The 114317-nt window shown below is 47.1% G+C and carries 92 protein-coding genes, 4 tRNA genes and 1 pseudogene; 43 read left to right on the top strand and 54 right to left on the bottom strand.

Going from position 1 to position 114317, the window contains the following annotated elements; all coding sequences use genetic code 11:
* Positions 1 to 126: 126 nt before the first annotated feature.
* The 9 genes from H8S52_RS08035 to H8S52_RS07995 form a co-directional block, all read right to left on the bottom strand.
* A complete protein-coding gene (locus tag H8S52_RS08035; protein WP_186909597.1) occupies positions 127 to 1110 on the bottom strand; it encodes a glycosyltransferase family 10 domain-containing protein in 984 nt (327 codons plus the stop codon).
* Positions 1107 to 2243 (bottom strand): polysaccharide pyruvyl transferase family protein, encoded by a 1137-nt coding sequence (locus tag H8S52_RS08030; protein WP_186909596.1) that lies wholly within the window; start codon positions 2241 to 2243, stop codon positions 1107 to 1109. Before H8S52_RS08030 ends, H8S52_RS08035 begins: the two co-directional genes overlap by 4 nt.
* Positions 2244 to 2245: 2 nt before the next feature.
* Positions 2246 to 3424 carry a Coenzyme F420 hydrogenase/dehydrogenase, beta subunit C-terminal domain gene (locus tag H8S52_RS08025; protein ID WP_186909595.1) on the bottom strand — a complete coding sequence of 393 codons (1179 nt, stop codon included), beginning with the start codon at positions 3422 to 3424 and terminating at the stop codon, positions 2246 to 2248.
* A 1-nt stretch (position 3425) separates the two neighbouring features.
* Positions 3426 to 4385: a glycosyltransferase gene (locus H8S52_RS08020; RefSeq protein WP_186909594.1), complete on the bottom strand. Its 960-nt coding sequence runs from the start codon at positions 4383 to 4385 to the stop codon at positions 3426 to 3428.
* A 64-nt stretch (positions 4386 to 4449) separates the two neighbouring features.
* On the bottom strand, positions 4450 to 5970 hold the full coding sequence (locus H8S52_RS08015) for a hypothetical protein (RefSeq protein WP_186909593.1): 1521 nt from the start codon (positions 5968 to 5970) through the stop codon (positions 4450 to 4452).
* Between the two features lie 83 nt (positions 5971 to 6053).
* Positions 6054 to 7181: a hypothetical protein gene (locus H8S52_RS08010; protein WP_186909592.1), complete on the bottom strand. Its 1128-nt coding sequence runs from the start codon at positions 7179 to 7181 to the stop codon at positions 6054 to 6056.
* Positions 7168 to 8106, bottom strand: coding sequence for a polysaccharide pyruvyl transferase family protein (locus H8S52_RS08005; protein WP_186909591.1), 939 nt, complete (start codon positions 8104 to 8106; stop codon positions 7168 to 7170). Before H8S52_RS08005 ends, H8S52_RS08010 begins: the two co-directional genes overlap by 14 nt.
* 261 nt (positions 8107 to 8367) lie before the next feature.
* A complete protein-coding gene (locus H8S52_RS08000; RefSeq protein WP_186909590.1) occupies positions 8368 to 9312 on the bottom strand; it encodes a glycosyltransferase family 8 protein in 945 nt (314 codons plus the stop codon).
* A gap of 887 nt (positions 9313 to 10199) precedes the next feature.
* The gene (locus H8S52_RS07995; protein ID WP_117945971.1) at positions 10200 to 10361 is read right to left on the bottom strand and encodes an XRE family transcriptional regulator; all 162 of its coding nucleotides are present in this window, start codon (positions 10359 to 10361) and stop codon (positions 10200 to 10202) included.
* A 127-nt stretch (positions 10362 to 10488) separates the two neighbouring features.
* Between H8S52_RS07995 and H8S52_RS07990 the strand changes: the two genes are divergently transcribed.
* Both H8S52_RS07990 and H8S52_RS07985 read left to right on the top strand, forming a co-directional pair.
* Positions 10489 to 11430 carry a hypothetical protein gene (locus H8S52_RS07990; protein WP_186909589.1) on the top strand — a complete coding sequence of 314 codons (942 nt, stop codon included), beginning with the start codon at positions 10489 to 10491 and terminating at the stop codon, positions 11428 to 11430.
* A gap of 38 nt (positions 11431 to 11468) precedes the next feature.
* Positions 11469 to 13448: a bifunctional DNA primase/helicase gene (locus H8S52_RS07985; RefSeq protein ID WP_186909588.1), complete on the top strand. Its 1980-nt coding sequence runs from the start codon at positions 11469 to 11471 to the stop codon at positions 13446 to 13448.
* Between the two features lie 120 nt (positions 13449 to 13568).
* On the opposite strand, the gene H8S52_RS07980 is transcribed toward H8S52_RS07985, so the two are convergent.
* Complete coding sequence (locus H8S52_RS07980) at positions 13569 to 13793, bottom strand: DUF4248 domain-containing protein (protein WP_005655197.1); 225 nt, start codon at positions 13791 to 13793, stop codon at positions 13569 to 13571.
* Between the two features lie 256 nt (positions 13794 to 14049).
* Here H8S52_RS07980 and H8S52_RS07975 point away from each other — a divergent pair, with 256 nt between their 5' ends.
* The 3 genes from H8S52_RS07975 to H8S52_RS07965 are packed head-to-tail and all read left to right on the top strand — an operon-like array spanning position 14050 to position 15150.
* Positions 14050 to 14550 carry a hypothetical protein gene (locus H8S52_RS07975; protein ID WP_005655200.1) on the top strand — a complete coding sequence of 167 codons (501 nt, stop codon included), beginning with the start codon at positions 14050 to 14052 and terminating at the stop codon, positions 14548 to 14550.
* Between the two features lie 54 nt (positions 14551 to 14604).
* Complete coding sequence (locus H8S52_RS07970) at positions 14605 to 14706, top strand: smalltalk protein (RefSeq protein WP_151878525.1); 102 nt, start codon at positions 14605 to 14607, stop codon at positions 14704 to 14706.
* Between the two features lie 3 nt (positions 14707 to 14709).
* Entirely contained in the window at positions 14710 to 15150 is a 441-nt protein-coding gene (locus tag H8S52_RS07965) for an N-acetylmuramoyl-L-alanine amidase (RefSeq protein ID WP_117666971.1), read from the top strand.
* Between the two features lie 38 nt (positions 15151 to 15188).
* Here H8S52_RS07965 and H8S52_RS07960 read toward each other — a convergent pair whose 3' ends face one another.
* The 6 genes from H8S52_RS07960 to H8S52_RS07935 form a co-directional block, all read right to left on the bottom strand.
* On the bottom strand, positions 15189 to 15809 hold the full coding sequence (locus H8S52_RS07960) for a UpxY family transcription antiterminator (protein WP_186909587.1): 621 nt from the start codon (positions 15807 to 15809) through the stop codon (positions 15189 to 15191).
* A gap of 145 nt (positions 15810 to 15954) precedes the next feature.
* Positions 15955 to 18366, bottom strand: coding sequence for a polysaccharide biosynthesis tyrosine autokinase (locus H8S52_RS07955; RefSeq protein ID WP_186909586.1), 2412 nt, complete (start codon positions 18364 to 18366; stop codon positions 15955 to 15957).
* A gap of 42 nt (positions 18367 to 18408) precedes the next feature.
* Positions 18409 to 19215, bottom strand: coding sequence for a polysaccharide biosynthesis/export family protein (locus H8S52_RS07950; RefSeq protein WP_186909585.1), 807 nt, complete (start codon positions 19213 to 19215; stop codon positions 18409 to 18411).
* 43 nt (positions 19216 to 19258) lie between these two features.
* Positions 19259 to 20662, bottom strand: a complete 1404-nt coding sequence (locus H8S52_RS07945; RefSeq protein WP_186909584.1) for an undecaprenyl-phosphate glucose phosphotransferase — start codon at positions 20660 to 20662, stop codon at positions 19259 to 19261.
* Positions 20663 to 21170: 508 nt separating this feature from the next.
* Positions 21171 to 22106: a site-specific integrase gene (locus tag H8S52_RS07940; protein ID WP_186909583.1), complete on the bottom strand. Its 936-nt coding sequence runs from the start codon at positions 22104 to 22106 to the stop codon at positions 21171 to 21173.
* Between the two features lie 208 nt (positions 22107 to 22314).
* Positions 22315 to 22899 (bottom strand): Crp/Fnr family transcriptional regulator, encoded by a 585-nt coding sequence (locus H8S52_RS07935; RefSeq protein WP_117899388.1) that lies wholly within the window; start codon positions 22897 to 22899, stop codon positions 22315 to 22317.
* Positions 22900 to 23027: 128 nt separating this feature from the next.
* Between H8S52_RS07935 and H8S52_RS07930 the strand changes: the two genes are divergently transcribed.
* The 4 genes from H8S52_RS07930 (at position 23028) to H8S52_RS07915 (ending at position 24938) form a co-directional block, all read left to right on the top strand.
* A complete protein-coding gene (locus H8S52_RS07930) occupies positions 23028 to 24368 on the top strand; it encodes an MATE family efflux transporter (RefSeq protein ID WP_186909598.1) in 1341 nt (446 codons plus the stop codon).
* A 266-nt stretch (positions 24369 to 24634) separates the two neighbouring features.
* Positions 24635 to 24721 (top strand) — tRNA-Ser (locus H8S52_RS07925).
* Positions 24722 to 24776: 55 nt separating this feature from the next.
* A tRNA-Glu gene (locus H8S52_RS07920) sits at positions 24777 to 24848 on the top strand.
* 17 nt (positions 24849 to 24865) lie between these two features.
* Positions 24866 to 24938, top strand: a tRNA-Lys gene (locus H8S52_RS07915).
* A gap of 86 nt (positions 24939 to 25024) precedes the next feature.
* On the opposite strand, the gene H8S52_RS07910 is transcribed toward H8S52_RS07915, so the two are convergent.
* The gene (locus tag H8S52_RS07910) at positions 25025 to 27982 is read right to left on the bottom strand and encodes an AsmA-like C-terminal region-containing protein (protein ID WP_186909582.1); all 2958 of its coding nucleotides are present in this window, start codon (positions 27980 to 27982) and stop codon (positions 25025 to 25027) included.
* A 288-nt stretch (positions 27983 to 28270) separates the two neighbouring features.
* Between H8S52_RS07910 and H8S52_RS07905 the strand changes: the two genes are divergently transcribed.
* A complete protein-coding gene (locus tag H8S52_RS07905; RefSeq protein ID WP_117858442.1) occupies positions 28271 to 28948 on the top strand; it encodes an MIP family channel protein in 678 nt (225 codons plus the stop codon).
* 107 nt (positions 28949 to 29055) lie between these two features.
* Here H8S52_RS07905 and H8S52_RS07900 read toward each other — a convergent pair whose 3' ends face one another.
* The gene (locus H8S52_RS07900; protein ID WP_186909581.1) at positions 29056 to 29904 is read right to left on the bottom strand and encodes a mechanosensitive ion channel family protein; all 849 of its coding nucleotides are present in this window, start codon (positions 29902 to 29904) and stop codon (positions 29056 to 29058) included.
* A 186-nt stretch (positions 29905 to 30090) separates the two neighbouring features.
* On the opposite strand from H8S52_RS07900, the gene H8S52_RS07895 reads away from it, so the two are divergent.
* A complete protein-coding gene (locus H8S52_RS07895) occupies positions 30091 to 30612 on the top strand; it encodes a porin family protein (protein ID WP_005655236.1) in 522 nt (173 codons plus the stop codon).
* A gap of 173 nt (positions 30613 to 30785) precedes the next feature.
* On the opposite strand, the gene H8S52_RS07890 is transcribed toward H8S52_RS07895, so the two are convergent.
* The 3 genes from H8S52_RS07890 to H8S52_RS07880 all read right to left on the bottom strand — a co-directional run bounded on the left by H8S52_RS07890 (position 30786) and on the right by H8S52_RS07880 (position 35332).
* Complete coding sequence (locus tag H8S52_RS07890) at positions 30786 to 31709, bottom strand: DUF4595 domain-containing protein (RefSeq protein ID WP_117985017.1); 924 nt, start codon at positions 31707 to 31709, stop codon at positions 30786 to 30788.
* Positions 31710 to 32041: 332 nt separating this feature from the next.
* The gene (locus H8S52_RS07885) at positions 32042 to 33658 is read right to left on the bottom strand and encodes a leucine-rich repeat domain-containing protein (RefSeq protein WP_255470016.1); all 1617 of its coding nucleotides are present in this window, start codon (positions 33656 to 33658) and stop codon (positions 32042 to 32044) included.
* Between the two features lie 165 nt (positions 33659 to 33823).
* Complete coding sequence (locus H8S52_RS07880; RefSeq protein ID WP_186909579.1) at positions 33824 to 35332, bottom strand: lipopolysaccharide assembly protein LapB; 1509 nt, start codon at positions 35330 to 35332, stop codon at positions 33824 to 33826.
* Between the two features lie 67 nt (positions 35333 to 35399).
* Here H8S52_RS07880 and H8S52_RS07875 point away from each other — a divergent pair, with 67 nt between their 5' ends.
* Together H8S52_RS07875 and H8S52_RS07870 are read left to right on the top strand one after the other, a co-directional pair.
* Positions 35400 to 37064, top strand: a complete 1665-nt coding sequence (locus H8S52_RS07875) for a putative transporter (protein WP_117943470.1) — start codon at positions 35400 to 35402, stop codon at positions 37062 to 37064.
* Between the two features lie 91 nt (positions 37065 to 37155).
* Complete coding sequence (locus H8S52_RS07870) at positions 37156 to 39150, top strand: fructose-1,6-bisphosphatase (protein WP_117985020.1); 1995 nt, start codon at positions 37156 to 37158, stop codon at positions 39148 to 39150.
* Positions 39151 to 39223: 73 nt separating this feature from the next.
* On the opposite strand, the gene H8S52_RS07865 is transcribed toward H8S52_RS07870, so the two are convergent.
* The 5 genes from H8S52_RS07865 to gmd all read right to left on the bottom strand — a co-directional run bounded on the left by H8S52_RS07865 (position 39224) and on the right by gmd (position 46142).
* Complete coding sequence (locus H8S52_RS07865) at positions 39224 to 40399, bottom strand: LA_2272 family surface repeat-containing protein (RefSeq protein WP_186909578.1); 1176 nt, start codon at positions 40397 to 40399, stop codon at positions 39224 to 39226.
* Positions 40400 to 40405: 6 nt separating this feature from the next.
* Positions 40406 to 41959: a sulfatase gene (locus H8S52_RS07860; RefSeq protein ID WP_186909577.1), complete on the bottom strand. Its 1554-nt coding sequence runs from the start codon at positions 41957 to 41959 to the stop codon at positions 40406 to 40408.
* 136 nt (positions 41960 to 42095) lie between these two features.
* Positions 42096 to 43754 (bottom strand): long-chain fatty acid--CoA ligase, encoded by a 1659-nt coding sequence (locus H8S52_RS07855; RefSeq protein ID WP_016662364.1) that lies wholly within the window; start codon positions 43752 to 43754, stop codon positions 42096 to 42098.
* A 105-nt stretch (positions 43755 to 43859) separates the two neighbouring features.
* Positions 43860 to 44942: a GDP-L-fucose synthase gene (locus tag H8S52_RS07850; RefSeq protein ID WP_186909576.1), complete on the bottom strand. Its 1083-nt coding sequence runs from the start codon at positions 44940 to 44942 to the stop codon at positions 43860 to 43862.
* A 123-nt stretch (positions 44943 to 45065) separates the two neighbouring features.
* Positions 45066 to 46142 (bottom strand): GDP-mannose 4,6-dehydratase, encoded by a 1077-nt coding sequence (gene gmd / locus H8S52_RS07845; RefSeq protein ID WP_005655246.1) that lies wholly within the window; start codon positions 46140 to 46142, stop codon positions 45066 to 45068.
* Between the two features lie 271 nt (positions 46143 to 46413).
* Here gmd and gnd point away from each other — a divergent pair, with 271 nt between their 5' ends.
* The 3 genes from gnd to pgl are packed head-to-tail and all read left to right on the top strand — an operon-like array spanning position 46414 to position 50136.
* Positions 46414 to 47889 carry a decarboxylating NADP(+)-dependent phosphogluconate dehydrogenase gene (gene gnd, locus H8S52_RS07840; RefSeq protein ID WP_186909575.1) on the top strand — a complete coding sequence of 492 codons (1476 nt, stop codon included), beginning with the start codon at positions 46414 to 46416 and terminating at the stop codon, positions 47887 to 47889.
* A gap of 49 nt (positions 47890 to 47938) precedes the next feature.
* Complete coding sequence (gene zwf / locus H8S52_RS07835; protein ID WP_186909574.1) at positions 47939 to 49435, top strand: glucose-6-phosphate dehydrogenase; 1497 nt, start codon at positions 47939 to 47941, stop codon at positions 49433 to 49435.
* A complete protein-coding gene (gene pgl / locus H8S52_RS07830) occupies positions 49432 to 50136 on the top strand; it encodes a 6-phosphogluconolactonase (RefSeq protein ID WP_117901969.1) in 705 nt (234 codons plus the stop codon). Before zwf ends, pgl begins: the two co-directional genes overlap by 4 nt.
* Before the next feature lie 4 nt (positions 50137 to 50140).
* Here the strand turns inward: pgl and H8S52_RS07825 are convergent, their stop codons facing one another.
* Together H8S52_RS07825 and pdxH are read right to left on the bottom strand one after the other, a co-directional pair.
* Complete coding sequence (locus H8S52_RS07825; RefSeq protein WP_117985030.1) at positions 50141 to 51187, bottom strand: DUF2776 domain-containing protein; 1047 nt, start codon at positions 51185 to 51187, stop codon at positions 50141 to 50143.
* 100 nt (positions 51188 to 51287) lie between these two features.
* Positions 51288 to 51965 carry a pyridoxamine 5'-phosphate oxidase gene (gene pdxH, locus H8S52_RS07820; RefSeq protein WP_117985031.1) on the bottom strand — a complete coding sequence of 226 codons (678 nt, stop codon included), beginning with the start codon at positions 51963 to 51965 and terminating at the stop codon, positions 51288 to 51290.
* A 202-nt stretch (positions 51966 to 52167) separates the two neighbouring features.
* Between pdxH and H8S52_RS07815 the strand changes: the two genes are divergently transcribed.
* On the top strand, positions 52168 to 52422 hold the full coding sequence (locus H8S52_RS07815; protein ID WP_016662355.1) for a hypothetical protein: 255 nt from the start codon (positions 52168 to 52170) through the stop codon (positions 52420 to 52422).
* A 314-nt stretch (positions 52423 to 52736) separates the two neighbouring features.
* Here the strand turns inward: H8S52_RS07815 and H8S52_RS07810 are convergent, their stop codons facing one another.
* The 6 genes from H8S52_RS07810 to H8S52_RS07785 form a co-directional block, all read right to left on the bottom strand.
* Positions 52737 to 53438, bottom strand: a complete 702-nt coding sequence (locus H8S52_RS07810; protein ID WP_022104862.1) for a LytTR family DNA-binding domain-containing protein — start codon at positions 53436 to 53438, stop codon at positions 52737 to 52739.
* Between the two features lie 4 nt (positions 53439 to 53442).
* Complete coding sequence (locus H8S52_RS07805) at positions 53443 to 54507, bottom strand: sensor histidine kinase (protein ID WP_005651840.1); 1065 nt, start codon at positions 54505 to 54507, stop codon at positions 53443 to 53445.
* Between the two features lie 39 nt (positions 54508 to 54546).
* Positions 54547 to 55767, bottom strand: a complete 1221-nt coding sequence (locus H8S52_RS07800; RefSeq protein WP_186909573.1) for an ABC transporter permease — start codon at positions 55765 to 55767, stop codon at positions 54547 to 54549.
* Between the two features lie 66 nt (positions 55768 to 55833).
* Positions 55834 to 56580 (bottom strand): ABC transporter ATP-binding protein, encoded by a 747-nt coding sequence (locus H8S52_RS07795; RefSeq protein WP_117902629.1) that lies wholly within the window; start codon positions 56578 to 56580, stop codon positions 55834 to 55836.
* Positions 56581 to 56640: 60 nt separating this feature from the next.
* Positions 56641 to 57876: an efflux RND transporter periplasmic adaptor subunit gene (locus H8S52_RS07790; RefSeq protein ID WP_186909572.1), complete on the bottom strand. Its 1236-nt coding sequence runs from the start codon at positions 57874 to 57876 to the stop codon at positions 56641 to 56643.
* A gap of 86 nt (positions 57877 to 57962) precedes the next feature.
* On the bottom strand, positions 57963 to 59366 hold the full coding sequence (locus H8S52_RS07785; RefSeq protein WP_022104858.1) for a TolC family protein: 1404 nt from the start codon (positions 59364 to 59366) through the stop codon (positions 57963 to 57965).
* Between the two features lie 341 nt (positions 59367 to 59707).
* On the opposite strand from H8S52_RS07785, the gene H8S52_RS07780 reads away from it, so the two are divergent.
* The 3 genes from H8S52_RS07780 to H8S52_RS07770 all read left to right on the top strand — a co-directional run bounded on the left by H8S52_RS07780 (position 59708) and on the right by H8S52_RS07770 (position 62785).
* The gene (locus H8S52_RS07780; RefSeq protein WP_005651830.1) at positions 59708 to 59926 is read left to right on the top strand and encodes a DUF4492 domain-containing protein; all 219 of its coding nucleotides are present in this window, start codon (positions 59708 to 59710) and stop codon (positions 59924 to 59926) included.
* Positions 59927 to 60045: 119 nt separating this feature from the next.
* Positions 60046 to 61611: a cytochrome ubiquinol oxidase subunit I gene (locus H8S52_RS07775; RefSeq protein ID WP_117985042.1), complete on the top strand. Its 1566-nt coding sequence runs from the start codon at positions 60046 to 60048 to the stop codon at positions 61609 to 61611.
* A gap of 22 nt (positions 61612 to 61633) precedes the next feature.
* Positions 61634 to 62785 (top strand): cytochrome d ubiquinol oxidase subunit II, encoded by a 1152-nt coding sequence (locus tag H8S52_RS07770; RefSeq protein WP_022104856.1) that lies wholly within the window; start codon positions 61634 to 61636, stop codon positions 62783 to 62785.
* 244 nt (positions 62786 to 63029) lie between these two features.
* On the opposite strand, the gene mtgA is transcribed toward H8S52_RS07770, so the two are convergent.
* The 7 genes from mtgA to potA form a co-directional block, all read right to left on the bottom strand.
* On the bottom strand, positions 63030 to 63746 hold the full coding sequence (mtgA, locus tag H8S52_RS07765; RefSeq protein ID WP_016662348.1) for a monofunctional biosynthetic peptidoglycan transglycosylase: 717 nt from the start codon (positions 63744 to 63746) through the stop codon (positions 63030 to 63032).
* Between the two features lie 181 nt (positions 63747 to 63927).
* Entirely contained in the window at positions 63928 to 64602 is a 675-nt protein-coding gene (locus H8S52_RS07760; RefSeq protein ID WP_022104855.1) for an OmpA family protein, read from the bottom strand.
* Positions 64603 to 64743: 141 nt separating this feature from the next.
* A complete protein-coding gene (gene nagA / locus H8S52_RS07755; RefSeq protein ID WP_117985043.1) occupies positions 64744 to 65910 on the bottom strand; it encodes an N-acetylglucosamine-6-phosphate deacetylase in 1167 nt (388 codons plus the stop codon).
* Between the two features lie 116 nt (positions 65911 to 66026).
* Positions 66027 to 67358 (bottom strand): ABC transporter substrate-binding protein, encoded by a 1332-nt coding sequence (locus tag H8S52_RS07750; RefSeq protein ID WP_117985044.1) that lies wholly within the window; start codon positions 67356 to 67358, stop codon positions 66027 to 66029.
* A gap of 108 nt (positions 67359 to 67466) precedes the next feature.
* Positions 67467 to 68258 carry an ABC transporter permease gene (locus H8S52_RS07745; protein WP_005651813.1) on the bottom strand — a complete coding sequence of 264 codons (792 nt, stop codon included), beginning with the start codon at positions 68256 to 68258 and terminating at the stop codon, positions 67467 to 67469.
* Positions 68255 to 69055: an ABC transporter permease gene (locus tag H8S52_RS07740; RefSeq protein ID WP_005651811.1), complete on the bottom strand. Its 801-nt coding sequence runs from the start codon at positions 69053 to 69055 to the stop codon at positions 68255 to 68257. Before H8S52_RS07740 ends, H8S52_RS07745 begins: the two co-directional genes overlap by 4 nt.
* Before the next feature lie 82 nt (positions 69056 to 69137).
* Positions 69138 to 70520: a polyamine ABC transporter ATP-binding protein gene (gene potA, locus H8S52_RS07735; RefSeq protein ID WP_186909571.1), complete on the bottom strand. Its 1383-nt coding sequence runs from the start codon at positions 70518 to 70520 to the stop codon at positions 69138 to 69140.
* A 193-nt stretch (positions 70521 to 70713) separates the two neighbouring features.
* On the opposite strand from potA, the gene H8S52_RS07730 reads away from it, so the two are divergent.
* From H8S52_RS07730 to H8S52_RS07645, 18 genes are all read left to right on the top strand, one after another.
* The gene (locus H8S52_RS07730) at positions 70714 to 71475 is read left to right on the top strand and encodes an SDR family oxidoreductase (protein WP_117985049.1); all 762 of its coding nucleotides are present in this window, start codon (positions 70714 to 70716) and stop codon (positions 71473 to 71475) included.
* Positions 71476 to 71528: 53 nt separating this feature from the next.
* Positions 71529 to 72899: an MATE family efflux transporter gene (locus tag H8S52_RS07725; protein WP_117985051.1), complete on the top strand. Its 1371-nt coding sequence runs from the start codon at positions 71529 to 71531 to the stop codon at positions 72897 to 72899.
* Between the two features lie 161 nt (positions 72900 to 73060).
* Complete coding sequence (locus H8S52_RS07720) at positions 73061 to 73888, top strand: carboxymuconolactone decarboxylase family protein (protein ID WP_117985074.1); 828 nt, start codon at positions 73061 to 73063, stop codon at positions 73886 to 73888.
* 253 nt (positions 73889 to 74141) lie between these two features.
* Entirely contained in the window at positions 74142 to 75104 is a 963-nt protein-coding gene (locus H8S52_RS07715) for a site-specific integrase (RefSeq protein WP_186909570.1), read from the top strand.
* Positions 75105 to 75542: 438 nt separating this feature from the next.
* A complete protein-coding gene (locus tag H8S52_RS07710; RefSeq protein ID WP_117985055.1) occupies positions 75543 to 76127 on the top strand; it encodes a DUF3575 domain-containing protein in 585 nt (194 codons plus the stop codon).
* Between the two features lie 30 nt (positions 76128 to 76157).
* Positions 76158 to 77129 (top strand): DUF3868 domain-containing protein, encoded by a 972-nt coding sequence (locus tag H8S52_RS07705; RefSeq protein WP_186909569.1) that lies wholly within the window; start codon positions 76158 to 76160, stop codon positions 77127 to 77129.
* Positions 77130 to 77177: 48 nt separating this feature from the next.
* On the top strand, positions 77178 to 78395 hold the full coding sequence (locus H8S52_RS07700) for a fimbrial protein (protein WP_117985059.1): 1218 nt from the start codon (positions 77178 to 77180) through the stop codon (positions 78393 to 78395).
* Between the two features lie 10 nt (positions 78396 to 78405).
* Positions 78406 to 78588, top strand: coding sequence for a hypothetical protein (locus H8S52_RS07695; protein ID WP_118363178.1), 183 nt, complete (start codon positions 78406 to 78408; stop codon positions 78586 to 78588).
* A gap of 42 nt (positions 78589 to 78630) precedes the next feature.
* The gene (locus H8S52_RS07690; RefSeq protein ID WP_117985060.1) at positions 78631 to 80145 is read left to right on the top strand and encodes a DUF3575 domain-containing protein; all 1515 of its coding nucleotides are present in this window, start codon (positions 78631 to 78633) and stop codon (positions 80143 to 80145) included.
* Between the two features lie 22 nt (positions 80146 to 80167).
* Complete coding sequence (locus H8S52_RS07685; RefSeq protein ID WP_117985062.1) at positions 80168 to 81136, top strand: DUF5119 domain-containing protein; 969 nt, start codon at positions 80168 to 80170, stop codon at positions 81134 to 81136.
* Positions 81129 to 82121, top strand: a complete 993-nt coding sequence (locus tag H8S52_RS07680; RefSeq protein ID WP_117985064.1) for a fimbrillin family protein — start codon at positions 81129 to 81131, stop codon at positions 82119 to 82121. The genes H8S52_RS07685 and H8S52_RS07680 overlap by 8 nt, the downstream gene beginning before the upstream one ends.
* Before the next feature lie 34 nt (positions 82122 to 82155).
* The gene (locus H8S52_RS07675; protein WP_117985065.1) at positions 82156 to 83169 is read left to right on the top strand and encodes a fimbrillin family protein; all 1014 of its coding nucleotides are present in this window, start codon (positions 82156 to 82158) and stop codon (positions 83167 to 83169) included.
* Positions 83170 to 83191: 22 nt separating this feature from the next.
* Positions 83192 to 84208 (top strand): fimbrillin family protein, encoded by a 1017-nt coding sequence (locus H8S52_RS07670; protein WP_117985076.1) that lies wholly within the window; start codon positions 83192 to 83194, stop codon positions 84206 to 84208.
* A gap of 20 nt (positions 84209 to 84228) precedes the next feature.
* The gene (locus H8S52_RS07665) at positions 84229 to 85659 is read left to right on the top strand and encodes a fimbrillin family protein (protein ID WP_117985067.1); all 1431 of its coding nucleotides are present in this window, start codon (positions 84229 to 84231) and stop codon (positions 85657 to 85659) included.
* Positions 85660 to 85690: 31 nt separating this feature from the next.
* Positions 85691 to 88114, top strand: a complete 2424-nt coding sequence (locus tag H8S52_RS07660; RefSeq protein ID WP_117985069.1) for a DUF4906 domain-containing protein — start codon at positions 85691 to 85693, stop codon at positions 88112 to 88114.
* Positions 88115 to 88238: 124 nt separating this feature from the next.
* Entirely contained in the window at positions 88239 to 90662 is a 2424-nt protein-coding gene (locus tag H8S52_RS07655; protein WP_186909568.1) for a DUF4906 domain-containing protein, read from the top strand.
* 314 nt (positions 90663 to 90976) lie between these two features.
* Positions 90977 to 91213 (top strand): DUF4160 domain-containing protein, encoded by a 237-nt coding sequence (locus tag H8S52_RS07650; protein WP_117955397.1) that lies wholly within the window; start codon positions 90977 to 90979, stop codon positions 91211 to 91213.
* 18 nt (positions 91214 to 91231) lie between these two features.
* Entirely contained in the window at positions 91232 to 91648 is a 417-nt protein-coding gene (locus tag H8S52_RS07645) for a DUF2442 domain-containing protein (protein WP_117955399.1), read from the top strand.
* 68 nt (positions 91649 to 91716) lie between these two features.
* Here the strand turns inward: H8S52_RS07645 and H8S52_RS07640 are convergent, their stop codons facing one another.
* The gene (locus H8S52_RS07640; protein WP_186909567.1) at positions 91717 to 92628 is read right to left on the bottom strand and encodes a DMT family transporter; all 912 of its coding nucleotides are present in this window, start codon (positions 92626 to 92628) and stop codon (positions 91717 to 91719) included.
* Positions 92629 to 92802: 174 nt separating this feature from the next.
* On the bottom strand, positions 92803 to 93507 hold the full coding sequence (locus tag H8S52_RS07635; RefSeq protein WP_186909566.1) for a NigD-like protein: 705 nt from the start codon (positions 93505 to 93507) through the stop codon (positions 92803 to 92805).
* Between the two features lie 175 nt (positions 93508 to 93682).
* Here H8S52_RS07635 and H8S52_RS07630 point away from each other — a divergent pair, with 175 nt between their 5' ends.
* Both H8S52_RS07630 and H8S52_RS07625 read left to right on the top strand, forming a co-directional pair.
* Positions 93683 to 94231 carry an RNA polymerase sigma factor gene (locus H8S52_RS07630; protein WP_005651774.1) on the top strand — a complete coding sequence of 183 codons (549 nt, stop codon included), beginning with the start codon at positions 93683 to 93685 and terminating at the stop codon, positions 94229 to 94231.
* Positions 94232 to 95560 carry an outer membrane beta-barrel protein gene (locus H8S52_RS07625; RefSeq protein WP_117986183.1) on the top strand — a complete coding sequence of 443 codons (1329 nt, stop codon included), beginning with the start codon at positions 94232 to 94234 and terminating at the stop codon, positions 95558 to 95560. It abuts the gene before it with no gap.
* Between the two features lie 26 nt (positions 95561 to 95586).
* Here the strand turns inward: H8S52_RS07625 and pflA are convergent, their stop codons facing one another.
* On the bottom strand, positions 95587 to 96312 hold the full coding sequence (gene pflA, locus H8S52_RS07620; protein WP_117986184.1) for a pyruvate formate-lyase-activating protein: 726 nt from the start codon (positions 96310 to 96312) through the stop codon (positions 95587 to 95589).
* Between the two features lie 132 nt (positions 96313 to 96444).
* On the bottom strand, positions 96445 to 98673 hold the full coding sequence (gene pflB / locus H8S52_RS07615) for a formate C-acetyltransferase (RefSeq protein WP_005651768.1): 2229 nt from the start codon (positions 98671 to 98673) through the stop codon (positions 96445 to 96447).
* 461 nt (positions 98674 to 99134) lie between these two features.
* On the opposite strand from pflB, the gene H8S52_RS07610 reads away from it, so the two are divergent.
* Positions 99135 to 99219, top strand: a tRNA-Ser gene (locus tag H8S52_RS07610).
* Positions 99220 to 99374: 155 nt separating this feature from the next.
* On the opposite strand, the gene H8S52_RS07605 is transcribed toward H8S52_RS07610, so the two are convergent.
* From H8S52_RS07605 to H8S52_RS19805, 8 genes and pseudogenes are all read right to left on the bottom strand, one after another.
* Positions 99375 to 101057 (bottom strand): AraC family transcriptional regulator, encoded by a 1683-nt coding sequence (locus H8S52_RS07605; protein ID WP_117986197.1) that lies wholly within the window; start codon positions 101055 to 101057, stop codon positions 99375 to 99377.
* A 93-nt stretch (positions 101058 to 101150) separates the two neighbouring features.
* Positions 101151 to 101552, bottom strand: coding sequence for a hypothetical protein (locus H8S52_RS07600; RefSeq protein WP_147341836.1), 402 nt, complete (start codon positions 101550 to 101552; stop codon positions 101151 to 101153).
* A gap of 23 nt (positions 101553 to 101575) precedes the next feature.
* Positions 101576 to 102592 carry a DUF3089 domain-containing protein gene (locus H8S52_RS07595; protein WP_255470013.1) on the bottom strand — a complete coding sequence of 339 codons (1017 nt, stop codon included), beginning with the start codon at positions 102590 to 102592 and terminating at the stop codon, positions 101576 to 101578.
* A 30-nt stretch (positions 102593 to 102622) separates the two neighbouring features.
* Positions 102623 to 104893: a leucine-rich repeat protein gene (locus H8S52_RS07590; RefSeq protein ID WP_117986200.1), complete on the bottom strand. Its 2271-nt coding sequence runs from the start codon at positions 104891 to 104893 to the stop codon at positions 102623 to 102625.
* Positions 104894 to 104917: 24 nt separating this feature from the next.
* Complete coding sequence (locus H8S52_RS07585; RefSeq protein ID WP_117986028.1) at positions 104918 to 107032, bottom strand: C13 family peptidase; 2115 nt, start codon at positions 107030 to 107032, stop codon at positions 104918 to 104920.
* Positions 107013 to 108056: a BMP family ABC transporter substrate-binding protein gene (locus H8S52_RS07580; protein WP_181987281.1), complete on the bottom strand. Its 1044-nt coding sequence runs from the start codon at positions 108054 to 108056 to the stop codon at positions 107013 to 107015. The genes H8S52_RS07585 and H8S52_RS07580 overlap by 20 nt, the downstream gene beginning before the upstream one ends.
* 50 nt (positions 108057 to 108106) lie before the next feature.
* Positions 108107 to 108553 carry a hypothetical protein gene (locus tag H8S52_RS07575; protein WP_117986029.1) on the bottom strand — a complete coding sequence of 149 codons (447 nt, stop codon included), beginning with the start codon at positions 108551 to 108553 and terminating at the stop codon, positions 108107 to 108109.
* A 519-nt stretch (positions 108554 to 109072) separates the two neighbouring features.
* A pseudogene (locus H8S52_RS19805) lies at positions 109073 to 109195 on the bottom strand (ATP-binding protein); the annotation flags it as partial.
* Positions 109196 to 109302: 107 nt separating this feature from the next.
* Between H8S52_RS19805 and H8S52_RS07570 the strand changes: the two are divergent.
* Positions 109303 to 109566: a hypothetical protein gene (locus H8S52_RS07570; RefSeq protein ID WP_181987282.1), complete on the top strand. Its 264-nt coding sequence runs from the start codon at positions 109303 to 109305 to the stop codon at positions 109564 to 109566.
* Between the two features lie 961 nt (positions 109567 to 110527).
* Here the strand turns inward: H8S52_RS07570 and H8S52_RS07565 are convergent.
* Positions 110528 to 112168 carry a B12-binding domain-containing radical SAM protein gene (locus H8S52_RS07565; RefSeq protein WP_117986030.1) on the bottom strand — a complete coding sequence of 547 codons (1641 nt, stop codon included), beginning with the start codon at positions 112166 to 112168 and terminating at the stop codon, positions 110528 to 110530.
* Between the two features lie 106 nt (positions 112169 to 112274).
* Between H8S52_RS07565 and H8S52_RS07560 the strand changes: the two genes are divergently transcribed.
* The gene (locus H8S52_RS07560) at positions 112275 to 113996 is read left to right on the top strand and encodes an AraC family transcriptional regulator (protein WP_186909565.1); all 1722 of its coding nucleotides are present in this window, start codon (positions 112275 to 112277) and stop codon (positions 113994 to 113996) included.
* Positions 113997 to 114317 lie beyond the last annotated feature (321 nt).

Raw genomic sequence — 114317 nt, 5'->3', positions numbered from 1 at the left:
GTCGCTGCAAGCACTTGGCTATGACGGTGGCGAATCTTGTCGTAATACATCAATTGAACTTTTTAGGCCACAAAGATAAGTCAAAGAACGCTTTAATCAATTATTCGATATAAACTCTATTATTTATTATATATTATTAATGATTTCTTTTATCTTATTTTCTAAGCCTTCATAATATTCCCAAATGGCTTCATCTGCACCGTCAATGAATCGTTTTTGACATGCGAATTCCATGTATTTTGAAGGATTAGAATTTAATTCTGTTATTAGTTTTATTGAATTGCTATTTTCTTTTCCCATTTCGATAAAGATAATTGCATCTTGATTTAGAATATTAGGTTCAGGGTGATTGTTTGAACCATTATAAATAGGTATACATCCAGAATATATGGCTTCAAAAAGCTTCTCTGTTACATAATTATCATGATTTGAATTTTCAGGTGTTAGATTAAATCGATAATGTTTGAGGTATTCCAGTTTGTCATCGTTATATATAAGTTTTAATTCATCATTATTATGAAATAGCCGGCCATCACAATCAACTTTGTCAATGTTATTAAGTTGATCGAAAATTTTTTCACGACCTATATCATTATGGCTACATAAAAAAGCACAAAATTTTCTATTTTCGTAAGAATGATTTTCTGGAGAGTTCATTTTTACTATCTGTTGCTTTATTTCATCATGTGTAGCAGTTGGTGAAAAGGTATTCCACATTATCCAAAAAGGAAAACGCATATATTGTTGATGATTAATGAAATCAAATCCTAATGAAAGATCAATACGACTGTTATCAAGAAAACGATGTTGCCATTTTTGCATATTTTTTTTATGCAAATTTTCTCGCTCTATAAAAATGCGTATGTCATTATGATCTAAGTAATTTAGCCACATCGGTGCAAAAATACTATAAAGCCCAATTTTAATTTTAGGTTTATTTTTAAGTAAACCACGTTTTTCTATAAAATTAATGAGCCAGTAGTCTTGTTTCCAAACATTGCACCAATTATATAAACGAACTTGGTGGTTTTTAGTAGCTTTTAAGGCATTTTGGCGTTTTTGGATAATATTTTTCCAATATAAATATCTTTCGATTATAATGTTTTTCATGCGATTGCATTTTTTAGAAACATTTTTGATTCTGCGACTTTTGCTTTTTTAATTTCGTTTACTTTTCTCCAATCAATAGCTTTTTCCCAATTTATTTGGGATATATCAGTAGTTGATAATAAAAGACGATCTGTGAGCTCAAATGTTTTTAGTATATTTATTATACGTGAGTTACCTCGCATAGAGTTTTCTAATACCCAAAAAGGTCGATTGAAAATAATTGAAAAAGCAACTGCATGAAATGAATCTGTAAGTACATAGTTTGCATCTCTAAATCCTGCTAACCATTGCTCTACTGGATATCCTTGCGATACTTTTATATTGCAACTCTTATTAGTTTCGGGATTAATAACAGAGAAAGAAGAGTATCCGGTTTCTTTTTTCATTTTTTCTAATATCAATATTTTACTTTCATCCATATTAAGAATATATGTTAAAATTCCATTTCGGCGTATCTTTTTGTCAGCTATAGATAGATAATTTTCACTTGTGAGTAAGAAAGTAGGATCTAGCATGACTTTAATCTCTTTTTTAAGATTTAAATTTTTTTCTAGTAATTCTTTTCCTGATTCTTCTCGTACAGAAATAGCGTGAAAACTATTTAAAGATTTTTCAATTAATTGTGATTCTAGTTTCGAAAAGGTCCATTTGTCTGTACCAAGAGATGCTGCATAGCTTATTTTTATACCTTCTGTTTGGGCTACAAAATTTAAAAAAGCGTCCTCTATCGAAGGAGTAAATTCTTTACGCCATATTTGATCTGAGCCAGCGATGTAAATATCAAAAGCTTCTTTTTTGCAGTAGGCTATTAAATCAGTAGTACTTTGTATTGCAGGAGATTGTTTTTTTATGTATAATTTGATAAATTTTCGGAAAGGTAAAGTCTTATAAAATAAACCTGAATTGGTTTGCTTTTCTATGATGTATACGAACTTTCCTAACCCAATTTTTTCAATTAAAGTTTTAATTTTGAATATTAAAACTTTAATTAGACTTTTCTTTTTATAATTTTCTCTTTGCAAAAATGTGACGTCATAATTCATTTGACGTAAAGTTTCCATTAATGCATAAGCCTGAAGAAATCCACCATAATTATACATGAGTGGAAGTGATATGATAGCTATCTTTTTCATAATTATATTGGTATTTGTTTTATTCCGCATATACGATAACATTTGCGAATAATTCGTATTAGGACTGATGGTTTTAAAAGATATTGGGTATAACGTGAAAGATTCTTTTTTTTATATTTATTGAAAAATAATCTTCTCAATTCATGATAATGTGCTACATTTCTCCATGATAAATTTGATGAAACAGCATCGATAACATTGATTTCTTTCTTTTTTATTGTTCCAATTTCTTGCATCAAATTATTTCCGGTATTTGTATTTATCATAACTAAGCTGATTCCTTTATCATCATCCATTTCGGAAGCTAATTGTTTTATTCCCCAACAATCTGCTATTGTCAAATCACTATTTGAACGTCCGCCTTTGAATTTGCATGCATAACATGAAGGTCGTAAGATTATATCATTTAAGAAGAGATTCATATATGTGTTTTTGTAGAAAGGTGAAGATAAATTTATTATCTCATTATTGAGTAATTTAAAAGAAATGGTAAAATGATAATTTCTCCATCCATTAGATTTATCTCTGAAATTTATACTTTTGATAGTTGGATTTGCAAAATGATTAATTAGTGTCTCAGATGTTTGTTTTAAATAATATTGCCAAACAGTAGGGCTTGGTACTCCGTGACATATAAAGTCTATAGTAAATAGATTACTATAATCTTTTTGAAGATAGTTTTTCAATCCTTTTATTTGACAAGGTGTGCCTGAGAATAATACTAAGCGTTTTTCATTTAAGAATTGTTTTACTTTGTAATAATTGTCTTCTATACGGCTTTGTACATATTTGGAACCTTGAAATAATGATAACTCTTTTATTGTTTCCACGTAATCATGCCGTACTCCAAAATGCTCATCAAATACAGCTCCAAATACAACGCCACCTGCATTGATGACTTTTTTTGCACATAACGTAAATATTCCTCCAGAACTACTAGCTAGACGTATTTCCTCTGATTCATTATATGCAACTAATGCTCTAATGGGTAGCTTTTCATCTTTGTTGTTTAGCATTGGACAAACCTTCTTGCATAATCCACATTCTATACAAGTAGTTACATCTATCTGAGGATACCAAAAACCTTCTGCATCTTCAATTAGCGATATACAATGTTTAGGGCAACTTTGTTCACATGCTGCACATCCACAACAGTCTTCTTTGTTTGTTATTTTGATCATTTTAATATTGAATAAGCTTGTGCGCTATTGTATATAACCTTAATTTTATCATTAAATATCCTAATTTCCAACGTAAACTTTTAGTTTCATGAAAAGCGGTATGTGCATTTTTTTTAAATTCTTCCTTTATTTCTGTTTTGGTCAAACAATTATTTATAAATCCTTCTGTAAAAACACTGAGGTTAGTGATTTGTTTTGCTTGATTATATTTATAGTCTGTAAGTATTTCATTTAATTTTATAGCAAATGCTCGCCTTGTCTCGTAGCTTTTACGATTAAATCTATGTGTTATTGAGTTCGGATTTATAAAATAATGATAATATGATTTGTTGAGATAACAGATCTTTATATTTTTATGTTTTAAAATTTGAGCCCATATTAATACGTCTTCACAATAATTGATATCATAAAAGAACTTGGCATTATATTTCTGATATAACTTTGTCCTCAGTAATTTATTCCATAAAGCTCCAAAAATTTTATTTTCAAGAATATCGATTAAAATTTGTTGGCTATTAGTTGATGAAGGTTTTTGTATGCAGAGGATTTCTTTTTTATCTGAATTAAATGCTTTTTTATTAATGAAATAATCTGTTATAACAATATCTGCATTTTCATCTGTTGCTTTATTATACATGTCTTCAAGCATTGTTGGATCTACCCAATCATCAGCATCAACATGTATGGAATACTCTCCATTGGCATTATCTACACCTAATTGACGCGCCATAGCTACTCCCTCATTCTTTTTATGGAATACTCGTATTATGGGAGAAGGGCTGCTGTTATTGTGTTTGTATGTGGCTGCATATTCATCACAAATAGTTGCAGTATTATCAGTAGAGCCATCGTCAATGAGTAATATCTCAAAATCTTTAAAAGTTTGAGATAATAATGTTTCTATAATGTTGGAAATTGTTTTTTCGGCATTATATACTGGAATGATAACAGAGATTTTCATGTTTTGATTTTGTCTAACTATAGTACTATATGTTTTATATGGATATTGAGGATATACTTAATGTTTAGATTTTAAAAAAAACTTTTAGTTTTTTATTTACCATCTGTTTGGCATTATTGCCTAATCCCCATGTGTAAATGATACTTATTGAACAAATAACAGATAAGAAGCATACAATGAAGAATCTAAAAAAATCATTATTAGGGATGATAATATGAACTGTTAGGGGTATAATAGCTGACAATATCATCAAAACTAAATTTTTAAGAAAGACAGAGAAAAAATATTCTTTAGCGGGAAATTGAGCATATTTTGACAATATGTACAAGTTTGTATAAAAACCTATGAAAACAGGTATTATGCTCACTATATAAGCAGAGCTTGGGGAACATCCAAGTTTAAGCACTAAATATGTGAGAGGAAAGTCAAGAAGATATATTGAGGATGTCCATAATGCTAATTGTTTCATTTTTCCAATAGCTACTATACCTTGATCTATCATTTTGTTTGAATAACTTATTATGCTAATTAAGATGCTGATTTTTATAAATGTTCCCGTATATTCAGGCACTTCTGTTAACCACAATTTTAATACAAAGTCAATTTCTATCATTACAGGAATTGCAATGATTGACAATAGAAAAAGTGTATATTGTGAGATATTGAAAATAAGATCTTTAAATTTTTCTTTTTCTCCGGTTCCGTAATACTTAACAAGTTGTGGAACTGATGCTGTAATAAAGCCATCAACAAATTGTCCAATTGTAAATATGACAGTGTTTGCTAATCCTCTTGCTGCATTAATTGTTGTGTTAAAGAAAATATTTAGTAATACTGATATTCCTTGAGAATTGAATATTGCACTGAAGTGCCCTATTGTTGACCATCCAGAGAAGTGAAGCATTGATTTAAAAAGAGGCTTGTCTATTCTTAGAGAAAATTTGCATTCATAGAAATTTTTAGTACAATAAAATCGATATAAAGTAATATTGATAATGTTTGTTGCTAATTGAAGAGATGCATAGATAATCAATTTATCACCGCTGATAAAAACTAAAAGATATATGACAATAAGTTTTGCAATGACATCAAATATGCTTAAATAGGCATATATATTAAACTTTTCATGAGCTGTAACAGCTGCTGTATAAGGAGTTTGTGTTATTGATAGTAAAACACTGACTAGTGATAGTTGATATACCCAATTGGCTGCTTCTAGTCTGTTAGCAGCAATGTTTAAATTGTTATTTAAGAACCATAAACCGAATGTTTCTGCAAGAAACAAAACGGCAAAAGCAATTAATAGGTGGATAACAAATGCTGTTGAAAATGTATTCTTTATTAATACTTTTTCTCCTTTTCCTAAATTAAGCGCTAAAAAACGTCGAGTTCCTGTTTGTAGAATGCTATTTAATAATGTAAACATGGAAATAAATCCACCTACTATATTATATATACCATAATCGCTGACTCCTAATTTTTCAAGCACGATTCTTGTGGTAAAAAAGCTAATACACATGGTAATGAACATGCGTATATATAAAAATAGAGTATTCTGGATGATACGTTTATTATTTTCTTCCATGATACAAATCTTAAAAAAAAGTGTTATGCTACAGCTTTCTTCGTTTTATCTTATTAAGAATTATTGATAATAATATTTTACATTTAAAGGGGGGGGGTGAGAATGTGTTTATAATATGGTAAAATGTCAAAGTAGTTATCATCATTTTTTAATTTGGCGTTAATCCACATACGGCGGATATATTGTAATTTATTTTGTTTGTAGATATTTAAATTAAAAACTTTGTTGAAGCGATTTATATCACCCACTGCATCTATTGACAACAATGTGCGTATACATTTAAAACAAGTTGTATCATTTTCTACTGTGTTAACACATACATTAAGATACTTGTAAGTTGGGGGATAATTGTTAGCTAAATATCTTGTCTTTTCAATTCTTTTTGTATTTGCTCCTGTTGAGTAAATCGAAATACCATTGATAGAAGACATCATACATGTTAACAAGTCATAGTCAGAAGCATATTTTTCTTTATTGAATTGTGTGTGTGTTAAATTAAAATCTGTATACGGATCACTTGACGAAATATAGTATTTTTTGATTCCATTTTGGAGTAGAAAAATACAATGTAAGAGTGTGTAAGTAGAGTTCTCTATATGAGAGTAGGGAATATACTTTTGTATAACTATATGTATATTAGATTCTATGTAAAGAAATTTGTAGCAATATTCTTTAGCAAAATTCATGGCTTGTTCTAATCGTCCTAGAACAAGTGGTGTATGTATTTCTTTCTCACCTTTTGCAGCTGCTCCTGCATTAAAAAAACATAGAGTATTTAATTTGAAACTTTTGGGAATATCTGCTGTGCTATGCGTTGCAATTGTATATAATGAATCAATACCACATGAAATTCCTGTTGCTACAAGCGTTTTTTGGGAAAGATCTTGAATACCATTGATTGTTGGGGCTTTAATTTTTATTCGATGTAAATGAGGATTTCCCATACATATAGCATCTATAAAATGATATTCAAGATTATAATATAATTCTTCTGAAATAGGTAGGTGGGACTCAATATTATATCCCTGCTTTAGAGCAAAATATAAGAAACCTATTACATAAGCATCTATTCTATCCAAACATAAATATGGCAAGCATTCATTGTTTAGACTTGTAGTAATAGTTTGATTTTCTCCTGCTATTGAGATACTTGTTTGAATCGTATTCCCTTGTAACTCTATTTGCTTAATGATTATTTTAGGCGTATTCATGTTTATGTTTTATTGAAATATATTTATGATTTATTTTAAAAGGAGCGGAATTTATTAATGGTTCTAAATCTATATGTCCTTTTATATATTGAGATTTTGTAGCTAAGATTTCTGAAATTAACGTGTCTTTTTTTATTTTGAAAGGCATCTTTCTATCTGCGTGTATTGAGAGAAAGAAGTCATGGAATTTAAAATGACCACCCAATAATTTCCCCGATAGTTCAATCCATAAATTGGGGATTCCATAAGTTTCACTCATTATAAGACCATGTAATGATGAAGAAGCAATGTATTCACAACAGCAAATTTGAGCAACGACTTCCTGCCAATTATTGTAATTTTCCATGCGGATAATTATAATATCGGGTTTGTTCCTAAAATTATCTAAATATGGATGATTGAAATCACTGTAATGAGGTATGATACCAAGTTTGTAGATTGGGGTTATGGGAGGAGTATAAACTAGTTTAGTAAGCATTGCTGGATCTCCGTATATTTCAGGGCATTTTACGCCGTTTTCAATAAAATATTTTCTAGTAAGAGGACCTCTTACTGCCAATATTTTTAACGGTTGAACTGTGAGAGGAATTGCTGCGTCAATAATTCCAGCTCCCCATATTACACTATGGTTATTGCCAAGCATGGTAGCTGTGGACCCTATCATTATATAATTGATTTTGTTTCGACGCATAGAGATAGAAGAGGAGTATAGATAAGATACTTTTTTGTTAAATAATTTTTCTATTAAAAAAACGTTTATATCATCTCCCCAATTTCTATGTACTAATTTTCCCCAAGAATAGTGTAAACAAGCATTTATGCATATTGGGTGATAGAAAATATCAATAAACAATGTTTTAACTTTGGTTATAAACTTGTTTATGTAAGAGTACTGATATTTATTGTTTGATGTTTTATGTTTCATGAAAACTTGAGTCAATAAATATTTATTTTTATATATAAGACCAATATTTGGGTACTTATTTAGTAATATGAAGAGAATTTGTTTGTTGTACTGTTTTCTATTGTTCAGCTAATAAGACTTCTAAACAGTTTTTTCATCTTAGATTAAATAAAATGAAATGCTCAATGATTTATATAAGTTCTGAAGTTTAAAAGCTACAATAATGAAATTCATAATTACTTGTTTTCAAATATAAGAAGTAATTTCTTATATATTATGAAATTATTGGACAGAAGGCGTATAGCCGGCGTCTTTAATTATTCCGATGCGATTGAGTAGATTTCGGATATTTTTATTAAATCGCTTGCGTTGAGTAAGTTTTTCTCCATAGGGGAAGTGCAAATTTACTTCTATATTAAGCAACTTAGCATATGTGCAGAGATATTTTTTATAGAGATACGCATATGGGTGTTGACTGTCACGAAACCAAGGTTTGATAGGAGCTGCAAAATGGATAATAGCAGGATAACGTTTGGCTTCTTGCAGTTCTGGTAAATATTTAGGAAATATTTTAGGAACTCGATTAAAATAAAATGTTACCATGTTCCATCGTATTGGTATTATTTCTAGTTTACCACGGAAGTATAAGGCTATTACATCTTGTTCATTCTGAATTTTATCTGTAATAGAATGAACAAAATCGAATATTGGAAATTGTGTTTCTAGTTTTCTCCACGCTTTCAAATTACATACCATGACTCCGGAATTGATATACACTTCATTCTGTGGTAATCCTAATCGCTTTTTTATGTGTACACAGTCTGGTATATCTTCTGCTGCTGCTATAATATTATTAGCTAAGTTGATGTGATAAAGTTCTGTAATATCTTCATTTATAATCATATCTACATCTAAAAAAAGGCATCGTTCCGTATCACTAGGCAGCAATTGTGGTATTAGAAGCTTCATGTACATGATGGTATTCCATCGTCCGGTAGGAAGATGAGACATCTTATCAATAGGGCAGACATAGATAATGAGTTCTGAGTTGTAATGTTTACATAACTTTGTAAGTCTTTGTTTGGACACTTGGGATATATTTGGAGTAAGAAGATATATACAAAAAATATTGTTTTTGTTGTTTTCAAAAAGCGAACAAAGCATCACAGCCATATGCTGTATGTAGTTTTCATCGCTTACGCATACAATATTATAAGTTTGTTTCATAATATAACAATGAATTCTTAGATTTTTATAAGACTCGCAATTTTTTGATTTACCCAATTCATTCCTAACGAAAATAGAATAGTACTGATAATAGCCAAAGTAAAAAATAACGTTTTATTGTTTACTGTTGTACTAAGTAATAAGAAAACACTTCCTTGTATAAGATAAATTTCATAATAGTAATTTCGTTTGATTTTAAGTTTCTTGATGTTGTTGGCTCCTTGAAGTATATACACAGCAAGGATGATGAATAAATAATTTACAATATAGTATGACGCATACGTGTAGCGCTAACATGCAAGAGGTTGAACATTGTAGGCTACATATTAATCCATAGCCTGAAAGAAAGAAAAATATTGATACTGAGAGATTGCGAAATCTGCATTCTGTTGCTAATGTTGGGCTATGCATATAAAAAGTACATAAATGAGATATGACTACGGCGATAGCAGCAATCCATTTTACTAAGTCTGTCAAATTGCGCTTTTCGTAGAGCCGATGATTATCTTTGGTAAATAATGCTATTATGCACAATATTAATAAACAAAAAGAGAGGAACATTAAAATGATGATAATTTTGTTAGAAAAAACGTGATTATGAGTTTTCTAGATGGATACAGATAAGTACGCTACGCTTTCGCCCCTCCCAAAATCCGGGAAAGACGAAAGCAATAGTAATTGATAAATGTGCGACAAATTTACAAATTAAGTTGTAATATGCCAAGTTTTATGAAGAAAAATTAATGACATTCCTCCTCGTAAAACTGCAATAAAACTTTACTCTTTCAGTTTAGGAAATAAAGTCTTTACCCCTTCCCGATAGATACGTTGTGCGTTTTCAGGCGTTGTGAACTCTTTAAATGCGCTCAGAATGATCTCGTAGCTGTCTACCTCATAATTATGGAGCCCTTTTTTATGTCCTCAAGATAGTTTTGCTTCATGTGACAGGTGGAACGGAATGCTTCTCTTCGGATACCAAGCTGTTCCAGTTCTTTTTTGAGGAACGCACCGAATTCCGGATGATCGGAAATAAATCTGTTCGATTTCATAATAAATTTGTTTTAGTTAATAAAATAGAAATGTTTGATTCCTGTACCTACATAGTGGGTATAGGTAATATGGGTACAAAGGTATACCTTTGCAACAGTTTTTAAAACAATTTAAAATATAAATGCTATGAAAGCACATAAAACTACTCTTTCCGTGCGGGAACTGCAAAAGACCATAGGGCAGTGGAAAAGTCGGAAAATTACGGATTCCACCATTGCAAAGCTGTTGGAACTGATGTTGGGAATGACCGCCTACATGAACGAGGATGCGGTTTATCCCGTGGAGAATTTCTATGATATCAGCAAGGCGCTGAAGTTTAAGAACGCGCGGTATCTGGTGGAAGCGGTCAGGCTGAGCGGAGCGTTCGGAATTGTACCCGGCGACAATGTGTACGGGATGAGTTCGTTCTATTCCTGCCTCTGGAAAGAAAAAGAAAAAACGGATGATTCCGCGGAAACTTTACCGGTAACTTTACCGGTAAAATTACCGCAGGAGGATATATATAATATATATACTATACAGGATAATAAGAATAATACATCCTCCGGAAGGATTTCTTCTGCGGAAAAAAGCCTGGAAGCCGCACGTAATTTCTTTCACCTCATCAACAAAAATTCGATGGATAAAATGCGGATTTTAACTCCGCTCATCGACAGCTTCCAGCAGAAGGAGGGACTGGCACGCGAAGATGCCTGCGCCAACGTGGTGTACCTGGTGAATGAATTGCTGGTACCTTACTTCGCAAGCCAGGAACGCTTTATGAAATCCACCCATGTCGGGCGGCTGTGCTGGCTGAACAACCTGCTGAAATCCGCCGGCGGACTGCGGATGCTGAAAGATGCCGCGGATGCCGGAAGGCGGAAACGGTTGCAGTACATTGCCGACATGCGGGGCGAACAACGCAACAACCACCCGCTCAGCGAGTTTGAGTGGACGGATAAGGAAAGCGGCCTGCGCTTTTACGACGACCCGCTGGAAGGGATGGTGAATATACCGGACGATGCGCCGCCCCGGCCGGGGGCGAAAGCGGAGTGGAACGTGCTGAGCGGAGCATGGGGAGAGTTGTGAGTTTTGAATTATGAGTTATAAATTATAAATTTCGGAGGATGAAGCCGTTTTATTATTTGAGTGATTTTCCCGAGCGTAGAAGAGCGGGGAAGAATTATATAGCAGAGTGTCCCAAGTGCGGGAAAAAACATCTTGCCATTTCGCGCGATACGGGATTGTACTGCTGCTTTTATGCGGGGTGCGACTTTCACGGGAAGCTGAAGGACTTTTGGACAGAGCGCAGAAGTACGGGGTGGCAGGATGCCGGAAGTCCGGCGGGAACTTCGCCGGTGGCAAAGGGAAGTGCCGGGAAAGGAGAGACGGGCGGTATGGCATCGGCAGGCGGAGGGAGCGCCGCATTTGAGGTATCGATGCTTCCCGAAGACTACAAACGGCTGTCGCCTGAGGTAATTGCCAAAATCAAACCGCTGACCGATGACCCGGAGACCACCGATACCGGACAGCTTGCCGCCCGCCGTTATCTTGCCGATATGGGAATCTCGTTGAAAACAGCCATCGACGCGCGTATCGGCTGTCTGGTGCACCGCTGCTTCGGAGGCAAGGACAGCAAGGACGGAAAGGATAAAAAGAATGCTGCGGGGATGATGTACCAGTGCATCGCCTATGTGAACTACATCAACGGGCAGCCCGTCAACGTGAAGTACCGCTCGTGCGATGCCACCGCTTCCGGCTATACCAAATGTTGGAGCCAGGATTCGCCCACCACGCCTTGCCCGCCTTACAACATCGACTGTATCAACCCGCTGCTGATTGCCGAAGAGAATATTCCGCGCCTGATTGTCACCGAAGGGGAAAGGGATGTGCTGACGTTGCGCGAGGCGGGCTATCCGTACGTCATCAGCGTGCCCAACGGCGCGGCAAGCGACCTTTCCAAAGGTTTCGAGGCTTTCCGCCCCTGGCTGGACCGGGTGCAGGAGCTGGTGATTTGCGGCGACAGCGACCTGCCCGGAAGGACGCTTGTGAAGCATCTTGCCGACTATTTCGGTACGCGATGCCTGTTCACCGTCCTGCCCGGCGGCTGCAAGGACATATCCGACGTGCTTGTGGCGTACGGCGCCGATGTGGTGCGCGAGATTATCGGCTCGGCATGCCCGCACCGTACGTCGGACATCATCACCGTGAGCGAACGTGCGGATGAGATTATGAATGTGCTGAACGGCAATTATGACCACGGTTACGATGTGGGTTATGGTCCGCTTACCGACCGGGTGTTCCATCCAACCGACCAGGGCGGACTGATAATTGCCACCGGAAAGCCCAACAGCGGCAAGACCGATTTTCTGAACGACCTGACCTGCCGCCTCATGGCCAAGACGGGGCGTAACGTGTGCTACCTCTCCTTTGAGGTTCCCGACAAGAACAAGCACATGGCAAATCTTATCCGCCTGATGCTGGGCAAGGTGAACACGGCGGCATACACCCGCGAACAGTTGCAGCCTATCGTCTCTTTCATGGACAGACACATGGTGCACCTGGACCTGCACGAGGTTTCGCCCACGCCCGCCAATATCATAGAGCGCGCGGAGCGGGTGAAACGCACCATGCCGCTGAAGTATCTCATCATCGACCCGTACCTCTTTATGGAAATGGAAACCGGACGCTACAACACGGAGACACAGGCCATCAAGGGTATGCTAACGCAGATGCAGGCGTGGGGGCGTAACAACGGTGTCTGGGTGATTATTGTGGCACATCCCCGCAGCCTGAAAAAGCTGAACGGGAAGAACGAGCTGGAGGAGATAGACATGTATACCATTTCGGGCAGCGCCAACTGGGCGAACCTTGCCGATTTCATCTTTTCCATAAGCCGCATCGAGGAACCGGACAGGCGCTATACCCGGCTGGATATGCTGAAGGTGCGCGACCAGGATTTGTGTCGGACGGGAAGCGTGCTGTTTGTGAGACAGCCGTGCGGGCGGTATGACGAACGGGAATCGGAGGAACAGATAATGACCGAGATGCAGGGGAAGGTTCTGGATAAGGACAGGCTGCCGTGGATGGGGCTGGTAACCCCGTGAGTTTGCTCCAGAAAGACCGGGTGTTTGCTCCCGGAATGCCTCATGTTTCAGGCTGGAATGCCCGGAGTTTCAGATGCAAACTCCGGGCATTCGGCTTTTAAACGCCTGGCTTTTCGGGGGCTATGGTTCTCCCAATGCTTCTACGATGACGTGCACCTGAATCGGAGTGTAGCACTTGGCATTGGGAAGCATGCCGGTGGCGGCAAGCTGTTCCAGAAGTCCGGGTTTGAAGGCTATCCAGCGGTTGAGCTTGCGGACGGCTGCCTTGGGCGTGATGCTGGGACTGTATAAGATTGCCAGCTCGCTTTTGCTGTAGCTGCGGGGGATGAAAGAGGATTTTTCCATGTTTTTTATTATTTGTTTTTATGATGTAAAGTTAGTGAATATTAGTGGTTTGCGAAAGAAAAAAGGACAGTTTATTGCGTCGTAAGGTGTCATAAGTTGCAGAAAAACGCTTTATGGTGTGCAATGATGTGCGAAGGAGCGGAAAGGGGCGGAAGCGGGTGGGGAAGGTGCTATCTTTGTATCGCCGGTCAGAAGAAAGGGCCCCTTCGGATTGAGCGATGAATGATTTACAATTAACAATTAACAATTAAGAATTATGGCAACAGCATTGGTAGTACGCGCACAGCGCTACAAGAAGATTGGCGACAAGACGTCTCCGTTGGTTTATATCCTGAAAAGAAAACCGCGCGACGCGAAGATGTATGATTTGAAACGCATCTCGGAAGAAATAGAGGCTTTGGGAGGTATGTCGGCAGAGGATGTGCTGCACGTGGGCAAGGCGATTGTGAGAAACATGCGCGAGAAGCTGACCGACGGCAACAGTGTCCGTCTGGATGATTTCGGTATCTTCCGCACTTCGTTTCACTGCATAGCAACGGAAAATCCCAAGGATTGTACGGTGAAGAATATTGACAAGGTGCGGATTAATTTCAAGGTCGCCACTACGCTCAGACTGGTGAACGATTCGGTTGCCACCACGAAGGGCGCACCCAACAATATCAATTTCGAGCTGGTGTCCGACGACAACAAGACATCGGGCGGTAGCGGCAACGGCGGCGGAAATGCCGGCGGTGAGGAAGAGAACCCGTTGGGATAAGGATAAGGTGTTTTGAATGATGAATTTTAAATTTTTAAATTGAAAAAAAGAAGTATGGGAAAAAGTAAAGGTTTTTGGGATACGATTTTGAAAGTGGTAATTGCAGTGGCTTCGGCTGTGCTGGGTGTGTTTGGTGCGAATGCGATGAACTATTAGGAGATGAGAGCGATTGACCTGATAGTAATCCATTGTAGCTCCACGCGCGAGAACTATGCGTTGACCGAACAGGCGCTGGAGGCTTCTCACAGGCTTATAGGGTTCGACGGAACGGGGTATCATTTCTATGTGCGGCGTGACGGAAGAGTCCTGGCTACCCGTCCGGTAAGCAAAGTGGGGGCGCATGTGCGGGGCTACAATGCTCACTCGATAGGCATCTGTTATGAAGGTGGGCTGGACCGTTACGGAAATCCGAAAGATACGAGGACAGAGTGGCAGCGACATTCGCTGAGTGTGCTGGTGGGAAAGTTATTACAGGAATATCCCGGTACATGTGTAGTGGGGCACAGGGACCTCAGTCCCGACCTGAACGGAAACGGGGAAGTGGAACCCATGGAGTGGACCAAGCAATGTCCCTGCTTTGATGTAGGGAAGGAATTCTGATAGCGGGATGCTGAAAAGGCTGTAGGGTGATAGTAAAATCATCGTACAGCCTTTTCTTCTTGTTGCCTCCTCTTCTGTATCTCTTTTGTCTTTTTGTTCTTTTGTCCTTCCATTCCCTCCCCCTTTTTCTCGACAAATCCTATAGGTACATCCACATGCGCACACCCCAACATATCCAGCCGTACAGCAACTTTACTTTTCCCGTTCACAGTGATAAGCTCTCCTTCGAGTCCGGCAAGCGGCCCTTTTATTACTTTCACAGCATCGCCGGGAGCCAGCGGGGCGCTGCACATTTCCACCGCTTCGGGACTGTAATCGAGCATGAAGCGGAACCGGTCCATCTGTTCGTCGGGGATGACGGCAGGGGTGCTTTCGCCGCGCAGTACCATATAGCGGCTGACCGCCTGCAGGCTCAGGGGGAGCGGCCGTTCCTGCGGAGTGACATGCACGAATATCATCATGGGAATCACAAGACGCTCTACCCGTTTGCGGCGGTCGCTCCACTGGCGAATCTCGCTTTGGACGGGCAGGTAGCACTCGATGCCCATAGCGGCAAGCCGTTGTGCAGTCTTTTTCTCAAGGCACGACTGTACATAGGCCACCAGCCATTGGCGGGGTGCTGTATTGTTTTTTGTTTCTATGTGATTCGTATTCTGCATTGTTTTTTACGTTCGGTTGGGTTAAAAAGTATGCCGGGCAGCAGCGCTCTGCTGCCACAGCATACAAGCAAACAAACAAAAAATAAGCCCGGAAACAAGGACAGCATTGCATGTAGAAGTTCCCCAGGCTTATGGGGTGAATATCTTATTTCGAATCAGAAGTATCGCCATAACCGTACCCGTAGCCATAGCCGTATTTCTTGCCGTAGCCGTAGTACCTGCCGTACTTGCCGTAGCCGTAATAGTAGCCGTACTTTTTCTTTTTCATGTCCAGGCCGTTGATAACAGTGCACAGACCGGGCAAACGCTTGTTGGCGTACAGCTCGTTGATGAGCTGGTAGTCGTTCTTATGCGTATAGTCGGCACGGCATACGTAAACGCTGATGTCGGCAACGCGTGCTATGAGCTGCGTGTCGGTGACCATGCCGATAGGGGCAGTGTCGAGCACGACATAGTCGTAGTCTTTTTTCAACAGTTCGATGGCATCGTCCAGGGATTTGCGTGCCAACAGTTCCGTGGGATTGGGCGGGATGGCTCCACCGGGTAGTACATGAAGATTGTCCGATACCTCGGAAGGCAGTATCATGGAACGCAAATCGGTACTTTGGGGAGCGGAGAGGAAACTGGTGATTCCCTTTTCCTTGTGGTGTATGCGGAAAACCTTGTTCAATCCCGGCTTGCGGATGTCGAGCCCCACGATGATGACCTTCTTGCCTAATAATGCCAGACTGACAGCTAAATTGGATGCTATGAATGTTTTTCCTTCACCGCTCATGGTAGAGGTGACGAGAATGACTTTTCTGTCCGGGTCGCCCAACATGAAAAGCAGGTTGGTGCGCAGGCTGCGGAAAGTTTCCGCCATGATGTCGTTGTCGTTTTCGCGGACGGCAATGGCGTGCTTGTCTTCCGAATCGTTCAAGGGAACATCGCCGATAATGGAGACATTGGTGAGTCTTTCAACGTCGGCGCGTCCTTCGATGCGGTAGCTCAGCAGGTTCAGTATGTAGATGATGGCAACCGGAATACCGAGACCGAGCACAAATGCCATCATGTAAATTTTTTTGCTTTGGGGAGATACGGGGAAATCATCTGCCAACGCATCATCGATGATTTTGGCGTTGTTGGCGGTGGCGGCAAGTGCAATATTATTTTCCTCGCGTTTCTGCAGCAGCATGAGATAGAGTCCCGCCTTGATTTCCTGCTGGCGCTGGATGCTGACAAAGCGGCGTTCTTGGGCAGGAGCATTGCTGATGCGCCCGGCGTACTTGCCTGCCTGACGGTCGAGGTCGGCTTTGGTGATAAGCAGTCCTTTGCGTACACTGGCGATGGTTGTGAGGATGCCGGCACGCATGTCCTGTATGTTGCTTTCGAGGCGGCGGACAACCGGGTTAGTTTCTGAAGAGGTACGCAACAGACGGTTACGTTCCAGAATCAACGCATTGTATTGGGCGATGAGACCCGATAACGTTTCGTCGTTCAGCCCTACATTGGCAGGAAGAGTGGCGGTTGCATTTTCCGGTTTTTGGATATACTCGGAGAGGTATTGGACCAGATTGAGCTGGGTGCCGTTCTCTACGCAAAGCTTTTCGTAGGCAGACTGTTCGCTAACGGCAAGCTGGGCATCGCTACTGAGGTCGGTAAGTCCTGCTTCGCGTTTGAAACTTTCCAATTCCTGTTCCGTAGTGCCTAATTCCTGATTGATGACAGAGATGCGTTCATCGATGAAGCGGGCGGTGTTCTGCGCCACTTCGTTTTTGTCGTTGTTGGCGTTTTTATTATAGATTTCGACAAGTTTGTTTATGAAGTTCTCACCGCGCTTTTTGTTCGTATTCTTTATCGATACGGTAACAACGGAAGTGGTCTTGCTGGTCGGTTCGATGGATAAGGCACCCCGATACCCTTTGGCTACGGACAGCGGATTGACAATGCTCACATCTACACTGCCGCTACCGGTAATGGGGGTGGTGGGATTGGAAGTAAACGTGAGTGTACCTGCCTCTCCGGACAGAACAGCAGGCAGTTCCGTGAAATGCTTGTTGACGGTATTTCCATTGATGGTTGCCGTTACATCTATCCGGTTACCGGACTGATAGTTGACGGTCAGTAGGATGGGGGCTTTAAGCCGTTCGGCATCTTCGGGCAGAAAATGTACGAGTACTGGAGAAGAACCGTATAAATCGGGCTTCTGGAATCCGCCTTCGCCGGAATAGCTGATGTACAATCCCAATTCGCTGACCACATCTTTGATAAGCGATTTGCTACGAAGAATTTCGATTTCATTATCGATATTCTGAGAAGAAGATATGATACCAAGGTCCTCAAAAGCGCTGAGGTCGTTGCCGGTATTGCCTCCTTTCTTATTATCTTTGATAATCATGGACGCACTTATGTTGTACACGGGAGTAATGGTCTTCAAATAGAGCCAGGCGCATACCAGACAGAAAATGACTGAGGCAATGAACCAGGGCCACCGGATGATGTATCTGAAAAGCATTGCCTGCCAGTTGGTCTTTTCTTCTTTTTCTTCGAACAGGTCGTCGTATGTTTCTTCTTTCACGTCTGTAATTTTTTATTTTTGTTTGTTGAGGTTCAATTTCTCTTATTTTGTAATTGCGATAATAAGACTCGCCAATGATACCAATGAGCCGATAACCGAGAACCAGATGGTGGTACTGCTGCTGATATTGGATGTTTTTGCTTTGGTCTTATTGGGAGTGACATACAGGATGTCATTCTGTTGCAGGTAGTAATAAGGTGATTGCAGAATGTCCTGGTCGTTCAGGTTGAGTGTGACAATTTTCCGCTTGCCGGTATTGTCCTCGCGAATCAGTTTGACATTGTCGCGAATGCCGTAGATAGTCATATCGCCTGCCATGGCAAGGGCTTCGAAAATATTGACCTTTTCGTTGGAAATAGTGAAAGTTCCCGGACTACCAACTTCACCGATAACAGATATTTTGTAATTGATCATGCGTACAGTGACAATGGGCGTTTCACGGAACTGAGACTTGAGTTGATCCTTGATATATTGTTCGGCTTCTCCCTTGGTGAGTCCCCCTAAGTGGATAGTACCCAATACTGGAAATTCCACATTTCCGTTATTGTCTACGAGATACTGCTGTAATGCCGGTTGGGAAGTAAGTGATTGGCTGCCTGTATTGCTGACAGGGGTTGCTATGGTAAGGTTGAACGGTTCTGCCAACGCCGGTTCTTCCGGGCAGCTCACCACGATTGTTAATAAGTCTTTCGGCATGATGCGAGCATCGTACAAGGGCATGTTTCGGGCGCTTGTATCCGCCATGGCAATCTGCTGCAAATCGTCTTGCAAATAAGGTACTTTCTTATAGCTTTGGCATCCTGCCAGCAGCAGAGGTAATAATAAAAATATCAGACTTCTTTTTTTCATGTGTTTTTGATTTTAACTTTCAACTCTCAGCTTTCAACTCGTTTTAGTAAGCTTCTTTTTCTCCTCTAACCGCATTCTTCACGGTTTTGTAGATAATGTACAGGTCGAGCATGAACGTCCAGTGTTCCAGATACCAGATGTCGCGCTCCACACGTCCTTCCATTTGCCAGAGTTCCTTGGTTTCTCCGCGGAAGCCGGTGACTTGCGCCCAACCGGTGATGCCGGGTTTGACAAGGTGGCGTACCATATACTTATCAATCAGCTTGGAGTATTCTTCGGTATGTTTCAGCATGTGCGGGCGGGGACCTACTACGGACATGTCGCCCAACAGAACGTTGATGAACTGCGGCAGTTCGTCGATGCTTGTTTTGCGCATGAAATTGCCCAGACGGGTTTTGCGCGGGTCGTTTAAAGTAGCCTGCACCTTATCGCTGTCCTTGTTGACACGCATGGAACGGAACTTATAGCACCAGAACTCCTTGTTCTCCTCGCCGCTGCGCTTCTGCTTGAAGAAGATAGGTCCGGGCGAGGTTATCTTGATAGCCAGTCCTATTATAATGAAGATGATAGGGAAGATTGTGCATAGGAACAGCAATGAGAATACAATGTCGAACAGGCGTTTTGCCAACCGGTTTTCGGGTTGCGCCAACGGTTCCTGACGAATGTCCAGTACGGGTACGTTTCCTATCAGTTCAAGGTGCATGCGCCGTTTCAGGTAGTTGCGTACGTTGGGCACGCTGTAAAAATGAATCAGGTTGTTTTCGCAGTAGCTGATGATGGGCAGAATCTCTTTGCTATGCGAGGAAGTAAGATCGCAGTACAACTGTTCGGCCTTACTTTTCTTAAGATAAGGGATTACTTCTTGAGGAGTGCCCAGATAGTGGCATTCCTTCGGATAATTGTCGGAAGGATGCTCGGCAAAATAGCCCACTACCTTGAAGCCGGAAGTAGGGTCGGCGGTCATCTCTTCGTAGAGTTCGACCATATTGGAGCCGTCGCCCACGAGTGCGACAGTACGACGGTTGCCTCCCTTGCGGCGGTATATTTTGACGAAATGTCTGAATATGAGTCTGTATGATACAAGCAGTGCAAGGAATGCCGTATAGAATATAACGAGGAAGCGTGTGGATAAACTGCCGAAATGCACCAGCGTGATAAGGCTGATGAATACTACCGCATGGCAGAATGTATTGCGTACGGCACGCATTACGATGTGGTCTGCACGTACGATGCGGCGGTGAAGCACGACTCCTTTGGAATAGTTACATAAGAGATAGACCAAATTCAACAATACCAACAATTGCGGCAGTGAATCGGAGAGAAGGATACGCTGGGTATCTGTGTCCAATACATGGTACAAGGTTATAAAGAGTGCATTGAGAATGCATAAATCACCGGCAATGATGATGCTCTTGATAATTTTGTTGAAACGCAAAATTTGTTTCATGGTCTTCGTAATGTCCTATCAATCATTGAATTTTTGTAAATAAAATAATTGATTTCCCTGTCTTATTTGTTATGATTAATTATGGGTTCTCTTACTTACAAGGTAAGAGATGACCCATTCCCTTACTTACAAGGTAAGAGAACCATTATTCCGTTTGCAAAGGTATGAAAAATATTATCATTACAAACAAAAAAAATATTTATTTTTAAATCTCAAATTCCCATCATAACTACTCATAAAAAGGTATAAAACATATTTTCAAGGTATTAAATATTTACATATTACATTGTATACATCGCTTTTGTTTAACAAAGTTTCAAAAATATCATTTCGCTTCCATGCCTTTATAGAAGAATAAGGGATACAATAGGAAAAGTGCTTTTATGTTATTATAAAAAGCTTTTTTACAGTATTTTATTCATTCTCTTACCTTGTAAGTAAGAGAATGAACTATCTATGAAACAATTTTATATAGCAAGTAATATTAATTTACATGCTATTTTTTATTCTATTCCCCTTTTTTTCTCTTTTTCTTTTTGGCATGGATGGTGGAAATAACCTTCCGGTTGGCTTTGCTCATTGCATTATTGTTAAAAGAAGAGAGGTATACGTGTGTTACCTTTTCGGAACTGTGTCCCAGTCCTTCGCTTATCATGGCGATGGCTACTCCTTCTTCTTTGGCGGTGGTGGCCCAACTGTGGCGTGCCACGTAGGAGGTGAGCGGCACACTCAGGCGCAGCATCTTGGATAGCCGGTGCAGGTGCTGGTTGTAAAGACGCAGAGCGCTTTTGTACTGCCGGTAGCCTTCCGGACCGACCGCTGAGAGTATGGGCAGAAGGTAAGGAGAGGGGGAGTGCTTGTCGGTGTAGCGTCGCAGAATCTCGGCGGCGTACGGTTCGAGGTAGACCGATAGCTGCTGGCGGGTCTTGCGGCGGTAGTAGTAAATGGTGTTGTGCTTCATGTCCGTCTTGCGGAGATGGACCAGGTCGACAAACGGAATGCCTCTCAGGTAGAAGCTGAGTAGGAATAAATCGCGGCTGAAGCGCAGGTTGGGGGAGTGTTCCAGATTCAGTTGCGAGAGACGCCGTATAAGGGCGGGGGAGATGGCGCGTTTGGCGGTAGGCTCGTAGCCGGTGAATACGAAGCGGAACAGTTCGTCGGCAGGTATCGTATCGGGAACGCCTTGCTGGTATGCCTGATTGAATATGGAACGCAACATGCGCATGTAGGCGGAGATGGTATTGTGGCTCCGGCCTTTCTGCAACAGGCTTTCTTCGTATCGTTTTATCATCCCTGCCGTAACTTCCTTGAAGGTAAGGGGGATGTCGCCGGTGAAATTCCGGAAACTGTTGATGGCGCCGGAGTACAGGTTGGCTGTGCCGTAGCGGCCGGCGCTTCTGGCTTCTTCGATTGCGCTTTGCGCAAAAGTGTATATGGTAGTCATAATCTGAATTTTAAGTTGGATAATGAGCTTGATAACAAGCTACCTCAAAAAAAGATTTGAGATAAGACGGGTTTAAGAGCCTGTTTAAATTTTGTTCAGCTTCTTTGGGAAGTTCTTCTTGAAGAAAATTTAAAAGGACTCCATATATAGAAAGGGTAAATTTCTATATGGATTCAGATTATGACCGGTCCGGGCATTCCCGTAAAAATCAGAGTATGCCCGAACGTACCCGGCTTAAGGTTTCGGGAGTCATCAGCAGATAGGAGGCGATGTGAGACAGAGGGGCGCGCTTGATGACTTCCGGCTGCTGCTCCATCAGCTGGCTGTAGCGTTCGCGTGCTGTCTCGAACCGCCAGGAATCGGCTTTGATTTGTGAAACAATAAGGGAATATTCGAGTATCTTGCGATAGAACATATTGATTTCCCACGATATTTCGGTAAGAAGCATCAGCTTGTCATAAGGCAGCAGGTAGACCACGCTGTCTTCGAGCGCTTCAATCATGAGGTGGGTGGGCTCTTTCTTCAGCGTGCTTTCAATGCAGATGACGATGCATCCTTCATAAGAAAAATGTTCGGTGACGTCTTTCCCGTTTTTGTAATAGAACTGGCGCAACATACCTTTGCCAACGAGTACGATATTATGGCTTACCTGTCCCTCTTTCAGTAGAAGTTCGCCTTTTTCCACTTCTCTGCGGACCAGGATTTCTTCCAATTGCCGTCTGCCTTCGGGCGCCATACCGGGATAGCGGGAGTTGACGGTTGCATTCACTGTTTCTTTGAGTAATGTGTCCATAACGGTTATGCAGGTTTGGGTGTCATTTAGCGTGGCAAAGGTAGCAAAAAATATTTGATATGCGTCAAGTTGTTCTCCCTTTCCTTTCCGTATCTTTGCGCGATTTTTATCATAGCGCTTCTACAACAATGATACAGCAGGAGAATCTGAAGAAACGGCTTGCCAGGCTGGCTGCCCCCATTTTCATAGAGACATTATTAATCATGATGCTTGGCGCGGTGGATACCGTTATGCTGAGTCGCCATTCGGACAACAGTGTGGCTGCCGTAGGGGTGGTCAATCAGATTATCATGCTGACTTTCCTGGTGTTTGAGGTGATTAATCTCGGTACTTCTGTACTGTGTTCGCAGTATCTCGGCGCACGGCTGCATAAACAGGTGGTGCAGGTGGTGGGGGTATCCCTTCTGGTGAACTTCGTGGTGGGTGTAGGTATCAGCATGCTGCTGTTCGGGTGTGCGGAGCCTATCCTGCGGCTGATGGGGCTGGGGCCCGAACTGATGCAGGACGGCATGGATTATATGCGTATTGTAGGGGCGTTCGCCTTTTTCCAGGCATTGTCGCTTACTCTTTCCGCTTCGTTGCGCAGCGCCAACAAGGCGGTGTATCCGATGCTGGTGACGGTGGTGGTGAATGTGCTGAATATAATAGGCAACTATTCCTTGATTTTCGGGCGTTTCGGCTTTCCGGAATTGGGAGTGGAGGGGGCGGCCATCTCTACGGCTTTCAGTAGAGGGGTGTCCATGGTGATCCTGTTTGTAATCTTGTTCCGCAAGCATATCCACCGTTTCCCGCCGGCTTACTTCCGTCCGTTCCCTTGGGTGGAGTTGAAGAATCTGATGAAGGTGGGGCTGCCTTCTGCCGGCGAGCAGCTTTCTTACAGTTCGTCGCAGGTGGTGATTACTTATTTCATTAATATGCTGGGAGTGGAAGCGCTTGCCACGCGTACTTATTGTGTCAATATCATCATGTTTGCTTATCTGTTCAGCATTTCCATGGCACAGGGTGGGGCGATATGCATCGGGCATCTGATAGGGGAAAAGAAACCGCGGGCGGCTTTCCTGATGGGGAAATATGTAATGAAGAAATCTGTGATGATAACCGTGATTCTGTCTTGTATTCTTGCTCTTTTCGGGCATGTTATTTTCGGCTGGCTGACGTCCAATGCCGAGATTATAAAGATGGGGGTTACCATTCTGGTTATAGATATTGTGCTGGAGATAGGGCGTCCTGTCAATATCTTCGCGACCAATGCGCTGCGTGCGGCGGGCGATGTGAATTATCCGTTCTATGTGGGGCTGGTAGTGATGTGGAGTGTGGCCGTAGGGCTTGGCTATCTGTTCGGCATTCCGTTGGGTTGGGGCATTTGCGGCATGTGGGTAGCGTTTTTGCTGGACGAGAATATCCGCGGGGCTATTTTTGTGCGCCGTTGGTACAGCATGAAATGGGCAAGCAAGAGTTTTATAAGATAATGCTTAGGGAGGAAAGGCCTGTTTTCTTTATGGGAAGTAAACGGGGTGTGCATCGGTAAAGATAGGGAAACTGAATGAGGATACTCTAAAAGGAGCCTGAGAAAATACTTTTTGAAGAAAAATTAAACAGGGTATTGTGTTTTGAGTGTTAGCGTGTTATCTATTTCCCTGCAAAAATACTGAAAAAAATATGCGGGAAAGATTTGCATAGTCCAAAAGTTTGCCATACATTTGCACCGCATTTGAGAACAAATGTTGGTTACTAAGGAAGTTTGGGTGAGTGGCTGAAACCACCAGTTTGCTAAACTGACGTACGGGTAACCGTACCGGGGGTTCGAATCCCCCAGCTTCCGCAAGGAACTGAAAGCATCGGTCTACAAGAACCGATGCTTTTCTAAAAAAAATGTTGGTGGATTCGTCTAACGGTTAGGACACATGCCTCTCACGCATGCAATACGAGTTCGATTCTCGTATCCACTACAGTAAAATTTGTTTATGCACTCTTAGCTCAGTTGGTAGAGCAACTGACTCTTAATCAGTGGGTCCAGGGTTCGAATCCCTGAGGGTGTACAAATCAGAAATGTAAATTAAAGAAAAACTCTGAAAATCAATGATTTTCGGAGCTTTTCTTTTATGGATTCCTACAAAATATAAATTTACCTTTTCATAATCTTTTTGAAATCCTCGGCAATCTGCTGCCCCATATGGACTATCGCGCTATCGACTTTATGTACCTCTGCCGGTGTGACTGCATCTTTGTAGCGCGCCTTGCCGAGCTTGAACTTCATATCGTCCAGAGTTCCAGATATATTCAGGCCCAGTTTGAACGGAATGGGGGATTTCAGGATGGAGATGTGATAGTCGAACTTCATATCCAGTCCTTGTGTGCCGCCTACCGCCGCTCTGTAACGGTCCATTGATATTTCGAACGGATAGACGGTTACATTTCCGTCTTTGATGCCGATGTTTACGGAAATGCTGTCTATCATGTTTCTCTTCTTGTTTTTGAAGAAGAATTTTTTGGAGATTTCGGCGAAAGTCTCACCGTCCATCAGGACAAGGCTGTCTCCCTTGACATGAATGGCCGACCGCATGGTGGGGATTTTGATGTTCAGGGCGGAGTCCAGGGAAGCGGCGGCAGCCACATTGAAATCGACCGTTCCCTCGAATGAGCGCAACATGGGGACAATCGTGTCCAGGGAAGGGGCGAAGTCTACCAGCTTCCCGATGTTGATGTTGTGCAGCCGGAAGTCGAAACCGGCAAATCCCTCTTCCGGAGATTTTGCCTGATAGACGAGAGTGGTGTTCATGTCGGAACCCATGCCTTTCATGCTGAGCTGCTTCAGGTAGACGGACTGGTTGCGGATGTCCACAGCTCCGCGGACATCGTTGAATGTGACTTTCTCGTAATAGACTTTCCTGAAATCGGTTTGCAGCTCAAAATCCAGGTTCTTGGGGATGACGAACAGCTTTACTTCGGTGGAGACCGTATCGCTTTCCGCAGCCAGCGTATCCGACGGGAGTGATATTGACCGTATCAACTGGTTGCAGTCCAACTGTTCGGACGATACGTCCAGTTTGGCGCGCAGAAGTTTGTGATGTTGCATGGCGCCGTACAGGTCGTGAATCGAACCGGTGGCGGTGATATCGGATTTACCGATGCGCATGGTGGCATTGCGCAGGGTGATGACGCGGTTGTTTACCGTGACGGAAGTTTTCTGCACCTGTATGGGAAGCGCGCATTCCGGGGTGCGGAACGCCATGCGGTGGAAACCGATGATGCCTTTGGGTGTCCACAGCGAATCGCGTACTTTCTCGGCTGTTATTCCGATGCCTGCTTTGTCCATTCCCAGGCGGGCGTCGCCCATGCGGCAGAACAGTGTGTCCGCTTCCAGCGCAAGCCCTATCTGCGGATTGGCAGGGTTGTGTTCTCCGGGTTGCAGCTTGAGGCGGGCGGATGATTTTCCGCAAAAGAGGTCGAGCGAATCCGCCAGGGATACTCTCAACTTGTTCATCTCTATCTTGCATTCCGTCTTGGCAGGGCGCAGCGTGTCTTGGGTAGGATAGGTTCTGATTGCCGCCGTAAAGCTTTCCGTAGCTGAGTTCAGGGCAGGTGAGCGGAGCGTCATATCCTTGATTTCAACACGACCTCCGAGCCATTCGTTGCCGGCAAAGTCCAGCGTAGCGTTGCTTGTGAACTCGAAATTCTTTTGGGTATGGTGCAGCACGAGTTTGTCCGTTCTGATTTTGCCTTGCATCTTTACCCGTCCCCAATCCTGTTTCTTGAGGGTGGACAGGCGGCAGCGCAGTTTCAGGTCGGTATTCATCTTTCCCTCCATGCCGATGCCTTCCTGAAGAGGGAAAATCTGCGCCAGCGTATTCAGGTCGACGGTGGAGCGGGTATGAAAGGTGATGTCCGGGTCGGTGAGCAGGTTGTCCACTTTCATATCGGCCAATATGTCGGTGTCGGCTCCTTTGAACTGGAAGATTTTCAGGTTCAGGCAGGAGGGGGTATTCCGCATGAGGTCTATCCGGGCGGAAAAGTCGGCGTTTACCTTGTCTATGCCGTAAGGCAGTCCGGCGTATCTGGCGAAAGCGTCTTTTATCCTGATGTCCAGCGTGGCAAGGGGCATCTTCTGCTTACCGTACATGCCTTTCAGCGTGCCGATGAAACTTACTTCTCCTCCTGCCGATACTTCCGCCTTTTTCAGGATGCTCTCCGGAATCATGTGCAGTACGGTTTCCAGTGAGGGGGTGTGCAGCCCGTATTGTAAATCGACGTCGAGCGCTTGGGCTGCGGTGTCGCGGCGCACGGTTCCTTTTACTCCCAATTTCGTACCGTTGATGTCAATCATGGCATCGTGCAGGAGCAGGGAGTGCCGGGTGGTATTCAGTTCAAGGTCGGTGCGCAGGTGGGTGGCGATGCGGTTTGCCATCAACTGTCCGTCTTGCCAGAAGAGAAGGTTCTTGTTGCGGAAATCTACCGCCAGCATGGAATGCCCTTTCTTCATATTGGCTTTCAGGGTAAGGTCTGTGTCCCATAGGTTGGCGAAAATGCGTGTGTCGCGGTCGTCCATGGTTACTGTGGCGTGCTTGATGGAAATTTGTCGGATGTCGAGCTCGTTGATGTTCATGGCGTCTCCGGCAGGTGAAGAGGCGGACTGTACCGTATCCGGAACGGTGATGTCCCAGTTGGCAATGCCGTCTTTGTTTTTATAGGCATAGATATCGGCATGTTCCAGTGCCAGGCGGTGGATGCTGATTTTCTGTTGCCGCAGGTAGTCCATGGGGTTGACCACCGCTACGGCCTTTTTGAATGATACCAGGGTGTCGGTCCGTTGCCACAGCGTGTCGCGGATGGCTTTGGAAACCAGGGTTCCGTCGGTCAGTTGCACTCCGAAGCGGGGGAATGTTGAGAAAAAGGTAAGCTCCACGCTTTTCATGTCCAGCTTGGCATTCAGGTTGCGGTTGGCGGCTTCCAATACTATGGGAGTCAGCTTCTCGGAAGTGAATATGAAGTTCAGGACTACGGCAATCAGTATGCCTGCAACGGCTGTGAGTGCTCCCAGTATGATACCGGACAGTTTGAGTATTTTCTTGGTTTGGCTTTTCATTTTGTAATTCGTTCTGTAAATATTGGGCAAGGAGTGGCTTCCTTTCCTTAATCACATGCAAAGTTATAACTGTAATTTGATAAAGCCGTAAGCCGATATTGTTAAAAAATGATTAAAGGACTTTATGGATGATTTTTCCGCCATAATGAATAATTGAGTTCTTTTTTTATGTTAAAGCGTGAATAAATGCTGCTTAAATTTTATATTTGTACCGTTGGTATCCGGTTATGTTGCCTTATATATAAGGTATATCGGGATGCCTTAAGTTTAATCTAATAAATTGATGTTATGAAAAAGTACATTGCAGAAATGCTGGGAACCATGGTTCTCGTTCTTATGGGCTGCGGCACGGCAGTCAGTCTGTCGTGCACATCGGCCGACCCTAATCTGGCGGCCACGGTAATAGGTACGGCGCTTGCTTTCGGATTGTCGGTGGTGGCTATGGCCTATACTATCGGTGGCGTTTCGGGCTGCCACATTAATCCGGCGATAACGCTCGGTTGCCTGCTTTCCGGCCGTATGAGCGGAAAGGATGCCGGCATGTATATGCTGTTTCAGGTAATAGGAGCTATTTTAGGTTCTGCCGTTCTTTGGGTGCTGACTTCCAATGCGGGTGTGAGCGGAACAGGCGCCAATGCCTGCCAGGAAGGAGTTTCCGTAACGGGCGCCCTGCTGGCCGAGATTGTGTTTACATTTGTGTTTGTACTGGTGGTATTGGGCACTACCGATGCCAAGAAGGGCGCCGGTAATTTTGCCGGACTTGCCATAGGTCTCTCTTTGGTACTTGTACATTTGGCCTGCATCCGTTATACCGGTACTTCGGTTAATCCGGCTCGCAGTATAGGCCCTGCGCTCTTTCAGGGTGGAGAGGCTTTGAGCCAGTTGTGGATTTTCATTGTAGGCCCGTTTATCGGTGCGGTGCTGAGTGCCGGGGCATGGAAGATAGTTGCCGGCGGAAAGGAATGAGCCGGTGCCTGGCCTGAACCGGGCCGCTGATATTTGAAGAGGATATTTAAAGAGGATGTTTCCCGATTGCGGCAGAACGCAGTGTTTGGGGAACATCCTCTGTTTTTTTACTCTTTCGACTGGTGTACGGTGAGTTGCGGGAACGGGAATCCGATACCTTCTTCATTGAATGTCTGGTAGACGATTTCGTTGATATCGTACAGTACACTCCAGTAGTCGGCGCTTTTTACCCATACGCGTACCGTGATATCGACGCTGCTTGCGCTCAGTGAACCTAAGACGATGAGAGGAGCGGGGGTGTCCAATATGCGGCTGTCTGCATTGATGATGCGTTGCAGCACGGCTCTTACTCGCTTCACATCCTCGCCGTACTCTACGCCGAACACCCATTCGACACGGCGCTTGTCCTGCTTGCTGTAATTGGTGACGGCATTGCCGCTGAGGCTTCCGTTGGGCACATAAATCATACGGTTGTCGAGGGTGGACAGTATGGTGTGGAAAATCTGTATTTCCTTTATCGTGCCGCTTACTCCCGGTCCGTCTATGTAGTCTCCTACCTTGAACGGCTTGAAAATCAGTATAATCAGCCCGCCGGCAAAGTTGGAAAGGTTTCCGGAAAGCGCCATACCTACAGCCACACCTGCGGATGCAAGCAGCGCCGCAAAGCTGGTGGTTTCCACACCGAGCTTGCCGATGATGGCAAAGGCAAGAATCATATTCAGCAGAATCTTTATCAGACTCTTCAGGAAGGTCTGTACGCTGGTTTCAATCTTCCGCTTTTCGAGTATTCTGGCTACCAACACGCTTATCTGCCTGATGATGAAACGTCCGATTACATAGATTAAAATGGCGATTAATATGTCCTTGCCGGCATCCATTCCAAAATCTATCAGTTTTTCCAATGTCTGTTCGAGTTTCCCACCGGCGGCGGGAGTGTTCAATAAAAGTAAATTCATTTCTTTTTCCTTATAAATAAAATAACATTATAAAATAGGTGTATATTCAGCATGCAAAGATAAGCAAAATCCGGGCGGTTGTGGCGTATGAAATATATAATGCGTATTATTTCCTAAATAGAATTAAAACATTAATTTTGCCGAATATTACACTCTAACTTAAATAAATTAATAAAAAATGAACGTATGAAAAAAGTATTAACTTTATTCGGATTGCTTTTTGTGCTGTTGGGTAGTGCCCATGCACAGAAAGGAAAACAGGCGATAGGTTTTGGCCTGAGTTACGGAACGGAAATCGAAAGTATCGGGTTGGGTATCAAGTATCAGTACAATATTACCAATCCTATCCGTATAGAGCCGTCTTTCAACTATTTCTTCGAGAATGACAATGTAAGCATGCTGGATTTGAACGTGAATTTTCACTATCTGTTTCCGGTGGCCAAGAGCGTTAAGCTTTATCCGTTGTTCGGTTTGACATTGTCCAACTGGATGTTCGACATGCACGACTTTGATATTGATATGGACGAAGGCCATGTGCATATCGACGATAACGGCAATCATAACGAATGCCGGTTCGGTGTAAATCTGGGAGCGGGAGCGGAATTTGCACTGCCTCGTAACTGGGCGATGAATTTTGAGTTCAGATACCAGCTGGTAAGCGATTTCGACCAGGGGGTTATCAATATAGGAGCTGCATACAGATTCTAAGGGAGCAGCGTATATTTTCGGGCACGGATTACACGGAATTCACGGAAATACAAATTACACGGAAAACACGGATTTTCTTTATTCTTCTTCCGTGTAATCCGTGCCTGAAAAAAATATCATGTGCATTTTGCACGTCCTCTTATAACGCGTTAAACAAGAGGTGTTTCAGTATATCAGAAGTTTGTCCAATCGCACGGAAAAGTCATTGTTTCTCCATATCCGCTGAGGGTGTATGAAGATATGGCTTTATTCTCATTGAGCGTGTAGCTCAGATTATAACGTTCGGTTGAGTTCTCGCTCGGATCCTCCAGGTCGGTGTTTTTGATAGTCATTGCGGTGGGCAGGTTTGCACCGGCATTTCCCAGATAACCAGTTATGGCAAAGACGTTGAATACGCAATCGTCCGAAGCCAGCGCTTCCGGGAGAAGAAGCAGGGGCATGGCGTTATAGGTGTTCTTTATTGCCTGGGTATATTCATAGGTTTGGCTACAGGTGATGTTTTTGCTTTTTGCTTCTATTTTTTCCAATACCTTGTTGTTGTAGGTGTAGTTGATTTCACCTGATTCGGAGTAAGAACCTTCGTCATCTTTACCGTCGACTTTCATGCTGATTTTCTGCATCTGTCCGTCCGCATTGTAATTGAAAGTATAGGCTATATTCATTTCTTCTCTAAAGTCCGGATCCGTATCTGTATATTTTAATTTATAGGCAGTGACAAACCCTGAAGTGTTGAAAGCAAAATCGGAAGCAATCCAGCGTTCGCTTTCACGTTCGGATGAAGTGATGCTGATTAAAGAGCGGATAGGGTCTACCTTTATTGCACGCGAAGAGGCATAATTGAAAACAAGAGTGTTTCCATCTACTTCCGCTTCTTTGATGGTTCCGTCTTCATTGTAGGTTACGTCAACGCCCGACATGGAAGTGGCGCGTACACCGTCGATAACCGACGAGGGAATGCCGATTGGTGCAGGACCGTTACCTTGTGTGCCGTTTTCGTCATCGTCGTCGCAAGCTGTAAGATTCAATGCGCAAATTGAAATGCAAAAACAGTACAGCAGACTTTTGCTCAAATTTGCCAACTCAAATTTCTTTTTCATAATGTAATTCTCCTAACCCCAATTTCGAAGGTCCGTTAAAAACAGAAATAGAAAGAGATGTGAAATTGTATATGCTATTCTTTATATAAAAGAGAAAAGCTATAACATCCTTTCGTTGCAATTCTTGAATATGTAAAAATATCAGTAATGCAAAAGTAGGGTTGAATTCTTATTTAAGGAAATTAAAACAGAGATTGTTAGGTGCGAAAACCGACCGGATAATCCGGCTTTTGTGATGTATAGTCCGATAGGTTGAATGCAGGTGATTTGTCTTTATTTCTGCATATCCGGCATTAATGATATATTGTCAATATTCAGGAATTAATCTGTTTTTAAATATGATCCCCGGAAGATGGAAATACACCTGATGGGCGTGCCTTGATTTTATCCGCGAATTTTTTCCAGCCTTCGGCCGTTTTGTAGGCTTCGACGGCTTGTGCGGGTACGGAAATGCTTGTTATGGTTTCCGGAAATCCGTACCATTCGCCTTCGGAAGTGGCAGGCGGTGTGAGGGCTTCCACAATGACCTCTTTTATGCCTGTGTTGTCGAAAGCGGAAAAGTCAATGCGGGTGACACGGGCGGGAATGGTCAGTGTATGTACCTTTTGGTTGCCGGTTATCAGACCCTGGCCCAGGATGTTTATGCTTTGAGGAATTTCAAAGCGGGCAAGGTTGGGGCAACCCACAAAGCAGTGCTCTTTGATTACGGCATCCGGATGGTTGCTTGAGGCAGGACCGTATGCGGATACTTCCGTCAGGTTGGGACATAGGTAGAAGGCACGCGTCTCTATGGCGGAGATGCTGTTGGGAAGTTGTACGGTGGTGATGCCGCTTCCCCGGAATGCTTCCATACCGATATGTGTGACGCTTTGGGGGATTACTGCGGATTTCAGATGTTCCGTTATCATGAATGCCTGTGTCCCGATGGATGTGAGTGCAGACGGCAGTAATACTTCTTCTACTCCGGAGCATGCGAAAGCGCTTTCGGGAATCCGGGTGATTTGGGTGTGCGAGAGGTCGACCCGTTTCAGCCGGTCGCAGTAGTAGAACAAATCCGGCGCAAGCTGCTGCAAGGTGGACGGGAATACGATTTCCTGTATGCCGGAGTTGAAGAAGGCCATTTCGCCGATAGAGGTCAGTCCCTCGTTCATCACGACTCTGGTGATTTGCCTGTTCTGCATGAAGGCTTCCGGTGCAATGGCTGTTACGTGTGGGGGAAGCGTGATTTCGCTGTATCCTTTATACGCTCCTGTCAATACGCCTTCCTGCACGTAGACGGGGACAATGCTTACGGTGAAGCTTGCCTGACGGTCTTCTATGCCGATAGTCAGTTCCAGCCGCTCTGCCGGAACATCGGAAGAAAAGCCGCTGACCTGTTCCGGGGTTACAGTAAGGGGGGATTCTTGTCCGTTACTGTAGATGCCGGTCAGCAGAAGGCCTTCCAAATCCAGCTCTTCTCCCAAAGTATATACTATTTTATGAGGCGGCTGTACAATGGACAGTCTGGTAAGTGTTGCTTTGTCTTCCGGTTGCTCTTCTCCGGGGGCGAGGGCGGAAGTCAGGCGGATTTCAAGCTGTATGTCTTTTCCGGCATCTATCGTTTTTCCGACGGACCATATACGGTAGTTATCCGGACCGCCGCCTTCCTGTACGACAAACGTCAGGAAGCGCTGCGATTGTCCGGAGAACCATGTTTCGCCGGGCAGCGTGAACAGGGCGATACCCTGCGCGTTGGCGGTTGCGCCGGCAGTAGGCAGTGTGAGGTTATCTTGCTCGAATGCCTTGTAGTCTTTTTCGTCATACATCTTTACGGGAACGCCGGGCATCACTTTTCCGTTTTCGTCATAAACGGTTACGCTTACACGGCTTTCTTTTCCTGTGTGCTGCTCCTTTTCGCATGCTACCGTCAGGAAGACCGCACATACTAAAAAAATAATTTTATTCTTCATATTCTTACACATTTTTAATCGTTGTTCCGGTTGCAAAGATAGTGAATACGGCTCTTCCGGGAGTTACGATTTGAATGTGTAAATCTAACGGGTACGTTTTTATGATGTTGTTTTACAGTGAATTATAAAGTGAGGATTTGCCTTTTTCTAACACGGCTCTGACATCTATCCGAAAAGGGATAAGAACAGGTCGGTATGGGGTGTTCCGGCTGTTTTGATGCGCGACTTCAACCGGGATTTCCGGGCATAGATGTTTGCCACGCTCTCTTTCGTGAACAGACTGATTACTTGCGGGGAGAATCCGGTGAAGATGTAGCAGAGCAGGCGGATGTCATTTTCTTTCATTGCCGGAAAGTCCTGCCGGAGTTTCTGCATGACGTTGTCATGGCAGGTATCTGCCATTTGTTCGAGTTCCCGGAGCATTTCACTGTTTTCCGAGAAGTCGGTGATTATCCGTTTTACTTCCTGAAACATGGCTGCCTGTTGCGATGGGGTATTCTCGCGCTCGTAATAGGTCTTTCCGAGTTTGTCGAGGATGTCGAAGCGGGAAGCAACCAGACTCTTCAGCCGCTTTTCCGTGTCTTGCCGTCCTTCCAGCTGCCGGGTGAGCGCCCGGTATTCGGCACGGGCCTCTTCCGCCAGCAGCAGGTAACGGTCGGTGCGTTCGCGCTGGATGCGCAGGCGCTGGCGGATGATATAAACGGCTATTCCGGCGAGGATGAATATGCCGCAGATAACGGTGGTTTCCCAGAAGATGCGGTTCTTCATCCGGTATTCGGCAAAGGCGGATTGTTCCTGGAAATACTCTTTCTCCGTTATACCGGCGGAGACCTGCATGGTGGAACGGGTGAGGGAGTCCGTGAGATAGATATAGCGGTGTATATGGTCGGTCGCTTTCCGGAAGTTTCCGGAGAGGGCCTCTATCCGGTAGGCTGTGTATTGCAGTTCGGCCCGGTCGAGCACGTCATTGTCTTGCGCCTCTGCCAGTTGCAGGTAGTGGCGCGCGCTGTCCGTATGGTGCTTGAGGAGCTGGACGTCCACCATGGTGTGTGCGCTGTAGCGGGATGCCTTGCGTGCCGACTGTTCGATGCGTTGCAGCAGGTCCTGGGGAATTTGTTTTCTGCCCGATTTTACATAGAGGGAAGCAAGGTTGCTGAGGGCTGCTCCGGCAAGACGCTCGTCTGCCTGCTCGTCGGCAAGGTCGAGGGCGGCGGAATATAGCCTGATGGCACGCTCCAAATCTTTCTGGCGGTAGGATGAGGCTGCCATATCAAGCGTAGCTTCCGTTTCCTTACAAAGACTGTCGGATACCTGAAAATTCTCTCTGGCCTGCTTGAAGTAGTGGTAGGCGCGGACGTAGTTCATCTGTCCGTAGTATATACTACCGATGCGTTCGTAGAGAAGCCCTTTATTGTAAGGGTCTTGCCGGCTTTGCAGCTGCTCTTCGATTTGCAGGAAGATGCGCAAAGCCCCGGATTTATCGCCGGCATCGGTCAGCAGGCTGTCCGCGAGGTCAAGGCTGGGGAGCGGTTTGCGTTCATGGCATCCCGCCAGCGACAGGAGCATACATATAATAGGTATGATAAGGCGTTTCATGCCGTGAATGTAGTGATAAAAGATGTTTTGCACAAGTGAAAGGCGGGAAATGAGGAGCTTTGTGTGAATTTCCTGCATTTCTTTTTTTAGGCTTCGCGGAACTTCCTATCTTTGCACTTCTAAATGTAGATAAAACCGTAACACTTTGGAATGGCTATATAGTTTGTTTGTCGAACACTCCGCTTTGCAGGCGGTGGTGGTGCTCTCGCTGATTTCCGCTATCGGATTAGGGTTGGGGAAAGTGCATATTTGCGGTATTTCCCTCGGCGTGACGTTTGTTTTCTTTGCCGGTATTCTTGCCGGACATTTCGGACTGTCCATCGACCCGCAGATGCTGAACTATGCGGAGAGTTTCGGACTGATAATATTTGTGTATGCACTGGGGCTGCAAGTGGGGCCGGGCTTTTTCAGCTCCTTCCGCAAGGGCGGGGTGCAGTTGAATATGCTGGCGCTGGGAGTGGTGCTCATCGGTACGCTGATGACCGTATTGGGCAGTTATACCCTGGATATTTCACTGCCGGACATGGTGGGTATCCTCTGCGGCGCTACCACCAATACGCCGGCGCTGGGTGCGGCACAGCAGACATTGAAGCAAATGGGGCTGGAAGCCAGTACGCCGGCTTTGGGATGTGCCGTGGCATATCCGCTGGGGGTAGTGGGCGTTATTCTTGCCGTGCTGATAATACGCAAGGCATTGGCGCGTAAGGAAGATCTGGAGTTGAAAGAGAAGGACGATGCGAACAAAACTTACATTGCGGCGTTTCAAGTACACAATCCGGCCATCTTCGATAAAAGCATCAAGGAGATAGGCGGCTTGAATTATCCGAAGTTCGTAATCTCCCGTCTGTGGCGGGACGGCAACGTAAGCATTCCCACTTCCGAGAAGATAATCAGGGAAGGAGACCGCTTGCTGGTGGTGACTTCGGAGAAGTATGCTCCGGCACTGACCGTACTGTTTGGCGAACAGGAACATACCGACTGGAACAAAGAGGATATAGACTGGAATGCCATAGACAGCCAGCTCATTTCGCAGCGTATCGTGGTGACGCGTCCCGAACTGAACGGAAAGAAACTGGGCTCGCTGCACCTGCGCAATCATTACGGCATCAACATCAGCCGTGTGTACCGTAGCGGCGTGCAGTTGCTTGCCACCGCGGAACTGACCTTGCAGTTGGGCGACCGTCTGACAGTGGTAGGTGAGGCTGCCGCCATCCAGAATGTGGAAAAAGTGTTGGGAAATGCCATCAAGAGCCTGAAAGAACCGAATCTGGTAGCGGTGTTTATCGGTATCATCCTGGGTTTGGCTTTGGGTGCGATTCCCATTTCCCTGCCGGGCATCAGTGCTCCGGTGAAGCTGGGACTTGCCGGCGGACCGATTATCGTAGGTATTCTGATCGGTACGTTCGGGCCGAGAATGCACATGATAACCTATACCACACGAAGCGCCAACCTGATGCTCCGTGCATTGGGACTGTCGCTCTACCTGGCTTGTCTGGGACTGGATGCCGGAGCGCATTTCTTCGATACGGTGTTCCGTCCGGAAGGTCTGCTGTGGATTGCCGCAGGGTTCGTGCTGACCGTTGTTCCGGTGCTGATAGTAGGAGTGGTTGCCTTTAAATGGATGAAGGTGGACTTCGGCTCCATGGCAGGTATGCTGTGCGGAAGCATGGCCAACCCGATGGCGCTGAACTATGCCAACGACACCATTCCGGGCGATAATCCGTCGGTGGCTTATGCAACGGTGTATCCGATGTGTATGTTCCTGCGGGTAATCATAGCGCAGGTGCTGCTGATGTTCCTGTTGAATTGAGAGCTGAGAATTGAAAATTGAGAAATAACAGAAAGAGCTTAATTGCTGATAATTGAATATATATCATAAATCTAAAATCATAAATCGTATCATGGGAACTATTACTCCGGAAAGTATAGTCAACGACTTACGCTATTTGCAACTGTTGTCGCGCAGTTTTCCTACCATCGCCGATGCCAGTACGGAAATTATCAATCTGGAAGCTATTCTGAATCTGCCTAAAGGTACGGAACATTTCCTGACGGATATTCATGGAGAGTACGAGGCTTTTCAGCATGTGTTGAAGAATGCTTCGGGTGCGGTAAAGCGGAAGGTGAATGAAATCTTCGGGCATACGCTGCGCGAAAGCGAGAAGAAGGAAATCTGTACGCTGATTTATTATCCGGAAGAGAAGTTGCAGTTGATAAAGGAACAGGAAACGGACCTGGACGACTGGTATCTCATCACCCTGAACCAACTGGTGAAAGTCTGCCAGAACGTATCTTCCAAATACACACGCTCGAAAGTGCGCAAAGCGTTGCCGGCGGAGTTCTCCTATATCATTCAGGAGTTGCTGCACGAGTCCAGCGTAGAGCCTAATAAGCATGCGTATATCAATGTCATTATCAGTACGATTATCTCGACCAAGCGTGCGGATGACTTTATCATTGCCATGTGCAAGCTTATCCAACGGCTTACAATCGACTCGCTGCACATCGTGGGCGATATTTACGACCGTGGTCCGGGTGCGCATATCATCATGGATACGCTTTGCGACTACCATAACTTCGACATTCAGTGGGGCAACCATGACATACTGTGGATGGGCGCCGCATCGGGCAATGACGCCTGCATAGCGAACGTTATCCGTATGTCCATGCGCTATGCCAACCTGGCGACACTGGAAGACGGCTACGGCATCAACCTGCTGCCGCTGGCTACTTTCGCAATGGATACCTATGCGGATGATCCTTGCACCATCTTTGCTCCGAAGATGAACTTTGCCGATGCCAATTACAACGAAAAGACACTGCGGCTGATTACGCAGATGCACAAGGCGATTACGATAATCCAGTTCAAACTGGAAGCGGAGATTATAAACCGGCGTCCGGAGTTTGGCATGGACAACCGGAAACTGCTGCACAAGATTGACTTTGAACGGGGCGTATTTGTGTATGAAAGCAAAGAATACGAACTGCGCGATGCCAATTTCCCGACTATCGACCCTGCCGACCCGTATCGCCTGACGGATGAAGAAAGGGAGTTGGTTGAAAAGATTCATGCTTCGTTTATGAACAGCGAGAAGCTGAAGAAGCATATGCGTTGCCTGTTTACATACGGCGGCATGTATCTGGTGTGTAACAGCAACCTGCTTTATCACGCATCCGTGCCCCTGAATGAGGACGGAAGTTTCAAGCATGTACGTATCGGAACGAAAGAGTATTGGGGGCATAAACTGCTGCAAAAGACCGACCAGCTTATCCGTACCGCCTACTTTGACGAGGATGGTTCGGCGGAGAAGAATTTTGCGTTGGATTATATGTGGTATATGTGGTGCGGCCCGGATGCGCCCTCTTTCGACAAGGATAAGATGGCTACCTTTGAGCGTTACTTCATAGCCGACAAGGCTTTGCATAAAGAGAATAAAGGTTATTACTACACACTTCGCAACCGTGCGGATATTTGCGACAATATCCTGGCGGAGTTCGGGGTGGAGCCGGGACCTCATTCGCATATCATCAACGGACATGTGCCGGTGAAGACGATTAAAGGCGAACGCCCCATAAAGGCCGATGGAAAGTTACTGGTAATTGACGGCGGTTTCTCCAAAGCCTATCAGCCCGAAACGGGTATTGCGGGCTATACGCTGGTATATCACTCGCACGGCATGCAGTTGGTGCAGCACGACCCGTTCCAGAGCCGTCAGAAAGCGATTGAAGAGGGGCAGGATATCAAGTCCACAACCTTCGTTATCGAATTCAACTCGCAGCGTATGATGGTGAAGGATACCGATAAGGGCAAGCAGCTCGTGACGCAGATTCAGGATTTGAAGAAATTGCTGGTGGCATATAGAACGGGATTTATCAAAGAAAAGGAGATTTTCTGATATAGCTGTGTGTTACGAGTGCTTGCATTGCTTGAAAAAACGCATGACAAGTGTTCTTGCCAATAGTGCCGGATTAGTATTTGAATAACACCACACCGCCTTCTACAATGGCTCCCTTGTCGAAGTTGGCATTCCTGTTGTAATGTCTGTCCCAACCGTAACCGCCCGTAACGAATACTCCTAATTTTGCCGTCAGACGGTATTCGAGGTTGATACGGGTTTGGAGAGAATAGAGGCGGGCAGGGAAGCCATAGTCTTTATTCTTGAAGGTTTCTACGTGCTGGTATCCCAAATCGCCGCTGATGAACAGTTGTTTGCAGACAGGCAATTCCAGTCCGGCACGGTAGAAAAGTGCACCGGAGAACTTATCGCTGAAGTCGAGGAAATGCGTACCGCCGCCGAGGATGGTATAGAACAGCTTGTTCTTGAAGCGGGCTGCAAGGTTCAGTTTCGTGGTGTTGCCGCCGAAAAACATCATCTGTACTTTGGTGTCCGGGTTGGCATTGACCAGTCCCAGTTGGAAACCGTCCAGCTTCTCCTTGTAGTAGTTTACCAAACCTATCTGAAGGCCTTTGGCACGGACGGCTACATTCAGGGGAGAGAGCTGCACGCCGGCAGACGTACCGCCTGTGATATTGCCCAGACCGGCAATCTGGAGTCCTTTCATATCGCCGCCCACCACATTCAGCAGTCCGGACATGGTGACACCGGAAAAATTACCGCCCGATATATTGGCGAGTCCCGAAAGCTGTACGCCGGCAGTCTTTTCGCCTGTAATATTCAGCAAGCCTCCTACAATCACTCCGTTGCTGTTATCGCCCGTGATATTGGCAAGGCCGGAGAAGACCATTCCCCGTGCGTGATTACCCGTGATGCCCACAAGACCGGAAACGGACAGACCGCTGAGGTTATTGCCGTTGATATTGGTGATGCTCGCTACCTGTACGCCCCGCATGCTTCCACCCACCATGTTGGATATACCGGAGATTTGAACTCCGTTCATGTCTCTGCCCGTAACAGCTCCCAAAACGTTTACTCCCAAGCCGTTCAAACGGTTCATCGCCGAGAAGATACCGAGATTGAAGAATGTGCTTCCGACCGTATCCGTGCGCTGTGTGGAAAGATTTTTCCAAAGGGAAAGGTTGATACCGTTTTTTTCTTTACGGGCAGACTGTTGCCGGTCTGTCCGGGCATGGCCTGTCCCTGCCAATAGCAGGGACAGACAGATAAGTGGAAATATACGTTTCATAATTCTTTATAATGTTTCATCGGGCCAGGGTGCCAACCGGTTGGTGGCACGTAATACAGGACGCTGTGCATCCACCGACCGCAGATAGTTGCTCAGTTTCTTTGATAGTTTCTTTACAAGTTTGGGGTTCTCGGCGGCTACGTCATGCTTTTCGCTGATGTCGGCAGGGATATTGAACAATTCGTGCTTGCCGCTGTCGAAGTAGTACACCAGTTTCCATTCTCCGGAACGGATGGAGCAGGTGGCGCCTATGCCCGGACCAGAAGGACCCCAACTGTGCGGGTAGTGCCAGTAGATGTCGCGCGAGGGCATTTTACCTTTGCCCGTAAGCAGGGGCAGGAAGCTGATGCCGTCGCGTTTCTGTACCGTATTGTAGTGCTCCACACCGGCTATTTCGAGAATGGTGGGGAAGAAATCTTCTATCATCAGATAATGGTCGCATTTGGTTTCTGCCGCTACTATGCCGGGCCAGCGTACAATCATCGGTTCGCGCACCCCGCCTTCGTAGGCGGAACCTTTTCCGCTGTTGAGCGGATAGTTCTGCCTGTGCAGCTCTCCTGCACGGGTATGTGCAGCCAGTCCGCCATTATCGGACATGAAGAGCAGTACAGTGTTGTCGGTGAGGTTGTTTTTGTCCAGATAGTCCATCAGGTCGCCGAGGCTTTTGTCCATGCCTTCAATCAGGGTGGCATACGCTGCTTCTACCGGGGGAAGTCCTTTGTCCAGATATTTTTGGTAGAAACGCATGTCGGGCTGGATAGGCGTATGGATGGCATAATGGGCCATGTAGAGGAAGAAAGGCTTGTCCGTTTTCCGGGCGTTGTCCAAAGCTTTCTCGGCTTCTATGGTAAGGGCTTCGGAGAGGAATATGTCTTTGCCGTGATATTTCTCTAGTCCGGGTACGGCAGCCAGCGGGCTTTTTCCGCCGGGTTTGTTTCCGAAGTTCTGCATGCCGTAGTAGCTGGCGGGAGAGCCTGCCGCATGGCCGGCTATGTTCACGTCAAAACCCATTTTCAGCGGATCGGCTCCGGGCGTGTCATTGGCTCCGAAGTGGGCTTTGCCGCAATGGATGGTGTGGTAACCGTTGTCCTTGAGCACTTGTGCCAGCGAAGTGACTTGCGTGGTGCGTTCCACACCCGGTTCCTGACAGATACCGTTGACATTCCATTCGGGGTATATCATAACGGAGTCCGGCTGTTCGTGGGTGGTATTCTTGCGTAACGTCCAGCTTGTCACCCGGTGACGCGCAGCGTTCATACCCGTAAAAAGACTGACGCGTGTAGGCGAACTGATGCTACAGGCATAGGCTTGCGTGAACATCTTGCCCTGCTTTGCCAGACGCTCTATATTGGGTGTATGGTACGTGTCGTTGTAGCGGGTGCGTTGTGTCCAGAAAGGCAGGGATGTGTCCTGCCAACCCATATCATCTACTAAAAATAAAATAATGTTCGGACGCTTGTCCGTAACAGGTGCCGTTTCATTTGACGGCCTTGTGTGTACTTCTCCTGCCATTCCACATAACGGGAGCAGCGCAGCAGATAATAACAATTCGTTTTTCATCGGGAAAAGAGAGGTTAGTGGTTAGTGGTTAGTGATTAGTGGTTAGGGATTAACATTAAAAATAGCGGTAAATAATTAGCGCAATATACTGCACAGCCTACTAATCGCTAATCACTAACCGCTAATTACTATTTCATCATCCTTTTGCTTCTTGATACAGGAAGCGTTTGATGGATTTTTTGGGTGTCTTTTCAAATTCTTCGGGATATATCTTCATTTTGGAAATCTGGCTGTAGGCGGGCAGTTCTGCATTTAGAGCCACACGATTCTCTTCCATGACGCGTTCTATATCGTCGTTGTTGAGGCCGTGGGCAAAGGCATCGTCAAAGTCGGGATATACCAGTCCCACGAGCTTTTCGTTCTGTTGTACGATGATGCTTTCAGCTACGTACGGCAGGTTGTTCAGCTTGTCTTCTATTTCTTCGGGGTAGATGTTCTGTCCGTTTGGACCGAGGAGCATATTCTTGCTGCGTCCTTTGATGGTGACATTGCCTTCGGCGTCCATCAGGGCAAGGTCGCCGGTGTGCAGCCAGCCGTCTTTGTCCACAACTTCGGCGGTAGCCTCTTCATTCTTGTAGTAGCCCAGCATGACGTTGGGGCCGCGGCAGACAATCTCGCCGGGGATATTCTCCGGGTCGGGAGAGAGAATCTTCACTTCCATGCGCGGAGCGGCTTTTCCGCAGGAACCGGGTTTGAAGCGCGTCCAGTCTTCGTAGCAGATGATAGGGCCGCATTCCGTCATACCATAACCCACGGTATAGGGGAAGTCTATCATGCGCAGGAACTGTTCCACTTCCTGGTTGAATGCCGCACCGCCGACAATGACTGTGGCAAAATTGCCGCCGAATGCCTGTACCATTTGCTCGCGTACGGTGGCTTTTATCTTGTCGTTGATGATAGGCACTTTCAGCAACAGTTTCATGGTAGGCGTTTCCAGCTTGGGCAATACACTCTTCTTGATAATCTTCTCGATAATGAGCGGTACGGCTACGATGAGGTTCGGCTTTATGTCGGCAAATGCCTGGAAGATAATCTTCGGGCTTGGCATGCGGGTGAGGTAGTAGATGTGGCAACCTACGGAGAACTCGTACAGGAATTCGAATGCCAATCCGTACATATGCGCCATCGGCAGCATGCATACCAGTTTGTCGCCGGCTTTCAGCGGCAGTACTTCGAAAGCGAATCGGGTGTTGGACCACAGACTGCGATAGGGGAGCATTACGCCTTTCGAGTAACTGGTGGTACCGGAAGTATAGTTGATGACCGCCAGTTCTTCGGGCTGGTCTTTGTGATAGTCGATGTGTTCCTTACGGAAGTTCTTGGGGAATTTCTTGCCGAACATCTCATTGAGGTGCTCGCGGGCGTAAGTAACCCGTTCGTTGCGCGATACCAGCAGGGTGAAGTCCGTCATCATGAAGATACCTTCCAGCAACGGCATGGCGCTTTCGTTGAGGTTTTCCCACACCTGGTCGCCGACAAAAAGAAGCTTGGCTTCGGAGTGGTTGACGATGTTATGCACATTGTCCGCCTTGAACTCGTGAAGAATGGGCACGATGACCGCACCATACGTCAGGGTAGCTAGGAAAGTGACTCCCCAGTGCGAACTGTTACGTCCGCAGACGGCGATTTTATCACCTTTCTTAATGCCGCTCGCTTCAAAAATGATATGCAGTTTTTCTATTTTGCGGGCTACATCCTTGTATTGCAGGGTGGCTCCCTTATAATCGGTCAGGGCATCCAGATCCCAGTTTTCCTTTATACTATTCTCTATATAGGCGATAAAACTTTGTTCCATTATATATTGCACATTTAGTTGAAAATTGTGCAAATATAAGGGTTTATGTAGAGAATGCAAACTTTTAGGGGGAAAAAGCATTTTATGCAAATTCCCCCTTTGAGCCTATTTATTGTTATCCAGGTACCAGCGGTACATCCGCTCTACACCTTCTTCGATGTCTATTTTATGATGCCAGCCCAGTGCGTGCAGCTTACTCGGGTCGGTGAGCTTGCGCATGGTCCCATCGGGTTTGGAAGTGTCGAAAGTCAGCTTTCCGCGATAATCCACAACGCTGACAATCAGTTCGGCAAGCCGGCGGATAGTGATTTCCTTACCTGTGCCGATGTTGATGTGGCAGTTGCGGATGTCCTTGTCTCCGGGCTTACAGGTGTCTTTGAAGTCTACGTGCTCCATGACGAATACGCTGGCATCCGCCATTTCCTCGCTCCAGAGGAATTCGCGCAGCGGCGTTCCCGTACCCCAAAGCCGGACTTCTTCTTCGCTGATGCCGTACTTGGCAAGTATGTCCAGTATCTCTCCGTTGCTGTTGCTGCCGTTGATGCCTTCTACCGGACGCAGGTTCATGTCGCGGCGCACGGCATCCCAGTCGCCTTGTTGCAGGCAGTGGGCCAGGTGTATCTTGCGAATCATGGCAGGAAGTACGTGGCTGCGTTCCAGGTCGAAGTTGTCGTTGGGCCCGTAGAGGTTGGTGGGCATGACGGCAATGTAGTTCGTGCCGTATTGGAGGTTGAAGCTCTCGCACATTTTCAGTCCGGCAATCTTGGCAATGGCGTACGGTTCGTTGGTGTACTCCAGGGGTGAGGTGAGGAGTACGTCTTCTTTCATCGGCTGTTCGGCATCACGCGGATAGATACAGGTGCTGCCCAGAAAGAGCAGTTTCTTGACATTGTGGCGGAAACTTTCGCCAATGACATTCTGCTGTATCTGGAGATTCTTGTAGATGAAATCGGCACGGTAGATGCTGTTTGCCATGATACCGCCCACGAAAGCAGCGGCAAGGAATACGTATTCCGGCTGTTCCTCATCGAAGAAACGGCGGACGGCAACACCGTCCAGCAGGTCGAGTTCTTTGTGGGTTCTGCCCACGAGATTGGTATAGCCTTTCTCCTGCAGGTTTTTCCAGATAGCAGAGCCTACCAGTCCGCGATGCCCTGCGATGTATATTTTTGCGTTCTTGTGTAACATTGTTATAAAATGGATTGGTTTCAGACAGAAGAACAAAAGAACATATTCGGTTTATACTCTTTTTTATTTTCTCATATATATATGTTCTTTTGTTCTTCTGTCTGAAAAATTAAATTATCTGTTTCAGTCTTCTTTGCTTCTCAAATGCAGTTTCCGTACAAACTTCATGTCATGTTCCGCCATGATGTGTACCAACTCCTCAAAGCTTGTCTGCTGCGGATTCCAGCCCAGTAACGTTTTGGCTTTGGTAGGGTCTCCCAGCAACTGTTCCACTTCGGAAGGACGGAAATATTTGGGATCCACCTCTACCAGTACCTTACCAGTTTGGCTGTCAATACCCTTCTCGTTCACGCCTTCGCCTTCCCAGCGCAGTTCTATGCCGGTTTCCTTAAAGGCAAGTGTGGCAAATTCGCGTACGGTGTGCATCTCTCCGGTAGCAATCACAAAGTCTTCCGGCGTATCGTGTTGCAGGATAAGCCACATACATTCCACATAGTCTTTGGCATATCCCCAGTCGCGGCGTGCATCCAGATTGCCCAAATACAGTTTGTCCTGGAATCCTTGTGCAATGCGGGCGGCAGCCAGCGTAATCTTGCGGGTAACGAAGGTTTCGCCGCGGCGCTCGCTTTCGTGGTTGAAGAGAATGCCGTTTACGGCGAACATTCCGTAACTTTCGCGGTAGTTCTTTGTAATCCAGAAACCGTATTGCTTGGCTACGCCGTAGGGACTGCGCGGGTAGAAAGGGGTAGTCTCCTTCTGCGGCACTTCCTGCACCTTGCCGAACAGTTCCGAGGTAGATGCCTGATATATCCTGGTTTTCTTTTCCAGACCGAGAATGCGTACAGCTTCGAGCATGCGCAGCGTACCTATAGCATCTGTTTCGGCGGTATATTCGGGTACATCGAACGAGACCTTTACGTGGCTCTGTGCAGCAAGGTTGTATATCTCGTCCGGCTGCACTTGCTGGATAATGCGTATCAGCGAACTGCTGTCCGTCATATCTCCATAATGCAGGTTGATAGTTCGCTTCTGCTTCATGTCGCGCACCCACTCATCGAAATACAAGTGCTCGATGCGTCCGGTATTGAACGAAGATGAGCGGCGCAATATGCCGTGTACTTCATATCCTTTTTGCAACAGGAATTCTGCGAGGAACGAACCGTCCTGTCCGGTTATTCCGGAGATTAGAGCTTTTTTCATTGTTTCTGGTATTATACTTTTTTTGATTGTTGCATATTTCGTCCTGCAAAAATCGTAATTTATTGTGAGACAACAAAGCCAATGCGGTAAATGATTTTGAGATTATTTTTGCTTTATACCGAGAGTAGCGTCCGGATGATTGCCGGGAAGCAGATATGACATCGTTTTTCTGTGTCAATCCTTTATGAAAAAAATGAATTAATTTCAAATTTGATACGAACAAACAGACGTTATTTTTTGTTTTAATAACAAAGATAAATTATACAAGTATATGGAGAATTTAAATAAAACAGACATTGGACTGATAGGGCTGGCCGTGATGGGCGAGAATCTTGCATTGAATATGGCGGACAAGGGCTGGCGGGTTTCGGTTTATAACCGTACGGTTCCGGGGATTGAAGAAGGTGTGGTAGAACGTTTTATAAACGGACGCGCACAGGGTAAAAGTATTGAAGGATATACGGATATAGCTCATTTTGTGGAGTCTGTAGCCGTTCCGCGCAAGATAATGATGATGGTTCGTGCCGGTAGTGCGGTAGACGAACTGATGGAGCAGCTTTTCCCGTTGCTCTCTCCGGGAGATATATTGATAGACGGCGGCAATTCCAACTATGAAGATACCAATCGCCGTGTGGCATTGGCCGAAGCGAGAGGCTTCCGTTTTGTGGGAGCAGGTGTTTCCGGCGGTGAAGAGGGTGCATTGAATGGAGCTTCTATCATGCCGGGCGGTTCGGTAAGCGCCTGGGAAGAAGTGAAGCCTGTTTTGCAGAGTATTGCTGCCAAAGCATCCGACGGCACGCCTTGCTGCCAGTGGGTGGGACCGGCCGGTTCGGGACATTTTGTCAAGATGATTCATAATGGCATCGAATATGGCGATATGCAGCTTATTTCCGAAGCCTATTGGGTGATGAAGAACCTGCTGAAGCTGGATAACGGAGAAATGTCTTCGGTCTTTTCGCAATGGAATGAGGGCAAATTGCGTAGCTATCTTATTGAAATTACTGCTAATATCTTGCAGCATAAAGATAAGTCGGGCGGTTATCTGATAGATAAAATACTGGATACAGCCGGACAAAAAGGTACGGGCAAATGGTCGGTAATCAATGCTATGGAGCTTGGTATGCCGTTGGGGCTGATTGCCACGGCTGTTTTTGAACGCAGCTTGTCGGCTCAGAAAGAACTGCGGAAGTCGGCTGCCGGGCATTTTACCTGCCGGCGCACGGAGGTGGTATACAACAAATCCGAAATGGTAGGAGATATTTATTCGGCGCTTTATGCATCCAAACTGGTGTCTTATGCTCAAGGCTTTGCTGTATTGCAACGTGCTTCGGACTCTTTCGGATGGAACCTCGACCTGGCTTCCATTGCCCGTATGTGGCGTGGCGGTTGCATCATCCGCAGTATCTTCCTCAATGATATTGCAGCCGCTTTCGAGCGGAGTGAGAAACCGCAGCATCTTCTTCTTACTCCTTATTTCAGCAATGAGATGAAACAACTGCTCTCCGGCTGGAAACATCTGGTGGCACAGGCTATGAAAGAGGAACTTCCGGTTCCTGCATTTTCATCGGCATTGAATTATTTTTATTCACTCGTCTCCGCCAACTTACCGGCGAATATGATTCAGGCACAGCGCGATTATTTCGGAGCGCACACCTTTGAGCGTGTGGACGGACTGCGTGGGCAGTTCTTCCATGAAAACTGGACAGGACACGGCGGAGAAACGAAGTCGGGAACCTATAACGTGTAGTCTTTCTTTAGTGTGAAGATTACTGAAATTCCCCTACAAACATAAAGCTATGAGTAAATTTGTGATGATAATTTTCGGCGCTTCCGGTGACCTGACGAAGCGCAAGTTAATACCGGCATTATATAATCTGTACAAGGATAACCGCCTGCCGGAAGGTTTTGCTGTTTTAGGCATCGGACGTACCGGATACCGGGATGATACCTACCGTGCTTATATACGGACGGAAATGGAACGTTTTGTGGCTTCGGAAGAACATGCCGGCGGACGTATGACTGATTTTTGCAATCATCTGTACTATCTTTCGCTTAATCCGGCCGAGGCTGCCGATTATGGAAATCTGGATGCCCGTCTCCGGGAACTGACGGGTGAGCAGGAGCCGGATGGCATGTTGTACTATCTGGCAACACCGCCGTCGCTGTATGGTGTGATTCCTCTTCATCTTAAGACTGCCCGCCTGAACCGTCCTCATACGCGTATCATCGTCGAGAAGCCTTTCGGTTATGATTTGGAATCTGCCCGTGAACTGAACCGTATCTATGCTTCCGTATTCGAGGAGCATCAGATTTACCGTATAGACCATTTCCTGGGTAAAGAGACTGCGCAGAACATTCTGGCTTTTCGTTTTGCCAATGGCATCTTCGAGCCGCTTTGGAACCGTAATTACATTGACTATGTAGAGATTACCGCAGTAGAGAATTTGGGTATCGAACAGCGTGGAGGGTTTTATGAAGGAACCGGAGCATTGCGTGATATGGTACAGAATCACCTCATTCAGTTGGTAGCGCTTACCGCGATGGAACCGCCGGCAGTTTTCAATGCCGATAATTTCCGCAACGAGGTGGTAAAAGTATATGAATCTCTCTCTCCCTTGACAGAAGAAGACCTGAACGAGCACATTGTCCGTGGGCAATATACCGCGTCTGCGACCAAGCCCGGTTATCGTGAAGAGAAGAACGTAGCTTCCGATTCCCGTACCGAAACTTATATTGCCATGAAAATAGGCATTGACAACTGGCGGTGGAACGGCGTTCCTTTCTATATACGTACCGGAAAACAGATGCCGACCAAGGTGACTGAAATCGTGGTACACTTCCGCGAGACACCTCATCAGATGTTCCGTTGTGAAGGCGGCCACTGCCCGCGTGCCAACAAACTGATTCTGCGTTTGCAGCCCAATGAGGGTATTGTGCTGAAGTTCGGAATGAAAGTTCCGGGACCGGGGTTTGATGTGAAACAGGTGATGATGGACTTCAGTTATTCCGATTTGGGCGGTCTGCCCGCCGGAGACGCGTATGCCCGCCTGATTGAAGACTGTATACAGGGAGACCAGACACTCTTTACCCGTAGCGATGCCGTGGATGCGTCATGGCGTTTTTTCAATCCTGTGCTGAAGTATTGGCAGGAACATCCGGATGCACCGCTTTACGGTTATCCCGTGGGAACGTGGGGACCTTTGGAAAGTGAAGCTATGATGCGCGAACATGGGGCCGAATGGACTAACCCGTGTAAGAATTTGACGAATACTGATGAATATTGTGAATTATGAAAAGTTATGTATATCCTGCTGCAACCTCGACTGCACGTGCTCTTATCCGGTATATAATCGATATGATGAACCGGGAGCCGGAGCGGATTTTTTACCTTGCTTTCAGCGGAGGAACGACTCCTTCCCTTATGTTCGACATTTGGGCGCATGAGTTCAGAGAAGAGACTCCTTGGATGCGGATGCGGATTTTCTGGGTGGACGAACGGTGTGTATCCGTCAGCGACTCGGACAGTAATTACGGTACTATGCTGCGTTTGCTGTTGCAAGAGGTAGGCATGCCCGATGAATATGTATACCCCATTCATGGTGATTGCCGTAGTCCGGCGCAAGAGGCAAAACGTTATTCGGATTTGGTTTCCGGTACGGTTCCTTTGCGCCGGGGGTTCCCTACTTTTGACATAGTGCTGTTGGGAGCAGGTGATGACGGACATACTTCTTCCATTTTCCCCGGTCAGGAGTATCTGCTCTCTTCTTTTCATCCGTATGAAAAGAGTATAAATCCTTATAACGGGCAGCCGCGTATTGCCATGACGGGATGTCTGCTGTTCAGTGCCAGAAAACTTATATTCTTGATAACGGGCAAGAACAAGACGGAAGTTGTTTATGACATTCTGAAATCGGGCGATACCGGTCCGGCTGCCTACGTGGCGCATCATGCCGCGGATGTGGACATCTTTACCGACATAGAAATTGACGGATAAGCGGTTACCCTTTTGAGGTTCCGCTTTCCAGTATGCTTACGATGGAGAAGAGTGTGAAGCAGATACCGCCCAATCCTGCCAGTACACGTGCCGGTACAAAGTAGACTTCGTGTATGCTTGCCATTTCAAAAAGGAAAGCAGACAGGAACAGACAGAGTAGTGCGGTAAATACGGGTATCAAGGGAATTCGGTTTGCCAGTTTGAAAGTGTTGCGCCATATTGCTGCCAGGAGTATGACTTTGCTTGAAATGCTGTAGCAAACCAATCCCAGGCCTATCATTATATACCCTATGGAAGATTCGGCAGGGTTCGGGTTTTTCAGTATCAGTAGCCCCCAAAGGATGCTGAGTGTTCCCATGGCAAGTACCATTACAGGCCACCATTTACGTTCTGCATGCGAGTAACTGTTACGTATTTGGCGTACGATAGTTGCCACCAATGCCACGAGGCTTGTACAGATGCAGGCTATTCCTGCCATGACATGTCCTGCCACATAATAGGCGTTGTGCACATCGCTTTTTGCAAGCAGCTGGAATGTCCATATCCATGTGGCAAGTGCCAGCAATGCCGCAACAACTATAAGAAGCTTACCTTGTGTGCCGTTAAAGGCTTGTGGGGGCACATCGTTTTCCGTCGTTTGGGAATTGGCAGGTATAAGGGTGAACCGGGTGGAAGAAGTGGCGGTCGTTGCCACGCAGGCAGTGATGAAAGCTACGCCGCAGATTACATGTCCGGCTACGAAATGACTGGCGGTGGCAGCTTCGCTGATATATTCCCAGCCGCAGATGAAAGTCAGTAGGGCAGCCAGATAGCCAAGCACGGGCAGAGCGTACAGGACAACCGTATTGTATGTGTGAATAATCTGCCGGATAATGGTAGCCGCTGTTGCAAACAAGGCAATGCAAATCATTCCTAATGACATTACTACCGGACCGGCAACGTTTTTTGCCGGGTCCGTTCCCATATCAAGTACAAAAGCTCCGTAACCAAAACAAAACAGGGCCATCAGCAGAGGGATGGTGCGAAAGAGAACACTGATTCCGTAATTCATAATTATTTTCTATTAAAGTTTTCCCCTCTAACAGCAGTATTATGACTTTGTTTCTCATTTTAAACTTTATTCATAGGATATAATACTTTGACAGTCCGATTTAGGGTGCAAGGCGGTTTATCTCCCATTTTTCGGAGTTTGGATACGATAGGCCGGAAACGGACTTTTCTTCGTGGAGAGTATATTCGAAACGGTCGTGCAGCCTGCTTTCCCGTCCCTGCCAGAATTCGAAGCGGGTGGGGGTGACGGCAAAACCGCCCCAGTTGTCGGGACGTGGTACGGTCTGTCCGGTCAGCCTGGCAGCTTCCTTTACAAAAGCGCGGATTATTTCCATCCGGCTGCTGATGACGTGACTTTGGGGGGATATTCTTGCGCCGATCCGGCTTTTGTAGGGTCGGGTGGAGAAGTAAGCGTCCGATTCTTGAGGAGTGCATTTCTCCGCTTTTCCTTCGATATGTACTTGTCTTTCCAGCTTATGCCAAACGAAAGAGAGGGAGATGTAGGGATTGGCTGTGAGTTGCCGTCCCTTACGGCTTTCGTAGTTGGTGAAGAAGATGAGTTTACCATTTTCCACGCCTTTCAGCAGTACGGTGCGGGTAGAGGGCCGTCCGTCCGGTGAGACGGTGGCTACAATCATGGCGGTCGGTTCGTTCTCTCCGCAATGCAGGGCGTCGTTGAGCCAGCGGGCGAATTGCTCGAAGGGATTCTCTGAGATAGTATTCCGGGTGAGCTTGCCTTTTTTATATTCTTTTCGTATGTCCGAGAATTGGGAATTCATATAATTACTGTTTATTATTATAACAATGAAAGAGCGAAAGGGTTGAAATACGGATACGTTGACCGCTAAAAATATCTTTTTTTCTTCTTTTTTTATAATTGTAATGATAATTCTTCTCAGTTTCGTTATGTGTTTCCGTTCTATAGGACGATTTTATGTAAATAATGTTTATATTTGTACTTCAATTACAAACATTGTTTATATGAGCGACAGACAACAATTCATTATAGATTGCACATCTCTTATTCCTGTTATAGGAACTTTGGTTTTAATAAAAATAGCTAACGAACAAATGGTTACCATGGTTGCTGCTTATGTACTTTGTGGCGAACTTTTGGGTGTGTTGATCAGTAGGATATTGAGGTTATATTATATTGATGTGGCTTTCGTCTGGTTGGGTGGAATTATGCTTTGGCTGTGGTATTGGTTCGGAGTACAGCCCAGCTATATGGGGTGATAGAGCATCAGCTGCAAGTGTGGATAGGACGTCTTGTAATTCAAGTTATCAAATGGACAGACGATTAATCGGAAGAAGTTGATATTCATAAAATTAGTATTTAATAGGTCTATAATAAAAGCACTTCCAACGTTCGCTTACGGAGGAAGTGCTTTACACAAAAACTAAACTAGACTTAACTAAACTATTCTATTGGGGGAGTTTCACAACTCCTATCTGTTCGCGGCAAAGGTAAAAAAACATCTTTTAATATGCAATAGGATATTATTAGAAATAGCCCGATTTCAATAAAATATAAACCTATAAGGGTATTTTTAACTCCTTTTATTAAGAAAATCTTGGAATATTTGTTTATAACTGTCACTGACGGGGATATAGTTCTTGCCAAAGACAATACGTCCACGGTCGATGATACGTATTTTGTCTTTTTGGACGATATAGGAACGATGCACGCGTATGAAGCGTGAAGCAGGCAGAAGTTCTTCTATGGACTTCATGCTCATGAGCGAGAGAATGGGTTTGGGAGAGTTCTCCTCATAGATTTTGATATAATCTTTCAAGCCTTCGATGTAAAGAATATTTTTGAGCTCCACTTGTATCAGTTTGTAATCACTTTTTACGAAGATGCTTTCAATTTCCTCTTGGGGCTGTTGCAGCAGTTCGAACCACTTCACTGCTTTATTGGCGGCTTGCAGAAAGTCTGCATACGAGATGGGTTTCAGCAGATAATCGAGGGCGTTGACCCTATACCCGTCTATGGCATATTGGTCGAAAGCGGTGGTAAAAACGATACGGGTATGTGTATCTACCATTCTGGAGAATTCCAGGCCGTTGAGTTCGGGCATTTGGATATCAAGAAAAAGAAGGTCGACACGTTTGTCCGGCAAGTCGCTCATCGCTTGCACTGCACTGGAGTATTTGCCGGCAAGCTCCAGAAACGGGGTTTTGTTGACATAGCTCTCCAAAAGGTTCAGGGCCAGCGGTTCGTCATCTACGATTGCGCACTTCAGATTCATGTTGTCAGTAATTGATTGTTAAAACCGATTTATATTCTTTTCCGTCCTCACTTATGCCGTGCTTCCATTCGTACCGGCCGGGATAGGTCAGTTCCAGACGCTTGCCTACTTGTTCCAGTCCGATGCCGCTGCCGCTTTTGTCGGCTTCGCTCTTGGGGTGGTAGCTGTTGGTGATTTCGCAACGTACTTCATGCACGTTCTCGCTGAAATATATACGGATATGGCTGGGCTCGGTGGGAGAGATGCCATGTTTGAAAGCATTCTCTATGAGGGAGATGAATATCAGCGGGGCAATCTCCGTAGGGCTGTCGGGACGAATATCGAAACGCGTTTCAACAGTGACGTTGGATGAGAGACGGATGCGCATCAAGGCGATGTAGTTCTTGATGAAATCCATTTCCTTGCCTAAAGTTACGAAGTTCTGCTGATTGTCATAAAGGACATGGCGCAATAAACGGCTCAGTTCCTGTACGGCTGTTTGTGCCTTATCCGTATCAAAGGCAATGAGTGCGTAGATATTGTTCAGCGTGTTGAGCAGGAAATGCGGGTTGAGCTGGTTGCGGAGATTCTTTAATTCGGCTTCCGTGCGACTTTTTTCGGCTTCGCGGCGGGCGGCTTCCACCTGCACCCAACGTCCGCTGAGGCGAATGGCCGCACTCAACCCTACGGTAAGTATCATGGAAAAGAAATCGCGCATGATGAATATCCACTTCGGCGGACCGATGTGCCTTTGGCCCTCACCGTCGGCTTTTGCGTAGGTGTGGAATGCGTACTCCTGCCAAAAGTGTACACCGGCTGTAACGCAAGCTATCAGCAGTATGTTCAGCAGGAGATACTGCCGTATGCGCCCCTCGAACAGATAACGGGGAATGAGGAAGCAGTAATTGCAGTAGAATACGATAAGAAAAGATAGCGGAACAATGCTGCCATGACGCAGGTATTCCATCCATGTAATGGTGAAACCGCTGCGTGTCATCATCACGAAAGGAAAAGCAAATACAATTCCCCAGCCGATGATATGAATCAGGGCTTCGATGATGCGCGACCGTGAGTAGAGAATTTGTTTCATACAAATGCAAAGATAGTTTTTTTTAGCGATAAGCGATTATCACTCGTATCGTATTGCTTCTATCGGGTCTAAGTCTGCTGCTTTCTTTGCAGGATACCATCCGAAGAACACTCCTGTCACCGTACAGACGGCAAAGCTGAGGAATACGCTCCATGCCTGTATATAAATAGGCCAATGGGCTGCGCTCTTCACAATCCAGCTTGCGCCGCAGCCGATGATGACGCCGATGAGGCCGCCGGTGATGCTGATGAGGATGGCCTCGATGAGGAATTGCGACAGGATGTCCACTCCTCTGGCACCCACACTCATGCGCAGACCGATTTCGCGGGTGCGCTCCGTTACGGATACATACATGATGTTCATGATGCCGATGCCGCCTACCACCAGCGATATGCCGGCGATGCAGGCGAGGAGAGTGGTCATCAGGTCGGTGGTGGTGTTCAGCATCGAGCTGAGCTCCTGCTGGCTGCGTATGGTGAAATCATCGTCGTCGCTGTCCTTCAGTTTATGGTTCCGGCGCAGAATTCCGGTGATTTCTTCGGTGGCGTTGTCCGTCATGTCCTCGGTGAGTGCGGATGCGAAGATACCTTGCAGATAGGTCTGTGCCAGCAGGCGTTTCATTACGGTGGTGTAGGGGGCAAGTACAACGTCGTCCTGGTCCATGCCCATACTGTTGTATCCTTTGGCTTTCAGTACGCCCGTCACGCGGAAAGGCACTTGGTTGAAGCGGATAATGCGTCCTACGGGGTCTTCTCCGTTGGGGAAAAGATTATCCTGTATCGTCTTGCCGATGACACATACTTTGGCGGAAGTCTGTATGTCGGTTTCCGTAAACATCGTGCCGTTCTCCACCGTAAGCTGGTGGATTTCAAGATAGTCCATGCCTACGCCGCTTACGGACGAGGGGTAGTTGTTATTGCCAGCAATGAGCTGTCCCGATGAGGATACGTTGGGGCTGACGGCAGCCAGGAAGTTCGTCTCGTTGCGCAATGCCTCGTAGTCGGTGAGCTTCAGCGTCTGCATGGCGCTGGGGTCTTGGCGGACGCCGCCGCGCATATCCGCTCCCGGATGAATCATTATCATATTCGAACCCATTTCGGAGATTTGCGCCTGAATGCTCTTTTTTGAACCTTGTCCGATGGCGAGCATCGTGATGACGGACGCCACGCCGATGATGATGCCCAACATCGTGAGGAAGGCACGCAGTTTATTGTTGGCAAGTGCCCGGAAGGCTATTTTGAAAAGGTTGGTTCCATTCATTGATTTGTTGTTTTATGATATTGTTTTTCTTTTTTCATCCTGCGATAAAGTAATTTACGTACTGCGTCAGTCATCCTCCTGCTTGGGCAGTGCTGCCAGTGTTTCGGCGGCATTCAGAATGTTTCGGTTGGGCTTGTCGTCCTTCACCTGGCCGTCGCGCAATACGATGTTGCGGCTGCTGTATTGGGCTATTTCCGGATTGTGCGTTACGAAAATGATGGTGCGTCCTTCGGCATGCAGCTTCTGGAAGAGCACCAGAATTTCGAATGAGGTACGGGTATCCAGATTACCGGTGGCTTCGTCCGCCAGGATTACGGCAGGGTTGTTTACCAATGCACGGGCGATGGCTACGCGTTGCATCTGTCCGCCGGACATCTGGTTGGACTTGTGTTCCAGCCGGTCGCTCAGCCCTACGGCTTTCAGCGCTTCAATGGCGCGTTTCCGGCGTTCGGCTGCCGATACGGACGAGTTGTACATTAGCGGCAGTTCCACATTTTCCACGGCTGTGGTTTTTGCCAGCAGGTTATAGTTTTGGAACACGAAGCCTATTTTACGGTTGCGGAGTACGGCACGCTGGGATTTGCTCATGGTGCGTACGGAGATGCCGTCCAGCAGATACTCTCCTACGGTGGGCGTATCCAGGCAGCCGAGTATGTTCAACAGCGTTGATTTGCCCGAACCGGACGTACCCATGATGGTGACGAACTCTCCCTCGCCGATAGAGAATGATACGCCGCGCAGCGCATGCACCGTTTCGTCTCCCACCTGGAAGTTCCGCTTTATGTTTTGAAGTTCAATTACGGTTTTGCTCATGATTAATGATGTATGGTTTACTCTGTACTGTACTTTTATACTCAGTCTCTGTACGCTGTTTCATCGGCTGTTGTTTTTCTTCTTGCTTCCCGGCGGGCCCGGCATGAACGGGCTTTTCTCACCGTTTGGTTCCTGCGGCATATCCGCTGTTGGGCCTTCGCCCGGCATGCGCCCTATGGTGGCTTCGGTCACTACTGTCGCACCTTCATCGATGCCGCTTACAATCTCCGTATTCACACCGTTGGAGATACCTACCGTTACCGGATGCGCGATGAATGTATTGCCCTCGCGTGTCCAGAGTTTGTGTTCGCTTTCGCAATCTTTCACAATGTCATTCTCGCCGATAAGCGGCTTTTCGGGTGTGAAGCGGAGCGCACGTGCCGGAACGGAAAGCACATTCTTGCGGTCGAGTGTGTAAATCGTGACGTTGGCCGTCAGGCGCGGTTTCAGTTTCAGGTCGGGGTTGGGAGCGGATATGACAACCTCGTAGGTGACGACCGTACCGGATGTGCCGCTGCTGCCAGAACTTGTAGAGCTGTCCTCTCCCAAGCGGATTTGCGTTACTACGCCCTCAAACGTGTCATTGGGATAGGCGTCTACGCTAAACGTCACGCGCTGCCCGTCTTTCACACCGCCTATGTCGGCTTCATCCACGTCGGCCACAACCTGCATCTGCGTCAGGTCGGCGGCGATGGTGAACAGGGTAGGGGGCTCGAAACCGGATGCCACCGTTTGCCCTTCCTCTACCGCACGGTTGATGACCACGCCGTCGATGGGCGAAGTGATGGTGGCGTACGACAGGTTGCGCTCCGCCTTTGCCAGCGATGCCTGACTGCTTTCGTAGCTGCTTTTCGCTTTCTCGTAATTGTAGACGGACTGTTCGTAGTCGGTATCGCTGATAAGCTGCTTTTCGTGCAGTCCCCGGTTGCGTTCGTAGTTCTTCCGCTGATATTCGTATTCGGCTTTCGCACCGTTGTAGGCGGCGCGTTGGGATGCTACTTCGCTTTGCAGGGTCACACGGTCCATTTCGGCTATGAGTTGGCCTTTGGTAACTACGGAATTGTAGTCGGCATATATCTTGTCGATGATGCCGCTTACCTGCGTGCCGACTTCCACTTCCGTTACCGGTTCGATGGTGCCGGTGGCGGTTATGGATTCCGATATCTCGCCTTTGATTACGGTGGCTGTCTCGTAGGTCACTTTATGCTTGGCCGTGGAGCCGCCGAAAAGCCGGATGCTTATGCCGGCTACCGCCACAACGGCTACGGCGATAAGGATAATCTTTTTCTTGTTCATATTCTGTATATCATTATTGGGTTTTAAGTAGCGTTGGTCTATACCGCAAGAGATAGTTGCGTATGGGGTTTATTATATTGAATAGGTCAAAGCGTAATCTGTTCTCCCTGGTAGAATTTCAGCAGTTGCGTGTTCAGTATTGCCATGTATTTGGCTTGCAGGGTTTCCTGTTGCGCGTTGAGCAGGTTGTTTTTCTCGGTCAGCAGTTCCACGGTATTCTTCATGCCGAGGTTGAATTGCTCTTGGATGAGGTCGTAGCTGGTCTGTGTGCTGCGCAGCTTCTCTATGGCGGCAACATAGCGTTGCTGTGCGCTGTTGGCATCCAGCCATAGCCCTTCGATGGTTTTGTACAGGTTTTTCTGATTGTCCAGCAAGTCCAGTTCGCTGTTCTGCTTCTGTATCTTGGCCTTCTGTACGGCGCTCTTGGTCTGCCGGTTGTTGAAGATGGGTACGCTTACGGTTACTCCCAAGGAGTTGTTCCAGTTCTGCTTGATTTGTTCGCCGAAGGTGAAGTCGTTGCCGTTGGTGTTCGTGCTACCTATGCCTGCACTGAGGCTGATGGTGGGGATGTAACCGGAGCGGGCAATATTGATGTCGAGTTCCGAGGCTTTGACATTCAGCCGGCCTGCTTCGATTTCCGGACGCAGGGTGAGGGCGGAGCGGTAGACATCGGTCTTTGAGGGCAGCGGCGACAATACATTCTCATCGCCGAGTGTGGGGATGTAAAGCGTCATTTCCTTTTCGCCGTCCAGTTCGAGGAGTTGTTTCAGTTGCAGTTTGTAATCTTGCAGGGTAGCTTGTGCCGTTACCAATTGATATTTGTCGGTGCTGACCTGCGCTTCCAGTTGGGCGAGGTCGCTCCTGGCGATGCTTCCCGCTGCAAGCAGGGCGCGTGCCCGTTCGCATTCCGCCCGGCTGACGTCGAGGGTTGCTTCATTTACCTTGACGGCTTCGGCTGCATAGAGGATCTGCACGTAAATCTGCGTGATGCTCTCTTCGATGGTGTTCTCGCTTTCCGCCACGCCCAATTCGGCAATGCGGTTGTTCATCCGCTGCTGTTTCAAGGTATTCAGCCGTTTGCTGCCGTTGTAAAGCGTCCAGTTGGCATCGATGCCATAGCTGCCGTTGTAGCTGGTCTTGCTTTGGCTGCTGGTGATGTTGTCGCCGTCTATTATCGTATTGGTCTGGCTGTTGGGCCGGTTTACGATACGTTGGCTTACGGATGCCGTGAGGCTGGGGAAGAGAGCTGCCCTGGCGGTCTTTACGTCCACTTCGGCGCTCTCGGCATTGAGTCGGTTCTTGCGTATCGTGATGTTTTGCTGCAAAGCATAGTCGATGCAGGCTTGCAGGTTCCATTGTGCGGGAAGCGTCTGCGTGCTGTCCTGCTGTTGCGTACCGATAGCGGTTTCCTGTGTTTGCGGCATAGCATTGCCGACACAGGTGCTTGCCGCACAGAGCGATATTACGGTCAATCTTTTTACATTTATCATATTACCTTGTTTCTATGGTTTTACCATTGCAAAAGTATGCGCAGCCTCTTGAAACAGCAAAAACAATAGACCATTGCCGGGATTGTGCCGACGGATTACTTTTTCCTGCCGATAATTAAGAGTTTGCTTTGCTGTTTTTATGAGATGTCAAAATACACTTGCTGATAGAAGCCAATAGTAAGCGAATTTCAGTTTTGACCCCGTAAAGACAGTGGATATCCTCCCAAAGAACTTCTTTATAGAATACCGGACAAAAATCAAGCCGGCTATAACTTTTCAGTTTTTTATTTGTTATTTATATAAAAGTATTTTATATTTGTAATGATTATAATTTGAATTTTATGAAGAACCTTGTTACCAGTATCTGGCAATTCTATGTCGATGGCTTCCGAAGCATGACATTGGGGCGTACCTTGTGGCTGATAATTGCAATCAAATTGTTTATCATGTTTTTTATTCTTCGTCTTTTCTTCTTTCCGAACTATCTGAATGAAGCTGCCGGAGAAGGCGATAAGGAAGATTACGTCAGCAGTGAACTGATTATGCGGGCGGGAAGATAGGGGATAGTGATAAGCGGTTAGTGATTAGCGATTAAGGGGGGAGTGAGGTATTCCTTTTCCTTATTTATACCTTATACTTTATATTTTATACTTTAATTTCATACTTAATATTTATTCTCATGCTTGAAAACATTGACACTTCTCTGATTGATTGGTCGAGAGCGCAATTTGCCTTGACCGCTATCTATCACTGGATTTTTGTGCCGCTTACTTTAGGATTGGCGGTAATTATGGGCATCATGGAAACGGTGTATTACCGTACGGGTGACAAGTTCTGGAAACATACTGCCAAGTTCTGGATGAAACTCTTCGGCATCAATTTTGCCATAGGTGTGGCAACGGGACTGATTCTGGAGTTTGAATTCGGTACGAACTGGAGTAATTACAGTTGGTTCGTGGGCGACATCTTCGGTGCGCCGCTTGCTATCGAAGGTATTCTGGCATTCTTTATGGAAGCCACGTTCATTGCTGTGATGTTCTTCGGTTGGGACAAGGTAAGCAAACGTTTCCACCTGGCTTCTACCTGGCTTACGGGACTTGGTGCTACTATCTCCGCCTGGTGGATTCTGGTGGCGAATGCCTGGATGCAGAATCCGGTAGGTATGGAGTTCAATCCCGATACCGCCCGTAACGAGATGGTTGACTTCTGGGCGGTGGCCACTTCGCCGATGGCAGTCAATAAGTTCTTCCACAGCGTGTTGTCCGGCTGGGTGCTGGCTGCGGTGTTCGTGGTAGGTGTGAGTTGCTGGTATCTGTGGAAAAACCGTGAGAAGAAGTTTGCTTTGGCAAGCATAAAGATAGCTGCCTGGGTAGGACTGTGTGCCGCTGTGCTTTCTGCGTGGACGGGCGACGGTTCCGGTTATCAGGTGGCACAGAAACAACCCATGAAGCTTGCTGCCATGGAGGGTTACTATCAGGGGCAGGAAGGAGCCGGACTGGTGGCTTTCGGCATTCTCAATCCCGACAAGAAGACGGCCGACGACGGTAAGGATGCTTTCCTCTTCCGCATGGAGATTCCCAAGTTCCTTTCATTGCTTGCCGAGCGCGATTCAAAGGCTTTCGTACCGGGCATCAACGACCTGCTGAAAGGCGGTTATCCCTTGAAAGACGGTACAACCGCGCTCTCTGCTCAGGAGAAGATTGAAAAGGGAAAGACGGCTATCGGGGCTTTCTCCGCTTATCGTGCCGCCAAAGCTGCGGGCAACGATGCCGAGGCGCAGGTGGCTGCCAAAGTGTTGAAAGAGAATGTGGCGTATTTCGGTTACGGTTATATCAAGGATGTAAACGAACTGGTTCCCAACGTGCCGCTCACCTTCTATATGTTCCGTGTCATGGTGATGCTGGGCGGGTACTTCATCCTCTTCTTCATCGTGGTTCTCGTCCTTGCCTACAAGAAGGATTTGTCGCAGATGCGCTGGATGCATTGGGTGGCGATGCTGACCATTCCGCTGGGTTATCTTGCCGGGCAGGCAGGTTGGGTGGTTGCCGAATGCGGACGTCAGCCGTGGGCCATTCAGGATATGTTGCCCACAAGTGCCGCCATTTCCAAACTGGATGTCGGCTCCGTGCAGACCACATTCTTCATTTTCCTTGTACTGTTCACCGTTATGCTGATTGCCGAAGTAGGCATTATGCTGAAAGCCATACGGAAAGGACCGGAAAAAGAACTTTCTCATCAATCATAACTTATAACTCATAACTTATTACATGAATACCTATATATTTCTTCAACATTATTGGTGGTTTATAGTATCCCTGTTGGGAGCCATCCTTGTATTCCTGCTGTTTGTGCAGGGTGGTAACTCGCTGATATTCTGTCTGGGCAAGACGGAAGAACAGCGCAAGATGATAATAAACTCTACGGGGCGCAAGTGGGAGTTTACGTTTACTACGCTCGTAACGTTCGGCGGTGCGTTCTTTGCATCGTTCCCGTTGTTCTACAGTACGAGCTTCGGCGGTGCGTACTGGCTGTGGATGATTATCTTGTTTACTTTCGTGTTGCAGGCTGTAAGCTACGAGTTTCAGTCGAAAGCGGGCAATCTGTTGGGCAAGACGACGTATCGCGCTTTTCTGGTGATAAACGGAGTGGTAGGGCCGGTGCTGCTGGGCGGTGCGGTGGCAACGTTCTTCACGGGTTCGGAGTTCTATATCAACAAAGGTAATATTGCCGATACGGTGATGCCGGTTATCAGCAGTTGGGCCAATGCGGGGCACGGGTTGGATGCGTTGCTCAATCCGTGGAATGTAGTGTTGGGACTGGCTGTGTTCTTCCTGGCGCGTATTCTCGGTGCGCTTTACTTCATTAACAATATCGGCGATGCGGATTTGGTGAAACGTTGCCGTCGTGCACTGTGGGGCAATACGGGGCTGTTTCTGGTGTTCTTCCTTGCATTCGTTATCCGTACGCTGCTTGCCGAAGGCTACGCGGTAAATCCGGAAACCGGAGAGGTATTTATGGAACCCTATAAGTATCTGACAAACTTTATCGAAATGCCCGTGGTGCTGCTCGTATTCCTTATCGGTGTGCTTGCCGTGCTTTGGGGAATTGTCCGCACGGTGTGGAAACCGTCTTTCGACAAGGGGATATGGTTTGCAGGCGCAGGCACTGTGCTCACGGTATTGGCGCTGTTGCTGGTGGCGGGTTATAACAATACTGCCTATTATCCCTCTACCGCCGACCTGCAAAGTTCGCTTACGCTGGCAAACAGTTGTTCCAGCCAGTTTACGTTGCGGGTAATGGCCTACGTGTCTGTCCTAGTTCCTTTTGTGCTTGCCTACATTTTCTACGCATGGCGCAGCATCGACAGGAAGAAGATAGATGCCGCAGAGATGCAGGATGAAAAAGGACACGCCTATTGATTTTATAACTCCGGGGATTTGCTCCCGGTTTCCCTGGAGTTTCTTTGAAAATGCCGGGGGATATAAGAGAAAACTCCTCACGTTTGGGTTGTAAACGTGAGGAGTTTTCTTTTATGGTTCCGGATATTCCGGACTCTGTAATCTCTTTTGTCTGGCAGATTTTTCTGCCTTATGTATTCTATTATTTATGTGCTTTTGTGCAAATGTAGTGCATATTCCTTTTTCTGACATAGGAAAAAGCCGTTTATTTCTTTCTCTGTTTAGATGCGTAAGGTTTTTCCGGTGGAAATTTCGGTACAAGTTTCATTAGCCGCAGTATCTGTCCCTGCCTTTTCCGGATATAACTTGAGGGGTTTGCAGAGTCGAAGCGTAGAGGGTTGGGCAGAGTGGCGGCAATCAGCGCGCATTGTCCGGCAGTGAGCTTGGCGGCGGTGGTATGGAATTTATACCGGGCTGCGGCTTGCGCCCCGTAAATGCCTTTGCCCATTTCTATGGAGTTGAGGTAGACCGTCATAATCCGCTTTTTGGACCAGAACAGTTCTATCATCCACGTGAAGTAAACTTCAAAGCCCTTGCGGAGCCATGAGGATTGCGGCCACAGAAATACATTCTTCGCTGTCTGCTGGCTGATGGTGCTTGCACCGCGTTTCCGTTTGCGTTTTTCGTTCTCTTTCATGGCTTTCCGTATTTCGATGAAGTCGAAGCCGTTGTGTGTGGCAAACCGGTTATCTTCCGACGCAATGACAGCCATAGGCAGGTGAGGGGAGATTTCATTGAACGGTATCCACTCGTGATGCCATGCGGGGCTTTCTCCTTTAAATATCTGTTGCACGCTTCGGATAACCATCAGCGGCGTGACATATACCGGCATAAAACTATAAACCACTACCGTTACAGCAGTGGATATAAAGAAGAAGAGCAACAGATTGCGGATAATCCGTAAGGGTTTGGAGAATTTCATGGGAATGATGATTGGAAATTTGCTTCACCGCAGGGGACACAAAGAGAGTTTACGGAGTTTTTCAGATAACGGAATTTTTCGGACATAAGAACAAAAGAACAGATTCTGTGATGCCGCATCACTATCGGCATTCTTCAGTGTTTTTTTTGTTCTTTTGTTCTTATGTCCGAAAACCGGATTGTTATTTTCCCGCTTCCGCATTCTTAATCATCTGCTCGCTGGCATACATGAATATTACCACACGGCGATTTTCGCTCGCCGACAGGCTTTCGTCGTATTCATTGTAGCCCACACCTTCCACTTGCTTGAACTGAGAGGGAGATACGCCGCAATCCTGCAGATAATTCTCTACGGCATAGGCACGGTTCTTGGACACCTTCATGTTGGCTTCGTACGTACCGACCTTGTCCGTATGGCCTATGATGGCGATGTCCGTAGTTGTGTCTTCCTTCAGAATCTTGGCGAGGTCGCGCAAGGAAGCTTTCGCATCGTTGCTCAGCGTAGAGGAGTTGAAAGCAAACAGAATACCGGAGTCGAACGTCACCTTGACGGCATCCAGATTATTGGCATCTTTCACCATTTCCACCTGTGCGCCTTCAATCTTGGCGGCTTCGGCAGCCTTTTTATCCATCTTATGACCGATAGCCACACCTGCGCCCGTACCTACCGCTGCGCCTACTGCCGCACCGATAGCAGCGCCTTTACCCTTGCCGAACAGTCCGCCGATAATAGCTCCTGCCGCAGCGCCCGAGCCACCGCCGATAATGCCGCCTTTCGTCGTATTGTTCATTGTACCGCAACTACCCAGTAGTATGGCACCGCTCAGCAGGAATGCTGTCATTTTCATCTTTTTCATACCTTTTATTTTTTAATTGGTTCAAGTTTTACTAATGCAAATTTATGTATATAATACATTTGTTGGCATTAAAAAGTTTACCATTGCAGTTTTTTTAGAGAATTTTCCTTTTAATAAAGAGAAAACGGCCGGTCTTATACGTTACTTGTAATTCAGGAAGTTTTCCTGCACCAGCTTTCCTGCCTGCCACACGGCGCGTATGTTCAGTTCCTTGTCCATGATGAGGATGTCGGCGTCCTTGTCCTTTTGCAGGGAACCTTTGCGGTCGTACACGCCCATGATGCGTGCCGGGGTTTCGGAAGCCATGCGCAGGGCGTCGCCCAACGGGATACCCGCCTTGACCATAGTACGCACCAGCACGTCCATGGTGGCGATACTGCCTGCCAATGAGGAGCGGTCGGCAAGCTTGCACACACCGTCTTCGATGATGTAGCGCGGGTCGTTGATTTCCTTGCCTTCGGTGGCGGCGCAGGAGAGGGCGTCCGTTACGAGGCAGGTGTGCTCTACACCTTTCAGCTTGTATGCCAGTTTCAGGATGGTGGACGGCAGGTGGATGCCGTCGGCAATGAGTTCGATGGTCATGCCGTCGGTCAGGTAGACACTTTCCACAGTGCCTTCGTACTTGTACTCGCGGCGTTTGTGGAAGCCGGGCATGGCGTTGTAGAAGTGGGCGGCATGGGTAAATCCGGCTTCGTAGGCGGCACGGATGCCGTCGTATTCGGCTTCGGTATGCGATACGGCTGCCAGTATGCCTTTTTCGCGCAGGTAGCTTGCAAACTCCAGTGCTCCGGGCAGTTCGGGAGAGGCGTCCCAGCGGCGGATGCAACGGGTGCTTTCCACCAACTCACGGTATTCCTGTCCGTCAATCTCCTTCACCTGGTCGGCAAACTGTTCGCCTGCCATTTTCTTGTTGAGATAGGGACCTTCAATGTGCAATCCCAGTACGGGGCTTCCGGGCTCTGCCATAAGCTTTTCGCACACTTGGGCTGCCTGGTGCAGCTTTTCGAACGGAGACGAGGAAATGGTAGGGTAGAAACTCGTAGCGCCATGACCGAGGTGTGCATTGATGATGCTGCGAAACGCTTCTTCGGTACATTCGGTGAAGTCGTGGCCGCCACCGCCATGTGCGTGCATACACACGAAGCCGGGCACGATATACATGCCTTTGGCATCGATGAGGCGTGCGCCGATGAGGGCGAGGTCACAGTTGGTCACTTCGAGTATTTTTCCGTCGCGCATCAGGACGGAACCTTCATTCAGCCAGCCTTGCGGGGTGAATATGCGTCCGTTGATAATTTGAGTAAGCATTTTTAGATTTATGATTTAAGATTTATGAATTATAATCCCAGCGTTGTGCTTTTGAATTTATCGAAGGCCAAAATTAAGCATTATAAATTAAAAATCCTATACGCGGGATTTTTTAATCATCTTCTTCTCCGTCTTCGGTGGCGGCGTTGTTTCTGCCGGTATTTGCGTATCTTGCCGTATACCAGCCAGACGAACAATACTCCGAATACGGAGAATATCAGCAGTACGATGCCCGTGTTGAGGTTGTCGCCTTTCACACGGCTCCACATTTCGAGTACGAGTTCGGTGCGGTTGCCGAAGTCGCGTATCATGGCGCAGCGTTCCACCACTTTTCTGTCGGGATATTGCACGGGGTTTATCTGCAGGCTGTCCGCACCCACACCTTCACCGAAGAAATAGCTGAGGTCGGAACGTGTCGCGATGGCGGTGTCCTGTTTGGCTTCCATGATTTCGGGGGTGGCAACGGCGCTGACGTAGCCTATGGCGTCCATATTGCGCAGGGCGATGTCGGGCCGGCAGAGGTAGTTGATGAAGTAAGCGGCAGCTTTGGGATTGCCTGCATATTTGGGGATTACCCAGCCGTCGTACCAGATGTTGCTGCCTTCGCGCGGCACTTCGTAGGCAAGGTCTACGCCCACAGCACGGGCTTCTTCGATGGCCCATACGGCGTCGCCGCTCCAGGTGAGGTTGAGCCAGGTCTTGTTCTTGGTCATCATCTCCTTGCCGAAGTCGGCTTCCCAGCCTGCGATGTTGGGCTTCATGGCTTTCAGATACTTCTCGGCAAGGGCTATGGCTTCGGGAGAGTTATCGTTCATCAGTTGCTCCACGGTGACGGTGCTGTCGGCAAGCTGGCGGGCATGGGCGTAGATGATGGCGGTTCCGTAGGCATCGCGGTAACTGTCTTTCATCAGGATTTTGCCTTTGTTTTTGGAGTTCCAGAGGCAGTGCCAACTGCCGGCTTCGTCGGGGGTGATGAAGTTGCGGTTGTAGAGGATGCCGGCTGTGCCCCACATATAGGGTACGGCATAGTCGGTGGTGGTGCGTCCCGGCTGGCTGGTCTTGTTCAGTTCCCGGCGGATGTAGGGGGAGATGTTGGGCAGATAGTCCGGGGTCTTGCCGAAATTGCGGTCGATGGGCAGGAGAAGGTCTTTCTTCAGCATCCGCTCGATGATATACTCCGAGGGGCATACCACGTCGAAATCCTCGTGGCCGCGCTCTATCTTGGTGAGCATGATTTCGTTGATGTCGAACACCTGGTAGATAAGGCGGATGTCCTCGCCCGTCTGCTGTTTGTACCAGGCGGGAAATTCGGCCAGTACATCTTCGTCGATGTAGTCGGCCCAGTTGTAGATTTTCAGTACGTGGCTGCGCTCTTCGCCCGAATCCTTGCACGAGACGGCTGCGAGGACGAGGCAAAGGAGAAGGAATATGTCTGTTAATCTTTTCATTTTTTATTCAGCAGGTTTATCTTGACTATGCTTTCGCTTTTCGGCTTACGGGATGAATCTCTCCGTGCTGCGGGACGAATACTCTTAGCTCGCGAGACGCAGGCGGACTTAATTCTTCCGTGCACGTTCCGCACGCTTGTTGATGACAATCAGCAGCACCAGCACCGTAATGAAAATAAGGGTGGACAGAGGACGCAGCTCCGGTGTCAGTCCGCCTTTGCGCGCATCGGCGTAGATGTAGGTGGAGAGCGTTTCCAGTCCTTCGTTTCCAATGGTGAATATGGTTACTGCGAAGTCGTCGATAGAGAGCGTAAAGGCAAGGATGAAGCCGCTTATCATACCCGGAAGTATCTCCGGCAGAATTACCTTGCGCAATGCCTGAAAGGGAGTGGCGCCAAGGTCGAGGGCGGCTTCGTATACGTTCTGGTTCATCTTCTTCAGGCGGGGCATTACGCTCAGCACTACGTAAGGGGTGCAGAATGTGATGTGCGCCAGTACCACGGTTGTGAATCCCTGCGAGATACCGCAACTGACGAACAGCAGGAACAGCGACACGCCCGTAATGATGTCCGCATTCATCATCGGAATGGCATTGGCGAAGTTCATCACCCGGCGCGTGCGTGTGCGCAGGTTGAAGATACCGATGGCCGCGATGCTGCCCAGCGCCGTACTGGCGGTGGCTGCCAGCATGGCAATGGCAAAGGTGTTCCAGATGGCGCTCGTCAGCGAGTGGTGCATGCCGCCCGTGAAGAGGGAGCTGTACAGCTTGGTGGAGAACCCCGTCCAGTTGCCCAGCACTTTGGCTTCGGTGAAGGAGAATACCATGATGATAAGGATAGGCGAGTACAGCAGCGCAAGCAGCAGCCACAGATAGCCTTTGGCAAGAATACGCGTCATCATATCACACCTCCGCTTTCATTGGATGCGCCGTCCTCTTCATTCGTAAAAAGGATGGTGACGCCTATCAGCAATAGCATGATGAGCGACAGGGCTGCACCGTAGTTCCACATTCCGTTGTATATGTTCTCCTGCACGGTTGTTCCGAAGAGCTTGATGTTGTTCATCGTCAGCAGTTCGGCTATGGCAAAGGTGCTCACCGTGGGCATGAACACCATTACGATGCCGCTCATGATGCCCGGCATGGAGAGGGGCAGGATTACTTTGCCGAATACCTGCAAGGGGTTGGCTCCGAGGTCTTGGGCGGCTTCTATGAGGCTGCGGTCCATTTTCTGCAGAGTGTTGTAGATGGGGTATATCATGAACGGCAGGAAGTTGTAAACCATGCCGAACACGAGTGCGCCTTCTCCCAGCGGCAGGTTCAGAAAGTCGAACAGCGCCACTGTGGCGAGCGTGCGTATCAGTATGTTCACCCACATGGGCAGGATGAACAGCACCACCATGGTCTGCGAAGTGTTGAACTGCTTCTGGCTGAGGATGTATGCTGCCGGATAACCCAACAACAGGCAGGTCAGCGTGGTGATGAGAGCGATGCCGATGGAGTAGATGAAGGTGTTCATTGCCTCCGGGTGCATCATGAACTTGCGGAAGTTGGCAAAGGTGAAAGCTCCGTCGGCATCCGTAAAGGCGTACAGCACAATAAGCAGTAGCGGCACTATTGCAAATATCAGCAGGAACAGTGCGTAGGGCAGTGTCCAGTTGCGTCGCCGCAGGAAGAAATGGGATAATTTATCAAACATTACTCTATTATATCTTATCAAGCGCTACTCTATTTAATCAAGTATTGCTTTATTATATTAAGATTATGGACGGTAAGATACCTTATCGTTTTATCACCCTTATGTTTTCGGGAGCTATCCGTATGCCCACGCGGTCTCCGTCGTCCCAAACATCGCTGGTGTCTACGAAGATGTCCTCGTCCCAATCGGTAAACACGGTGAGGTGATAATGGTTTCCTTTGTAGAGGATGAATTTCACTTCGCCCGTCAGTCGTCCGTCTTCTTCGTTATCCTCTAGGATAACGTTTTGGAAGTCCACTTCCACTGTTACGGGCATTTCGAGACCGATGCCTTGCACCGGACTGCATTCGAAGCTGCAACCCAGGAATTCCACGTGCGTTTCGTCCAGGAGTTTGCCCTCGAAAGTGTTGCAGGTGCGTTCTTTCTTCATTACGTGGATGTCGAAAGGTTTTACCAGCAGACCCACTTCGCGGCCTGCCTCGAAGCAGTGGTAATCCTGCACCATCAGCTCATAACCCTCGCGGGTCTGTACCAGCATTTCGTAGTGCACGCCTTTGAAGATGGAGCTTGTTACGGTTCCCGTGAGTTGCGCCGCATCCGAGGGTTCGAAGATGTAGATGTCCTCCGGACGGATTACGACGTCCACCTGTGTACGGTCGCCGAAACCGGTATCCACGCAGTCGAACTCGTGTTCGCAGAAGCGGACGAGCCGGTCGTGCACCATGACACCGTTCAGTATGTTGCTCTCGCCGATGAAGTCGGCTACGAAGGAGTTGATAGGCTCGTTGTAGATGTCTGTCGGAGTGCCGATTTGCTGTATCCTGCCTTCGCTCATCACGACGATGGTGTCGCTCAGGGTGAGGGCTTCTTCCTGGTCGTGGGTGACGTATACGAAGGTGATGCCCAGCTTCTGGTGCATCTCTTTGAGCTCCATCTGCATGTCCTTGCGCATCTTCAGGTCGAGGGCGGCAAGGGGCTCGTCGAGGAGCAGCACTTCGGGCTCGTTGACGATGGCACGGGCTATGGCAACGCGCTGTTGCTGTCCGCCGGAGAGGGAGTCCACGTCGTGGTCTTCATAGTCGGTCATGCCCACCATGCGGAGCGCCTGCTTCACTTTCTTTTCGATAGTGGCGGCGGGGAGCTTCTTCAGCTTGAGGCCGAAAGCAATGTTGTTGAATACGTTGAGGTGGGGAAACAGGGCGTACTTCTGGAACACCGTATTCACTGGGCGGCGGTGGGGCGGTGTCTGCGTGATGTCTTCTCCTGCAATGGTAATCACTCCTTCCGAAGCTGTCTGGAAGCCTGCAATCAGACGCAGCAATGTCGTCTTTCCGCAACCGGACGGTCCCAGTATCGTTACAAACTCGCCCTTGCGGACAGACAAATTCACATCATTCAGTACGGCTTTGTCTCCGAAGAACTTCGATACGTGCTCTACACTGATGATGCAATCGGACTTTTGCATAAGCATTTCTTACTTTATCCAAACCTGTTAAACAAAACTCTGCCCGGCATGCGGGCGGACGTAAAAATTGGGGCAAAGGTACATACTTTTTGTGAAAACTTTACGGGTAACGGATTATAAGTTTAAAGTAATTTGCCGATACTCGCAATAAGTCATAACTTTGTGCCCCCGTAACATTAAATTCCTTATAAGAATGGAAAAGAAAATCGTACTCATCACAGGTGCTTCTTCGGGTATAGGAGAGGGCTGTGCGCGTAAATTTGCCATGAATGGCTACCGCCTGATTCTCAACGGACGGAATGTAGAGAAACTGACTGCCGTAAAGCGCGAACTGGAAACGGAATACCATGCGGATGTCTGTCTGCTGCCTTTCGACGTTCGCGACCGCGGGGCTGCGAAAGCGGCTCTCGACTCGCTTCCCGAAGAATGGAAAGCGATAGATATCCTCATTAATAATGCCGGACTGGTAATCGGCGTGGACAAGGAACACGAAGGCAATCCGGACGAATGGGACATCGTGCTTGATACCAATATCAAGGCATTGCTTGCCATGACCCGCCTGGTGGTTCCCGGAATGGTGGAACGCGGACGCGGCCATGTCATCAATATGGGTTCCATTGCAGGCGACTATGCCTATCCGGGCGGTAGTGTATACTGTGCCAGCAAGGCTGCCGTAAAGGCGTTGTCAGACGGCTTGCGCATCGACCTTGTGGATACTCCCGTACGGGTAACCAATATCAAGCCCGGCCTGGTGGAGACGAACTTCTCCGTAGTGCGCTTCCGTGGCGACAAGGCGGCTGCCGATAATGTGTACAAGGGCATCCGTCCGCTTACAGGCGACGACATTGCCGAAGTGGTGTACTTTGCCGCTGCTGTTCCCGAACATATACAGGTGGCGGAAGTGCTGGTAATGCCTACCAATCAGGCTACGGGTACAATCGTCAGCCGGAAATAAGCACTCTTCCGTAACAACAGAATCTAAGAGAATAAGAGTAAACTCTGCCAATCATGACTAATAAGTACGAAGAACGCCTGGGCACGGAGCGTATGCTGCCTTTGGTTTTCAAGATGGCGCTGCCTGCGGTGGCAGCACAGTTTGTCAATCTGCTTTACAGCATTGTAGACCGTATTTACATCGGACACATACCGGGCATCGGAACCGATGCGCTGGCGGGAGTGGGAGTGACCATTTCGCTCGTTGTGCTGATTTCTTCTTTCTCTGCCATTGTGGGTGGTGGCGGTGCTCCGTTGGCTGCCATTGCCCTCGGACAGGGCAACCGTCGCCGTGCCGGAAAGATACTTGGCAATGGCTTTACTCTGTTGATTCTTTTCACTTTGCTCACTTCGTTCATAGCCTATACCTTTATGGAGCCTATCCTGCTTTTTACGGGTGCTTCGGAGCATACGCTGGGCTATGCGGAAGACTATCTTTCCATTTATCTGTTGGGGACGCTGTTTGTGGAAGTGTCTACCGGACTGAATGCTTTCATTAATGCACAGGGGCGCCCTGCGGTTGCCATGTGTTCGGTGTTGATAGGGGCGTTGTTGAATATTATTCTTGATCCGATATTCATATTCTGGTTGGATATGGGAGTGAAAGGCGCTGCATTGGCTACGGTGCTGTCGCAGGCTTGCAGTGCGGTGTGGGTGCTGTCCTTCCTATTCTCACGGCGCGCTTCCCTGCCTTTGGAAAGGCGGTATATGAAGCTGGAAAAGAGTATCGTGCTCTCCATGTTGGCGCTCGGCGTATCGCCTTTTATCATGGCGAGTACGGAAAGCCTGGTGGGGTTTGTGCTCAACAGCAGTCTGAAAGAATTCGGAGATATCTATGTCAGTGCGCTTACCGTTCTGCAAACGTCTATGCAGTTTGCCAGCGTGCCGCTGACGGGGTTTGCGCAGGGCTTTGTTCCGGTGGCAAGCTATAACTACGGGCATGGCGACAAGCAGCGTGTGAAGGAGTGCTTCCGGATTGCGCTGATTACCATGTTTTCTTTCAATCTCGTCCTGATGCTGTTTATGATTTGCTTCCCTGCGATTGTGGCATCCGCCTTTACAAGCGATACAAGGCTGATAGAAACTGTCCGCTGGACGATGCCTGTATTCTTGGGCGGCATGACGATTTTCGGGTTACAGCGTGCCTGTCAGAATATGTTCGTGGCGTTGGGGCAGGCCAGAATATCCATTTTCATAGCATTGCTGCGTAAGGTAATCCTGCTGATACCATTGGCGTTGATACTGCCGCATTTTATGGGAGTAGCAGGTGTATATGCGGCAGAAGCCATATCCGATGCTACGGCTGCCATTTGCTGTACGCTGCTGTTTTTCTGGCAGTTCCCTAAAATACTGAGGAAAATAAAAAGCAAAAGCCTGTCTGAATAAGGTATGTTCTTGTTATGGCATTCCGTTTCTAATTTCAGAATCAATGATTCGGGTATAAATATCCGTAAATCATATACAATTCGGTTTGCGTAATCGCGGTAATTTTGCAATTGGAAAACAACCGGAAATATCACTAACTTCATACGGTAAATGGAATGATTATGAACAGGATTCTTTTAATTTCAGTATTCAGTATCTTAACTTTCAATGTTATGGCACAGGAGAAAATAGTACAGACAGCCGGGCGCACCCAATTAGGAGAATTCGCCCCTAAATTCGCGGAGCTCAACGACGATGTTCTTTTCGGAGAAGTGTGGAACCGCACCGATAAGCTTGGTCTGCGCGACCGTAGTTTAGTAACCGTTACCTCACTTATCAGTCAGGGTATTACAGACAATTCGCTCGTATTTCATCTGCAGTCGGCAAAGAAGAACGGCATTACCCGTACTGAGATTGCCGAAATCATTACCCACATCGGTTTTTATGCCGGTTGGCCGAAAGCATGGGCGGCGTTCAATCTGGCAAAAGACGTATGGGCGGAAGATGCCGTTGGTGAAGATGCCAAAGCCGCTTTCCAGCGCGAAATGATTTTTCCTGTCGGCGAACCGAACACTGCATACGCGAAGTATTTCACCGGCAACAGTTACCTTGCTCCCATTTCGCGCGAGCAGGTGAATATATCCAATGTTACGTTCGAACCTCGTTGCCGCAATAACTGGCACATCCACCGTGCCAAAAGTGGTGGCGGACAAATGCTGATTGGCGTAGCCGGACGCGGCTGGTATCAGGAAGAGGGTAAACCTGCCGTGGAAATTCTCCCGGGCACGGTTATCCATATTCCGGCAAACGTCAAACACTGGCATGGAGCTGCTGCAGACTGTTGGTTTGCTCATCTGGCTTTCGAGGTTCCCGGTGAAAGTGCTTCCAATGAATGGCTCGAACCGGTAACGGACGAAGAGTATGATAACCTCGAAACAAATAAGCGGTAATCGTGACCGAGCCTGCTTCTCTATTCGGCTTATCCATAGTAGTTATTTTGCATACATTGCCGGTCTCCGATGGCTTGTTCCTCACCGAGGAAAAAAAGCCTTTAATACTTCGGGCGTAAAAGTATGACAAATTAATAGTTTATATCATAATTATAAAAGATATGTAATTGGCTATATATGTAATGAAACATTGTCTAAGGTTTGTTGTTGACCGAGGGTCGGTAAACTAATTAGTATGTAAAAAAAGAGAACTATGGACAAAAGTGAATTTTATGATCTTATGCTATCCGTAATTACGGATATGGAACGGCAGGGACGTTACAGTACTGCCCATGTGTATCATTGTGCATTGAAGTCGGCAGTGAAGTATGGCGGACACTCCCTGCACATGGAAGATTTGACTCCCGGCTGGCTGCAAAGCTATCAGGAGTATTTGTTGAAGCAGTCATTGCTGTGGAACACGATTTCCACGTATATGCGTATGCTTCGTGCGGTGTATAACCGGGCGGTGGATATGGGATTGGCCCCCTATATCCCCCGGCAGTTCAAGAATGTGTTTACCGGGCGTTATGCCAATCATCAGCGGGCATTGAAGAAAGGGGAAATAAAACGGGTGTTGCTGGAAGATGTTGTGGAAGAGGAAGCAGACCGTTCATCCGAAAGCGAACCTGCCGCATCCTCTGATTCACGCAATCTCGGCTGGGCACGTGCCTGCCTGGAGCTGATGTTGCGTTTTCACGGCATCCCTTTCATCGATTTGGCAAACTTACGTAAAGTGGATTTACGGAACGGTTATCTCACTATTCGCCGTCATAAGACGGGGATGCCGCTTTCGATAGCCGTTGATGCGGCAGCCATGAAACTTCTACGGCGTTATGCCAGCAACGACCCCTCTTCGCCTTACTTATTGAATATCCTGAACGGCAGTCTTTCCGGTAAAGAAGCGTACAAGGATTATCAGCGGGCATTGCGTATGCTCAATTTACAACTGTACCGGCTCTCGCGGGTCTGCCGGCTGGGGAAGAGGCTCTCTTCCTACGCTGCCCGTCATACTTGGGCCTCTATTGCAAAATCTTGCGGAATAGCTGTGGAGGTGATTTCAGAAGCGTTGGGCCATGCTTCAATCACTACTACGGAAGGTTATCTGAAGCAGTTCGATAATGATGAAATCGAAAAAGCCAACAAGGTAATAATAAATTATATATTTAAGAAATAGCCAATAAGGCAAACAAACAAATTGTGACTGAAAATCAATACTATATAGCTTAGTTACTTCATAAGTAATGGAATCTTAGATGCCTGCAAAAGTATACATAATACTTAAAAAACAAAAGAAAATCTTATCTTTTTTCACTTTTTGCTATGTAAATTGAGAGAGAAGCCGGAACTCAGCTTTTATATTTTCTAACTATGGAGATTTTGGCACATAGCATCCCATCACTTTTCTTAAACTGAAAAATGAACGGACACACTGTATACAACGCTCTGTTATGTATACATAAATAATCATGTCTTTTTGTGTTCCCACATGACAATATTAATATTGCTATGTATCTCTCTGTTACTTATGAAGTAACGGTATATCTTTTATTAACCAGATGCTACGTGTCATGCTGTATGAGGTGCGTTGCAGGATTTATAAAGCCGGAAGCGAATGAGTAACAAACTATATATACCGATTATAATAGGAGCATTGGGCATGCTGTCCGCTTCCGATGCGTCAGCGCAGCGTATGGCTGTGAAAAGCAATCTTCTTGCCGATGCTTTGGCTTCACCCAATATAGGGGTGGAATTTCTTGTATCTCCCCGGTGGACACTGGATATTGCGGCACATTACCAGCCTTTTGCTCCCCGTGACGGCCGCCGTTGGAAACACTGGTTGTTACAACCCGAAGCCCGCCACTGGCTGTGCACTCCTTTTGCCGGTCATTTTTGGGGAGTCCATGCCTTGGGCGGGCGTTTCAATGTAGGCGGTGTGCATCTGCCTTTCAATATCCTGAAGGGCGCGCGCGAGGCACGTTACGAAGGCTGGCTTTTGGGCACAGGCATTTCGTATGGTTACCATTGGGTGCTTTCCCCGCATTGGGGTGTGGAAGCAAGTCTGGGTGCGGGGGCGGCTTTTCTTCGCAGCGACCGTTACCGTTGCGGTCATTGCGGCAGCAGACAGCGCGGTACGAAAGGCAGGGGATATTTCGGCCCTACAAAGGCTGCCGTGTCCGTGGTATATATGATTAAGTAAAAACGTAAGTCACGATTAATAATTGAATAGATGAAACGAAAAACATTTTGCAGCGTATTGCTGCTGTTGTTGTCCTTGCTCACGTTATGCAGTCAAGAGGCTTATATGGGGCAGATACAGATAACCCGCCGGAGTTTCTCCCTTTCGGGCAGTCAGTTGCATATACAGATGGAAGTCAACTATGAAGGTTTGCAGATGCCTTCGGACGAATCGCTTACGCTGACACCTTTCTTGCTGGCGGGAGAGCAGTCGTTCGATTTGCCGTCTATTCTTATTAACGGTGCGGAGAAGCAGAAAGTGTACGAGCGCACCCGTGTATTGGGTGGAGTGTCCGATGCGCGCAACGGCAGGAACTCCACGCCCTCGGTAGTATTGAAAAACGACCGTAAGGTATCCCGCCGTTTCACATATAAGGTGACTGTTCCGTTCAGGGAGTGGATGACACAGGCAGACCTCATGCTGCATACCGAAGAGTGCGGCTGTAACGGCAGGGAGGCGGCAACTTACGACGACAGGATTGCTTCGGGCATCCTGTTGCCCGAAGTGGAAGTTCCGGGACTGGAGAAGAGTGTGGACGTGCGCTGCCTGTCATGGGTCAATTTTATTCCCGCTTCCCTTGATAGCGCCGATAACCGCCTGCCCGCCAACGGCGACGGATGCATCACGCCGGAATGCCTGTTTGCCCTTGCCAACAGCTACACGCCCGGCTCTGCCGAGTTCAACGATATTTACGACCTTGCCGCCCGCCTGTTCCCCGACTGTCCGGAAGCTAACATCAATGCGGCTGCCGTGGCCTTGAGCAAACGTGATACACGCAAGGCACGCAGCTATCTCTCCCGCTTTTCCACCCGTCAGACGGCTTTTAACAACATGGGCGTGCTCTGTATGCTCGAAGGTAACCGCGAAAAGGCGGAGCTTTATCTTGAAATGGCTGCGGCAGCAGGCGTGGAGCGTGCAAGCGAGGTGCTGGAAGAGCTGAGGAGCAGGAGAAACCTGTATTGAACCGGAAGAACGGAATGAGACAAATCCATTACTTTAAAATATAGATATATGTCGGAAATTAAAACTTTGAAGTATAAGAAAACTTTGCGGATTGCGGGTATATGTATTATCTGCTGGCTGTATGCTTTGGCATTCGCAGCTTTGGCATCCTCGTGTAGCGGTGAGGATGAAAGCGCAGGCAGGAATATGGCGAAAACAGCTTTGCTCCGGCTGAACGTATCCGGTACGGGGGCTGCAAACACACGTGCCACTGCTGCTGCCCTGCCCGAAAACGAATCTGCCGTTCATCGGCTGGCAATAGGGCTGTTCTATGCCGACGGGTCGGTAAATACCATTGTGGAATCCGCCGTCGAATCCGGCGGCACTGCCGGGACGCTTGCGGTAAAGGATATTTTGTGTTCACCCGGTATCTGCGATGTGATTGTGGTTGCCAATGTTCCGGAAGGAACGTTTGCCGGAGTGCAGACCAAAAACGAATTTGTCGGGAAAAATGTCAGCCTGGTACAAACCGTACGTAACGGGCAGCAGGCATCCGACCTTCTGCCTATGTCCGGTATCAGCGAACAGCCGGTGACATTGGAAGCCGGAAAAACGGTGTCCGCGTCCATAAATCTGTCCCGTCTGGTGGCTCGTATCTCCATTTCGAGCATCCGCAGCGCATTCAGCCTGAACTATGCCGGAGCCACATTTACGCTGGACCGTATTTTCCTGTGCAATGCGCTGGAAGCTTCCCGTGTGTCGCCCGGCGATGTTACCCAAACTATGCCAGTCAATCCTGCGTGGTTGCATGGCGGTATGACGAGCGAGCAGCCCGACGGCTCTTTCTTGTGGACCGAGGGGGCAGGTTTTCTGCTGAACGATGTCACCCCTTCCGAGGGCATATTGATAACCTCGGACGAATATACCGTGCCCTATTGGTTCTATGCCTTTGCCAACAACGATGCCGCCAACCGCACCAAGCTGGTGCTTTCCGGCTATTTCGATCCGGACGGTAGCGTAGGACCGAAAACTCCGGTCTATGTGTACTATCCCATTGTGGTGAACCGTTTGCAGACGGGTACGATTATCACTCCTTCGGGTTCGGTATCGCAAGACGGAACGGGCGACGGCACTATCGTACGTAACCGCGACTATCGCATCAAGGCGGTTATCAAGGGCGACGGCGAACCTACGCCCGGCACGGAGGTAGTGCCTTCCAATCTTGAACTGACGGTGAGTGTGGACGACTGGACACTGAAAATTGTGCAGGAAGTGGAACTGGACTGAGCGAAGAGATATGAGAACACTGAAAAAAAGATTTCTGCTCTGCTGTGTTTTGGCAGGACTGCTTGGCGGATGCATTCCCGATAGTCTGGACGATTGCCCGCCCGAACCCGATAAGGAAGGCAACAATGTGGATATAACGGTAGATATGGATACGAGTGTGGACATGGGCGAGCAGGAAACGGAGATGCCGTAACCGTAACCGGAAAAAGAACGAATACTTGAAAAACAAGGCTATATGAAGATAAAAACGCTATTGCTGCTGTTGGCTGTATGTATCCTTCCCGGCCGCTTATGCGCGGGAGTGGTTTTCTCTCCCGACACGTTGGGAACCGGTAAACTCTATCGGGACTCGACGTACAGGCGCGTTATCAAGGAAGGAACAGCCAATCTGGACTGTTATTTCTCTTATCCGCAAGGGGGTTGGCAGATACAGAGAGGTTACGGCGGCAATGCCCGTGAACTGGAGAGGCTGGATAAGTTCATGCGCTCCTCGTTTGCCGACACGCTGATTTACGTCCGCCGGATTACCCTGACCGGCTATTGCTCCATAGAAGGCAGTTATGCCGCCAACGAAAAGCTGGCGCACGACCGTGCCAACGGTTTCAGAAACTACCTGGATACGGAATACGGGCTGGCAAGGCGCTTTCCGGTGGAAGTGCGCTACGTGGGCGAGGACTGGGACAGGCTGCGACAACTGGTGGAGGCTTCCACATTGCCCGGTCGGGCGGAAGTGCTGGCTGTCATCGACAATACGGACATCTTCAAGGGCCGTGAGAAGAAGCTGATGGACCTGCAGGGCGGAGTACCTTACAACCTTATGATGGCGGAGCTCTTTCCATTGCTTCGGCGGGTCGAAATCAGGGTGGAATACGACCTGCACCGCATCATCGAGGAACGTTACCGGCGGAAACTGACCGATGCGGAGTTTCAGGAAATACTTGCCCGCGAACGGGCTTCCGCCGAGGCCGACGAGCGTCGTCTGGCGGAACTCCGGCAGCTGGAAACGGAAAAACGGCAGCGTGCCGAACAGATACGTCTGGAAGAAGAACGCGTTGTGCAGGCGCGCCGGAAAGAGGAACAGCTCCGCCGGGAAGAGGAGGAACGGCTGAAAGAACAGCGTTTCCGCGAGCAATGGCTGGCAGAGCGTGCCGCCGGACGGCAAGCGCGGCGTGAGGCACGTAAACAGCGTAACCGCTTGCTGCCGCTGCTTTCCGTAAAAACGAACTTATATACTTGGGCGGGCATGACCCCCGATTTCGATTATACCGCTTTTACCCCCAACCTGTCGGCGGAGTTTTTCTTTGCACGCCGGTGGTCGGCGGTAGCTTCTGCTGCTTATGCGGATTGGGACTACGATAGTGGCAAATGCCATTGGGGAGTGTCGGCCTATAGCCTCGAACCCCGCTTTTGGGTGAATGGCGACGGCTGCTACCGCTGGTGCTACGTGGGCATTTACGGACAGTTGGGCGATTTTGACAACCGCAGTGCCGATAGCGGCCGCATAGCCGGAGGCACTGCCAACTGCACGGGCACTTATTGGGAAGGCGGATTGTCCGTCGGGTGTTATATCCTGCTCGATGCGCACTGGGGCATCGAAGCCGGCTTGCGTGGCGGGTATCGTGCTTCGGATGCCAATGCGTACGATGTGGAAATGCCTTACTATTATTTCAACCGCAACTTCCGCGAGAATCATTTCGGGGTGACGGGTGTAAATATAAGTATCAGTTACCGGTTTGGCAGCCGGAAGTGAAGACGGAAAAAGAAGTTCGTACATGAAGATAAAAACTCTCGGTTGGCTGATAAGTCCGTGCATTGCTTTGGCGGCATGTACGGAAACGGCACTGGACTATCGCAGCGCCGAAGGTACGGTTGTGATTGCGCCCGAATGGGGTGCTTTTGCCTGTCCGGCTACCGCCTGCTACCGTTTTTATGCGGACAATGGCGAGGCTGTTGCCGGTTACGGTACGGATGCCGCCGCTTCTGTCGGATATTTCTCGACAACGCTTCCTGTGGGCAGTTATCATTTGCTTGCCTATAATACGGATGCGCACGGCGTTGCTTTTACAGGGCTGGAGAGCCGGAATGCCGCCGAGGTCCGTTTGGTCTCGGAGATGCAGCCCGGCAATGTATATAGCTGGAATGTGGACGATGTGGACGTTCCGCTACAGGGTACGGTGCAATACACGCCCGTTCCGCGCCCTCTGGTGAAACAGATGTTGCTTCATTTTCAGGTAACGGGCATGGAAGAGGCAAAAGTATTGAACGGGAAGCTGAACGGTGTTTATCCTTCCGTCTTGCTGCTTTCCGGAGAGCCTTCGGAGCAGAGCATATCCGCCGCTCCCGAAACGAATACGTCGTTTACCGTGACGCTGACACGGGCGGAAACCAGAAATACGGAACCCGCCTATATGGCTTCGGCAGAGATACGCCTGCTGGGGCTGCTTTCTCCTGAATATGGAGCCGCCTATGACAGCCGCCTGCATTTGCAGGTACGCAATTCCGGCGGCGAGATGTATAGCGCGTCGGTAAACATGAACGGAACACTGACGGACATCATCCGCCTTTATGCGGGTGAACTTCCGGCAGACGAGACGGTGGAAGTGGAGCTTGGCATAAACCTGCTGAATGCGGTTCTTACGGCAGAGGTGAAAGGCTGGACGGAAGGAAGCGGTGAGGGCGGGGTAGGAGATTATAAACGCAAGGTATTTTACGATAAGAGAGAAAGGATTATGTATGAATAGGATATACGGTAGTTGCACAGGACTGCTTGCGTGCCTGTTGCTTTGCACATGCGCCGGGCAGGAGCCATTGTCTCCGGACGGGCTTATAAGGCTGGGAACCCAGGCGGGCGGTTATGAGGGGAGTGCAACCCGTGCTTCGGTAAACGACCTTGCCGGACTGGCTGCCGTGGGCGACAAGGTAGGCGTGTATGGAGTGGTTACCGCGCGTACGGATGCCTTGTATGCCCCGCTGACGTCCGAATGGAACGGAACTCCTTTGATGGACAACGTGCGGACTACGGGGATTGATGCCGCTACCGGCATGCTTTTCTGGAACGGTGATTATACCTATCCGCTGGAAGAGAGCAGGCGGGTGAAGTTTTGTGTATATCATCCTTATGCGCCTGTGGGCACGGGTGGGGATAATTATGTGGAAGCGGTTGCCGGGCAGTCGCCGGTGCTGTATTTCAGGCTCACAGGTGCGGAAGATGTGATGTGGGTGCGTCCGGTTACCGGTTCGCGCCGGGAAGCACCTTCCGCATTGCTGTTTGAGCATAAACTGACGCAGCTCCGCTTCCGGCTGGTTGACGATGAGGGGGAATTTGCAGGCGTAACTGTTACAGGGCTGGCATTCAATGGGGTAAACACCGCCTCTACGCTGAATTTGGAGACGGGCGAACTGGGAGGATGGTCTGCCGCGCAGGCTGCCGTACCGTTTCCTTTGAAATCGCCTGCCGCCATAAGCGGTACAACGGAAATGCCGCAGGTATTGGCGGGCGAAGTGATGCTGCAACCGGGACAGCCCGTGTTCCGGCTTACGCTGACAACAGACAGCAGGGGCGATTACCCCGGTATAGAGATACGGCCGTCGGGCGGCGAAACGGTCTTTGCAGCCGGACGCTCCTATATGGTGACACTGAAATTCCGCGACCGTACGGCGGTTGCCCTTTCGGCAAAGGTCATGCCGTGGGTGATGGACGGATACGGTGAGGGGATAGTAGAGTAAATAATTAATAAATATTCATCTAACATAAACAGTTATGAAAAAAAGTCTTTTTTCGCTTCTTGCCGTAATAGTTATGGCAGGTTGTACACAGAGTGATGTAATGGAACCGGTTCCGAATGAGAACGTGGAAATCAAACTGATCTCTTCCGCCATAGCGGCGGAAACAATGACACGTGCACCGTACGAGGGTACGATAACGGCAGACAATACGCTGGCCGCACGGGTGCTGGTGTCCGAAACGAGTGGCAACTATACAACGACCTATGCCAATGATAAAATGGTTTTTACGGACAACGGCAGTACGGCGGTGGGCTTTGCCACGGCAAAATATTATCCGGTGGACAACAGCACGCTGCATATCTGCGGCCTGTATCCGTTTGAGGGTTGGGGCAATCCGGCCAATGATGAGTGCAAATTTACATTCAATGGCAGTCAGGATGTGATGGCTGCTCCGGAAAAATCTTCCACGAAAAACGATTCCAAAGACGGCAATTACCCGCAGCTCGAGTTCAAACACCTGCTTACGCAACTGGTAATTAAAGCGGTTGCCGAGGACGAGGCGGCTATTGCGAAATGGGGAAAGTTAACGGATATCACGCTGACCAAGGTCGGTAAGAATAATCCGTCCGGTGCGGTAACGGTAAGCCTGTCTGCCGGTACAGCCGATGAAAGCAGCGCATTTGCCACGTTGCTGGACAACGGCATGTCTTTCTGGGTAAGAGGGGCAGGTACGGAAACGGCTTTCGCATCTCAGGCGAAAGAACTGACTACCGATGGTGAGGAAGTGGCCTACTCTATGGTGGCTCCTCTGAAAAATGCGACCGGTACGGCAGACTATACATTGGCCGTAAAAACAGAACATTCGGGAACTACGCCTGTCACTGTGCCTGTCAATCTGAAAACAACCGGTAGCAGTGCCGATTATACGGCATCTACACAGGGCAAGAAGTTCGTGGTGCTCCTTACATTCAAAGCTACCGAAATAAAGGCAACAGCCACGGTGAAAGACTGGGAAGAAGATGGCGGCAGCAGTGAAGAAATTCAATAATCAACCGATATACAGCATGCTTATGAAACGGAATAAATGGATTTTAACGGTAAACGGTGCTTTGTTGTCTTTGTTTGCGGCCTGCTCTGCAGACGCTCCGGTGGAAATGATACAGGACGACGGCAGGGTGGAAATACGTGTAAACAGCAGTATTTTATCTTCGGTAGAACCGGCTACGAAGGCAGTATTGGACGGGATGATTAATTCCGGTTTCGGTACGGATTTGGATGTGGCGTTTGCACGTGCGGATGCTGGTGACGAGGGCGGTTATACAACGTATCAGACCACCGCTTTGAATGGAACGGCGGCTACGGCTTCAAAAACACTGTCGTTTTCTCCGGCTGAGTATTATTTGGCAAACGGAAACAAGACCAAACTGATAGGCTGGTATCCGAGGCGCAGCGGAGTAACTTTTACGCAGGGTACAAAGGCCGTGGATTTTGGTACTATTGACGGTAAGACGGATATAATGGCTACTCCCTTGAAAGAAGGGGATAAGAATACGAATATAGCAAGCCTGGCTTTCAGCCACCTGCTTACCCAAATCAGTGTAAAGGTGTATGCTCCCGATGCGGCTACACAGACATTGTGGGGTAAAGTAAAATCCATCAAGATTACCGGGAAGAAACAGGGGTGTACGATTACATTGCCTGAGGCGACAGCGGCAGACGGAACAACCATAACCGCCCCTTCCTTTACAGGTACGGACGATTTGGATTTGGTTTCCGCAGACCCTGTTACGCCTTCAACCGCAATTACCTATCCGCTGGAAATGGGTGTAGGCGCTACTGCCGACGATGCTGCTGTTATGGCAGGATATGCCATGTTTGCTCCGCAGGCAGATGATGCCATTGAATTGCAGATTGATTTAGAGACCGGCGGTTTGCAGAAAACGAAGATAAACGTTCCCGTCGACGGCGGTTTCAAAGCGGGTACTTCGTACGCCGTTACCTTGAAGTTTACATCTGCCGGGATAACTCCTGCGGTGTCCGTTACCGACTGGGTAAATGGAACTCCGATTAAGAATATAGAAATATAATGAGATAACCCGTCGAATTTATGAATTGTAAAGGGATGATAAAATACCTGCCGGTAGTTTTGCTGCTTTGTGCATGCACGGAGAACGAACTGCTGTTGAAGGAACATGAAGCGTTTGCCGTGCGGTTTTCTGCATCGGGCATCGCTACGGAGGTGGCTACACGTGCCGCTTCGCCACTGGCGGATGGGGCAACGTTGCGTATCCTCGCTTTCAGGCGCGTAGGTGAGTCTCCCGATTTGTCAACGGATAAATACATGGGGGAAGGCACGTACAGAGCCGTAAACGGCAACGGTACGCTGGAAGCCGTGAACGTTTTACTGCTGCGTGCGGGGACTTACGACTTTTATGCTCTGACTCCGGCTCTGGCGGTAGCCAATCCCGATAACGACGGAGGCAGCCCGGCTTGCACCGTTTCTGTGGGACATGGTGTGGACTATGCCACTTCGCTGACGGCAGGACGAACGGTGAGCGAAGCAAGTCCGGCGGTTGTGCTCGACGACTTGGGCAGGCATTGTGCAAAACTGATATTTGCCTTGCAACCGAAAGCGGGCAATATCACCTCGGTGCGTATCGAGTCTGCCGGATTGAGCAATATGACGCATGCACCTGTCGAAGCGGTACTGTGTACCCAACTGCCCGTTGCGGGCATAGCGCAGAGTGATGCCGTTACCATAGCGGGCAGTGAGTTTTCCACGCCGGATGCAGACTTGAAAACTTCTGCCGCTACAGTGGTATTGCCACGGACGGCGGGTAAGTTTCAGTTCAGGATGAATGCGGTGTTCAACGGGATGGCGGCTGCGGAGTTCGTTGCGGATATGCCGGAGACGCTTGCCTTTGCACCGGGTACGCAATATACATTTTCCTTGAAGATGAAAGGCGGTTCCGTGCAGCTCATTCTGGAAGTGCTTCCGTGGAGCGGGAGTGTAATGTCCGGACAGGATAATATCGGTGCGTTTACTCCGGTGGTTATCCATATCGGCACGTGGGAACATGTGGAGATACCGGGTGAAACCGGAAACGGCAGTACTACCGTCGGCACAGGTCAATGGCGGCCCAACCCGGAACTGGATGCCGAAATAGGCGCGTTCGGGCTGACGTCGGTAGGCGGTGAGGGTCTGCCTTGGGCTTCGGAACAGGGAGTGCCGGGCGAAACCGGCGGCGGTAATACGGATGTGCATCCCGGCGATAGTTGGGGTACGGAAGATGTACCGGGCAGTTCGGGTGGCGGTAATACGGATGTGCGTCCCGGCGGTAGTTGGGGTACTGAAAATGTACCGGGCAGTTCCGGCGGCGGTAATACGAATATAGGTTCCGGTAACAGTTGGGGTACTGAAAATGTACCGGGTAGTGTCGGTGACGGTAATACGAATATGAGTTCCGGCAATAGTTGGCATACGGAAGATATACCTGCCAATATCGGTGGCGATGCGGCAGACCCGGCTTCGGAATAGTATAGAAACAAGAATATAAGAAAGAAATAAAATGAAAGTAACGAGATTTTTTGGACTTTGGGCATTGTCCGTTCTTTGTGTCCTTTCCTGTACGGACGGGGAGCAGGGAACAGGTGGTATTATTCCCGATGTCGCTACGAAGCCTGTGAAACTTTCGCTCGGCACAACACCCATGCAGGAAGCCGGAAGCGTGACCCGTGTCCGTGGCGATAATTCACTGGACTTGGTGCTGGGCGAGGAAACGGGGAAGGGGGCATGCAATACCGGAACCCGTACCGGTACGCTGACCGATACACAGGAGGATGCGGTAAACGATATTTGTGTGTTCCAGTTCGGCAATACCGACGGCAAACTGAAATACAGTGAATATACCTCGCTGATGGACGGTGAGTTGACGGCGGATATTTCATTGGCTTCGGGAGTAGGCTCGTGTACGGTGTATGTGCTGGCAAACGTGGGTAATATTATCCGGAAGGTGGCATACGGCAGTGCATTGGCCGATTTCAAGAAACTTGCAGCAGAGGTATCGTCGGGTAAGGGTACGGGACAAAACCTGCCGATGTGTGGTTATAAAGCCGATTTTAACTCGGAGGCGGACAATGCATCCCTTACCGTCTCGCTGACCCGTGCGGTGGCAAAAGTCAGCCTGAACCTGATTACCCCGAATGCCGGGGATGCCTTTACGGTGACTTCCGTCAGGCTGATGAACGTGGCAAAGAAACTCTATTACGTGGAGTCGGCAACCACCGTTCCGACTGCTGCGGAGCTTACAACCTATACAAGCGACAACACCAAGTCCATAACCTGGTATATTCCGGAAAACAAGGCTGGAAGCAATGCGCTGACAAATTGGAAAGACCGCTACGAAGGGAATGCTCCGGTCACGGCTACTTACATTCTGATAGAGGGCAGTTATACACCACAGAACGGTACGGCCCGCGATGTATCGTATGCCATCTATCTGGGTGCAGGTAACAATGCGGCCGATTTCAATGTGGTACGCAATACGAAGTACGCAGTGAATGCCGCCATTAAAGGCACAGACATGAACGACGGCCGTGTGCTGATAGGTAGGGATTTGAGTGCGGCAGGAACACAGACCGCCAATTGTTACGTGGTGAAAACCACCGATGCCAATAAATGGTATCGCTTCAAGGCCACCATACGAGGGAACGGTGCGGAAACTCCGGCACAGATTTCTTATACAGGAGCGGTGATACCAGCCAATGACAGGATTGCTCCTACCAATGCTGCTCTTGTGTGGGAAACCCGTGAGGGAGGAACATCTCCTACTTTGGACTATGTAGGCTATTCCAAGAACGGTTACATTGTATTCAAGTTGGGCAAAGCAAGTGAGGGTAATGCAGTGGTTGCTGCCAAAAACGGTACTGCCACTCTTTGGAGCTGGCATATCTGGACTACGGCAGCGTTCGACAGAAACGGTATCAAAGTACAGACATATGAAACACGGCCTCGTAACGGGCTTGCACCTTATGCCAATATAACCAAACGGGAATTTAAGATGATGGACCGTAATCTGGGAGCTGCCAGCGGAAAAGCTACGAAAGTAGCGGAAGAAGCCATAAAGACGTATGGTGTATATTTTCAATTCGGCCGTAAAGACCCGTTTCCCGCGGCAGGCGTGATGACGAGGACGAGTGATGCAGATATTGTACCCGTGTATGATGCAAGTGGAAATAAGATTTTGAAGAATTCTAATCAGGTGAAGAGCAGTGCGATAACAACAGGCATTGACCAAGCGGCTGTAAAGGTGCAATTAGCCTATACAATAGAAAATCCGTTGATGTTTATATTGAGAGATGATATTGATAAGACTGCTACCTATGGTGGCGATGGCACGAATCCTTCTTATAACTGGATTTTTGCAGCGCATCCGGCAAAGAATGATAAAGATGGTTCTGTGCCTTGGAAGGCATCCAATAAATTGTGGGGGAGTGGTTTGCAGGATGAGAAAACCAGCCTGATGCTGGGAACGATTGCAGATGTAAAGAAAACCATCTACGACCCGTGTCCCTACGGTTATCACATGCCTCCGCAGGACGTATGGACTAATTTCACTACCATTACGACAGCTTATAATACGGGCAATGTTGCCGGATATAATGTGGTTGCAGCGGATAAATATAATCAGACTAGTGATGTTGTCGGCTTTACGGATGGAAAATTCGAGGTATGGGGACGTAGATTCTTTACAACCGGTAATGCAGCGACTGCAGATGAGGCTAATGTGGCATTCTACCCGGCAGCCGGCTGTCGTAGTGGGTATGACGATCACGTCAGTGGCGTTGGGTGGGGGTGCTACGCTTGGTCGGCCTCTCCGTACTCTGCCACATCGCAGCATGGGGGCTTTTTGGGCACGGGCTCGAACTGGGTGGACCCGGTGAACGGCGCTGGTCGTTCGGGTGCGCTCCCTGTACGTTGCGTCCAAGACTAACATCTAAAAGAATACCGGAGTTTTTTCAAGTAGAATAACTCCCCCTTGATATAATCTTCTATTTAATGAGACAAACCTACCTTGAATGTAGTATAGAAACAAAAAATATGAAAAAGAAATAAATATGAAAGTGACGAAATTTTTTGGACTTTGGATATTATCCGTTCTTTGTGTCCTCTCCTGTACGGACGAGGAGCAGGGAACGGGCAATATTGTTCCCAATGTTGCAACGGCGCCTGTAAAACTTTCGCTCGATGCAACACCTATGCGGGGAACTGTTAGTACGACCCGTACCCGTGGCGATAATTCGTTGGACTTGGTGTTGGGCGAGGAAGCAGGGAAAACGGCAAACACTGCCGGAACCCGTGCCGGTACGCTGACCGATGTACAGGAAGATGCGATAAACGACATTTGTGTGTTCCAGTTCGGCAATGCCGACGGTAAACTGAAATACAGCGAATACGCCTCACTGACGGATGGGCAGCTAACTGCGAATATTTCATTGGCTTCGGGAGTAGGCACGTGCACGGTGTATGTATTGGCAAACGTAGGCGACCTGACTCAAAAGGTATCATACGGCAGTGCATTGGCCGATTTCAAGAAGTTTGCAGCAGAGGTATCGTCGGGTAAGGGTACGGGGCAAAACCTGCCGATGTGTGGTTATAAAACCGATTTTAACTCAGAAACGGACAATGCGTCCCTTACCGTCTCGTTGACCCGTGCGGTAGCCAAAGTCAGTTTGAACCTGACGACTCCGAACACCGGGGACGTCTTTACAGTGACTTCCGTCAGGCTGATGAACGTGGCAAAGAAACTCTATTACGTAGAGTCGGCAACCACCGCTCCGACTGTTGCGGAACTCACAACCTATACGAGCGACAACACCAAGTCCATCGCCTGGTATGTTCCGGAAAACAAGGCTGGAAGTAACTCGCTGACAGACTGGAAAGACCGCTACGAGGACAATGTGCCTGCCACGGCCACTTATATTCTGATAGAGGGCAGCTATACGCCGAAAGGCGGCATAGCCCGCGATGTGGCTTACACCATTTATCTGGGCGCGGGCGATAAGGCCGGCGATTTCAATGTGGTGCGCAATACGAAGTACACGATAAATGCCGCCATTAAGGGTACGAACATGAACGACGGCCGCGTGCTGGTGGGCAAGGATTTGAGTGCGGCAGGAACACAGACCGCCAATTGCTATGTGGTGAATACCACCGACGCCAATAAATGGTATCGCTTCAAAGCCACCATACGCGGCAACGGTGCGGCAACCTCGGCACAGATTTCCTATACCGGCACAGACATACCAGCCAATGACAGGATTGCACCCGACAATGCCGCTCTTGTGTGGGAAACCCGCGAGGGAGACAAAGCGCCTACCTTAGACTATGTAGGCTACTCCAGAAACGGCTATATCGTATTCAAGTTGGGCGAAGCAACCGAAGGCAATGCAGTAGTTGCCGCCAAAAACGGCGCTACCACTCTTTGGAGCTGGCACATCTGGATTACAGCAGCATTCGACAGAAACGGCATCAAAGTGCAGACATACGAAACACGGCCCCGTAACGGCCTTGCTTCTTATGCCAATATAACCAAACGGGAATTTAAGATGATGGACCGTAATCTGGGAGCTGCCAGCGGAACAGCTACCAAAGTAGCGGAAGAAGCCATAAAAACGTATGGTGTATATTTTCAGTTCGGTCGTAAAGACCCGTTTCCCGCGGCAGGTGTGATGACGAGGACGAACGATGCGGATATTGTGCCCGTGTATGATGCAAATGGAAATAAGATTTTTAAGAATTCTAATCAGATAAAGAACAGTGCGATAACAACAGGGATTGATCAAACTGCCGTAAAGGCGCAACTTGCTTATGCAGTGGAAAATCCGTTGGTGTTTATATTGAGAGATGATAATGATAAGACTGCTGCCTATGGTGGCGATGGCACGAATCCTTCTTATAACTGGATTTTTGCAGCGCATCCGGTAAAGAGTGGAGCGGAAGGTTCTGTGCCTTGGAAGGCATCCAATAAATTATGGGGCAGTGGTTTGCAGGATGAGAAAACCAGCCTGATACTGGGAACGATTGCAGATGTAAAGAAAACCATCTACGACCCGTGTCCCTACGGTTATCACATGCCTCCGCAGGATGTATGGACCAATTTCACTACCATTACAACAGCTTATAATACGGGCAATATTGCCGGATATAATGTGGTTGCAGCGGATAAATATAATCAGACTAATGAAAGTACCGGCTTTACAGATGGAAACTTCGAGGTATGGGGACGTAGATTTTTCACTACCGGAGATGCGGAGGCAGCAGATGCGGGCAATGTGGCATTCTACCCGGCAGCCGGCTATCGCTACGGGTCTGACGGCCACGTCAGATACGTTGGGTGGGCGTGCTATGTTTGGTCGGCCTCTCCGTACTCTGCCACGTCGCAGCACGGGGGCTTCCTGGACACGCGCTCGAGCTGGGTGGGCCCGGTGAGCAGCCCCAACCGTTCGGATGCGTTTCCTGTGCGTTGTGTCCAAGACTAACATCTAAAAGAATACCGGAGTTTTTTTGGGGAGAATTACTTTTCCTTGATATAATCTCCGGTTTGTAGTGCCGGATGAGGATGTGAATCACTGTCCGGATCATTGTTTGTTTGCAAGTTCTCCTTTCCAGGTGTGGAAAGGAGAACTTATTTTTACCGTAACTTAAAATATAAAAATGATAGATGTCGAAGTACTCTGTACTGATTTGTTTGCTAATAGCAAATTTCAAGCATACATCTTCTTTACTTAATTATTTGTAGGGATAAATATTTATCCCTATATTTGTATCAGTACAATTAAAATGTCACATAATTATGCCAACACTATTTGAGCTTTTTGGTATTCGCTTTTATTTCTATTCCGAAGAACATTTACCCATTCATGTTCATATTCAGAATGGTGATGGTAGAGCAAAAGTTAATGTCTATCCCGAAATAGAAGTTGTATCGAGTAATGGCATAAAACCGAAAGATATAAGAAAGGCATTGGTAATAATTGAAGCATATCAAGATGATATAATTGATGCTTGGAGAAAATATCATGGAGAATAATTATTAAAACCGAAAGTTATGAATACAATAAAAGACATTTGGTTTGATGCTAATCGCATTTATGTAAAAACAGATGATGAAAAAACTTTCAGCCGTCCTTTAGAGGCATTCCCTTTGTTAAAGGATGCAAGTGATAAAGAGCGTCTTGATTTCAAGATAGGAAAGTTTGGTGACGATGTTCGTTGGGAATCATTGGATGAGGATATTCATATATCCAGCTTTTTTGAAACAGTGGAACCGGATTATGAAAATGAGATAGCAATGATATTTAAACGCTTTCCTCAGCTGAATGTATCAGAAGTAGCACGTAGTATGGGAATAAACAAAAGCCTTCTTTCCAAATATATTTATGGCATTAAAAAACCGAGTGACATGAGGAAGATGCAAATTAAAGAAGCTCTTCATATTTTAGGGAAAGAATTGCTTGCAATTTGAAGGTGCTGATAGCTACTGCCATTGCCGTGCCTAAAAGAAATCATCAAGTGTATTTTGACACACTCTGTTTATTTCCTTGTACTGATGTATTTTACAATCTCCGCTCCTTTGAAATAGATAACCAACGAACTGACAATAATCAGCATTCCCGCTACTGTACTGAATGTGGGGTATTCTCCCGCAAGCATTATCCAACTTAATACAGCTCCGAGAATCGGGTTGATAAGGCGGCACATGTTGATGTCGCTGACTTTTGCGCCTTTGCTTTGCAACGCCATAAACCAGAAGCTGAAGGCAAAGACGGAAATAAATACGAGGATGCCCAGGCTGATATAAAATCCGGCAGGCTTGCCGATGAAAGAGTGATAACCTTCCGTGCCCAATCCTATGATGTAGATAAGGGCGCCACCGAAAAACATCTGTACGGCATTCAGGAAGATAGGATTGACCTTGCCTTTCTCTTCGGATACGGAGATGGCGGAATAGCCCTGAAAGATAATGCTGAGCAACAGTAGTATGATGCCTGTGATGCCTTTCCAGTCCAGCGGTTCACCGTCGCTGCCCATCCCTACAATCAGCAAGAGGCCTGCAAGGCTGATGATGAGGCTGACGATTTTGTAGCCGTTCAGTTTGTCGTTACTTGCCAGTAGATGGGCAAGCAGTACATTGATAAGCGGCGTCATACCCATGATGATGGATGATATAGCCCCGCTTACGAAGTCCACTCCGAAATAAAAGGCCGTATAACCCATGAGCATATTAATGAATATCAGATTGAGGAACAGTTTGCGGTGCTGCTTGATTTCCTGCCGCATCCCCTTGTGCCAGGTATAGGCAAAAAGCAGAACGCCTACACTGGTGAAACGCAGCCCGGCAAAATTCATCGGAGTAAAATCATAACTGAGCCCTTGCTTGATGAACGGGTTTACGATGGCCCATAGCACAGATGCCAATATTGCGTATAGCAGTCCTTTTTTCATGCTTATAGAAAGTTGTTTGGTAAAATCGGGTGCAAAGATACGCAATAAAAATGAGACATAACATAGGATACAGTAATATGGGGCAGAAGGCAGGAAAGAACAAAGCGGAGTGAAGGCAAACAGCCTGCTCCGCTTTTATAAAAAGACATTGAAAAGGGAATTGCAAAGAATAGTTTAGTTCTCGTCTGTTTTAAAGTCAATGGTTTTATAATATTCGCCGTCGTGTAAACTTTTTACGCGGATATTAAGTCCGGCTTTTCCGGGTATCCGGTCGGCTATCTTATCCAGTTTGAAAGAGACAAGTCCTTGTCCCAGTATGAGCGGCTCGTCACCGTAAGCATTCTGGCGGAATTCCAGCGTGATATATCCCTCTTTGTCGTTCTTGCCGTCGGATGCTTCGTTGACTATAAGGTTCAGCATATGTTTTTTGTCATTGCTGTTGCTATGGTATAGCTGGTATTGGATGTTCAGGTAGTTGTCCGTAATCCACATATTGTTGATGTTGATGCGGTCGTCGCCGATGCTGTCGGCCTTTTCGGCAGGCATGAAATAAATGTCTTTGGTAAGGATATTCTCTACGTGGTTGATTTTGGCATTGTAATCGTAGCCGGTTACTTCTTCGTCCAGCAGGTTGAAATATATAAAAGCGCGTTGCCCCTCCACCAGAGTGTAGTTATTCACTTGGGTAGTATCGCCGGGAAACATTCTGGTTCCTTCATCGAGTGCGAAATAATAGTCTTTCCCGTCGATAATTCGTACGGTACCTATGGCAAGCGACGGATGTTCGTCATCGTCCCAGTCGTCCAGGCAGGATTGCAGTACGGGGGTGGCAATGAACAACAGCAGAAATGCGGCTAATATCGTTCTTAACTTTTTCATAAGTAGAGGTTTTGTTATTGGTTCTGTTTTAGGTTTCGTATTCAGAAAATGCCGGGACTGCACAAATACTGCTTATAAGATTGTTAAAGAAAATAAAGAATGAATTTCCTATCTGCCGGATGCAGTATTTTTGTGCCCGTTGCATTTATAAGGTAAACACGTGTTAAAAGAGAGGATGGAAGAACAGGTATTGGCAGAACGCTGCAGGCAAGGCGACAACCTTGCCCGCAAAGAACTGTACGAACAGTATGCGGGGCGGATGCTCGGCGTATGTTTGCGTTACGCCGGTGACCGGGAAACTGCACAGGATTTGATGCATGACGGTTTCCTGAAGCTCTTCGACTCTTTCGATAAGTTCACTTGGCGGGGAGAGGGCTCTTTGCGGGCGTGGATGGAACGTGTAATGGTGAATACGGTATTGCAGTATTTGCGGAAGAATGATGTGATGAGCCAGTCCGCTGCCTTGGACGATGTGCCGGAGACGTATGAGGAGCCGGATGCTTCGGCAGTGGATACTATTCCTCAAAAGGTATTGATGCAGTTTATAAGCGAGCTTCCCGCCGGTTATCGTACTGTATTCAACCTGTTTGTTTTTGAAGATAAATCTCATAAGGAGATTGCCCGGTTGCTGGGCATCAACGAAAAGTCATCGGCTTCACAACTGGTGCGTGCCAAAGCTGCTTTGGCTGCCAAAGTGAAGGAGTGGATGAAAAGAAACGCATAAATGGAGAAATGTATGGAAGATGAATTGTGGATGCGAAAGATAAAGGAGCGGTTGGACGATTATTCCGAACCGTTGCCCGTTTCCGGTTGGGAACGGCTTGAGAAGGATTTGTCCGCTTCGAAGCCGCCGGTAGCCGGAAGACGGCGGATTATACCTTTCCGCCGCTGGGCTGTAGCTGCGGCTGCGGCACTGCTCGTTGCGGTGTCGTCGGTGAGTGTATGGCTGCTCCAAAGCCCTGTGGGAGAGGAGATGCGGAATACGGCTGCACCGACATTGGCTGCCGTGCCGGACAAGCTGCCGGAGCAACAGACGCCTTCGGTGCGGACAGAGATAACAGAACCCGACTATCGCGCACAGAAACAGGAGCTGCCAACGGATACGAACCGGCGTTCCTTGCTGGCACAACAACTGAATACCGCAGATGAAACGGAACGGGAAGCAGTTGTCCAATCCCTGAATGCGGAGCCGGAAGTTCAGACTGGGAACGTACAGGAACGTACTGCGGAGTCGGCACAGGCAAATCAGGAAGCAGCAGAAGAAGTGATAGTGGAAGAGGAGCGTACGGAAAAGATTGAGCGCTGCCCGTCCGGCAGAGACAAATTGCATTTGCCGGTTGGCGGAACGAAGCGGGAGCAGTCGCGTGGCTGGTCGGTCGGATTGGCAGTAGGAAATACGGGCGGATTGATTTCGGGAAGCAGCATGGATGAAAGCGGGCTGCTTCAGAACGGACAGAGTTTCGGCGTTTCCGGCGGAAGGGTAGACCTTACCACAATGTCTGACGGGATAATGGAAGTGCCGGATGGGCAGGAACTTGTCTTTAAGGATGGCATACCTTATCTGCAGAGAAGTTCCGGACAGGTGGTGGACATAGACCATAAACAGCCGCTGTCTTTCGGCTTCTCGGTACGTAAAGGGCTTGCACGGGGTTTCTCCGTAGAAACGGGCTTGACGTATACGTACCTCGCTTCGGATGTGAAATTTGCCGGAAGCTCGGAAACGGTCAGCCAGAAATTGCATTACTTGGGTATTCCTTTGCGTGCCAACTGGAACTTTGTAGATAAGAAGTTCTTTATCATGTATGTTTCTGCCGGCGGCGCCATGGAAAAATGCGTTTACGGGAAAATAGGAAGTAAAAACGAAACCGTGAAACCGCTGCAATTCTCTGTAATGGGAGCTGTGGGTGCACAGTATAATATAAGTAGCAGAGTCGGCATTTATGTAGAACCGGGAGTGTCGTACTTCTTTGACGATGGCTCGGACATTGAGACTATACGAAAAGAAAATCCCTGCAACTTTACCTTGCAGGGTGGAGTACGGTTGACTTACTGATTAAATTGAGAGTTGAGAATCAATTCTCAATTTACCACTACTGTGGGAAAGTACTCTTTAAAGAGTTTTTCGGCTCGTTCCAGTTGTGCGGGGGTATTCTCTACTACTTCTTTTAACTGATAATCCCAGCCCATAGCTTCGTATTTATGCACTCCTAAGCGGTGGTAGGGAAGTATTTCCACCCGTTGTATGCTTTGGTATTTGCCGAGCTGTTCGCCCATGCTGCGTATGTCTTCTTCAAAATCACTATATCCCGGTACCAGGACATAGCGCAGCCAAAACGGATGTCCCTGTTGTTCCAGCCAGGCAGCGGTGCGCAGGGTTTGTTCGTTGCTGCGTCCGGTCAGGGCACGGTGGCGTTCGGGATTGAATTCTTTAATATCGAGCAATACCAAGTCCGTCAGACTTAACAATTCCTCAACTTTGTCGTTCCAGATTCCGCCGTTGGTGTCAAGACAGATATGGATGCCGTTTGCTTTCAAGTCTTTGAACAGTGGTATCAATGCCTCTGCCTGTAAGGTCGGTTCGCCGCCGGAGAAAGTAATTCCCCCTTTTTTCCCGAAGAAAGCTTTTTGGCTGACAGCCATTTGCAGGATTTCACCGGCAGGAGTAGAAGTACCGCCCTTTACATCTATCGTATCGGGGTTGGCACAATACAGGCAACGGAAAGGACAGCCCTGGAGGAATACGACAAGCCGCAGCCCCGGACCGTCGAAAGTGCCCATTGATTCGTATGAATGAACATTAATCATAATAGTGTATTATAAGCAAAGAATGTAGTAAAAAAGAAAGCACGGACTACAGGGTTATTACTCCGGATTTTTGCTTAATCCGTGAAATCCGTGTAATCCGTGCTCTAAAAGGTTATGTATCCGGTTTACCGATTACATTCTTTCGTGGAAACTGCGGCTGATAACTTCCAGCTGGTGTTCGCGGCTCAGTTTCACGAAGTTTACGGCATATCCGGAAACGCGGATGGTGAGTTGCGGATATTTCTCCGGATGTTCCATGGCGTCTTCCAGCATTTCACGGTTCAGTACGTTCACGTTGAGGTGGTGTGCACCTTTGGTGAAGTAACCGTCCATCATGGTAACCAGATTTTCTACACGTTCCTCGGCAGTGGGACCCAATGATTTCGGAACGATGGAGAATGTGTTGCTGATACCGTCCTGTGAGTCGCGGTAGCGCAGTTTGGCTACGGAACTCAAAGAGGCGATGGCACCGTTCTTGTCGCGTCCGTGCATCGGGTTGGCTCCCGGAGCGAAAGCAACGCCTTTGGCGCGTCCGTCGGGAGTGGCTCCGGTCTTCTTACCGTACATCACGTTGGATGTGATGGTCAGGAGCGACAGGGTAGGACGGGCGTTCTTGTAAACGGGCAGCTTCTTCAACTCTTCGCTGAAGTAGTACACCAGGTCTACACCAAGATGGTCTACACGGTCGTCGTTGTTGCCGAAGCACGGGAAAGAACCTTCGATGTCGAAACCTTCCGTCAGGCCGATGTCGTTGCGGCGTGCCGTTACTTTGGCGTATTTGATGGCAGACAATGAGTCGATGGCAATGGAAAGTCCGGCTACGCCGTATGCAAGGTTGATGCGCGGGTCTGTATCTACGAATGCCATTTGGGCTTTTTCGTAATAATACTTGTCGTGCATGTAGTGGATGATGTTCATTGCTTCGTTGTAAACGCGGGCAATCTCCGTCAGCACCTTCTTGTAGTTGTTCATTACCTCTTCAAAGTTCAGCGTATCGTGAGTCAGCACGGGGATACCTTTCACCATTACGGTTCCGGTGTTTTCGCAACGTCCGCCGTTGATGGCAAGCAACAATGCTTTGGCAAGGTTGGCGCGTGCGCCGAAGAACTGGATTTGCTTACCGATAGCCTGGTAGGATACACAGCAGGCGATACCGTAGTCGTCGCAGTTGCGTACCTCGCGCATCAGGTTGTCGTTCTCGTACTGGATAGAGCTGGTATCTACGGATACTTTGGCACAGAATTCCTTGAAGCCTTCCGGCAGTTCGGGACTCCACAGCACAGTCATGTTAGGCTCGGGAGACGGGCCGAGGTTGTACAATGTTTGCAGGAAGCGGAAAGAGGTTTTTGTCACCTTTACGCGACCGTCGTTGAAGCGTCCGCCGATAGCTTCGGTAACCCAGGTGGGGTCTCCGGCGAAGATGTCATTGTAGGACTGCATACGCAGGTGGCGTACCATGCGCAGTTTGATGATGAACTGGTCAATCAGCTCTTGTGCAAAAGTTTCGTCAATCTTACCGTGAGCCAAATCGTATTCAATGAAAATGTCAAGGAATGAAGATACATTACCCAATGACATGGCGGCACCGTCTTGTTCTTTTACAGCGGCAAGGTATGCCATGTATACCCACTGTACGGCTTCCTGAGCAGATGTGGCAGGGTGACTGAGGTCGAGGCCGTAATATTCGCCCATGGTCTTGATGTCCTTCAAGGCCTTGATTTGCTCTGCCACTTCTTCGCGCAGGCGGATGCGTGCTTCGGTCATAGGGCCGGTCAGGTGGCGCAAGTCTTCCTGTTTGGCTTCGATGAGGCGGTCAATGCCGTACAATGCCAGACGGCGGTAGTCACCGATGATACGTCCGCGTGCATAGTTGTCGGGAAGTCCGGTGAGGAAGCCCAATGAACGGAACGAACGGATTTCTTCGGTATATACATCGAATACGCCGTCGTTGTGTGTTTTGCGGTAGTGTGTAAAGATGTCTTTTACTTTATCGTCTACCTCCACGCCGTTTTCGCGGCATGCTTTTGCCACTACATTGATGCCGCCGAAAGGTTTGATGGCGCGTCTCAGCAGTTCATCTGTCTGCAAGCCTACGATAAGTTCGTTCTCCTTATCTATATAGCCTGCTTTGTGGGAAGTGATGGTAGATACTGTTGTATGATCTAATGAACGGACACCGTTATTGGCTCTTTCTTCTTCCAGTGCTTTCAGACAGAGGTTCCAGATATGCTTGGTGCGCTCCGTTGGTCCTTGCAGGAAAGATGCGTCTCCGGTGTAGGACGTGATGTTTTTACTAACGAAATCACTTACATTGATTTCTTTGCTCCAAAGCCCGTCAATAAAGGTTTTGTTTAATTCCATAATGTTCTTTTAATAAAAGTGATTAGATATGTTATCCTTTAGAGCGCGCAAAATTACGGAAAAATTTCCGTAATTACACAATAATATGGAGGATTTTTATGTTGAAGAGCATAAAATAGCTATTATTAGGTAGGAAGTACCACCGGGTATTGATTCGTGTCCGTCCGATTAATATCTGTACTCTTACCGACTATTATTATTTATGCTGAAATCTATTCGTCCCATAATAATTTCCCTTTCGTCCGACAGCTGTTTTATTTTCGTCCGACAGCTGTCGGACGAAAATAAAACAGCTGTCGGACGAAAAGATTTTAGTAACATTTTATTAGTTCCTTTAATGCCGTATTTTTAGTTTTTGCGGATATGTGAATTATTTTATTCCGGATTTGTTTGCGAATTAAAAAAGAAGTGTTACCTTTGCACCGCTTTAAGAGAAAAGCACTTCTTGAAAAAGAAGTTTTGGAGAGGTGGCAGAGTGGTCGATTGCGGCGGTCTTGAAAACCGTTGTGCTGCGAGGCACCCGGGGTTCGAATCCCTGTCTCTCCGCTGGAACCTAAGACATTAGGCGGTCAAATTAAGACAAGTCCCGTAAAATCAATGTTTTACGGGACTTTTTTTATTTAGTCGGCGGACAACCGAAAGACAGGACAAAGGAAAAATAGGATTTTGTTTCACCTAAGCATAATTTCTACTGTTTCAGTCTATTTCTCAGAAATCGTTTGCTCAATGGCCGTTTTATATTCAGAGGGGGTCATTCCTGTTTTGGCTTTGAAGATTCGTTGGAAGCTTCGCAGGTTGCTAAAACCCGATTCATCGGCAATGGCCTGTATGGTGTAGTTGGGATGCTCCTTCAACTGATTGATGGCATATTTGATTCTCAAGTTGCTCAGGTATTGCGGCAGCGTCGTTTGCGAGTTTTCTTGCATAATTTTGGCAAAACGGTTCTTGTCAATAGGCAGTCTGTTCAGGATGTCTTGTCGGTTCAAGTCTGGATTGAGGAACAACTTTTCTTCCTTGATGATCTGTTCCATTCGCTTAAAGAGATGACTGTCGGTTTCGACAGATGTTTCTTCTGCTTCCTCTTTTTCCTGCGTAAAGGAAGTTTCTTTCTCCAAGGTTTCTATTTTCTGTTCGCAATCCAGTACAGTATTGATACTGTTGGCCATCAATCGGTTTTTCTTCTGGATGGTGCGGAGGTGATGCCAAGCCATCCATAGTAACAGACATACCAAACCAAATGCACCCGCCAGCAAGTTACGGATGATGATAGTTTTTTGTATCTGTTCATGTTGTTGCTGGATTTCGTTCTCCTTCTCCTTCAGTTGGTAGATGGTGGCCAATTCGGCCATCTCTTCCTCGATATTCTTTTTGTTCAGGCTATCGTTGATGGCCGTGAGTCGTTTTTGATATTCCAGGGCCCGTTTGTATTCCTTCTTTCCTTCATGGGCCTTGGCCTGTATGGTTAGCTGCTGGGCATAGTCCGAGGTGATGGTATCGTGGGGCTTTTGTTGTTGGCAGAATTGGATGACCGAGTCGTATTGCCCAATTTCCATCCAGTAAACCAGGATTGATTCCTGGCCTTGAGGTGTGTGGCTGAAACGGGTTTGCTTGAATTTATGGTAGTAGGTTGCAGCTTCGGCCTTTCGGTTCAGCCTGGATAGCACACAGGCTTTCTTGCTATAGAGATAAGCATATTGCTGATCAATATAACCGATGGGGATTTGCTTGAAGCTGCTCATCTGTTGAATTAGTTTTTCTCGTTTGTCGCAATATTCCAGAGCCTCCTGATATTTTCCTTCATCGAAAAGAATGCTGAAGATTTCTCCATAGAAGTATGACAGGTAGGGCTTCAGTTTATAGGAACCTTCTTCACCCAAGCGGATGGCTTTCTGGAAATACTGATTGGCTTCTTTTTTCTTGTTGAGCTGGTAATAGGTCTGTCCGGCTGTGAATAAGAAATTGGCTTCCACAGTCGGGTTCTTCTGTGCGCGGGCAAATGCTAGCCCTTTTTCAAGTAAGTGTATGGCTTGGTGGTGTTCGTTGAGCTTACGATAGGCTTCAACACAGCATGTCAGCGTTTGTAAGTAGTATTTGGGACAAGCTTGCAAGGAGTCGTGCTGCAACGCTTTTTGTCCATAGTTTATCACCAGGTGGTGTTTGTTGTGCGATCCATAGAGCATGGCACGTTGAGCTTGAAGCAGGAAAAGGGGGGCTGTGTTTGTTTCCTCCATCGTATCGAGCAGGCGAAGAGCACTGTCGGGATAAGAAAGATGGATTTTCAGCACATGCTTCAGGGTATGGATGGAATCTGTTGAAACGGAAGGGGTGGTTGCTTGAATAGTAGTGGTCAATCCCCAAAAGAGTATAAGAATAACATGCCTCATTGTCTTATGGTATCTTTGTTTTGCGGACTAAAGGTACAATTTATTTTTATATTCTTTCGGGGAAGGAATCGTTTTTATTTTTATCGCGGCAAATTACAACAGGGCATTGTCGTCATTTGCTTTGAATTTTTTTTGATAAATAACTTGTTCGGAGTTGGCATTTGTAATCTCGAATACATAAGTACCTTTCCAGCTTTTTTCTTTTAATGCGTTTTCAGCTTGCTGGCAAGCGTTCAGTACTTGTTGGTTGCATTCTTCTACGGTTCCAAATTTACTGAAAGGACTTTCGGTGATACCGAGCGCTTTCTTGTAGGCAGCTTCGATTTCACCCATTTCACGCAGGGCGTCGGGGCTTGAGGTGTTTATTTCGGTGAAGCCTAAAGCATACCATACATTGGTTTTTTCGTCATCATCACTGCAAGAAACGACTGTCATCGTGATTGCCAGGATACACATGGTCAGCATGGCTGACATCCATTTGAATTTTTTTTTCATACTATATTATTAAAATTGATTGATTATTTCGTTGGTTGGCGATGGGCTCGAATGCGCTGCTGTATGTTTTGGCGCAGATTTTCGCTGTATACCCAAGGCTCTATGCCGTGATAGTCGCCTACATTTAGTATATTGAGAATGTTGGGCAGATAGCTTCCATCAAATCCTTTCAGCACCAATACTTTGTGCTCGGGCGAGAGGGTCACTGTAATGGTGTCGTGCAAAGTGGCCGGTGTGGCATCGGTTTTCCAGTTCACGGGATTGATGCACATCACGTTGGGTGCACTAATCACTGATTTCAGGTACTTTACATCGGACACGGAATTGTAGCAGATGGTTACCCCCGTGTCGGTAGCTCCTTGTGCGGCCTTGATCCATGGAGCCTTCTGCACGTCATCCGGAGTGACTTTATAGCCCAGCACATAGGCTGCAATCAATTGTGCCCGATGCTTTTCGGGAAGTGTTTTGAGAAGTTCCACCACCGATTTCCCTCCCTGGCTGAAGCCAGCCAAGATGAACGGACGTCCTTGGTTATAGTGGGTGAGATAATGTTCGAAAGCATTCTTCACGTCTTTCCACGCAACTGCTTCATACCTGCGACGAATGGTGTCTTCGTTCAGGGTTGCCCAGGTGTTGAGCGTAATATGACGATAATAAGGTGAATAGAAGTTGTTCCCATCGGCCATATATTGGGCTACTTCCGTCATTTCGGTCATCATGTGCTCGCGGTGCAGGGGTAGGGAAGGGGCGGCCCAATGGCTGATAACACAGTCTGGGGTATACCAGTCAAATTCCCAAGTTGAAGGGATGTAGAACACGTCGGCTCCTTGTCCACGGTCGTTCTGCTCGATGTACCACATGTGAGCGTCGGTATAAGAAGGGGCTTCGGGTACATAGACCTTGGCTACAACAAGCTCGTCTTTCGAATCCGACTTGCAGCTTACTGCCAGCAGAAGCAAGAAGACACAGGCCCAAGCCAACGTGGGCTGCTCATAGGCTACCCACCATTGGTTCCAGAATCTATTTTTAGCTATTTTCATAGTTACATTGCTTTTCATTGTTTTGTACTCTTATTGAGCGATGGGGTGAATACCTCCAAGCTTTAGGAAGACGTTCCAACCGGGTGCCTGACTATAAGCTTCGACACTGCCTTGCGGCACGTGAAGGGTTGCATCATCCGGCAAGCCATCGAAAATATATTCCGCATCGCGCACTTCCACGATAGTAGGTGGCACCTCTGCTTCGCAAACCACCTTCTGCAAGCTGTTGCACACACTGAACGCACCTTCGCCAATCATGGTAAGGCTGGCCGGAAGGGTCACCGATGTGAAGTCTGTACATTTGAATGCCAAGGAACCGATTTTCTTCACCGTAGCAGGCGACTGCCATTCCAGGGTCTGAAGTCTGTAACAGAACGCAAAGGCACAGCGGGAAATTTCTGTTACTCCCGACTGAATCACCACTTTCTCCAGGTATTCGCTTTCGGAAAAGGCAAATTGATCCACTTTCTTCAAACTGCCCGGAATTTCAATTTCAGTCAGTTGGTCGCAGCCCGACAACGCTCCTTCGCCCAAGTGAGTGAGCTGAGGCAGACGCATCGTAGTCAGTCCCGTATTCATAAATGCCCAATCGCCTATTCGCGTCACACTGGCTGGTAAAACAACCTCCGTCAGATGCTTGCAATCCCCAAATGCACCCGGTCCCACAGCTTCCACTTGATAGCCGTTGACCTCCGCTGGAATTTCCAGTTTGCCGAATACTATCGACATGACTGCCGTACCGTAGAAGATGTCTTCTCCTGACTCCTTGATGATACCGCTACCCACCTGGCACAGTTTTTTTTCGGCATCTGTCACCTGGAAAATCGCCGGTATCTCTACATCGCCCATCAACAAAGGAGCGGTGAACACGGTTTCATCGGTCAAGGTAATCGATACCTCGCGCAATTCACTCGTCATATACTCGTCTATTGTACCGGCATTGCAAACAAAGCCTTCGTCAGAACGAGTGGTCAGTGTCCTCTGCTGAGGATTGTAGTTGAACCTTAACGAATCGCCAGCCTCAAAAAGGTGGTGCTTCAAACGGAGGGTACCGGTCGGTTCATGAAGCTTCTCTTCCACGCGGTCTCCATAAAAATACCAAGCCATTCCCTTGCTCTCTCCCAGATACTGTTCACTGGGAATAGCCAGGTAAGGCTGATCTCCTGCAGAATGGAGCACTCCTTTGACCCAGGCATCAGGCAACACCTGACCCAGTCCTTGCAGATACACTTCCTGACCCTGCTGAATCATCTTTCCGGTGTACATTATTTCAATTTTATCAGCTCCGACTACTCCTTTGAACACGAAATTCTGAACGGGAAGTCCGGCCGGTGGAGTCACCAGGTCTATGTTCGCGGGCTTCAGCTTCATCTCACTGATGGCATACGCCACCGTTGGCTCAAGGTGTTTACCCATCCAGTTTCCGTGAACATCACACAAGCCGATACTTAATTGGTCGATATCTTCTACCAGCTGAAAGATTCCTTTTTCGTCTTTCATGAAGGTGATGAATCGTTTGTCAAGATTTGATATAAAATTGACCGGCTTATCTCCGGAGTTATACTGCTTCACACCACGCCACAGATACTTTATCAGTTTGCCTTTGGTCGAAATCACCTGCGGAAGAGGCACCAGGATGCGGTCGTTGTCCATCACCGCTTTGACGTAATAATCATCTGGAAGTCCGAGGTCTGGCAAGAGATTTTTCAGGTAAAGCACGCCCTCCTCTCCTTCTACCGCTTCCACGGTCTTTCCATAGAATGACAGATTGCTACCCATCCCCAATCGGTAGTAATGGTTGCGCCCTTCCATGCTGAAGTGGTATATTTTTCCTTGAGGACGTTCCGTGATGACTCCCGGTTTATCGGCCGGGGTAGGATTGCGGTCGTACACATCGCGGAAGAGGCCTTCCAGCACCTTACCGGTAAATGAATCGTTGGTGGTAGTCGTTTGCCAATAGAAGCGGTTGTTGCCGGAAAAATCAAGGCGTCCTTCGGTTTCACCATTCACTATGAAGCTGCCATCCGGCATCAATTCCCAGGTAAAATTCTTCGAATCTACCTGGTCGCCCACCGTGCGGACGATGGTAGCACTATGATCGGGGAGGAATTCTATGAACATCTCAGCTCCATCCAAGGGCATGGGAAAATCGAACCACTGGTTGTTTTCCTTTTCCTGGGTGGTCACGAAATACCATTTCCCTACCAGAGTGTGTTGGCTGGGCTGTTCATCGGTATCTTTACAGCTAGAAACTATGAAACAGAGGAGGCAAAGTTGCCAAAAATAAAAAATTTTATTCATTGTGTTTTTGTATTATAAATGTATTTATCTGAATTGAATGAATTCTCCCATATTCTGCTGATACATATTTCCGTAGAAAGGAGCGTTGTATACCATGACATGGCTACCCACTGTGTTGATAAACAGGCGGTAGTACAAGTCGCGCAAACTGATGTCGGGCTGTGCCGATAATTGTTCGATGCAGGTAGAGGTGAAGCGATTGCTCATCCACACGTTGAGCTCTTCGTTAAAGATATCAGCCTTGGAGGTTTCGTCGCCATTGGCTGCCGTGAAGAAAAGTAGGCCAGGAATGCCTTCGCAGGCTTCGACCACTCCTCCTGAAAAGCAGGTTTCTACCATCATCAGTAGCTTGCGATATCGTTTCTGCTGGTGCATTTCGCTGAACGTATTCCGCAAATCGTCTCCACTCAGCGCATCTGCGGTTTGATTCCAGCAAAGGTATTTCGGCATGCCGTGTCCGCTCCAGAAGATGAATACATTGTCGTACTGGGTAGATTCGATGACTTTGGGTAGCTGAGGGCTGGATTGTCCGCTCAGGATACGCAGAAAGTCATGCGGCTGCAATTCTGACATCTTGTAGTCTATTTCTACGTTTTCGTATAGGTTCTTTCCTCCTAGGGTTACTTGGACAATACCCGGATGTGGATTCGAAGGTGAATAGGCGATGTCGTCTTCCAGAATCAAGATGATATGATCGTCTGGATATCCCGAGGCTTTCAATTGTTGATAGATAGCAAGAATATCTGCTTGGTGCCGGTAATTATTCCAAGTGGTCGAAGTGGCGACTAATAAGGCCCAATTACTATGGTACTCGGGATAGGTCATGCTTTCGGAATCATTGAAATCTTGCATCTGGCTGGCTTTCCAGTTCCATCCAGCCAGTGTAGCATCGGTACGGTTGCTGCCATCGCTGGTATTGTAGTCTAAGATGATGTATTTCCCGTTATACACCTTGAAGTTGTAGTAGGTGGTGGTCAATACATTGGTGAAAACCTTTGCGTCGAAATCCAACGAACCGGAAGCTCCTTCCAATGAAGGCTGTTTGCCGTTGGCCAGGGCGTCAATCACCAGCCGAATGTCTTCTCCCATCCAGCTGCCCATATTGGCATCCTTGCCCGTTACCAAGGTACGTAGCGCCTTTTGCAAGGTGGTATCCGGATGCAATACCTGATACCAGGCTGCATAAGCTAGCAGCATGGCTGCGTCATAGACTTGGGCTTCACCCAGTGTAGTGCTTTCGCCAAAATAGGTTTCATAGGATACTTCAAAACCCGATTCGGGTGATGCTCCAAAGGTGATGCCTTCCATACCTTCTGAAATAGGTCCTACGGTAGCGATGACATCCGCTCCATACGCCGTGTCGGCAAAGAGGGGACGGGGTACTTCCATACCAGTGCGAGCTTTCTGTTGGAACATGCGCAGCATGGGGGCAATTTCTTCTATCTCGGAAGGGGTACAGATTACATACTCCGCTCCGCAGCCAGCTGCTTGCTGACTGACTTCCGCGACGTTGTCTGAACGGTAAGTAAAAGTCCCTTTATTCTCCAATCCCAATTCTTTGGCCTGGAAAGCAAACCAGTCAATAAAGGTTTTGCCATAGCTGTCGTTTTCCTTGACCAGCAGGGCTACGCTTTTTCCGTCGTAGTTGATGACTTTCGATAGCAATACTTCACACTGGGTAATGTCGGTTTCGGTCATGGCCCATAGATGGCCCGAATTGGCATGGGCCCGTACCAATTCTTCCGTGGTGGCTAAGGTGAAGAATTCCTTACTGTAGTGTGCCAGCTCGGTGGCCAGGATGGTGGCATTGGAAGAATACAATCCTCCAATCACGGCATAGATGTCGGGGCGTTTGGCTAATTGATTGGCTAAATTGGAGAGTTGCTCGGTATTTTCGTCGTAATACTCAAAATTCAGTCGGATGCCGGCCGTTTGATTTCTGAAAGCCTGCTCCAAATGCTTTTGCAGCAACCCCAAGGTGCGCTTCCAGTGCTGGTCCAGTCCTTTGTTCATAGGAAGTACCACGGCAACGGTCTGTTCGGTCCATTGGCGGCTGTCGGATATTTCGTCCGATTCCTGACATCCAGCCAAGAGTATCAAGCAGAGTAATACGAGTATGTTATGGTTGAGTGGCTTCATAATAAGCTTTTTCCTGAGTAATGGCTGTTTGACGATGATTTTCTACAAGCGATTGAAGCGCATCCTGAAAGAGAGGGGATACTACCCAATCTACATATCCACTTTCCAGACCATAGAGCTGGGAAGCAGGAAGTTTTCCTACTGTGGCCCATTCGCTGAGATAGTGATAAATCAAGCGGTCGATGTGCTTGATGACCGATCCCGTAATCTGATTAGACAGATGAGACTGGTCGATATCCATACCGACTAAGTAGGGACAGGAGTCGTATTCGCGTGAATAGCGGTAAATGCCGGCATTTGAACCTCCTGCTACCGGAAAGATGAATGGATATTGTTGACCCCATTCTTTCATTTTCCGATAGGCCAAGTTGGCCGAGATGTAGCCGGTCCAGTCGTTGGCTAGGTAGGTGGTTGCACACGTGCCTTGAAAACCGGTCATAAAGCCTTCGCGGGCAATGTGTATCGGGCTGTCGGTGTTATTGGCCAATACAATCAAGGCCTTTTCTGCCTGGTTCGTGATTTCTGAAGCCGTGATTCCAGCCAAGTAGGAGGCGCCGAACATGGAAATCTGAAAGGTGGAAATGCCTTCGGCATATTGCTTGCTGCTCTCAAACAGGAGTACCTTCTTGTTGGAGGTGAGTTCTTTTCCTACCAACAGTTTTTCTACGATTGGCTCATAGTCGCTGCTGGCCAGCGTAAACAAGGCAGGGGTATGCTGACCTGGCTTTTGGATCCAGTCCGAGAATATCTTTTCAGCTTCTTCTAAGGAAGCGGGTGAATAGAGGTATAGGTCCACTTGGGGATAGTCCATTTTGAATTGTTGCACTCCCTCCAGAATACGGTCATTGTAACTCATATCTCCCAATCCGCCGGGTGAAAACAGGAATACCAGTTGGGGAGTGGGAAGTGTCTCTGCCTCCTGTTCGTTGGAAGAGGAACACGAAAAAAGCATTAGGTTCATTCCCATGAGGAATGAACCTAATGTTTGATAAGCGTATTTGCGTATTTGCGCGAACTTTATCATTCTTTGTTGCTTGTTTGGCCTATTATAAAGATTCTCTTGTCTCTATTGCATTAGAGCATATCCATGCCTTCGGCTGGTCTAAAAACATAATTGTTATTTTCATAATAAGTTCTGGACGCAATGTCGAGAGTGAAGGTCGGAATACCTTCTACGTCAAAAATTAAGCGAATATAAACACCTTCCTTGGGATTGGGAGTGATAACCACGTTTCCCATTTTATCGTTCAAGGTATAGGTGTATTTTTGCCCATTCCATCGGATACCGAGTAAGCAGTCGCAACATTCTTGCGCCTTTTCTGCACTCTCAGCCCCCATTATGTATTGGCCTTCTGTATTATCTACTTTAGTAAAGAATTTTTTACTGTTTTTGTCGATTACATTTTTGATGTATTCTACTTGTTCTTTACCAGTCTTGGGACTGTCGTCATCTGAACAGGAATACAAACTTACGGATAACAATACTGCCAGTATTGGCAAAAGAAATAATTTCATTTTCATAACGATTATTTATTTAAAATTTTGAAGCAAAGCTAAGTGTTTTGTAAGATTCTTTAGTGCGAGTTGAGAACCACTTCGCGATAAATTGTCCGAAATATAGCGACAATTTGTATTTTGTGTAAGATAATAGTTTGAAAAACAGAATGATGTAAAATTGTCGTCATAGGCCGACTTAGGACTATGTCAAGCGGTCAAAGATCTGTAGATAAAGGGTGGCTACTTCTTTGATTTCTCGAATAAATATGAATTCGTCGGTCGTACGTGAACTGCTGTTCCCTATAGCTAAGTCTAATTCCTTTTTTTGTCCATACACAAAGTTGCTCTTTGGTAGAATCATTGGCATTTATAGCATGTACAGTTTTTGGGGGCGGTACCTTCGTTCATTTCGCAAATGTCGTAAAGTGGGTTCAGCTGATTTTTAGTGGGTCATATTTTTTATACTCGCCAAGTATTGCTTACTTTGCATTATGTAGATACTAACTGAAAATTGCGCCATTCATAGTTTTGTAAAAAAAATATTTAAGAAATTAACTTTTTCTCTTTCAATTTCTGCGTTTCTTTTAGTCTGTACGATTGTCCTGTCATATTGATAAGACGAGCTTTATGTGTCAGTCTGTCTACCATTGCAGTAACCAGTACTTTAACAACGTTATGAAGAGACTTGGTTAGCATTTACTGAAGAACTCAAAGCAAATCCAACAGTAACCCTTCGTGCAATCTGCAAAAAGCTACACACCAATGAATGTGGTATGAGCAAGTGGACATCAAGGCATGGTTATTCAGTCAGTCGTTGCAAGGCATCACTGTCACAAAAGCCAGGTGCACCATCATCCTCATTCGTTCGTATCGAACCCAAAGTTCAACCTGTGCAACATAAGGCTTCCATGCTTGCCGGAGTCAGTGTTACTTTCAACAGTGCTACAACGATAAGTATCAAGCAGGGAGATGCGGACAGCATTATCAGACTTGTCAACCTGTACGAGAGAAAGAATGGTGAATCATGTATTCTCTAACATCAGGTAATGTAATCATACAGAACAAAATATAGATACCTAACGTAAGACATACTATCTTTCTTTCTCGATAAAAGTAGTGACAATAAAGTTCTCATAACTATAATAGTTATCGTACATATACTCATATGTCTCCATCATTATGGGTTAAGATAGGGATACTGTCAAATGTTATCATGCTTTGCTAATGTCTTTTTTCTCTGTAATAGATGTGAAATGCCTATTACTAAAAGCAAATAAAAAACAAGAACTTGGTTCGCCAACCATACAAAAATGAAATTATCAATATCGGGGGGAAGATATGCATCATTAGGTGAATATCTAACTCCATCCCAATATTCTTTTAATTCTTCTATTTTAAAATAGTAGGTGTAAGACCATATGTTAAAACATAATAAAATGATGGTTGAAATTACTCTCAAGGTTATTTTGTAAAAAACAATATCCCAAATTACAAATAATAACAGTGTGATTATCAACAAGAATGCTTGTAAAAAAGGAGTGAAATTCATGCCTCCATTTGTATCTACTATACATATAGTCCATCTTAAAATACCTATTATTATTCCAAATAGGAGAAAATAGACCGTATGGTGTATCTTGTTTTTTATGCTCATTTTCCAGAATTGTTGTCAGCTTGGACGTTTGCATACTCTATCCGTACGCAATTCTCACTATTCTTTTCTTCTTTGTATGATGCTCCCTATCTGTTTCTGAACATTGTCCATGTAGCTGAAAGTAATATCATATAGCCACAAATATAAAAAAAAATAGAGAAACCGACAGAGTAGTTTGTTTTATTTTATTAAAGTACTTTTAACGGGGATTTATTGCTGTCTTGTGTTGCCTGCAACCAGCATTTTCAAGCTTTCAGCAGTGAATTGAGGTGGTGTGGGCTTCGTGGCGTGGCAGTTTCTTTAGTGGCAATTCATTTTTATTCAACGCAGTAAAATGATATTTGTTATATGTCTGTTTTAGCTTTGAATACGGGGAATGTTCTCTGTATTTCTGTTTCAAATCCAAACCAATAACCGCATTTTGTATTTTCATCGAGCGGAAGAAAGCAAAGTCGCAGATTACTTTTATATTCTCCATATATCACTTCCCATTTCTCAGGCGGAATCTGATGTTTGGTTTTTACTTTTTCTGCCGGAGTCTTTTTTAAGGACATGCCAGCTTCTATCCAAGCAATGCTTGCTTGGATTTTATATTCAGGATAGGCCAGTTTGCAATATTCATAAAGTATAAGCCCGCGTTTCTCCAAACTCATAGGCTGGTCTATCAGATTTACCTGTATCAGATATTTAAGGAAGTTATGTAGAAAATCTTTGTCATTTAATATTAACTCTCTGGTTAGTGTATGCCAGGCGGGAGTATTGTAGAAAGCATCTAACAGGCGAGACAACTGGCGGGCGGTTTGCAGTTCTCCAACGCTGATTTCGTTGGTTTCCAAAACTTCGTAAGGGGGAAAGGGGGAATAGCGTATTCCAAGTTCTTCTGCCCGTCGACGCATTTCCGTACCTGGAAGCAATTTGAGTGATTCCAGCTGTATCTCTCCTGCATTGTATCCGGCAAGGGTATATACATCTTCAAATATTTCATAGAGGTGATAGAGGGGAAGTCCGGCAATGAGGTCGGCATGCGTTTCCATATTCGGGAGTGAGCATAGAAATTTCAGCCCTTTTAAGGCATCGGATAATTTTCCCATACGGTGGCTTTGCTCAAGAACAGGTTCGCGCAAACTTTGAATTCCTGCTTCGAGGTGAAGCAGACCTTGTGGCAATTGTTTCAATTCTTCTTTCAGTTCTTCAGAAAGAAGAGCTGGATGTATCTCTAAATGAAAATGTATATCGGGATATTCTAAAAACAGCTGAAGCAGTTCTTTTGCGCGATGCGTATTGTAGTTGAATGTACGGTCGAGTACACGTATGTTTTTGATACCGTGTTCGTGAATGGTTTGAAGCCGTTGGCGGATGTTTTCAATGGAGAGTGTACGTATAGGTTTTTCGCCGCCGCTGACGCAAAAGGCGCATGTGTTGAAACATCCGCGTGTGGTTTCAAGTTGCACAAACGGTTTGTCCCAATTGAAGAAACTGCTTTTTTCGGGTGGGATGAGTCTGGAAAAGTTTAAGACGCGGGCTGTTCCATTGTCTCTGTATTGCTTGTCAGTGTCCAAATAGCATAGTCCGGTAATATCATTCCACAGTTCCGGCTGGTTCCGGCAAGTCAGCCATTGGGGAAAGACCTCCTCGCCTTCTCCTCTGAATACGCAGTCCACAAAAGGGTACTTGCGCAGAAATAATTCATTATTTCCGAGGAACTCAGGACCGCCTAATATGAGACATGCTTCAGGAAGTAATACTTTCAGCCTTGAAGTAATATGCAGCAACTGTTCGTGATTGAAAAGCCAGGTTGTTGCAGCTATGATGTCGGGCTTATGGCGGTAAGCTTCGTCTACAACGGTTCCTACATTCTCATTTATCGTGGCAGATACTATTGCCCATTCAATAGATGGGGCGTTTGCTATCTGTGCATGTAGCGCAGGAAGTGCCAATGAAGAATGAGCGTAGGAACTATTTAGGTCTATCCAAAGAATTTTCATATCTGATTAAGTTTCGTCTTTGCAAAGATAGATGATTTTATTGTTAGGATAAATAAAAAAGTATATATTTGCGAACAGTTAGTAAATCCGAATAGGTTCAAATGCTATGAAAAAATTCCTTTATATCTGTTTCTTATTTTGGGTGAACAGCGTTTTTTTGATGGCTCAGGAAAAAAAAGAGAGTGGACAATCTTCACTTTATACGGATCAATATATTACAGATATATATATGAGTGAACCCGACCGTGCCTTGCAGTTGCTGGATGAAGCTGAAAAGAAGAAGGTAATGATGCCTGCGCGCATAAACGATTTGCGGAGTATGGTCTATCGTAATAGATATCAGTGCAAATTGGCTTTTCGTTATGCACGGAGAGCTTATGTTCAGGATTCCATTGCTGGTAATAGTCCTGAACATTTGCTTAAGATGACGATTGCATTGGCGGAGTTATCAAGTTTATTGAGTGAATATGAGGTGAGTAACCGGTATGTTGTTGAGGGCATCAGGCAAGCGAGGGATATGGGGAATAAGCGGGCAGAGGCTAAACTGTTGTTCTGTATGGGAGAAAATAAGCGTTGGCTGTCTTTTAAAAAGGATGCTTACGAAACATTTGATGAAGCTATTCAACTTTTGAGGGATGCTGACGATGCATATGGTTTGCGTATGCTTTCTTATTTCAACGGGGTTAAAATGAGTTTTTTGATAGATGATGGATTAATAGATGATGCGTTGTCCGTTGGGCTATATCGACAGAAACTGTTGGATAAAATGGAAGGCAAGGAAGGAATACAAGCTGCTTATTTGGACTTACAGAAGTCTTATCTGTATTCCAAACTGGCTTATTTGTATTATTGTTTGGGTGATAAGGAGAAAGCGGAGGAGTGCTTTATAAAATATAAGTCTACTTTGGCAGCTTCAACTCCTGCCGGGAAATACGATGCTACTCCCTATTTGTTTGTGACAGGCCGGTATAGGGAGGTTTTAGATAATTGTCGCGAGCTGAAAGAGGTTTTTAGGAGAGAGGATACAATTAATTATCAGTATCGTGGCATTTTGTCTAAAGAGATAAAAGCTTATACCGGTTTGAAGGAATATGAAAAGGCAGTGAAGCTAAGTACTGTTTTCATTGCTTTGACTGACAGCATATATCAGCGTGAAAAAACAAATGCGGCACTGGAATTAGAAACCTTGTACGATGTTGATGAGAGAGAAGCCCACATTGCAGAACAAGCTTTAAAATTGAAGATACGGACAATTTCTCTGGCTTTTATTTTTTTTATAGTACTGCTGGTCTTGTTTTTTCTTTGGAAGGTTTGGCTGCAGAATCGTAATATCAAAGAAAAGAACAGGGCATTGGTGAAGTATGTAAATGAGGCGCTGTCAGAGCAAAAGAAGAAACAGCAATTGTCAGGTGAAGATGATAAGTCTATTCTGTATAATGACTTGGATACAGAATCTTCCGACATTGATAAAGAGTATGAAATCAATAAACAGGTCTTTCAGAAATTGGATTCTTTGATAAGGAGAGATGAATTGTATCTTTCTGCTGATTTGTCAAGAGAAGATTTAGTCAGAATGGCGCATATGAATAACACCCGTTTTGCTAAGATGATAAAAGAAAATACGGGTACTAATCTGAGTGGTTATATCAATGAGTTGCGTTTGAATCATGCTATACATTTGTTGAAGGAACATCCTGAATATACTTTACGTGCTATAGCTGAGGCTTCCGGCATTAATAGTATGCCTACTTTTCATAGTCTGTTCAAGAATAAAACGGGAATGACACCTTCTGAATTTAAAAAGACCCAAATAGATATGAAACAATAAATTATTGTTATACAATATTATAAGACTTTTCTTTATAAACTTTAGGACATTTCTTTATAGCAAGAGCTTTTAAATTAAGATGCTTCATGCAGAAAAGCTTTTCTTTGCAGTATAAAAACATTGCTATGTATATATTCTGTTGGCTGATGCCATATAATATACGCCGAAGTAATGTATGGATATATTTTATGCAATAATAACCGGCTCAGTAGATTTTTAGCGGGGATTATTTTTTATACTCGTGAAGTATTGCTTACTTCGCATTATGAAAAACGATTATTTGAACATGCTAGCCAGCCTCGTGTTGCCTGCGCAGATATT

Origin of the sequence: Bacteroides sp. NSJ-48 (assembly GCF_014287405.1) — a bacterium.
GTDB classification, from domain to species: domain Bacteria; phylum Bacteroidota; class Bacteroidia; order Bacteroidales; family Bacteroidaceae; genus Bacteroides; species Bacteroides stercoris.
Note: the sequence above shows the minus strand (reverse complement) of the source record. Positions and strands in the feature narration are given on the sequence as shown.

Coding starts and splice junctions, on each gene's coding strand:
- H8S52_RS07785 (WP_022104858.1), bottom strand. CDS start 59,366: ATGATAAATGTAAAAAGATTGACCGTAATATCGCTCTGTGCGGCAAGC.
- H8S52_RS07950 (WP_186909585.1), bottom strand. CDS start 19,215: ATGAAAAAAAGAAGTCTGATATTTTTATTATTACCTCTGCTGCTGGCA.
- H8S52_RS07860 (WP_186909577.1), bottom strand. CDS start 41,959: ATGAAAAACGAATTGTTATTATCTGCTGCGCTGCTCCCGTTATGTGGA.
- H8S52_RS07715 (WP_186909570.1), top strand. CDS start 74,142: ATGGACAAAAGTGAATTTTATGATCTTATGCTATCCGTAATTACGGAT.
- H8S52_RS07595 (WP_255470013.1), bottom strand. CDS start 102,592: ATGAAAATAGCTAAAAATAGATTCTGGAACCAATGGTGGGTAGCCTAT.
- H8S52_RS07730 (WP_117985049.1), top strand. CDS start 70,714: ATGGAAAAGAAAATCGTACTCATCACAGGTGCTTCTTCGGGTATAGGA.
- H8S52_RS07800 (WP_186909573.1), bottom strand. CDS start 55,767: ATGAATGGAACCAACCTTTTCAAAATAGCCTTCCGGGCACTTGCCAAC.
- H8S52_RS07855 (WP_016662364.1), bottom strand. CDS start 43,754: ATGGAACAAAGTTTTATCGCCTATATAGAGAATAGTATAAAGGAAAAC.
- H8S52_RS07770 (WP_022104856.1), top strand. CDS start 61,634: ATGAATACCTATATATTTCTTCAACATTATTGGTGGTTTATAGTATCC.
- H8S52_RS07585 (WP_117986028.1), bottom strand. CDS start 107,032: ATGAAGCCACTCAACCATAACATACTCGTATTACTCTGCTTGATACTC.
- gmd (WP_005655246.1), bottom strand. CDS start 46,142: ATGAAAAAAGCTCTAATCTCCGGAATAACCGGACAGGACGGTTCGTTC.
- H8S52_RS07985 (WP_186909588.1), top strand. CDS start 11,469: ATGAAGCCGTTTTATTATTTGAGTGATTTTCCCGAGCGTAGAAGAGCG.
- H8S52_RS07975 (WP_005655200.1), top strand. CDS start 14,050: ATGGCAACAGCATTGGTAGTACGCGCACAGCGCTACAAGAAGATTGGC.
- H8S52_RS07995 (WP_117945971.1), bottom strand. CDS start 10,361: ATGAAATCGAACAGATTTATTTCCGATCATCCGGAATTCGGTGCGTTC.
- H8S52_RS07960 (WP_186909587.1), bottom strand. CDS start 15,809: ATGCAGAATACGAATCACATAGAAACAAAAAACAATACAGCACCCCGC.
- H8S52_RS08010 (WP_186909592.1), bottom strand. CDS start 7,181: ATGAATACGCCTAAAATAATCATTAAGCAAATAGAGTTACAAGGGAAT.
- nagA (WP_117985043.1), bottom strand. CDS start 65,910: ATGCTTACTCAAATTATCAACGGACGCATATTCACCCCGCAAGGCTGG.
- H8S52_RS07570 (WP_181987282.1), top strand. CDS start 109,303: ATGAGCAAGTGGACATCAAGGCATGGTTATTCAGTCAGTCGTTGCAAG.
- H8S52_RS07910 (WP_186909582.1), bottom strand. CDS start 27,982: ATGAAAAGCCAAACCAAGAAAATACTCAAACTGTCCGGTATCATACTG.
- H8S52_RS07700 (WP_117985059.1), top strand. CDS start 77,178: ATGTCGGAAATTAAAACTTTGAAGTATAAGAAAACTTTGCGGATTGCG.
- H8S52_RS07980 (WP_005655197.1), bottom strand. CDS start 13,793: ATGGAAAAATCCTCTTTCATCCCCCGCAGCTACAGCAAAAGCGAGCTG.
- H8S52_RS07890 (WP_117985017.1), bottom strand. CDS start 31,709: ATGAAAAAGAAATTTGAGTTGGCAAATTTGAGCAAAAGTCTGCTGTAC.
- H8S52_RS07600 (WP_147341836.1), bottom strand. CDS start 101,552: ATGAAAAAAAAATTCAAATGGATGTCAGCCATGCTGACCATGTGTATC.
- H8S52_RS07930 (WP_186909598.1), top strand. CDS start 23,028: ATGATACAGCAGGAGAATCTGAAGAAACGGCTTGCCAGGCTGGCTGCC.
- H8S52_RS07725 (WP_117985051.1), top strand. CDS start 71,529: ATGACTAATAAGTACGAAGAACGCCTGGGCACGGAGCGTATGCTGCCT.
- H8S52_RS07885 (WP_255470016.1), bottom strand. CDS start 33,658: ATGAAGAATAAAATTATTTTTTTAGTATGTGCGGTCTTCCTGACGGTA.
- H8S52_RS07685 (WP_117985062.1), top strand. CDS start 80,168: ATGAAGATAAAAACTCTCGGTTGGCTGATAAGTCCGTGCATTGCTTTG.
- H8S52_RS07630 (WP_005651774.1), top strand. CDS start 93,683: ATGGAAGAACAGGTATTGGCAGAACGCTGCAGGCAAGGCGACAACCTT.
- H8S52_RS08000 (WP_186909590.1), bottom strand. CDS start 9,312: ATGAAACAAACTTATAATATTGTATGCGTAAGCGATGAAAACTACATA.
- H8S52_RS08025 (WP_186909595.1), bottom strand. CDS start 3,424: ATGATCAAAATAACAAACAAAGAAGACTGTTGTGGATGTGCAGCATGT.
- H8S52_RS07625 (WP_117986183.1), top strand. CDS start 94,232: ATGGAGAAATGTATGGAAGATGAATTGTGGATGCGAAAGATAAAGGAG.
- H8S52_RS08005 (WP_186909591.1), bottom strand. CDS start 8,106: ATGAAACATAAAACATCAAACAATAAATATCAGTACTCTTACATAAAC.
- H8S52_RS07645 (WP_117955399.1), top strand. CDS start 91,232: ATGAATACAATAAAAGACATTTGGTTTGATGCTAATCGCATTTATGTA.
- H8S52_RS07760 (WP_022104855.1), bottom strand. CDS start 64,602: ATGAAAAAGATGAAAATGACAGCATTCCTGCTGAGCGGTGCCATACTA.
- potA (WP_186909571.1), bottom strand. CDS start 70,520: ATGCAAAAGTCCGATTGCATCATCAGTGTAGAGCACGTATCGAAGTTC.
- H8S52_RS07655 (WP_186909568.1), top strand. CDS start 88,239: ATGAAAGTGACGAAATTTTTTGGACTTTGGATATTATCCGTTCTTTGT.
- H8S52_RS07720 (WP_117985074.1), top strand. CDS start 73,061: ATGAACAGGATTCTTTTAATTTCAGTATTCAGTATCTTAACTTTCAAT.
- H8S52_RS07660 (WP_117985069.1), top strand. CDS start 85,691: ATGAAAGTAACGAGATTTTTTGGACTTTGGGCATTGTCCGTTCTTTGT.
- H8S52_RS07790 (WP_186909572.1), bottom strand. CDS start 57,876: ATGAACAAGAAAAAGATTATCCTTATCGCCGTAGCCGTTGTGGCGGTA.
- H8S52_RS07775 (WP_117985042.1), top strand. CDS start 60,046: ATGCTTGAAAACATTGACACTTCTCTGATTGATTGGTCGAGAGCGCAA.
- pflA (WP_117986184.1), bottom strand. CDS start 96,312: ATGATTAATGTTCATTCATACGAATCAATGGGCACTTTCGACGGTCCG.
- pflB (WP_005651768.1), bottom strand. CDS start 98,673: ATGGAATTAAACAAAACCTTTATTGACGGGCTTTGGAGCAAAGAAATC.
- H8S52_RS07670 (WP_117985076.1), top strand. CDS start 83,192: ATGAAACGGAATAAATGGATTTTAACGGTAAACGGTGCTTTGTTGTCT.
- H8S52_RS07965 (WP_117666971.1), top strand. CDS start 14,710: ATGAGAGCGATTGACCTGATAGTAATCCATTGTAGCTCCACGCGCGAG.
- H8S52_RS07990 (WP_186909589.1), top strand. CDS start 10,489: ATGAAAGCACATAAAACTACTCTTTCCGTGCGGGAACTGCAAAAGACC.
- H8S52_RS07740 (WP_005651811.1), bottom strand. CDS start 69,055: ATGTTTGATAAATTATCCCATTTCTTCCTGCGGCGACGCAACTGGACA.
- H8S52_RS07590 (WP_117986200.1), bottom strand. CDS start 104,893: ATGAATAAAATTTTTTATTTTTGGCAACTTTGCCTCCTCTGTTTCATA.
- H8S52_RS07825 (WP_117985030.1), bottom strand. CDS start 51,187: ATGAATTACGGAATCAGTGTTCTCTTTCGCACCATCCCTCTGCTGATG.
- H8S52_RS07565 (WP_117986030.1), bottom strand. CDS start 112,168: ATGAAAATTCTTTGGATAGACCTAAATAGTTCCTACGCTCATTCTTCA.
- H8S52_RS07560 (WP_186909565.1), top strand. CDS start 112,275: ATGAAAAAATTCCTTTATATCTGTTTCTTATTTTGGGTGAACAGCGTT.
- H8S52_RS07810 (WP_022104862.1), bottom strand. CDS start 53,438: ATGAATCTGAAGTGCGCAATCGTAGATGACGAACCGCTGGCCCTGAAC.
- H8S52_RS07940 (WP_186909583.1), bottom strand. CDS start 22,106: ATGACTACCATATACACTTTTGCGCAAAGCGCAATCGAAGAAGCCAGA.
- gnd (WP_186909575.1), top strand. CDS start 46,414: ATGGAGAATTTAAATAAAACAGACATTGGACTGATAGGGCTGGCCGTG.
- mtgA (WP_016662348.1), bottom strand. CDS start 63,746: ATGAAATTCTCCAAACCCTTACGGATTATCCGCAATCTGTTGCTCTTC.
- H8S52_RS07850 (WP_186909576.1), bottom strand. CDS start 44,942: ATGTTACACAAGAACGCAAAAATATACATCGCAGGGCATCGCGGACTG.
- H8S52_RS08030 (WP_186909596.1), bottom strand. CDS start 2,243: ATGAAAAAGATAGCTATCATATCACTTCCACTCATGTATAATTATGGT.
- H8S52_RS07680 (WP_117985064.1), top strand. CDS start 81,129: ATGAATAGGATATACGGTAGTTGCACAGGACTGCTTGCGTGCCTGTTG.
- H8S52_RS07945 (WP_186909584.1), bottom strand. CDS start 20,662: ATGAAACAAATTTTGCGTTTCAACAAAATTATCAAGAGCATCATCATT.
- H8S52_RS08020 (WP_186909594.1), bottom strand. CDS start 4,385: ATGAAAATCTCTGTTATCATTCCAGTATATAATGCCGAAAAAACAATT.
- H8S52_RS07580 (WP_181987281.1), bottom strand. CDS start 108,056: ATGATAAAGTTCGCGCAAATACGCAAATACGCTTATCAAACATTAGGT.
- H8S52_RS07640 (WP_186909567.1), bottom strand. CDS start 92,628: ATGAAAAAAGGACTGCTATACGCAATATTGGCATCTGTGCTATGGGCC.
- H8S52_RS07695 (WP_118363178.1), top strand. CDS start 78,406: ATGAGAACACTGAAAAAAAGATTTCTGCTCTGCTGTGTTTTGGCAGGA.
- H8S52_RS07575 (WP_117986029.1), bottom strand. CDS start 108,553: ATGAAAATGAAATTATTTCTTTTGCCAATACTGGCAGTATTGTTATCC.
- H8S52_RS08015 (WP_186909593.1), bottom strand. CDS start 5,970: ATGGAAGAAAATAATAAACGTATCATCCAGAATACTCTATTTTTATAT.
- H8S52_RS07665 (WP_117985067.1), top strand. CDS start 84,229: ATGAATTGTAAAGGGATGATAAAATACCTGCCGGTAGTTTTGCTGCTT.
- H8S52_RS07675 (WP_117985065.1), top strand. CDS start 82,156: ATGAAAAAAAGTCTTTTTTCGCTTCTTGCCGTAATAGTTATGGCAGGT.
- pgl (WP_117901969.1), top strand. CDS start 49,432: ATGAAAAGTTATGTATATCCTGCTGCAACCTCGACTGCACGTGCTCTT.
- H8S52_RS07970 (WP_151878525.1), top strand. CDS start 14,605: ATGGGAAAAAGTAAAGGTTTTTGGGATACGATTTTGAAAGTGGTAATT.
- H8S52_RS07780 (WP_005651830.1), top strand. CDS start 59,708: ATGAAGAACCTTGTTACCAGTATCTGGCAATTCTATGTCGATGGCTTC.
- H8S52_RS07795 (WP_117902629.1), bottom strand. CDS start 56,580: ATGAGCAAAACCGTAATTGAACTTCAAAACATAAAGCGGAACTTCCAG.
- zwf (WP_186909574.1), top strand. CDS start 47,939: ATGAGTAAATTTGTGATGATAATTTTCGGCGCTTCCGGTGACCTGACG.
- H8S52_RS07605 (WP_117986197.1), bottom strand. CDS start 101,057: ATGAGGCATGTTATTCTTATACTCTTTTGGGGATTGACCACTACTATT.
- H8S52_RS07815 (WP_016662355.1), top strand. CDS start 52,168: ATGAGCGACAGACAACAATTCATTATAGATTGCACATCTCTTATTCCT.
- H8S52_RS07705 (WP_186909569.1), top strand. CDS start 76,158: ATGAAACGAAAAACATTTTGCAGCGTATTGCTGCTGTTGTTGTCCTTG.
- H8S52_RS07895 (WP_005655236.1), top strand. CDS start 30,091: ATGAAAAAAGTATTAACTTTATTCGGATTGCTTTTTGTGCTGTTGGGT.
- H8S52_RS07635 (WP_186909566.1), bottom strand. CDS start 93,507: ATGAAAAAGTTAAGAACGATATTAGCCGCATTTCTGCTGTTGTTCATT.
- H8S52_RS08035 (WP_186909597.1), bottom strand. CDS start 1,110: ATGAAAAACATTATAATCGAAAGATATTTATATTGGAAAAATATTATC.
- H8S52_RS07690 (WP_117985060.1), top strand. CDS start 78,631: ATGAAGATAAAAACGCTATTGCTGCTGTTGGCTGTATGTATCCTTCCC.
- H8S52_RS07750 (WP_117985044.1), bottom strand. CDS start 67,358: ATGAAAAGATTAACAGACATATTCCTTCTCCTTTGCCTCGTCCTCGCA.
- H8S52_RS07745 (WP_005651813.1), bottom strand. CDS start 68,258: ATGATGACGCGTATTCTTGCCAAAGGCTATCTGTGGCTGCTGCTTGCG.
- H8S52_RS07805 (WP_005651840.1), bottom strand. CDS start 54,507: ATGAAACAAATTCTCTACTCACGGTCGCGCATCATCGAAGCCCTGATT.
- H8S52_RS07650 (WP_117955397.1), top strand. CDS start 90,977: ATGCCAACACTATTTGAGCTTTTTGGTATTCGCTTTTATTTCTATTCC.
- H8S52_RS07905 (WP_117858442.1), top strand. CDS start 28,271: ATGAAAAAGTACATTGCAGAAATGCTGGGAACCATGGTTCTCGTTCTT.
- H8S52_RS07870 (WP_117985020.1), top strand. CDS start 37,156: ATGGGAACTATTACTCCGGAAAGTATAGTCAACGACTTACGCTATTTG.
- H8S52_RS07865 (WP_186909578.1), bottom strand. CDS start 40,399: ATGAAACGTATATTTCCACTTATCTGTCTGTCCCTGCTATTGGCAGGG.
- H8S52_RS07880 (WP_186909579.1), bottom strand. CDS start 35,332: ATGCAGGAAATTCACACAAAGCTCCTCATTTCCCGCCTTTCACTTGTG.
- pdxH (WP_117985031.1), bottom strand. CDS start 51,965: ATGAATTCCCAATTCTCGGACATACGAAAAGAATATAAAAAAGGCAAG.
- H8S52_RS07710 (WP_117985055.1), top strand. CDS start 75,543: ATGAGTAACAAACTATATATACCGATTATAATAGGAGCATTGGGCATG.
- H8S52_RS07935 (WP_117899388.1), bottom strand. CDS start 22,899: ATGGACACATTACTCAAAGAAACAGTGAATGCAACCGTCAACTCCCGC.
- H8S52_RS07900 (WP_186909581.1), bottom strand. CDS start 29,904: ATGAATTTACTTTTATTGAACACTCCCGCCGCCGGTGGGAAACTCGAA.